Annotated in this window: 111 protein-coding genes, 4 tRNA genes and 1 pseudogene; 63 read left to right on the forward strand and 53 right to left on the reverse strand. The window is 68.4% G+C overall.

Going from position 1 to position 110522, the window contains the following annotated elements; genetic code table 11:
- Positions 1-133 precede the first annotated feature (133 nt).
- From KHC27_RS00005 to KHC27_RS21960, 4 genes are all read right to left on the reverse strand, one after another.
- On the reverse strand, positions 134-805 hold the full coding sequence (locus KHC27_RS00005; RefSeq protein ID WP_213333725.1) for a hypothetical protein: 672 nt from the start codon (positions 803-805) through the stop codon (positions 134-136).
- 81 nt (positions 806-886) lie between these two features.
- A complete protein-coding gene (locus KHC27_RS00010) occupies positions 887-1369 on the reverse strand; it encodes a hypothetical protein (protein ID WP_213333727.1) in 483 nt (160 codons plus the stop codon).
- Positions 1366-2553 (reverse strand): restriction endonuclease subunit S, encoded by a 1188-nt coding sequence (locus tag KHC27_RS00015; RefSeq protein WP_213333729.1) that lies wholly within the window; start codon positions 2551-2553, stop codon positions 1366-1368. Before KHC27_RS00015 ends, KHC27_RS00010 begins: the two co-directional genes overlap by 4 nt.
- Positions 2550-2948, reverse strand: coding sequence for a hypothetical protein (locus KHC27_RS21960; RefSeq protein WP_213333731.1), 399 nt, complete (start codon positions 2946-2948; stop codon positions 2550-2552). Before KHC27_RS21960 ends, KHC27_RS00015 begins: the two co-directional genes overlap by 4 nt.
- Positions 2949-3314: 366 nt before the next feature.
- Between KHC27_RS21960 and KHC27_RS00025 the strand changes: the two genes are divergently transcribed.
- The 3 genes and pseudogenes from KHC27_RS00025 to KHC27_RS21430 form a co-directional block, all read left to right on the forward strand.
- Positions 3315-3539: an antitoxin MazE family protein gene (locus KHC27_RS00025; RefSeq protein ID WP_213333733.1), complete on the forward strand. Its 225-nt coding sequence runs from the start codon at positions 3315-3317 to the stop codon at positions 3537-3539.
- Positions 3536-3907 carry a recombinase family protein gene (locus KHC27_RS21425; RefSeq protein WP_246518582.1) on the forward strand — a complete coding sequence of 124 codons (372 nt, stop codon included), beginning with the start codon at positions 3536-3538 and terminating at the stop codon, positions 3905-3907. The genes KHC27_RS00025 and KHC27_RS21425 overlap by 4 nt, the downstream gene beginning before the upstream one ends.
- A 54-nt stretch (positions 3908-3961) precedes the next feature.
- Positions 3962-4417 (forward strand): annotated as a pseudogene (locus KHC27_RS21430) (recombinase family protein); the annotation flags it as partial.
- A gap of 564 nt (positions 4418-4981) precedes the next feature.
- Here KHC27_RS21430 and KHC27_RS00040 read toward each other — a convergent pair.
- Positions 4982-5073 (reverse strand) — tRNA-Ser (locus KHC27_RS00040).
- 376 nt (positions 5074-5449) lie between these two features.
- Here KHC27_RS00040 and KHC27_RS00045 point away from each other — a divergent pair.
- Both KHC27_RS00045 and oxlT read left to right on the forward strand, forming a co-directional pair.
- On the forward strand, positions 5450-6913 hold the full coding sequence (locus KHC27_RS00045) for an NAD-dependent succinate-semialdehyde dehydrogenase (protein ID WP_213333735.1): 1464 nt from the start codon (positions 5450-5452) through the stop codon (positions 6911-6913).
- A gap of 483 nt (positions 6914-7396) precedes the next feature.
- Positions 7397-8728, forward strand: a complete 1332-nt coding sequence (oxlT, locus tag KHC27_RS00050) for an oxalate/formate MFS antiporter (protein ID WP_213333736.1) — start codon at positions 7397-7399, stop codon at positions 8726-8728.
- Here the strand turns inward: oxlT and KHC27_RS00055 are convergent.
- From KHC27_RS00055 to KHC27_RS00085, 7 genes are all read right to left on the reverse strand, one after another.
- Complete coding sequence (locus tag KHC27_RS00055) at positions 8704-10398, reverse strand: flavin monoamine oxidase family protein (RefSeq protein ID WP_213333737.1); 1695 nt, start codon at positions 10396-10398, stop codon at positions 8704-8706. The two genes, oxlT and KHC27_RS00055, sit on opposite strands and share 25 nt — an antisense overlap.
- Before the next feature lie 26 nt (positions 10399-10424).
- Entirely contained in the window at positions 10425-11741 is a 1317-nt protein-coding gene (locus KHC27_RS21965) for a sensor domain-containing diguanylate cyclase (RefSeq protein ID WP_213333738.1), read from the reverse strand.
- The gene (locus tag KHC27_RS00065; protein ID WP_213333739.1) at positions 11738-12583 is read right to left on the reverse strand and encodes a carbon-nitrogen hydrolase family protein; all 846 of its coding nucleotides are present in this window, start codon (positions 12581-12583) and stop codon (positions 11738-11740) included. The genes KHC27_RS21965 and KHC27_RS00065 overlap by 4 nt, the downstream gene beginning before the upstream one ends.
- A gap of 2 nt (positions 12584-12585) precedes the next feature.
- The gene (speB, locus tag KHC27_RS00070; protein WP_213333740.1) at positions 12586-13641 is read right to left on the reverse strand and encodes an agmatinase; all 1056 of its coding nucleotides are present in this window, start codon (positions 13639-13641) and stop codon (positions 12586-12588) included.
- Positions 13642-13727: 86 nt separating this feature from the next.
- Entirely contained in the window at positions 13728-14249 is a 522-nt protein-coding gene (locus KHC27_RS00075) for a hypothetical protein (RefSeq protein WP_213333741.1), read from the reverse strand.
- 60 nt (positions 14250-14309) lie between these two features.
- Entirely contained in the window at positions 14310-15536 is a 1227-nt protein-coding gene (locus tag KHC27_RS00080; protein ID WP_213333743.1) for an MFS transporter, read from the reverse strand.
- A gap of 321 nt (positions 15537-15857) precedes the next feature.
- Positions 15858-16013, reverse strand: coding sequence for a hypothetical protein (locus KHC27_RS00085; protein WP_213333746.1), 156 nt, complete (start codon positions 16011-16013; stop codon positions 15858-15860).
- A 148-nt stretch (positions 16014-16161) separates the two neighbouring features.
- On the opposite strand from KHC27_RS00085, the gene KHC27_RS00090 reads away from it, so the two are divergent.
- Positions 16162-16455, forward strand: a complete 294-nt coding sequence (locus KHC27_RS00090; RefSeq protein ID WP_213333747.1) for a YciI family protein — start codon at positions 16162-16164, stop codon at positions 16453-16455.
- Between the two features lie 478 nt (positions 16456-16933).
- Here the strand turns inward: KHC27_RS00090 and KHC27_RS00095 are convergent, their stop codons facing one another.
- Positions 16934-18346 carry a RidA family protein gene (locus KHC27_RS00095; protein WP_246518583.1) on the reverse strand — a complete coding sequence of 471 codons (1413 nt, stop codon included), beginning with the start codon at positions 18344-18346 and terminating at the stop codon, positions 16934-16936.
- Between KHC27_RS00095 and KHC27_RS00100 the strand changes: the two genes are divergently transcribed.
- The 6 genes from KHC27_RS00100 (at position 18345) to KHC27_RS00125 (ending at position 25112) form a co-directional block, all read left to right on the forward strand.
- A complete protein-coding gene (locus tag KHC27_RS00100; RefSeq protein ID WP_213333748.1) occupies positions 18345-19988 on the forward strand; it encodes a gamma-glutamyltransferase family protein in 1644 nt (547 codons plus the stop codon). The genes KHC27_RS00095 and KHC27_RS00100 overlap by 2 nt on opposite strands.
- A 347-nt stretch (positions 19989-20335) precedes the next feature.
- Entirely contained in the window at positions 20336-21193 is an 858-nt protein-coding gene (locus tag KHC27_RS00105) for a substrate-binding periplasmic protein (protein ID WP_213333750.1), read from the forward strand.
- 18 nt (positions 21194-21211) lie between these two features.
- Positions 21212-21928, forward strand: a complete 717-nt coding sequence (locus KHC27_RS00110; RefSeq protein WP_213333752.1) for an amino acid ABC transporter permease — start codon at positions 21212-21214, stop codon at positions 21926-21928.
- Positions 21925-22692 carry an amino acid ABC transporter ATP-binding protein gene (locus KHC27_RS00115; RefSeq protein WP_213333754.1) on the forward strand — a complete coding sequence of 256 codons (768 nt, stop codon included), beginning with the start codon at positions 21925-21927 and terminating at the stop codon, positions 22690-22692. Before KHC27_RS00110 ends, KHC27_RS00115 begins: the two co-directional genes overlap by 4 nt.
- Positions 22693-22789: 97 nt before the next feature.
- Positions 22790-24100, forward strand: a complete 1311-nt coding sequence (locus KHC27_RS00120; protein WP_213333757.1) for an NtaA/DmoA family FMN-dependent monooxygenase — start codon at positions 22790-22792, stop codon at positions 24098-24100.
- A gap of 121 nt (positions 24101-24221) precedes the next feature.
- Positions 24222-25112, forward strand: coding sequence for a helix-turn-helix transcriptional regulator (locus KHC27_RS00125; RefSeq protein WP_213333760.1), 891 nt, complete (start codon positions 24222-24224; stop codon positions 25110-25112).
- A 121-nt stretch (positions 25113-25233) separates the two neighbouring features.
- Here KHC27_RS00125 and KHC27_RS00130 read toward each other — a convergent pair whose 3' ends face one another.
- From KHC27_RS00130 to KHC27_RS00145, 4 genes are all read right to left on the reverse strand, one after another.
- Complete coding sequence (locus KHC27_RS00130; protein WP_213333763.1) at positions 25234-25491, reverse strand: hypothetical protein; 258 nt, start codon at positions 25489-25491, stop codon at positions 25234-25236.
- Between the two features lie 201 nt (positions 25492-25692).
- Entirely contained in the window at positions 25693-25851 is a 159-nt protein-coding gene (locus tag KHC27_RS00135) for a hypothetical protein (protein WP_213333765.1), read from the reverse strand.
- Positions 25852-25889: 38 nt separating this feature from the next.
- Positions 25890-26519, reverse strand: coding sequence for an SH3 domain-containing protein (locus KHC27_RS00140; protein WP_213333767.1), 630 nt, complete (start codon positions 26517-26519; stop codon positions 25890-25892).
- Between the two features lie 210 nt (positions 26520-26729).
- Positions 26730-27704, reverse strand: a complete 975-nt coding sequence (locus KHC27_RS00145; protein ID WP_213333769.1) for a LysR substrate-binding domain-containing protein — start codon at positions 27702-27704, stop codon at positions 26730-26732.
- Between the two features lie 162 nt (positions 27705-27866).
- Between KHC27_RS00145 and KHC27_RS00150 the strand changes: the two genes are divergently transcribed.
- The 9 genes from KHC27_RS00150 to KHC27_RS00190 all read left to right on the forward strand — a co-directional run bounded on the left by KHC27_RS00150 (position 27867) and on the right by KHC27_RS00190 (position 36971).
- Positions 27867-29363, forward strand: coding sequence for a sugar ABC transporter ATP-binding protein (locus KHC27_RS00150; protein ID WP_213333771.1), 1497 nt, complete (start codon positions 27867-27869; stop codon positions 29361-29363).
- On the forward strand, positions 29360-30340 hold the full coding sequence (locus tag KHC27_RS00155) for an ABC transporter permease (protein ID WP_213333773.1): 981 nt from the start codon (positions 29360-29362) through the stop codon (positions 30338-30340). The genes KHC27_RS00150 and KHC27_RS00155 overlap by 4 nt, the downstream gene beginning before the upstream one ends.
- Positions 30337-31314, forward strand: coding sequence for an ABC transporter permease (locus KHC27_RS00160; protein ID WP_213333774.1), 978 nt, complete (start codon positions 30337-30339; stop codon positions 31312-31314). The genes KHC27_RS00155 and KHC27_RS00160 overlap by 4 nt, the downstream gene beginning before the upstream one ends.
- Positions 31311-32261 carry a substrate-binding domain-containing protein gene (locus KHC27_RS00165; protein WP_213333775.1) on the forward strand — a complete coding sequence of 317 codons (951 nt, stop codon included), beginning with the start codon at positions 31311-31313 and terminating at the stop codon, positions 32259-32261. Before KHC27_RS00160 ends, KHC27_RS00165 begins: the two co-directional genes overlap by 4 nt.
- 18 nt (positions 32262-32279) lie before the next feature.
- Positions 32280-33188: a polysaccharide deacetylase family protein gene (locus KHC27_RS00170; protein ID WP_213333776.1), complete on the forward strand. Its 909-nt coding sequence runs from the start codon at positions 32280-32282 to the stop codon at positions 33186-33188.
- Complete coding sequence (locus tag KHC27_RS00175) at positions 33185-34045, forward strand: aspartate dehydrogenase (RefSeq protein ID WP_213333777.1); 861 nt, start codon at positions 33185-33187, stop codon at positions 34043-34045. The genes KHC27_RS00170 and KHC27_RS00175 overlap by 4 nt, the downstream gene beginning before the upstream one ends.
- Positions 34046-34057: 12 nt before the next feature.
- Positions 34058-34843 carry an SDR family oxidoreductase gene (locus tag KHC27_RS00180; protein WP_213333778.1) on the forward strand — a complete coding sequence of 262 codons (786 nt, stop codon included), beginning with the start codon at positions 34058-34060 and terminating at the stop codon, positions 34841-34843.
- Between the two features lie 16 nt (positions 34844-34859).
- Positions 34860-35576, forward strand: coding sequence for an RraA family protein (locus tag KHC27_RS00185; protein WP_213333779.1), 717 nt, complete (start codon positions 34860-34862; stop codon positions 35574-35576).
- 66 nt (positions 35577-35642) lie between these two features.
- Positions 35643-36971 (forward strand): amidase family protein, encoded by a 1329-nt coding sequence (locus KHC27_RS00190; protein WP_213333780.1) that lies wholly within the window; start codon positions 35643-35645, stop codon positions 36969-36971.
- A 91-nt stretch (positions 36972-37062) separates the two neighbouring features.
- On the opposite strand, the gene KHC27_RS00195 is transcribed toward KHC27_RS00190, so the two are convergent.
- The 12 genes from KHC27_RS00195 to KHC27_RS00250 form a co-directional block, all read right to left on the reverse strand.
- Complete coding sequence (locus KHC27_RS00195; RefSeq protein ID WP_213333782.1) at positions 37063-38310, reverse strand: SfnB family sulfur acquisition oxidoreductase; 1248 nt, start codon at positions 38308-38310, stop codon at positions 37063-37065.
- A 27-nt stretch (positions 38311-38337) separates the two neighbouring features.
- On the reverse strand, positions 38338-39150 hold the full coding sequence (locus KHC27_RS00200) for an ABC transporter ATP-binding protein (RefSeq protein WP_213333784.1): 813 nt from the start codon (positions 39148-39150) through the stop codon (positions 38338-38340).
- 47 nt (positions 39151-39197) lie between these two features.
- Entirely contained in the window at positions 39198-40532 is a 1335-nt protein-coding gene (locus tag KHC27_RS00205; RefSeq protein ID WP_213333785.1) for an ABC transporter substrate-binding protein, read from the reverse strand.
- A gap of 62 nt (positions 40533-40594) precedes the next feature.
- On the reverse strand, positions 40595-41638 hold the full coding sequence (locus KHC27_RS00210) for a branched-chain amino acid ABC transporter permease (protein WP_213333786.1): 1044 nt from the start codon (positions 41636-41638) through the stop codon (positions 40595-40597).
- Between the two features lie 3 nt (positions 41639-41641).
- Positions 41642-42532 carry a branched-chain amino acid ABC transporter permease gene (locus KHC27_RS00215; protein ID WP_213333787.1) on the reverse strand — a complete coding sequence of 297 codons (891 nt, stop codon included), beginning with the start codon at positions 42530-42532 and terminating at the stop codon, positions 41642-41644.
- Positions 42532-43482: an ABC transporter ATP-binding protein gene (locus KHC27_RS00220; protein ID WP_213333788.1), complete on the reverse strand. Its 951-nt coding sequence runs from the start codon at positions 43480-43482 to the stop codon at positions 42532-42534. Before KHC27_RS00220 ends, KHC27_RS00215 begins: the two co-directional genes overlap by 1 nt.
- Before the next feature lie 50 nt (positions 43483-43532).
- The gene (gene sfnG / locus KHC27_RS00225) at positions 43533-44657 is read right to left on the reverse strand and encodes a dimethylsulfone monooxygenase SfnG (RefSeq protein WP_213333789.1); all 1125 of its coding nucleotides are present in this window, start codon (positions 44655-44657) and stop codon (positions 43533-43535) included.
- 25 nt (positions 44658-44682) lie between these two features.
- Positions 44683-45258 carry an FMN reductase gene (gene msuE / locus KHC27_RS00230; RefSeq protein ID WP_213333790.1) on the reverse strand — a complete coding sequence of 192 codons (576 nt, stop codon included), beginning with the start codon at positions 45256-45258 and terminating at the stop codon, positions 44683-44685.
- 203 nt (positions 45259-45461) lie between these two features.
- Positions 45462-46739, reverse strand: coding sequence for a 3-oxo-tetronate kinase (gene otnK, locus KHC27_RS00235; protein ID WP_213333792.1), 1278 nt, complete (start codon positions 46737-46739; stop codon positions 45462-45464).
- Complete coding sequence (otnI, locus tag KHC27_RS00240; protein ID WP_213333794.1) at positions 46736-47518, reverse strand: 2-oxo-tetronate isomerase; 783 nt, start codon at positions 47516-47518, stop codon at positions 46736-46738. Before otnI ends, otnK begins: the two co-directional genes overlap by 4 nt.
- A gap of 15 nt (positions 47519-47533) precedes the next feature.
- Positions 47534-48508: an L-threonate dehydrogenase gene (gene ltnD / locus KHC27_RS00245; protein ID WP_213333796.1), complete on the reverse strand. Its 975-nt coding sequence runs from the start codon at positions 48506-48508 to the stop codon at positions 47534-47536.
- 100 nt (positions 48509-48608) lie between these two features.
- Complete coding sequence (locus KHC27_RS00250; RefSeq protein WP_213333797.1) at positions 48609-49922, reverse strand: MFS transporter; 1314 nt, start codon at positions 49920-49922, stop codon at positions 48609-48611.
- 272 nt (positions 49923-50194) lie between these two features.
- Between KHC27_RS00250 and KHC27_RS00255 the strand changes: the two genes are divergently transcribed.
- Positions 50195-51214 carry a LacI family DNA-binding transcriptional regulator gene (locus KHC27_RS00255; RefSeq protein WP_213333798.1) on the forward strand — a complete coding sequence of 340 codons (1020 nt, stop codon included), beginning with the start codon at positions 50195-50197 and terminating at the stop codon, positions 51212-51214.
- Between the two features lie 268 nt (positions 51215-51482).
- On the opposite strand, the gene KHC27_RS00260 is transcribed toward KHC27_RS00255, so the two are convergent.
- A tRNA-Glu gene (locus KHC27_RS00260) sits at positions 51483-51557 on the reverse strand.
- A gap of 231 nt (positions 51558-51788) precedes the next feature.
- Positions 51789-52211, reverse strand: coding sequence for a VOC family protein (locus KHC27_RS00265; protein ID WP_213333799.1), 423 nt, complete (start codon positions 52209-52211; stop codon positions 51789-51791).
- Between the two features lie 129 nt (positions 52212-52340).
- Here KHC27_RS00265 and KHC27_RS00270 point away from each other — a divergent pair, with 129 nt between their 5' ends.
- From KHC27_RS00270 to KHC27_RS00280, 3 genes are all read left to right on the forward strand, one after another.
- On the forward strand, positions 52341-53051 hold the full coding sequence (locus tag KHC27_RS00270; RefSeq protein WP_213333883.1) for an SIR2 family NAD-dependent protein deacylase: 711 nt from the start codon (positions 52341-52343) through the stop codon (positions 53049-53051).
- A 124-nt stretch (positions 53052-53175) separates the two neighbouring features.
- Positions 53176-53799: a cold-shock protein gene (locus tag KHC27_RS00275; RefSeq protein ID WP_213333800.1), complete on the forward strand. Its 624-nt coding sequence runs from the start codon at positions 53176-53178 to the stop codon at positions 53797-53799.
- A gap of 43 nt (positions 53800-53842) precedes the next feature.
- The gene (locus KHC27_RS00280; protein WP_246518616.1) at positions 53843-54334 is read left to right on the forward strand and encodes a DUF192 domain-containing protein; all 492 of its coding nucleotides are present in this window, start codon (positions 53843-53845) and stop codon (positions 54332-54334) included.
- Positions 54335-54349: 15 nt separating this feature from the next.
- On the opposite strand, the gene KHC27_RS00285 is transcribed toward KHC27_RS00280, so the two are convergent.
- The 8 genes from KHC27_RS00285 to KHC27_RS00320 all read right to left on the reverse strand — a co-directional run bounded on the left by KHC27_RS00285 (position 54350) and on the right by KHC27_RS00320 (position 60007).
- Positions 54350-54859 (reverse strand): hypothetical protein, encoded by a 510-nt coding sequence (locus KHC27_RS00285; RefSeq protein ID WP_213333801.1) that lies wholly within the window; start codon positions 54857-54859, stop codon positions 54350-54352.
- A 125-nt stretch (positions 54860-54984) separates the two neighbouring features.
- Positions 54985-55695: an SOS response-associated peptidase gene (locus KHC27_RS00290; RefSeq protein ID WP_213333802.1), complete on the reverse strand. Its 711-nt coding sequence runs from the start codon at positions 55693-55695 to the stop codon at positions 54985-54987.
- 204 nt (positions 55696-55899) lie between these two features.
- Positions 55900-55976 (reverse strand) — tRNA-Arg (locus tag KHC27_RS00295).
- A 73-nt stretch (positions 55977-56049) separates the two neighbouring features.
- A complete protein-coding gene (locus KHC27_RS00300; RefSeq protein ID WP_213333804.1) occupies positions 56050-56355 on the reverse strand; it encodes an ETC complex I subunit in 306 nt (101 codons plus the stop codon).
- A gap of 282 nt (positions 56356-56637) precedes the next feature.
- Positions 56638-56714: transfer RNA gene (locus tag KHC27_RS00305), tRNA-Pro, on the reverse strand.
- 108 nt (positions 56715-56822) lie between these two features.
- On the reverse strand, positions 56823-57761 hold the full coding sequence (locus KHC27_RS00310) for an EamA family transporter (protein ID WP_213333805.1): 939 nt from the start codon (positions 57759-57761) through the stop codon (positions 56823-56825).
- A 171-nt stretch (positions 57762-57932) separates the two neighbouring features.
- Positions 57933-58739 (reverse strand): maleate cis-trans isomerase family protein, encoded by an 807-nt coding sequence (locus KHC27_RS00315; protein WP_213333806.1) that lies wholly within the window; start codon positions 58737-58739, stop codon positions 57933-57935.
- Positions 58740-58765: 26 nt separating this feature from the next.
- On the reverse strand, positions 58766-60007 hold the full coding sequence (locus tag KHC27_RS00320) for a D-amino acid dehydrogenase (RefSeq protein ID WP_213333807.1): 1242 nt from the start codon (positions 60005-60007) through the stop codon (positions 58766-58768).
- A 175-nt stretch (positions 60008-60182) separates the two neighbouring features.
- On the opposite strand from KHC27_RS00320, the gene KHC27_RS00325 reads away from it, so the two are divergent.
- From KHC27_RS00325 to KHC27_RS21800, 5 genes are all read left to right on the forward strand, one after another.
- The gene (locus tag KHC27_RS00325; RefSeq protein WP_213333808.1) at positions 60183-60911 is read left to right on the forward strand and encodes a GntR family transcriptional regulator; all 729 of its coding nucleotides are present in this window, start codon (positions 60183-60185) and stop codon (positions 60909-60911) included.
- Positions 60912-61455: 544 nt separating this feature from the next.
- Positions 61456-61740, forward strand: a complete 285-nt coding sequence (locus KHC27_RS00330) for a hypothetical protein (protein WP_213333809.1) — start codon at positions 61456-61458, stop codon at positions 61738-61740.
- A gap of 178 nt (positions 61741-61918) precedes the next feature.
- Positions 61919-63178, forward strand: a complete 1260-nt coding sequence (locus tag KHC27_RS00335) for an aminopeptidase (RefSeq protein WP_213333811.1) — start codon at positions 61919-61921, stop codon at positions 63176-63178.
- Between the two features lie 86 nt (positions 63179-63264).
- Positions 63265-65358 carry an OmpA family protein gene (locus KHC27_RS00340; RefSeq protein ID WP_343210795.1) on the forward strand — a complete coding sequence of 698 codons (2094 nt, stop codon included), beginning with the start codon at positions 63265-63267 and terminating at the stop codon, positions 65356-65358.
- A gap of 3 nt (positions 65359-65361) precedes the next feature.
- Entirely contained in the window at positions 65362-65490 is a 129-nt protein-coding gene (locus KHC27_RS21800; RefSeq protein WP_281416942.1) for a hypothetical protein, read from the forward strand.
- 174 nt (positions 65491-65664) lie between these two features.
- On the opposite strand, the gene KHC27_RS00345 is transcribed toward KHC27_RS21800, so the two are convergent.
- Complete coding sequence (locus tag KHC27_RS00345) at positions 65665-67914, reverse strand: lytic transglycosylase domain-containing protein (RefSeq protein ID WP_213333814.1); 2250 nt, start codon at positions 67912-67914, stop codon at positions 65665-65667.
- A 526-nt stretch (positions 67915-68440) separates the two neighbouring features.
- Between KHC27_RS00345 and dapA the strand changes: the two genes are divergently transcribed.
- Together dapA and smpB are read left to right on the forward strand one after the other, a co-directional pair.
- Positions 68441-69331: a 4-hydroxy-tetrahydrodipicolinate synthase gene (gene dapA / locus KHC27_RS00350; RefSeq protein ID WP_213333816.1), complete on the forward strand. Its 891-nt coding sequence runs from the start codon at positions 68441-68443 to the stop codon at positions 69329-69331.
- 122 nt (positions 69332-69453) lie between these two features.
- A complete protein-coding gene (gene smpB, locus KHC27_RS00355) occupies positions 69454-69930 on the forward strand; it encodes an SsrA-binding protein SmpB (RefSeq protein ID WP_213333818.1) in 477 nt (158 codons plus the stop codon).
- 21 nt (positions 69931-69951) lie between these two features.
- On the opposite strand, the gene KHC27_RS00360 is transcribed toward smpB, so the two are convergent.
- Together KHC27_RS00360 and efp are read right to left on the reverse strand one after the other, a co-directional pair.
- Positions 69952-70443 (reverse strand): GNAT family N-acetyltransferase, encoded by a 492-nt coding sequence (locus tag KHC27_RS00360; RefSeq protein ID WP_213333820.1) that lies wholly within the window; start codon positions 70441-70443, stop codon positions 69952-69954.
- A gap of 3 nt (positions 70444-70446) precedes the next feature.
- A complete protein-coding gene (gene efp, locus KHC27_RS00365; protein ID WP_213333822.1) occupies positions 70447-71016 on the reverse strand; it encodes an elongation factor P in 570 nt (189 codons plus the stop codon).
- 103 nt (positions 71017-71119) lie between these two features.
- Between efp and epmA the strand changes: the two genes are divergently transcribed.
- Positions 71120-72178, forward strand: a complete 1059-nt coding sequence (gene epmA, locus KHC27_RS00370; RefSeq protein ID WP_213333824.1) for an EF-P lysine aminoacylase EpmA — start codon at positions 71120-71122, stop codon at positions 72176-72178.
- 7 nt (positions 72179-72185) lie between these two features.
- Here the strand turns inward: epmA and KHC27_RS00375 are convergent, their stop codons facing one another.
- The 3 genes from KHC27_RS00375 to KHC27_RS00385 all read right to left on the reverse strand — a co-directional run bounded on the left by KHC27_RS00375 (position 72186) and on the right by KHC27_RS00385 (position 74142).
- Entirely contained in the window at positions 72186-72734 is a 549-nt protein-coding gene (locus tag KHC27_RS00375) for a hypothetical protein (RefSeq protein ID WP_213333826.1), read from the reverse strand.
- Positions 72735-72823: 89 nt separating this feature from the next.
- Entirely contained in the window at positions 72824-73498 is a 675-nt protein-coding gene (locus KHC27_RS00380) for a uracil-DNA glycosylase (protein WP_213333828.1), read from the reverse strand.
- A 23-nt stretch (positions 73499-73521) separates the two neighbouring features.
- On the reverse strand, positions 73522-74142 hold the full coding sequence (locus tag KHC27_RS00385; RefSeq protein ID WP_213333829.1) for a LabA-like NYN domain-containing protein: 621 nt from the start codon (positions 74140-74142) through the stop codon (positions 73522-73524).
- Positions 74143-74404: 262 nt separating this feature from the next.
- On the opposite strand from KHC27_RS00385, the gene rpoZ reads away from it, so the two are divergent.
- From rpoZ to recO, 11 genes are all read left to right on the forward strand, one after another.
- Positions 74405-74797, forward strand: a complete 393-nt coding sequence (rpoZ, locus tag KHC27_RS00390; RefSeq protein WP_213333830.1) for a DNA-directed RNA polymerase subunit omega — start codon at positions 74405-74407, stop codon at positions 74795-74797.
- 187 nt (positions 74798-74984) lie between these two features.
- Positions 74985-77198 (forward strand): RelA/SpoT family protein, encoded by a 2214-nt coding sequence (locus tag KHC27_RS00395; protein WP_213333831.1) that lies wholly within the window; start codon positions 74985-74987, stop codon positions 77196-77198.
- A 68-nt stretch (positions 77199-77266) separates the two neighbouring features.
- Positions 77267-77455 carry a hypothetical protein gene (locus tag KHC27_RS00400; protein WP_213333832.1) on the forward strand — a complete coding sequence of 63 codons (189 nt, stop codon included), beginning with the start codon at positions 77267-77269 and terminating at the stop codon, positions 77453-77455.
- A 53-nt stretch (positions 77456-77508) separates the two neighbouring features.
- Positions 77509-78345, forward strand: coding sequence for a transglutaminase-like domain-containing protein (locus tag KHC27_RS00405; RefSeq protein WP_213333833.1), 837 nt, complete (start codon positions 77509-77511; stop codon positions 78343-78345).
- Positions 78346-78514: 169 nt separating this feature from the next.
- Complete coding sequence (gene pyrE / locus KHC27_RS00410; RefSeq protein ID WP_213333835.1) at positions 78515-79111, forward strand: orotate phosphoribosyltransferase; 597 nt, start codon at positions 78515-78517, stop codon at positions 79109-79111.
- Positions 79108-79908 carry a pyridoxine 5'-phosphate synthase gene (locus KHC27_RS00415; RefSeq protein ID WP_213333837.1) on the forward strand — a complete coding sequence of 267 codons (801 nt, stop codon included), beginning with the start codon at positions 79108-79110 and terminating at the stop codon, positions 79906-79908. Before pyrE ends, KHC27_RS00415 begins: the two co-directional genes overlap by 4 nt.
- Before the next feature lie 11 nt (positions 79909-79919).
- Positions 79920-80330 (forward strand): holo-ACP synthase, encoded by a 411-nt coding sequence (gene acpS, locus KHC27_RS00420; RefSeq protein ID WP_213333839.1) that lies wholly within the window; start codon positions 79920-79922, stop codon positions 80328-80330.
- A 157-nt stretch (positions 80331-80487) separates the two neighbouring features.
- On the forward strand, positions 80488-81240 hold the full coding sequence (gene lepB / locus KHC27_RS00425) for a signal peptidase I (RefSeq protein WP_213333841.1): 753 nt from the start codon (positions 80488-80490) through the stop codon (positions 81238-81240).
- Positions 81237-81953, forward strand: coding sequence for a ribonuclease III (gene rnc / locus KHC27_RS00430; protein WP_213333843.1), 717 nt, complete (start codon positions 81237-81239; stop codon positions 81951-81953). Before lepB ends, rnc begins: the two co-directional genes overlap by 4 nt.
- The gene (gene era / locus KHC27_RS00435; RefSeq protein WP_213333845.1) at positions 81950-82894 is read left to right on the forward strand and encodes a GTPase Era; all 945 of its coding nucleotides are present in this window, start codon (positions 81950-81952) and stop codon (positions 82892-82894) included. The genes rnc and era overlap by 4 nt, the downstream gene beginning before the upstream one ends.
- A 22-nt stretch (positions 82895-82916) precedes the next feature.
- Positions 82917-83663, forward strand: a complete 747-nt coding sequence (gene recO, locus KHC27_RS00440; protein ID WP_213333848.1) for a DNA repair protein RecO — start codon at positions 82917-82919, stop codon at positions 83661-83663.
- Positions 83664-83683: 20 nt separating this feature from the next.
- Here recO and KHC27_RS00445 read toward each other — a convergent pair whose 3' ends face one another.
- Positions 83684-84010: a hypothetical protein gene (locus tag KHC27_RS00445; RefSeq protein ID WP_213333849.1), complete on the reverse strand. Its 327-nt coding sequence runs from the start codon at positions 84008-84010 to the stop codon at positions 83684-83686.
- Positions 84011-84311: 301 nt separating this feature from the next.
- Between KHC27_RS00445 and parC the strand changes: the two genes are divergently transcribed.
- A complete protein-coding gene (gene parC / locus KHC27_RS00450) occupies positions 84312-86546 on the forward strand; it encodes a DNA topoisomerase IV subunit A (protein ID WP_213333850.1) in 2235 nt (744 codons plus the stop codon).
- 6 nt (positions 86547-86552) lie between these two features.
- On the opposite strand, the gene KHC27_RS00455 is transcribed toward parC, so the two are convergent.
- The 5 genes from KHC27_RS00455 to hemB all read right to left on the reverse strand — a co-directional run bounded on the left by KHC27_RS00455 (position 86553) and on the right by hemB (position 91709).
- Positions 86553-87302, reverse strand: a complete 750-nt coding sequence (locus tag KHC27_RS00455; protein ID WP_213333851.1) for an arginyltransferase — start codon at positions 87300-87302, stop codon at positions 86553-86555.
- Between the two features lie 98 nt (positions 87303-87400).
- Positions 87401-87919 carry an RDD family protein gene (locus KHC27_RS00460; RefSeq protein WP_213333852.1) on the reverse strand — a complete coding sequence of 173 codons (519 nt, stop codon included), beginning with the start codon at positions 87917-87919 and terminating at the stop codon, positions 87401-87403.
- A 67-nt stretch (positions 87920-87986) separates the two neighbouring features.
- Entirely contained in the window at positions 87987-89213 is a 1227-nt protein-coding gene (locus tag KHC27_RS00465) for a threonine ammonia-lyase (protein ID WP_213333853.1), read from the reverse strand.
- A 7-nt stretch (positions 89214-89220) separates the two neighbouring features.
- Positions 89221-90663, reverse strand: a complete 1443-nt coding sequence (locus tag KHC27_RS00470; RefSeq protein WP_343210797.1) for a branched-chain amino acid ABC transporter permease — start codon at positions 90661-90663, stop codon at positions 89221-89223.
- A complete protein-coding gene (hemB, locus tag KHC27_RS00475) occupies positions 90660-91709 on the reverse strand; it encodes a porphobilinogen synthase (protein ID WP_213333886.1) in 1050 nt (349 codons plus the stop codon). The genes KHC27_RS00470 and hemB overlap by 4 nt, the downstream gene beginning before the upstream one ends.
- Before the next feature lie 240 nt (positions 91710-91949).
- On the opposite strand from hemB, the gene KHC27_RS00480 reads away from it, so the two are divergent.
- The 3 genes from KHC27_RS00480 (at position 91950) to ldtR (ending at position 94276) form a co-directional block, all read left to right on the forward strand.
- Entirely contained in the window at positions 91950-93023 is a 1074-nt protein-coding gene (locus tag KHC27_RS00480) for an enoyl-CoA hydratase/isomerase family protein (RefSeq protein WP_213333854.1), read from the forward strand.
- Positions 93024-93099: 76 nt separating this feature from the next.
- Complete coding sequence (locus KHC27_RS00485) at positions 93100-93531, forward strand: DUF6163 family protein (RefSeq protein WP_246518588.1); 432 nt, start codon at positions 93100-93102, stop codon at positions 93529-93531.
- 232 nt (positions 93532-93763) lie between these two features.
- Entirely contained in the window at positions 93764-94276 is a 513-nt protein-coding gene (ldtR, locus tag KHC27_RS00490) for a transcriptional regulator LdtR (RefSeq protein ID WP_213333855.1), read from the forward strand.
- 31 nt (positions 94277-94307) lie between these two features.
- On the opposite strand, the gene KHC27_RS00495 is transcribed toward ldtR, so the two are convergent.
- Positions 94308-95336: a histone deacetylase family protein gene (locus KHC27_RS00495; protein WP_213333857.1), complete on the reverse strand. Its 1029-nt coding sequence runs from the start codon at positions 95334-95336 to the stop codon at positions 94308-94310.
- A gap of 279 nt (positions 95337-95615) precedes the next feature.
- Between KHC27_RS00495 and glyA the strand changes: the two genes are divergently transcribed.
- The 10 genes from glyA to KHC27_RS00545 all read left to right on the forward strand — a co-directional run bounded on the left by glyA (position 95616) and on the right by KHC27_RS00545 (position 105844).
- On the forward strand, positions 95616-96920 hold the full coding sequence (glyA, locus tag KHC27_RS00500) for a serine hydroxymethyltransferase (protein ID WP_213333858.1): 1305 nt from the start codon (positions 95616-95618) through the stop codon (positions 96918-96920).
- Positions 96921-96929: 9 nt separating this feature from the next.
- Positions 96930-97481 carry a transcriptional regulator NrdR gene (gene nrdR / locus KHC27_RS00505; protein WP_246518590.1) on the forward strand — a complete coding sequence of 184 codons (552 nt, stop codon included), beginning with the start codon at positions 96930-96932 and terminating at the stop codon, positions 97479-97481.
- Complete coding sequence (ribD, locus tag KHC27_RS00510) at positions 97478-98617, forward strand: bifunctional diaminohydroxyphosphoribosylaminopyrimidine deaminase/5-amino-6-(5-phosphoribosylamino)uracil reductase RibD (RefSeq protein WP_246518592.1); 1140 nt, start codon at positions 97478-97480, stop codon at positions 98615-98617. Before nrdR ends, ribD begins: the two co-directional genes overlap by 4 nt.
- A 1-nt stretch (position 98618) precedes the next feature.
- The gene (locus KHC27_RS00515; RefSeq protein WP_213333859.1) at positions 98619-99209 is read left to right on the forward strand and encodes a riboflavin synthase; all 591 of its coding nucleotides are present in this window, start codon (positions 98619-98621) and stop codon (positions 99207-99209) included.
- Positions 99210-99253: 44 nt separating this feature from the next.
- Positions 99254-99751: a 6,7-dimethyl-8-ribityllumazine synthase gene (gene ribH, locus KHC27_RS00520; RefSeq protein WP_213333860.1), complete on the forward strand. Its 498-nt coding sequence runs from the start codon at positions 99254-99256 to the stop codon at positions 99749-99751.
- A complete protein-coding gene (nusB, locus tag KHC27_RS00525; protein WP_213333861.1) occupies positions 99748-100230 on the forward strand; it encodes a transcription antitermination factor NusB in 483 nt (160 codons plus the stop codon). Before ribH ends, nusB begins: the two co-directional genes overlap by 4 nt.
- Before the next feature lie 39 nt (positions 100231-100269).
- Positions 100270-101283 carry a thiamine-phosphate kinase gene (gene thiL / locus KHC27_RS00530; protein ID WP_213333862.1) on the forward strand — a complete coding sequence of 338 codons (1014 nt, stop codon included), beginning with the start codon at positions 100270-100272 and terminating at the stop codon, positions 101281-101283.
- 81 nt (positions 101284-101364) lie between these two features.
- Complete coding sequence (locus KHC27_RS00535; protein ID WP_213333863.1) at positions 101365-102129, forward strand: ABC transporter substrate-binding protein; 765 nt, start codon at positions 101365-101367, stop codon at positions 102127-102129.
- Between the two features lie 113 nt (positions 102130-102242).
- The gene (locus tag KHC27_RS00540; RefSeq protein ID WP_213333864.1) at positions 102243-103484 is read left to right on the forward strand and encodes an NAD(P)/FAD-dependent oxidoreductase; all 1242 of its coding nucleotides are present in this window, start codon (positions 102243-102245) and stop codon (positions 103482-103484) included.
- Positions 103485-103702: 218 nt separating this feature from the next.
- Positions 103703-105844, forward strand: a complete 2142-nt coding sequence (locus KHC27_RS00545; RefSeq protein WP_213333865.1) for a sodium-translocating pyrophosphatase — start codon at positions 103703-103705, stop codon at positions 105842-105844.
- A gap of 119 nt (positions 105845-105963) precedes the next feature.
- On the opposite strand, the gene KHC27_RS00550 is transcribed toward KHC27_RS00545, so the two are convergent.
- Positions 105964-106488 (reverse strand): outer membrane protein assembly factor BamE, encoded by a 525-nt coding sequence (locus KHC27_RS00550; RefSeq protein ID WP_213333866.1) that lies wholly within the window; start codon positions 106486-106488, stop codon positions 105964-105966.
- Between the two features lie 233 nt (positions 106489-106721).
- Here KHC27_RS00550 and KHC27_RS00555 point away from each other — a divergent pair, with 233 nt between their 5' ends.
- From KHC27_RS00555 to KHC27_RS00575, 5 genes are all read left to right on the forward strand, one after another.
- Positions 106722-107297 carry a ubiquinol-cytochrome C chaperone family protein gene (locus tag KHC27_RS00555; protein WP_213333867.1) on the forward strand — a complete coding sequence of 192 codons (576 nt, stop codon included), beginning with the start codon at positions 106722-106724 and terminating at the stop codon, positions 107295-107297.
- Complete coding sequence (locus tag KHC27_RS00560; protein ID WP_213333868.1) at positions 107294-107827, forward strand: YceD family protein; 534 nt, start codon at positions 107294-107296, stop codon at positions 107825-107827. The genes KHC27_RS00555 and KHC27_RS00560 overlap by 4 nt, the downstream gene beginning before the upstream one ends.
- 170 nt (positions 107828-107997) lie before the next feature.
- Positions 107998-109086: a phosphate acyltransferase PlsX gene (gene plsX / locus KHC27_RS00565; RefSeq protein ID WP_213333869.1), complete on the forward strand. Its 1089-nt coding sequence runs from the start codon at positions 107998-108000 to the stop codon at positions 109084-109086.
- Positions 109083-110060 (forward strand): beta-ketoacyl-ACP synthase III, encoded by a 978-nt coding sequence (locus KHC27_RS00570; RefSeq protein ID WP_213333870.1) that lies wholly within the window; start codon positions 109083-109085, stop codon positions 110058-110060. The genes plsX and KHC27_RS00570 overlap by 4 nt, the downstream gene beginning before the upstream one ends.
- A 118-nt stretch (positions 110061-110178) precedes the next feature.
- On the forward strand, positions 110179-110490 hold the full coding sequence (locus KHC27_RS00575; protein WP_213333871.1) for an integration host factor subunit alpha: 312 nt from the start codon (positions 110179-110181) through the stop codon (positions 110488-110490).
- Positions 110491-110522 lie beyond the last annotated feature (32 nt).

Below are 110522 nucleotides of genomic sequence, written 5' to 3' on the forward strand. Positions count from 1 at the left end.
GTCAGACTGCGCTTTCACGCCCAACCTATGAAGGTGCCGCCGGGACGACGCTTACGAAGGATCGGCGCCGGGCCGAGCGTTGAAATGGCGGGCCGCGCCGGATAGCGATGAGCACTACGAATTCGCCATAGCGCTACGCCACACCGAGGTCAGATAGCTGGCTTCCAGTTAGCAGCGGCGCTTCGGCCGGAGCGGTTCGGTATCTCGCCGGGTGCTGCTGGCATTCTTCGCGAACTCGATTCAGCCAATTGTCATACCAGCACCAGGTCTTGCCGACCGCGATGGAGCCGTAGCCCTTTGCCGGATTTTTGGCATCGAGCTTTTTCCAGAGCTTCGTATGACAATCCATCGTGAACTTGTCCCAGCCCTCGGCTTTCATCTGGTTCACGATATCGCTAGGCAGATATTTCTTTTTCTCGACCTCCTTGAGGGCGATATTAAACTTTTCCTCGACTGCCGATCCGGAAGGTACGATTTCGACGGCCAGATCGGCACTCGGAGCGCGGTTGGCTGTCCTGCCGACCATGTAGACCCGGAAGGCGTAACGCGGGTCGGCCTGCTGTTCTGGCGTCAGACGGTCCTCGAATCCGTCCATCATGGTGGCGATATCCGGAGCGAGGGCGAGCAAGTCTATGCGACCGCCAAAACCGGTGTCTTCCTGACGGCCGATGATCATCCATTCACGCGAAAGAATGTCGGGGCTGGCCACGATCATGTCTTCGAGCAGTGCCTCGCTCGGCAGAGACGCCTCGCGCAGCGGCTCCGGCTTTGAGGCAACGCGCCAGAGGCTATGGTGAATTGGCATCGTCAGAAAATCCCCCACTGACTCACGAAATCGATGTGCGCCGCCCGATGGTTTGGCTGCCCAGGTGGCGAAAGGCGCGCATCATTCGCGGAACTTCCACAGGTCGACGGCGCTCGCCTCGCGGCTGAGCAGGGTGCGGAGCATGGTCATCATGGCGTCGATGTTGACGGTGCCGGCGGTTTCCGCCTGTTCCCGCTGGTCCCAGTCGTCGATGGCCCATAGGGTCAGCAAGACGGCTTCCTGCGGGGGCAGCGCGTCGATGGAGGTTCGGAGAAAGGGGGCGATCGTGCTGTCGGAGGCGGAGGAGACGCCCGGTAGTTCTGTTTCGTCCGGATCGCCGAACAGCCCGTCATCGAACGGACCGTCCTGCACCTCGACGCAGATTTCATCCCACAGGGTGCGGCAGGTGTAATCATCGCCGAAGATCCCGGTCGCCGGGATGCGCCGCAGGCGCCAGATCAGGCGGGAGGTGAGTTGGCCGAAGCGCAGGGCGGCGAATTGAAGGGCGGCGTGGCGGGTGGCCTCAAGGATGGCGTCCTCGGGCGTGGTGTCGTGGGTCGTCATCCGAACACCTCGGCGGAGAGCGCGGCGGCCATAGAATCGGCCTTGGCGGCGGCGGCGTCGAGCGCGCGGGCGAGCGCGTCCAGGCGGTTGGCCTGCTCGGCGAAGGCGGCTTGCAGGGAGAGCGGTGGGAGTGGAATGCTTATCTCTCTTAGACGCCCCATACTTATCCTCGATCTTGTCTGACCGGCAATTTGACCACTACATCGCGCGAGCATCCCTTTCTGATTCATAATTCCGGCAATGTACTCGGATGTAACGATCGAATCTTTCGGTCTGAATTGAACGCAGTCAGCCTTATTGATTGCTCGAGAGATCCATTTTGGCTGAATTATCGCACGTAGATTGGGTTCTCCAAGCGTACCAATGATTACATCGCCCGGTAGACACTCGTGGCGACTTATCATGCGGAAGTGATCTTCTGAAATATACGCTTTGTCGTCGTCACGCACTTGGCCGACGCCAATGTTTTGAAGGCGCCACACCCTTACGCCCGAATCCCGGTAATGCTCACTTTTGAGGTTTGAACCGAAGGGGCCATCACTCATCTTGGCAGCAAGATCTCCTAAACGCCGTTCCTCCCATCCCTTCGGATTGGTCGCCGGGTCGCCGAACATGTCGAGGAAAAGGGCGGGGATGATGGCGCGGGCCTTGGCGCGGGCGGCGTCGGCGCGGCGCCTGATCTCTGCCGCCCGGTCCAACAGCCCCACAATCCGCCGCTGCTCGTCCAGCGGCGGGAGGGGGATCATCACCCTTTCAAGATACGAACGAGGCACACGCTGTTGACCGGCGCTCCCTGTAAAATTCGCCTTACAGGTCTCTCTGAACGACGACCGGCGTACGAAGTGAAAAATGTACTCGGGCAACACATTTGGGCGTGGCCGTAACACGAAGAATTCGGTTGAGCCTGCGCCTATGCCATTGACCAAATCGGAGGCGATGGCCGCCTTTCCGTTCTCCATGCAGGGCGTAATCTTGGCGAAAAGGACATCACCGTTAGCGAAGGTTGGGAATCCTTTCGAGACGGCGCCAAACTCCCGCGCTTGACGATCAGTTATTGCACCATGAATTTCGTCCACAGCAGCCATCGGCACGAAAGAAAGGTGATGCGATGCGGCGATGCCCTTCGGCGTCCGAGGGTTAATTTCCACCGCTTCGCTTAATTCACGAAGAGGCCAGTCGCTCACGCCACTGGCTCCCCAAGTTCTGCCGCCAGTGCCTCGATATCGCCGAGGATCGCCGCCGTCTCGTCGCGCAGTTCCGCCAGCAAAGCGCGGGGATCGCGGTGCTCCGCTGCCTCGCGGCTTTCCGGCCGGTAGCGCGAAGCGGAGAGGTTCCAGTCCTCGCGTTCGATGGTGGTGGCGTCGGCGAACCACCAGTTTTCCGTCCAGGGCTGGCTCTCGTCCCGCGCCTGCCAGTCCTCACGCATCTCCTCACGGCTGTTGAAGGCGGCGATGAGGCCGGGCAGATCGTCGGCGTCGAGCGCACATGCTGCACCCGCAACGCATCCAGGTCCGCATGAAATCCCTTCAACAGCCGGCACGTCATCCGTGCATGTGTTGAAGGTATCGCGACGATCCACCCCCGCGCCAGTGGGGCATTACGGCGGATTTCCCTCAGGGCGGTCGGCGGCGATTTCGTAGAGTGCTGGCGAGGGGGCTTGAGGGCAGGATAAAAGCCCACACATTGCGCTTTGGGTCGGTCGTTGTCTTTTCAGTGACTTAGCATTCGCGGGGGCAATGTATGGGGAGATTTCCCAATGTGCCCTGAGGCGCAGAAACCGCAATTTTCATCGTGTTTCCAGTGAGATGGCCAAAAGGTGCGTTCCGCCGAACGTGCGCCATGGCTCCCGGCCTTCGGGAGCCATGCAGAAGCCGTTTTCCGTTCGGATGGACTGGTCAGCAGGGCATCTCCATGCTAGTTACATGTAACTTCTGAGGAGGCTGCCATGTCATCCGCACCCGGGCCCAAGCCTTCGCGCGTGAAGGTAGGTGAGCATCGCGCGCGATTGCGGGCCCAGGGGCTTCGGCCGATCCAGATCTGGGTGCCGGATGTACGGGCACCCGCCTTCCGGGCGGAAGCGCGGCGCCAGGCGCTGGCCGTCGCATCGAGCGCGCCGGCCGCCGATGATCAGGCCTTCATCGATGCCGTGTCCGACTGGGGCGACGAATGAGGCGCGGCGACGTGTGGACCGTTGCCGGAGGGCAGGACTACGCCGGAAAGCCGCGCCCGGTGGTCATTGTGCAGGACGACAGTTTCGATGGAACGGACTCCCTCAGCCGCTTCTTCCGCGATCATTTCGAGCTGGAATTCTACGTCCGCAAGCTGGCGAAGAACGGCGTGAAGCTCGTCTCGATCACGCAGGAAATGGGCGACGACCCCATGCACGTCATGGTGCGGCAGATCATGGCGCTGTTCGACGAGTATCAGTCGAATGAGAACGCCAAGCATGTGATGCGGGCCTTGAAGGAGAATGCCCGGCAAGGCTTCTGGAACGGCGCCCTGCCACCCATCGGCTATCGCATCGTCGCGGCCGAGTAGCGCGGGGCGGAGACCAAGAAGAAGCTGGAGATCGACCCGCTCCACGCCGAGACCGTGCGGCTTATCTATCAGCTCGCCCTTGAAGGCGACGGCACCACCGGGCAGATGGGCGTCAAGAACATCGTCTCGTACCTCAACAAGCGGCGCATCTTCACCCGCGACGATGGGCGCTGGGGCATCGGGCAGGTTCACCGCATCCTGACCCGCCGCACCTATATGGGCGAACATGAGTTCAACAAGCGGTCCAAGACTAAGGAGCTGAAGCCGGTCAGCGAGATCGTTGTTGTGCCGGTGCCGCCGATCATCAGCCGCGAGACCTTCGACACCGTGCAGGCGCTCCTCAAGGCGCGACATCCCAGGGTGACACCATCCGCCGTGATCAGCGGCCCGACCATGCTCACAGGCCTGATCCATTGCGCCAAGTGCGGCGGCGCGATGACCATCCGCACCGGCAAAGGTGGACGCTACCGTTACTACGCCTGCTCCATGAAGGCGCGGCAGGGGCCGACCGCCTGTACCGGCATGGCAGTGCCGATGGAAAAGCTGGACGATCTTGTCGCCAGCCATCTGGAGGAACGCCTGCTCCAGCCGGAGCGGCTGGAAACGATTCTCGCCACAGTGCTCGACCGGCGGCAGGAGCGGTTCGAGCGCCAGCGCGAGCATATCGCCGAGTTGAACAGGCGTGCAGCCGAGTCTGAAGCCCGCCTCAGGCGGCTTTATGACGCCATAGAGGCCGGCGTCGCCGATCTGGACGACCCAGCGCTAAAGGACCGCATCGTCGGCCTGAAAGCCATCCGCGATCAGGCCAAGGCTGACGCCGAACGCGCCCAGGCATTGCTCCAGAACGCCGGAAGCAAGGCCGTCACGCCGGAGATGTTGAGCAAATCCGCCAAAGCCGCGCGTCAGCGCATCCGCCTAGACGGCGGGGGCTATCGCCGCGACCATCTCCGCGCGCTTGCCCAGCGCGTCGAGGTTGCCGAGGGTGAGGTCCGGATCATGGGATCGAAATCCCGGCTACTCCAGACGCTGGTATCGGGCGATGGCGTAAACGCAGTGCCCACTCAGGGACCGAAATGGCGGAGACGGAGGGATTCGAACCCTCGAGACCCTTTTGGGGGTCTGCTCATTTAGCAAACGAGTGCCTTCAGCCTCTCGGCCACGTCTCCCGGCCGGCAAGCGACCGGCGACCTGTCTAGGTTTATGGCCACGCCGGGTCAAGCGCTAATGCCGCGCCATGCACCGGCGCTGCTGCGGAAACCCGTGGTTGCCGGTGCGGGACGACAGCCCGGCGCAGGCTTCGGACGGCGGCGGGCCGGTGCGCCTGCTTCGGCCGCGCCGCTTCAACCACCGGGGAAGAGCGACCGGGCGCGCCGCGGCGTGCCGGCGGCCGGCGCCGGCCGCTTCTCGCCGCCTGCGTCGCCACCGCTTCGCGGTACCGCCCTGCGGCCCGGCAGCAGCGGGAGGCCGGTTGACTTTGGCCGGGCTTCGCCGCTGCATGGCGCCCGAACGCCCGCCCCCGATATCCATCCACGGAACACGCTCATGACGACGTCCGCCCCGCTCCCGCTCAAGGACCCCGATCTCCTGCGCAGCCAGTGCTTCATCGGCGGGAGCTGGCGGGGAGGGCCGGGCTTCGACGTCACCAACCCCGCCACCGGCGCGGTGATCGGACAGGTGCCGCTGTTCGGCGCGGCGGAAACCACCGAGGCGGTCGACGCGGCGGAGCGGGCCTTCCGCCCCTGGGCCGCAAAGACCGCCAAGGAGCGCTCGGCGCTGCTGCGGCGCTGGTTCGACCTCATCATCGCCAACCGCGACGATCTCGCCCTGATCCTCACCTCGGAGCAGGGCAAGCCGCTCGCCGAGGCGCGCGGGGAAATCGACTATGCCGCCTCCTATGTCGAGTTCTATGCCGAGGAGGCCAAGCGGATCGCCGGCGAGACCCTGCCGAGCCACCGCGCCGACGCCCGCATCCTCGTGCTGCGCCAGGCGACCGGGGTGGTTGCCGCCATCACCCCCTGGAACTTCCCGGCCGCGATGATCACGCGGAAGGTCGCGCCCGCGCTCGCCGCCGGCTGCCCGGCGGTGGTGAAGCCGGCGGAGGATACCCCGCTCACCGCGCTGGCGCTGGCGGTGCTGGCGGAGCGCGCGGGGCTGCCGGCCGGCACGTTGAGCGTCATCACCGGCGACGCTCCGGCCATTGGCGGCGTGCTCACCTCGCACCCGGCGGTGCGGGTGGTGAGCTTCACCGGCTCGACCGAGGTCGGCAAGCTGCTGATGCGCCAATGCTCGACCACGGTGAAGAAGGTGGCGCTGGAGCTGGGCGGCAACGCGCCCTTCCTGGTGTTCGACGACGCCGACCTCGATGCCGCGGTGGAGGGGGCGATGGTCTCCAAGTTCCGCAATATGGGGCAGACCTGCGTCTGCGCGAATCGCATCTATGTGCAGGCGGGCATCCACGACGCTTTCGTCGAAAGGCTGGCGGAGGCGGTGGGGCGGCTGAAGCTCGGCATCGGCACCGAGGACGGGGTGACCCAGGGGCCGCTGATCAACCAGCAGGCCATCGAGAAGGTCGAGGCGCACCTCGCCGACGCCACCGCGAAGGGCGCCACCATCGTGCGCGGCGGCGCCCGCTCGGCGCTCGGCGGGACCTTCTTCGAGCCGACGGTGCTGGCCGGGGTGACCTCCGACATGGTGGTGACGCGCGAGGAGACCTTCGGCCCCATCGCGCCGGTGTTCCGGTTCGAGACCGAGGAAGAGGCGGTCGCGGCGGCCAACGCCACCGAATTCGGCCTCGCCGCCTATTTCTTCACCCGGGACGTCGGCCGGGTGTTCCGGGTCGCCGAGTCGCTGGATTACGGCATCGTCGGGATCAACTCCGGGCTGATCTCCACCGAGCTGGCGCCGTTCGGCGGCGTGAAGGAGAGCGGGTTCGGCCGCGAAGGCTCGCACCACGGCATCGACGAGTTCGTCGAGAAGAAATACGTGCTGGTGGCCGGCCTGCGCTGAAGGTCTTTCCCAAGGTCATTTCGCCGTCTGCATCGGGGCCCCGCGCATATCGGGGCCCCTTTTTCGTTTGTACGCCCCCCGCCTCCCTCTTCGGAAGGTGATGCCATCGCTGCGTCAGGCGGCATCAAACTCCCAGATGTGCGCTAAAGAGTACTTCAGGAAATGGCGCGTTGTTTTAAGTAAATCATATATGACGTTCGGTAATGAAGGTTGACCCAGCGGAAATTGTGGGGTTGAGACGGCTGATATTGATCGGTTTTTAAAACGTGATATTTGTAGACCGTATAAGGTGTACCACCGAAATGACGCCTGTCTGACTTCCCGAACGTCATGTTTCTTCAGGTATTGCTGCCTTTGCGATAGCCATACCTGCCGTTGGGGTAAGAGCGGCGTCGTCGCGGCGGTCGCCACGGCGGCCAGCCGCCATTCATTTCCGAAGCAGCCACATCAAGAGCTGCGGGACCCATCAAGGCGAGGAACGAGATGACCAAGACCGATAACGCCACACAATTGACCGTGCGCCCGTGGGAACCCTGGGTGCAGCTCGCCTGCGGCATCGTCTGCATGGCGATGATCGCGAACCTCCAGTATGGCTGGACGCTGTTCGTCGATCCGATCGACCAGGCGCATGGCTGGGGCCGCGCCGCCATTCAGCTTGCCTTCACCATCTTCGTCGTCACCGAGACCTGGCTGGTCCCGGTCGAGGCGTGGTTCGTCGACAAGTACGGCCCGCGGGTCGTCATCATGTTCGGCGCGGTCATGATCACCCTGTCCTGGGTCGTCAATTCCTATGCCGACTCGCTCACCATGCTCTATGCGGGCGCGGTGCTGGGCGGCATCGGCGCCGGCTCCGTCTACGGCACCTGCGTCGGTAACGCGCTGAAGTGGTTCCCCTACCGCCGCGGCCTCGCCGCCGGCGCCACCGCCGCCGGCTTCGGCGCCGGCGCGGCGCTCACCGTGGTGCCGATCGCCGCGATGATCGCCAGCCATGGTTACGAGACCGCCTTTTTCCGCTTCGGCATCGGCCAGGGCGTCATCGTCTTCGTGCTCGCCCTGTTCCTCTACCCGCCGAAGCTGAAGATCGCCGCGCCTAAGAAGGCGTCGCACCTGCCGCAGAGCAAGATCGACTACAAGCCGTCCGAGACCATCACCAAGCCGGTGTTCTGGCTGCTCTACCTCATGTTCGTGATGGTCGCTTCCGGCGGCCTGATGGCGGCGGCGCAGATCGCCCCGATCGCCAAGGACCTCGGCGTCGCCAACCAGCAGGTCAACATCCTCGGCCTCCAGGCCGTGGCGCTGACGCTCGCCATCTCGCTCGACCGCATCTTCGACGGTTTCGGCCGGCCCCTCTTCGGCTTCATCTCGGACCGCATCGGCCGCGAGAACACCATGTTCATCGCGTTCGGCACGGCGGCGGCCATGCTGCTGCTGCTGGTCTACCACGGCAGCAACCCGGTCGTGTTCGTGCTCGCCACCGCCTGCTTCTTCGGCGTGTTCGGCGAGATCTACAGCCTGTTCCCCGCCACCAGCGGTGACACCTTCGGCTCCAAGTTCGCCGCCACCAATGCCGGCATGCTCTACACCGCCAAGGGCACCGCGGCGCTGCTGGTGCCGCTCGCCGGCGTCGTCGCCTCGAACTATGGCTGGTACGCGGTGTTCGCGATCGCGGTGGCCTTCAACGCGACGGCGGCTTTCCTCGCCCTGTTCGTGCTGAAGCCGGTGCGCGCCGCGCACATCGCCCGCTCGGCCGCCGCTGCGGAAAAGACCGTCGGCACGGTCGGCGGCAAGGTTCAGTCCGGCAGCGCCATCGGCTGACGATCGTCCCACACATCGCCCGGCCCCGGATTTTCCGGGGCCGTGGCACCTCCGAAGTGCCTGACGATACCCCACACCGCATTCAGCGCGGTGGTGACGGCGCCCTCGGCCCAGCCCGCGGTCCAGGAAATGTCGTCCCCGGCGAGGAAGATGCCGCGATGTTCCGGCGCCATGTCCTCCTGCCGGAAATGCGCGAAGAGCCGCCGCTGATAGCGGTAATGGCCGGGCAGGTTGCCCTTGAACGCCCCCATGAAATTCGGATCGCTTTCCCACGAGACGGTTATCGGCTCGCCGACGATGTGCGCGCGGATGTCCAGCCCGGGATAGATCTGCCGCAGGCTGTGCAGCGCCAGACGCACCCGCTCCTCCGCCGGGAGCGACATCCACTTCATCGCGTCGTCCTCCCAGGCGTAGGACAGGCAGATGACCCCCGGCCGGCCCTCGCCGTGATCGATGAGATAGGTGCCGCGGGTGATGCGGTCCGAGAGGGTGAGGCTGAAGACGTGCCGCCCCGTCGCCGGGTCGATGTCGCGCCAGAACGGCCGGTCCACCATGATGAAGGTCTTGGACGCCTGCATGTAGTGCGAGCGTTCCATCGCCATCCACATGGACGGGGGAAACAGCCGCTCGGCGCAGTCGATCCGCGCCGAGAGCAGCCAGGTCTGGCAGGTCACCAGCACCGCGTCGAAGGTGGCGGTGCGGCCCCAGCGGTCGGTGACGGCGAGGCGACCGTCGGGCGCGCGGTCGATGGCGGCAACGCCGGGGCGCGGCGCGCCGCCATTCAGCGCCGCAAGGCTGGTTCCGGCGGGCCAGTGCACGCAGCGGGCGGGCGCCCGGCTCCAGAGCCGGGCCGGCAACTGCCCGACGCCGCCTTCGACCAGGCGATGCCCGGCGTCGGCATCGGTATAGACGACGCGCAGGATCTCCAGCATCGAGTTGGGGAAATCGGTGTCCCAGCCGCCGGTGCCGAAGCCGACCTGGCCGAACACCTCGCGATGGCGGAAGCTGCGGGTGCGGAATGCCTGCGAGCGGGCGATGAAGCCGTAGAAGCTCTCCTCGTCGAGGATCGGCACCAGCCGGTTCCAGATCGCCTTGATGGCGCCGACGTCGCGGCGGCGGATGGCGGCCTGCATGCGGGCGAAATCGGCGCCGTACTCCAGCGCCTCCGCCCAGGCGTCCGCCACCTCGCGGAACAGCGCCGGCAGGTCGGCAAGGGTGCGGGCGTAATGGGCCTCGCCACCGAGTTCGATCACCGTGCTCGGCGTGGCCGGCGACAGCGGGTTGGGGAAGGGGCGGGTGGTGAGGCCCGCCTCGCGCAGATAGTAGGCGAAAGCGGTCGCCGAGGGCGGAAAGCGCATCGCGCCCAGTTCGGCGATGGTTTCCGGCGAGGAGCGGAACGGCTCGGAGCGCAGCCGTCCGCCGATCCGGTCGGCCTCGTAGACCACCGGCCGCAGGCCGAGCTTCATCAGTTCCTGCGCCGCCACCAGCCCGGCGATGCCCGCCCCGACCACGGCGATCTCGCGGCCATGCGCGGCGGCCGGCAGCCGGCCGAGGCCGGCGGGGTGCGCGAGATGGTCGTCATAGGCGAACGGAAAATCCGGCCCGAACATGGTGATGGAGGGCTCACCGGCGCCCGGCTCCGCGGGCAACGCGTCGGCTGGAGAGGGCATGGCGGCTCCGGGCGGCGGAAGGTTTCTCAGGTCGAGGGCATGACGGGTCGCGGCGCCGTGGCCTGCGGGGCCGGTGAGCCGCAGCACAGGCTGTTGCGGCCCTCCGCCTTGGCCCGGTAGAGCGCATCGTCGGCGCGGGCGAAAAGGCTGGCGGCATCTTCCTGCGGGCGTGGCACGACACAGCCGATGCTCAGGGTGACGATGATCCGGTGGCCGCCGACTTCCACCGGGGTGGCGGCGAGGGCCGTCAGCAGGCGGCGGCCCACCCGCTCGGCCTCGGTCTCGTTCATGTCCGGCAGCAGCACGGCGAATTCCTCGCCGCCGATCCGGGCGAGGAGGTCTGCCTGCCGTAGCTGGCGCCGGCAGCGGGCGGCAACCGCGCGCAGCACTTCATCCCCGCTCAGGTGGCCGAAACGGTCGTTGATGGCCTTGAAGTGATCGATGTCGATCAGCAGCAGCCCGAAACCACGTCCCCACTGGCTGAAGGCGTCGAGCGCGAGGGCGACGTCTTCCTCGAAGCGGCGGCGGTTCCACAGGCCGGTCAAGGGATCGGAGACGGCGAGGTGGCGCAGCTCCCGCTCGGTCTCGCGCTGGCTCGTGACGTCCCACAGCGCGAGGACGTAGTAAGGGCCGATCCAGCGATAGCGGAACTGCACCGTGCGCCGGCTGCCGTCGCGGCAGCGCACCGACCACTCGCTGAACTGAACCCGGCCGGCCTCCCGCCGCGCCGCCTGCAGCTTGGCCAGCCATTCGGCGTGGGCGGCGGCGCGCTCGGCCGGGTCGGGAAAGCCGAACTCCCACCAGTCGTCGTGATGGAGGATGGGCCGCTCCGGGTACAGGAACAGCTCGTCCGACATCTTGTTGTAGAGCACGCCCTTCAGCTCGGAATCGTAGATCTCGATGCCGACCGGGAAATGGTCGAGGATTTCGACGAGGTTCTCCTGCAGCGAGCGGGCGATCTCGGCGCGCAGGGTGAGGACGTAGTCCCCCTGGGGCAGCCGGCCGAGACTGACATGCACCAGCCGTGTCGCAGCCTCGCCGTGCAGGTGCAGGAACAGCCCGTGCCACCTCTCCGCGATGGCGGAGGCGATCGCGGCCTCCGCGTGAGGGGGATCGACCAGCGCCACGAGGGCGGCGAGCGGCTGCGGCAGCTCCGCCTCCAGGTCGATGCCGAGAAGGTCGCGACCGCGCTGGTTCGCCGCCACGGCTAGCAGGTCGGACCCGCGCAGGATGAGCAGCGGGGCGTCGATCGCGTGGACCCAGTCATACATATCGCCATATTGCGGGCGCTGCTGCTTGATGTCGATCTGGTTTCGGCCGGCGCATGCCGTGCCAAATGTCACGCCGCCGTAGTGTGCCGGGCGGAAGCGGCGTTCGCCAGCGGCCCGTAAAGGTCGGGGCGGCGGTCGGCGAGATAGGTGTTGAAGCGCCGGGCCGCCTCCAGCGCGCCACGGCTCAGCTCGGCGACGATCATCTCCTCGCCCTCGCCGGCCAGCGCCACATTGACACCGGAAGGGCCGCCAACGCAGCTCAGGCCGAGATAGTCGAGCGCGCCTTCGCGGCCCACCCGATTGGCGTAGGCGACATAGACGCTGTTCTCGAAGGCCCGCGCCGGCACCACGAGATGGGAGACCCGCTCATGCGGCTTCATGTTGGCGGTGGGCACGATGACGAGGTCGGCACCGGCCAGCGCGAGGCTCCGCACCGCTTCGGGATGCTCGACATCGTAGCAGATCAGGAGCCCGACCCTGAAAGCGCCCAGCTGCGCGAGGCGGCCGATCTCCTGCCCCGGCGCGAACATCGAGCGGTCGAGCTCGGCGAAGAGGTGCGTCTTGCGGTAGTTGAGGAGCAGGGTGCCGTCGGCCCCGACCAGCACGGCGGCGTTGTAGACGGCGCCGTCACCGCCACGCTCGGGGTAGCCATAGGCGAGGGCGATGCCGTGGCGGCGGGCGATCTGGGCCGCCCGGCGGAAGGCCGGCCCCTCCGCGGGTTCGGCCCCGCGCGCGGCGGCCTCCCGGCCGATGGCGTAGCCGGAGAGGAACATCTCCGGCGCGACGAGAAGCCCCGCTCCCGCTGCGGCGGCACCGGCGGCCGCGGCCTCCAGCCGGTCCAGATTGGCGGCGGCGTCGTTGCCGGGGTCGCCGGCGGTCTGCCACAGGGCAATACGGAGCGTCTCGTCGGCCATGGTCAGCTTCCCCGGCGTGCCTTGAGGGCGGTCACCGACATGCAGAAGATCTCGAACAGCACCTGCGCCGCGGCATGGGCGGTGTTGCTGGTCGGGTCGTACTGGGGGGCAACCTCCACGACGTCGCCGCCGATCACGTTCAGCCCGTTGAGCCCGCGCAGAATCTCCAGCACCTCGCGCGAGGTGAGGCCGCCGATTTCCGGCGTGCCGGTGCCGGGGGCGAAGGCGGGATCGAGGCTGTCGACGTCGAAGGAGACATAGACCGGCCCGTCGCCGAGAACCTCGCGGGCCTTGGCGATGATCGCGGGCACCCCGAGGCCGGTGACCTCCTCGGCATGGATCACGGTCATGCCGGTCTCATAGGAGAACTCCCACAGGAATTCGGCGCCGCCGCGAATGCCGATCTGAATGGTCCGCTCGGGGTCGAGCACGCCGTCCAGCACGGCTTTGCGGAACGGGCCGCCATGGTGGAACTTGGAGCCTTCGTAGTCGCCGCTGGTGTCGCAATGGGCGTCGATGTGGAGCATGCCGACCGGCTTCGTCTCGCCGATCGCCTTCAGGATCGAGCCGGTGATGGAATGGTCGCCGCCGACGGCGATCGGCACCACGCCGGCCTCTACCACCTTCTTGAAGAAGGCCTCGATATCCTCGTGGCAGCTCTCCAGGCTGAACCGGCTGCGGAACGGCAGGTCGCCGATATCCGCCACCGCCACCTCGGCTGCCGGCACCATGTTCAGCACATGCTCATAGGGGCCGATGCGCTCGATGGCGCGGACCGCGCGCGGCCCGAGCCGGGCTCCGGCGCGGTTGGTGACGCCGAGGTCCATCGGCACCCCGATCAGCGCCACGTCCAGCCCGCCGAAGTCCGGGAGATCGGCGGCGTCGGGGCGGTAGGGCGCGTCCAGCAGCGTCGCGGCATTGGCCCAGGGCCATACGCGCCGGCCGCCATCCTTGAACTGGAGTTCGGCTACCCGCTTGAACGTCGGGTCGAACACCACACCGCCCGGAACCCCGGCATATTTGCCGCGGATCTTCGCGAGCTTCTCATCGTCCCACATGTCTCATGTCCACTGCACGGATAGGAGGGGCAGAGACTAGCCGGCCGCCGTTTCCGGCGGGAGCGCGAAAGAGCGGCAATGCGCCGTTATTTTCGGCGGGGGGATAAAGAGGCTCCGCTCAGGACGCGGCGGGCGAGGCGCCGGGCGCCCAGCTTCACCTTCTGGATGAAGCTCCATGCCCAGGTTGCGCGCAGCCAGCGGAAAAGGGCTTCCCGCCAGGCCTCGAACACGGCGAGGCCAAAGGCGAACCAGCCATAGGTCGTCAGCTTGGCGCGGCCGGCGTTGAACACCCGTTCGACCACGACGAAGCTGATGAGATAGGCGGTGCAGAGCATCAGCAGCCCGCTCCAGAAGCCGTCTTCCGCCATCCAGAACACCGCCACGATCTTTACCGGCTCGGCGATGGCGAACGGGATCCCCAGCAGCAGCAGGATGACCAGCCGGGGCTGGCGGGCGACGAAACGCTCGAACCGCTGCATCAGCCGCAGCGAGGCGATCCAGCGGCCGAGCGGCCGGTAAAGCGGGCGCGCCACCTCGTCCAGCAGCACGAGCGCGCCAATGAGGACCTTCAGCGGCAGCAGCAGGAGGCGGAGCAGCAGGCGATTCATGGAGAATACCGTCGCGGCACGATGCGGCTTATCTGCGGCGCGCCGGGTGCCTTCATCGCGCTACTCCTCCCGTGGCGCACGGCAGGACAGCGCCGCGGCCAGCCAGAAGCCCAGCGCCAGCAGCACGGTCCCCGCCGTGAGCACGAGCAGCACGGCCTCATAGGACCCGCTCATCGACCACAGCATGGCCGCCGCCAGCGGCGCCAGCGCCCGCGACACCGAGGCGGGCGCGGCGATGATGCCGTTCACGGCGCCATAGGCCCGGGTCGTCAGCATCTCCGGCACGGCGAGGCCGCGCACGATCGTCATGATGCCGTTCGCCGCGCCATACAGCACGGCCACCCCCCCGACCAGCACGAACAGCCGTGGCCCTTCCGCCAGCGCTAGCATCACCAGGGGAAATACGACGACGGTGACCGAGCCGATCAACCGCACCGAGGCGCGCGGCGCCAGCACCCAGATCGCGACGCGCCCCGCCACCTGCGCCGGCCCCACCACCGCCATCGCGGTGACGACGCCTGCGGGATCGAAGCCGCGCTCGCCGAGCAGGGGATAGAGGTGGAAGGTGAAGGCGGAGAACATGGCGGAATACGCCGTGAAGGTGACGGCGAGCGCCCAGAACACCGGCTGGCCGAGTGCCCAGCGCACCACGGACGCGTCGCTCCGCGGCGCTTCACCCTCTGCCGGGGCCGGCGAGGGCTGGTCGAGCCGTGGGTCGATGGTGAGGGCGTTCAGCACGGCGCAGATCAGGATATTGACAAGGCCGAGCCCGATCAGCGCGCCCCGCCAGCCGACATGATCGACCAGCATCTGAACCACCGGGACGAACACGGTGGAGGCAAAGCCCCCCCACAGGGTCAGGGCGGTGATGCCGGCGCGGGCATGGCGCGCGCCGGAACGCCGCGCCACCACGGCGAAGGCGGGATCATAAAGCGTCGTGGCCTGCAGCAGCCCGACCCCCGCCGCGCAGCCATAGAACAGCGCGAGGCTGCCGGCCTGCGACCACACCAGCAGCAGGAGCCCGGCCAGCAGCGAGCCGCCGGTCATCACCAGCCGTCCATGGCCACGGTCGATGGCCGTTCCGACGGGATAGGCGGCGATGCCGGCGAGGGCGAGGCCGACGGTGGCCGCGCCGTACAGCTCGGTCTTCGACCAGCCGAGATCGAGCCGCATGGCTTCGGCGATGAGGGGGAAGCTGTAGTAGAGCGAGCCCCACGAACCGATCTGGGCGATGCCGAGACCGGTGATGAACAGGCTGTGCGGGCGCGGGGCGGTGTGGTCGGTCATGGGCAACTCGCCGCGCCGATCGCGGCGCGCCGCGCCTCATAGCAGCCGCGGCCCGTCGCGGCGACCCGTTGCGCGGATGGAAGCTCTCCCGGGTGCGGCCCGCGGCGGTGGCGGGCGCACCAGTCGTGGCCCCGCCGGCCATGCGACCCGGGCCACCATCGCGATCGTCTCCGATTGCCGCGTCCGCCGGTCACGGTGGCCTGCGTCGGAACCCCGGCGGCTCCGGGGCAGCGGCTTGACGGCGGCGCCGCTGGATAAAACGGGAGGGCGCCCCGACCGGCGCGGCGCCCCCCCAGCCCCTGCATCATGCCCCGGGCGGCATCACTGACCCGGCGGGTCGACCTTCAGGCCGTTGGGGCCGACCTTGATCTCCAGTGAGTTCTTGTCTTCCTCGTGCTTCTGATAGGCGTAGGCGCCCATCACCCCGATGGCGACGACCAGCAGGGCGATCAGGGCGTAGAGAGCGTTCCGCGTCATTCAATCCCACTCCAGACGGTAAGGTGGTGGCAGAACGTCGCCGCCCGAGCTTTGTTCCCCCGCCACGCGGGTGCAGGGGCTACCAGGCCGACCTTGCACATTCCGATCGCCCGCTATAGTCCGGCGAGGCCAGCCAGGGAGAGACAGAATGCAGTTCGTGTTGACCGCCCATGACCGCCCGGACGGGCTCGCGCTTCGTCTCGATACCCGCCCGGCCCATCTGGACTATCTGCGCTCGATCGCGGGCAGTCTCGTCTTCGCCGGCCCTATGCTCGACGAGGCGGGCAAGCCGTGTGGTTCTGTCATCGTCTATGAGGCCGAGGACCGCGCGGCCGCCGAGAAGCTGGTGGCGGACGACCCCTACAGCCATGCCGGCCTGTTCGAGAGGATCGAGCTGCGCGGCTTCCGCCTCGTTGTGAAGGACGGGGTCATGGCGGGCTGAGGCCGCCGTCACGCGGTCACGAGCGGTCGGCCCGGTTGCGGTGGGGCCGCGTCCGCAGCCGGCGGACGTCTCCTTTCAGGGTGTTTGGCGACACGCTCGACGCGCCGACGATCAGCAGTGCGTGTGTTGACATTTGGGTAATCTACCCAAAGTAGTATTTGTGTCCAATGCGCCTAAATTCATTCTCGAAATGCCGATGATTTAACGGATATTTACTTCTGTCTGTCATGACCGTCTGCAATGCTACTCTCTTCAGACGAGCGGCGGAAACACATGGCGGCGAAGAGCATACGAAGCGTGAGCACGGCGGAGCAGGCTCGCAAGGAAGCGAAGCGCGCCAAGTTCATGGGGCGCCCGTTGCCGAAACAGCACCCCTATGCCGTCATCCCGACCTGGGTCCCGTTCTGGGTCGCCCGGCTCCTGAGCCCCGTCGTAAACCGTCTTTGACCGGTTCTCCGGCCGAGGAGGGCCGCCGACCTCAGCTCGGCGAAGCCTGTGGGACGAGGGTGCCGATCCCCTCGATCTCGATCTCAAGGCCGGTGAGGCCGAGGCGCGCCAGCGGCACGAGGGTGAGAGCGGGAAGTCCTGCCGGGAAGAACGGCGTTATTTCTTTCAGCACGCGGGTGATGTCGTCGTCTCCGCCTTCCGTGGCAATGAAGACGGTCACCTTTGCGAGGTCGCCAATCCCGGCGCCGAATCCGGCGAGAATGCGGTCGATCCACTCCATCGTGTTGCGCGCCTGGGCGGCGAGATCGCCGGGGTAGACCGCTTCTCCCCGCGGATTGGCGCAGATCTGGCCCCCGAGGATGAGCAGGTCGTTGATCTTCAGGCCCTGCTCGAACGACACCGGAACCGGCCAGTCCCATATCCCTTCCGGCCAGCTTGTGTCGCGAGGGGCGGCGAGTCCCTCCGGCGTCGCGACACCGATCGCTTCCTGCCGGAGCAGCAGGCCGCCGGGATAGGGACCGGGAACCGGCACACCGGTCGCGCCGGGCCCCGGCTTGCGGAACGCGTCGGAACGGACCCGCGCCGCCATGGTCCAGTCTTCCGTGGTGCCGTGCCCGACATAATAGGTGTTGAGCTTCGCGACGCAGGAGAGGTCGGCGCCAAGGCCGCCGAGCGCCGCACCGATATGGCCGATCGTCACCCGGGCCTGCCCGACGATGTCGCCCTCGTGCAGCGTGGCTCCCGCCTCGTCCCGCGACATCTGTGCCCCCACGAAGACGAGATCACCGGCGCGGATCGCCGCGCTGAACCCGGGTTCATGGCACGCGGCCGACGCGGGTGCGGCCTCGCGGCGAGCGTTCCGGGCGCCGTGCGGATGAAGCGCGATGGCTTCGATCTGAACGAGCGCGCCGCCCACCAGCGTATGCAGCGGGATCGCGGTGACGACCGGCCGCGGATCGGCCGGGAAGGCGGCGCCGATGCGGGCCAGGATGGCCGGTTCGCTGGCGATCAGCGAGCGGTGGTAGAACACGCCGAGCTTGACGACATCGGCCACCGTCGCGCCCGCCTCGGACAGGGCGGCGACGACCCCGGCGACCGCCTGATCGATCTGGTCCTCCAGCCCGTCCCCCGCCGTGCCAAGCTGCGCCGACACGAACACGATGTCCTGCGCGCGGCTGTGCGGTCGGGCACCCAGGTCGTGGGGCGAGCGATAGCGGGAGGTGAGCGTCATGTGCGGGGGCCTGTCGCTGTGGGGCAGGGGGCGGTGGCGCCGCCACTGCCGGGAAGGCTGCAGCATAGACAGGCGTTTTCTATTCTCCACATGAAACGGAATCCAATTCGCGAGAAAACGATCTAGCATCCTGCAGGCGCTATGGACCGTCATCTGCGTGCGGCATCGCAGGACGGCCGGAGCGGCCGACACAGAAGGAATCCGCACCGGCATGACACAGTCCCGGGGGCCGGCATGGCCGCATCTCGATTTCTACGAGGACTTCCCGCTGCTGGCCGGGTACCGGCCGGTGCTTGGCGACCAGGGCATGGTGTCCTCGCCCCACGCCGCCGCTTCCGCGATCGGTCGTGATGTCCTCAGGGCGGGTGGCAATGCGGTGGATGCCGCCATCGCCACCAGCGCGGCGCTGATGGTCGCCTGCCCCATGCAGGGAGGGCCGGGCGGCGATGCCTTCTGGCTGATCGCGACGCCGGAGGGCGAGGTGCGTGCGCTCGATGCCTCGGGGCGCGCGCCGGCCCGCGCGGATGTCGCGGAGCTGCGCCGCCTTGGCCATGCGGCGATCCCGCCGCGCTCGGGCTTCGCCGTCACCGTGCCCGGAGCGGTGGATGGCTGGCAGAAGGCGCATGAGGCGTTTGGCAGCCGCCCGCTTGGCGATCTGCTGGAGCCCGCCGCGCGGCTGGCCGAAGCCGGCCCCATCGTCTCGCGGCATCTCCATGCGAGTTTCAAGGTCTGCGAGGCGGAGCTGGCCACCAGCGGCGCGCTGGCGCTGTGGGGCGGGCGAAGCCCGCGCCGCCATGAGCGGCTGCGCCAGCCGGCGCTGGCACGGCTGCTGAGGCGCATCGGCGAGGAGGGCGCCGCCGGCTTCTATCGGGGCGAGATGGCGGGGGCGATCGCCCGTGCGGTTCAGGCTGCGGGCGGCTGGCTGAACGAGGGCGACCTCGCGGCCCATGCGAGCGACTGGGTGGCGCCGATCGAGGGCCGGTTTCGCGACATCACGGTTCTCACCCTGCCGCCATCGACCCAGGGCTTCGGCCTGCTGGCGGCCCTCGCCCGCATCGATGCGCTGCTGGCGGCGGACGCCGACCGCTTCTCTCCGGCGACGGTGCATCTGGAAATCGAGGCCGTTGCCGCCGCGCTGGCGGCGCGGGACCTGTTCAACGATGATCGCGCGCGGCTGACGCGGCGGGTCGAGACGCTGTGGTCGCAGGCCGCCATTGCCGAATTCACGGCGGGGTTCGACCCGACCGGCCGCGGCGCCTCGCGGCAGGACAGCGCCGGCCGCATCACCCGCGGCGACACCGCACATCTCGGTGTGATGGACCGGCAGGGCATGGCGGTATCGCTGATCCAGAGCCTCTTCTTCGATTTCGGCGCCTGCGTCGCCGTGCCGGAAGGCGGCTTCGTGCTGCAGAACCGCGGCGCCTCCTTCCGGCTCGACGGCGACGTCGCCCGGCTGGAGCCGGGCATGCGCCCACCCACCACGCTGATGCCGAGCCTTCTCTTTCGGCAGGGACACCTGTCCCACGTCCTCGGCTGCATGGGCGGCGATGGCCAGATGCAGACCCAGGTGCAGCTCATCCTCGACATGTGTGTGGCCGGTCTCGACCCCCAGCAGGCGGTCTCGCGTCCGCGCTGGTATCTCGACCGCGCGGCCGGGGAAGGGCCGCGCCTCGTGGTCGAAGCGGGTGTCGATGCCGCGCTGGTCGAGGCGCTGCGGGCGAGGGGCCATGAGGTCGAGCGCACCGGGCCGCTGCAGGACCTGATGGGCCATGCCCAGGTGATCGCGTGCGAGGAGGGCGGCGTCCTTGCCGGCGCCGCGGACCCGCGCTCGGACGGGCAGGTCGCGGCCGTCTAGAGGCTGATCCGGTCCGGCTGCCGACGTCTGAGCGGCGAATCGGTTTCGACCTGCGGGACGGGGCAGCCGTCGGCCCGCTCGCGCCGCCGGCTGCTGAAACAGGCCCCCAGTCACCACACCGCGGCATGTGCTACCCGGGGTAGGGGGCAGGGTGGGCGTGCCACCGGCCGGCGGTTCTCACCTCCGAACGCGCCGGAAAACGTTACCGCGACAGGGCCGGGAAGGCCTCCGCAGTACCCACCTCGGGTTATTGTTGCCCCCTGCGCCCCCCGATGAAATGCCCGCAGCGCCGCGACCGGGCCCACCCGCCCGCTCCCGCGCGACCCCATTCCGGCAGGGAGCCCCTCATGAAATTGGCGATGAAACTAACCGCGCTTGCAGCCCTGGTGTCGCTCTCCGTCGTTTCGGGTGCACAGGCCGACTGCCTCAGCGACATCAAGAAGGCCGGCGTCATCACCGCAGGCAACGGCCTGCTCGGCACCAAGCCCTTCGTGTGGAAGAACGAGGACGGCTCCTATGGCGGCATGGAGTGGGAGATCTTCCAGGAGCTGGGCAAGCGCCTCGGCGTCCCCAAGCAGGAATATGTCATCACCGAATGGACGTCGCTCATTCCCGGCCTGAAGGTCGGGCGCTGGGATATCATCCTCTCCGGCATGGCGGCGACCCAGGAGCGCGTGCAGGGCGCCGGCATCTCCTTCTCGACGCCCTACTTCCTGCTCTACGACTACGTCATCGTGAAGAAGGACTCGCCGATCAAGACGCTGGACGACCTGAAGGGCAAGACCCTGGCGTCCACCCTCGGCACCATGGACTCGATCAACGCCCATGTGCTGGTCGACGCCGGCAAGGCGGGCAAGGTGCTCGACTTCAACGACTTCGGCTCTCCCTTCTCCGCGCTGCGCAACGGCCAGGCCGACGCGGTGGTGATGGACCAGGCGACGCTGCTGGCGCAGGAGGAAACCATGGGTGACCTGCGCACCCTCGGCGAGCCGCTCTACTACAAGTCGAAGCCGGAATGGGCCGCGGCCGAGGAAAAGGCGCCGTACATCCTGGGCGGCACCTCCGTGGGTGTTCGCAAGGAGTGCCCGGAACTTCTCGCGGCCATCAACGAGGCTCTCGCTTCGATGGACGCCGACGGCACCCGCAAGGCCATCCTCAGCAAATACCATGTCTGGGCGCCCTATCAGGAAAAAATGCTGAAGTAGTCGGGCGGAGGCGACGAGATGTATGAGTTTTTCTTCGTCCTGATCCCCCGGCATTTCCCGTTCCTGCTCGAAGGCGCGCTCGTCACACTCGAACTTTCCTTCCTCAGCATGGGCTTCGGCCTCGTGCTGGGGTTGGCGACGGCGCTCGGACGGCTCAGCGGGAAGCCGTGGCTCGACTGGCCCCTGAAGAGCTATGTCGAGATCTGGCGCGACGTGCCGCTGATCGTCCAGCTCATGGTGATCTATTTCACCCTGCCGACGATCGGCATCACGCTGTCGGGCTTCTGGGCGGGTGTGCTCGGTCTCAGCCTCAATCTCGGTGCCTATCTCTCGGAGGTCTTCCGTGCCGCCATCATGTCGATCGACCCCGGGCAGCGCGCCGCGGGCATGTCGATCGGCATGTCCAAGGTGATGATCTATCGCCGGATCATTTTCCCTCAGGCGTTCCGCATCGCCATTCCCACCATCGGGGGATACTTCATCGCGCTGCTGAAGGATTCGTCGCTGGTCTCGTTCATTTCCGTGAACGAGCTCCTGCGAAACGGGAATATCATCATTTCCAATACGTTCCGTAATATGGAAGTGTATATGATGGTCGCTATCATATACTTCGTCCTCAGCTTCACCGCGTCGCGGCTGATCCGCTATCTCGAACACAGCCTGACGCCGCGCTATCTGCGGCGGCAGGGCCGGGCGGCCAAGGCGCTGGCGCCGGAAGTCGCGGTGCTGCCATGACCGATGAACCGCTTCTCAGCGTCAGGGCGCTGCACAAGTCGTTCGGCGCGCTGCATGTGCTCAAGGGCGTCGACCTTTCGGTGCGCTCGGGCGAGGTGTCGTTTCTCATCGGGCCCAGCGGCGGCGGCAAGTCGACCCTGATCCGCTGCATCAACTTCCTCGAGACGCCGAGCCGCGGCGAGATCACCTTCGACGGCCGCTCGCTCTGTCACGAGGATGGGGCGGTCTTCCATGTCGCGCCGGAGCGGGTGCTGCGGGAGGCGCGCAGCGAAATGCCGATGGTGTTCCAGCATTTCAACCTGTTCACCCACCGCACCGTGCTCGAAAACATCATCGAAGGCCCTGTTCTGGTGAAGCGGCGCCGACGCGACGAGGCGATCGCCGACGCCGAGCGCCTGCTGCGGGAGGTCGGTCTCGGCGACAAGGCGGATTTCTACCCCGAGCAGCTCTCAGGCGGGCAGAAGCAGCGGGTCGCCATCGCGCGGGCGCTGGCCATGCGGCCCAAGCTGATCCTGTTCGACGAGCCGACCTCCGCGCTCGATCCTGAACTGGTGGCCGGCATTCTCGACACCATCCGCGGCCTTGCCGATCTCGGCATGACGCTGGTGGTGGTGAGCCACGAGATGTCGTTCGCCCGCAAGCTCGCCGATGTCGTGCACTTCATCGCGGACGGCACCATCGTGGAATCGGGCCCGCCCGACCGCATCTTCGACAACCCCGAGAGCCCCCGGCTCAGCGGCTTCATCCGCTCGATCCTGCATTGAGCGGGGGCGGGGGCTGCCCCGTCCCGCCGTGCTGCGCGGCGCGGGCCCGGCAGCGCGCCCTCGCCACCCTACGTTTCGATCAACCCAGGAATGCGCCATGGCCCAACCCTTCCACCTCGGTCTGTTTCTCCAGGGCTCCAGCGTGCAGGCCTGGGGCCAGCCATGGACCGGGCGCATCGCCGAGACCTGGATGAAGCCGGAGCTGTTCCTCGATGTGGCGCGCTCGCTGGAGCGGGCCTGCTTCGACTACATCCTGCTGGAGGACAGCTCCTATATCGGGGAGAGTTTCGGCGGCTCCCGCGCCATCTATCTCCATAACGGCATTTCGGTGCCCCGGCAGGACCCTTCCGTCGTGGCAAGCCTGATGTCGGCGGTGACCAGCCATATCGGCATCGTGCCGACGCTGGCGACCTTCGCCTACCCGCCCTTCCTTCTGGCCCGCCTCGTGGCGACGCTGGACCAGGTGTCGGGCGGCCGCATCGGCTGGAACATGGTCACGGGCAGCTCGGATTTCGCCGCCCGCAATTTCGGCATGGACAAGCTGACCGAGCACGACCTTCGCTACGACATGGCGGACGAATATATCGACCTCGTCGACCAGCTCTGGAAGTCGTGGGACCCGGATGCCGTGGTGGCGGATGCGGAAACGGGCATGCTGGTCGACAATGACCGGGTGCGGCAGATCGACTTCAAGGGCACGTATTACAGCTCGCGCGGTCCGCTGAACTGTGGTCCCGCCCCGCAGGGCCGCCCGGTCATCGCGCAGGCCGGGGGCTCGGCGCGCGGCCGCCAGTTCGCCTCGAAGCATGCCGACACCATCGTCGCCAGCGTGGTCGGCGCCACCGCTATGCGCGACTACCGCGACGATGTGCGCGCCCGCATGGTCGCCCACGGCCGTGATCCCGACACCTGCAAGGTGATGTTCCTCGTCACCCCGATCATCGCCGGCAGCATGGCCGAAGCGCGGGCAATCCAGGCGGAGCGGCGGGCGGCGGAAGCGCGCCAGATCGACCTCAAGATGGCCTTCCTCGGCAAGATCACCAATATCGACTTCGCCAAGCTCGATCTCGATGCGCCAATCGGCGACCTGACGACGAACGGCCACCAGCAGCTGCTCGACGACTTCAAGAAGGCCGCCGGTAACAAGACGCTGCGGCAAGCGATCGTCTCATTCGACCATAATGGCGACGGTGTCGAGCTTCTCGGCTCCCCCGACGACGTGGCGGCGCAGATGGGCGAGGTCATGCAGGAGGTCGGCGGCGATGGCTTCCTGTTCTCGCTGCCCAACCTGCACCGGCGCACGGTGGCTGAGATCGAGGACGGGCTCGCCCCGGCCCTGCAGAAGAGAGGGCTCATGCGCAAGGCGTATGCGCACGCGCATTTCAGGGACAATCTGCTCGAATTCTGAACGTCTCGTCACCACCGCCGAACGGTGCGTCCCCACGTGCCCGGCCCGTCTGCGAGGCCGGGCACGCCCGGAGCGCTGGCCCTGTTCTTGCTTGAATGTCCCGCAGAGCCGGGAGAATTCGATGCTGACGGATGCAGGACAGCAGGCCTCCTTGACCGCGGCGGACCGGGCCGAGGGCGCGAAGCTCGGAATGTCCTTCCATTCGATCGGCAGGGTCGTCGATAAGCTGGGAACGGACGATTTCCACCGCACGCTGCGGGCGGCCCTGTATGAGATAACCGGCTTCAACAGCTGCGTAATCCTGGCTTTTTCCAGTGTCGATGCGCCGGTTGTGCTGGAACGCTGCTCGACCATCCAGCCGGACCGCTTCCGTCACTGCTACATGCAGCAGGCCTACCGGCTGGATCCGTTCTACATGGCGGCGGTGCAGCGCATGGATATCGGCGTGAGCCGCTGCAATGAAATCTTCGACTATGATTTCGCGGCGAGCGACTACCACAAGCTCTATTACAAGGATGTGCCCCTTATCGACGAGATCGGCATTCTGTGCCCGGTGACGGACCAGCGAACCATCCATATCTCGCTGGGGCGGTGCGACGGTTCGCAGCGTTTCGATCCCTCGGTGCTGGAGAATCTGCACGCCGCGGAGCCGCTGCTGGCCTCGCTGGTGCGGAAGCAGGCGCTGCTGCGGCCGGACCTGTGCCAGCGCGCGGCGCCGCCGAGCCAGACGGCCCGGGCTGAAGCTGTCGACACCTCGTGGCTGCGGCGTTTCAATGCCACCCGCCGGGAGGTCGAGGTCGCCACCCTCGTGCTGCGCGGCCACACCAACGGCTCCATCGCCTGTGTGCTCGGCATTTCCGAGGACACGGTGAAGGTGCACCGCAAGCGTCTTTACGGGAAGCTGAACATCTCCTCGCAGGCGGAGCTTTTCATGAGCTACATGGAAAACCGGACCGACGAGGACCCGGACGCGCCGATGCCGGCCGCGTGCCACCTCCTTCTGGGTCATTGAGGCGGTCGCTGTCCGATCCGCCCGCCGCCCAGCGCGCCGCGCCGCCTTTCCGCGCCGGCCGGATGGAGGCCCGGCGCTCCAGTTCCCCGACCACCGCGCCGCCCCGCCCGCGAGCCGGCGATCATCCGGCCGGAATCGCCGCGCCGCGCGACATAGCTTGTCCGGGCCCGTAGCCCAGCTTCTTCAGCAGGGCCCTGGCCTTTTCGGGGTCATGGTTCGGCCGGTACTTCAGGCAGAACGCCGGGTCGTTGCCGAAGACGCCGCGCGAGACAGAACAGGCTTCCGGCAGCGAAAGGTCGCCATAGATGCCCGTTGCGGCGGGCGGCGGACATGAGGGGGCGATCTCGCGGACGATAAGCCCGCGAGTGGTCCCGCACACGGTCTGATGGTGGTCCGTTTGCCGCCTCCGACGCGGTGTCGTTCCCCGGAGGCGCGTCGCGCGAAGTGCCCTTCCGCTGGGGGCTGAAGCTGATTTAGGCAGGAATGCAAGTCAATCGAATTTCAGAAATGACGATGATATTTCCTGCCTTGAAACTGAAATGATGCCTTTGCCGAAATTCGTTTCAAAAATGGCCCGCCCTCACAGGTCGCCCGGCACCAGGTCGCCCCACTCCTCGTGGATGCGCTCGATGAAGTGCAGCCGGCCTATGGCGTCCTCGCCGATCCGCAGCGCGACCGCCGAATGGTTGGTCATCCCTGCACGGATGGGCAGGACGGCCGGAAGCGGGCTGGCAGCCATCCTGCGGTTTTCCGGGAGCGGACGATCGCGGCGGGGTGTCAGCGGTTGAAGCTGCGCGTCGCGTCGCAGCCCTGGCCGACGCCGCAGCTGCGGGTCGCGGTGCCGCCATAGCGGCCGGTGGAGTTGCGGGTCGCGGTGCACGAGCCGTCGGAGCAGGTGCGCACCTGATCGGTGCTCGCGCCATAATAGCCGGTGGCTCCGCGCGCGCCGGTGCAGGTGCCGTTGGCGCAGGTCACGCCGCGGTAGCCGGAGGTGACATGGGGGGGCGGCGGCGCGTAGGGGGGATAGGCGCCCCAGCGGCCATACCAGGGGTAGGCGCGGTAGTAGGTGTCCCAGTAGGCACGGCCGAACGGCACCACCACGACCCCGACCGCGGGGGCGACCGGCGCCGTGAGAACGACCGGCGCGCCGTGATAGATCACCTGAATATAGCTCGCCGCCACCCAGCCGCGGTAGGGCCCGAAGCCGATGTCGCACCAGCTGTAGCCGCTGACACAGCCATAGGTGGTGATCCGCGTGCCGGCCGGAACCTGCGTCACGGCGGGATAGGAGGTGGAAGGTCCGGCGCGCAGGTTCACATTGGCGGTCGCGACCGCCGGTGTGGCGGCCATGCCGGCAGAGGTGCCGGCAAGCACCAGAAGGGCGGTGAGGATGAGTTTTCTAAGCATGCAGAGGACCTCGTTTGGCAACCTCGCGCGCCGTTGCCGTGCCCGAGGAGAGGTTAAGTCTAGCGCAGGCTTTCCTAACATCGACGTACCATCGCCGAGGCTCCTCCCATCCCCTGTCTCACCCGATCTCCATCGAACCGACGCGCTGCCGCGTCCGGAAACCGGCGGGGGCTGACGGAAGAAGGATTTGGGGAAGCGCCGGAAGCCGCCTCAGGTGCCGGGTGCGAGGGTGGCGTTCCTGCGCAGGGCAACGGCTTCGTCGAGAAGCCAGGAGCGGAAAATCCGTACCCGTGGATCGTCCAGCCGCGATTCGTGGATGAGCAGGTAGTATTCGCCTGCGCTGGCGATCTCGCTTGAATAGGGAATGCAGAGACCTCGCGCACCTTCTTCCTGGGTCAGGAGAATGTCCGGCACCAGCGCAATGCCGCGCCCCTGCCGCGCCGCATCAAGCGCCATGAAGAAATGGCCGAATTGCAGATGGGGGTCGCTTTCGGCCTCGTAGCGCACGCCATTGGCCCGCAGCCAGTCCGGCCAGGCGTAGCGCCGCGTGGTGGTGTGGATCAGCGGGTAGGCGAGGAGATCGGACGCCTCCTTCACCTCGGCCTCCAGCAGCGCGGGCACGCAGACCGGCACCAGCCGATCCGGGAAAAGCTCGTCCGCGTGCACGCCGTCCCAGCGGGTGACCATCGGCAGCTCGATCCGCGGCTGGTTGCGCTCATACCGCCGGCCGGGCAGCCGCCCGACCCGGATGGCGATGTCGGCGTCGTGGGCGAGGAGATCGGCCGCCTCGATCGAGGAGACGATGCGCGCTTCGATCTCGGGATGCCGTGCAATCAGAAGGTGCAGCCGGGGCATCAGCCAGACGGTCGCTATGGTCGGCAGGGCACTGATGGTGACCGCGGGATCGCTGCGCCGGCGCGCCAGCCGCAGCGTGGCGCGCTCCAGCTCGTCGAACACGCCCTCGATAACGCGGAAGAACTGCTCGCCCTCGGCGGTGAGCTCGATCCGCCGGGTGTGGCGGACGAACAGCTCCTGACCGAGCTCGCTCTCCAGCTCCTTCACCTGCCGGCTGACCGCGCCCTGCGTCAGGTGGAGCTCCTCCGCCGCGCGGGTGAAGGAGAGATGCCGCGCCGCGGCCTCGAAACCCTTCAGCGCATTCAAAGGCGGCAGTCGCCTCTTTCGCATTCAGCACCTCCGTCATGCATGAGGCTAGCTCATGCATAAGGCCTGAACAAATCGTTTGTGGCCCACCCCGTCGCCCGGCATCGTGGCGCCATCCGATTTCCACCGACCGCCACCGTCTTCCACCCCATCCCGGAGCATCGCCGCTTCCGGGCGAGGTTTCCCATGTCCTTTTCCGATGAAGCGCTTGTCGCCACCGGCATCGCCAAGACCTATGGCGCGACCTGCGCGCTGCGTGACGCGCGGCTGACCCTGCGGCGCGGCCGCGTCCATGCCCTGCTCGGCGAGAACGGGGCGGGGAAGTCGACGCTGGTGAAGATCCTCGTCGGCGCGGTGACGCCCGACGCCGGGCGGGTCGAGATCGGGGGCGCGGCCGCGTCGCTGGGTTCGGTGCCGCAGGCCATCCGCGCCGGCATCGTCCCGATCCACCAGCATCTCAGCCTGTTCCCGGAATTGAGCGTGCACGAGAACCTCTCTGCCTTCGCCCTGGCGGACGGTGGCCTGTGGGCGCGGCGGCGTCTGGTCGACGCCGCGCGCGCAAAGGCGTGGCTCGCCGACGTCGGCCTCGCCGTCGATCTCGCCGCGCCGCTCGGCAGCCTGTCGCTGGGCGAGCGCCAGCTTGTGGAAGTGGCTCGCGCCCTCAGCCTCGACTGCCGCGTGCTGGTTCTCGACGAGCCGACCGCGGCGCTGAACGCCGGGGAGGCCGAGCGCCTTTTCACCGTGGTGCGCCGTCTTTGCGCGGCCGGAACGGCTGCCCTTTTCATCTCCCACCGCTTCGATGAGATCGAGGCGCTCGCCGACGACATCAGCGTGCTGCGGGACGGGCGCACCGTGATCGACGCGGCCCCGGTCGGCCGGCACAGCCGCTATGAACTGACCCATGCGATGCTCGGCGCCGGCGTCGAAGCCGCCGTCCCGCGGCCCGCCCACCGGGCCGAGCCGGTGCTGGTCGGGCGCGGCTTCGGCGGCGCGCGCGACGGCGGCACCAGCATCACCGTCCATGCCGGGGAGATCGTCGGGCTGGCAGGGCTCATCGGCTCCGGCGCGCTGGAACTCGCGGCGTGGCTGGCGGGTGCCGCCAGCGGCGCAGGGGCGCTCACGATCGCCGGAGAGCCAATAGAGCCGGGAAACCGGGCACGGGCCGCCGCACTCGGCATCGCCTATGTTCCCGCCGACCGCCATGCCGAGGGCCTGTTCGCCGCGCTTTCCGCGCGCCGCAACGTCTCGGTCGCAGCCTTGGGCGGCCTGGCGCGCTTCGGCTGGCTGCGCAGGGCCGCGGAGGCGGAGCGGGTCGACCCGCTGCTGCGTCGGCTGAAGCTGCACCCGGCGCTGCCTGATGGCGAGGCGACGACCTTCAGCGGCGGCAACCAGCAGAAACTGCTGATCGGCCGGTGCCTCGCCCTGCCGGGCCTGAAGGCGATGGTGCTGCTGGAGCCGACGCGGGGCGTCGATGTCGCCGCCCGGGCCGTCATCCATGACGCCATCCGCGACGCCGCGGCATCGGGGGTCGCGGTGCTGGTCGCTACCAGCGACCTCGATGAACTTATGGTCCTCGCCCATCGCTACCTCATCGTCCGCGAGGGTGCACTGGCGGCCGAGCTGCCACGCGCGGCTCCCCGCACCGTGCTGCTGTCCGCCCTGTCGGGGAGCCTTGCGGCATGATGAGCAAGCGCGTGCCCTTTGCCCCCTCCCTACCGCGTCTGTCCCGGCCGCCGGCGGCGGCGCTGGTCTGTCTCGGCCTCTTCCTGCTCTGCTGCCTGCTGGTGCCGCGCTTTGCCACCTACGGCAATCTCGAGAACGTGCTGCGTGTCGGCGCCATTCTCTGCATCGTCGCCTGCGGGCAGGCGATCGTCATCATCCTTGGTGGGATCGAGTTTTCCTTCGGGGCCTCCGCCGCGCTGGCCAGCGTCGTCACCGTGATGGTGCTGCCGGCCGTCGGGCCTGTTGCCGGCCTTGTGGCGGGCGCCGCCAGCGTGATCGGCATAGGGCTGGTGAATGGCTGGCTGGTGGGGCGCATGGTGCTGCCGCCGGTTATCGTGACGCTCGGCACCTTGATGATGGCGTCCGGCGCTGCCTCCTGGCTGGTCGGAGGCTTGCCGCTCGATGCGCCGCCCTCGGCCGTGTTCTCCTGGCCGGCGCGCGGACGTGTCCTCGGCGTTCCCGTGCCGATACTGGCTGCCGTGCTGGCCTGCACGGTGCTGCACGTCCTGCTGGCGCATGGCCGGATCGGGCGGCTCTGGTACCATGTCGGCGCCAATCCGCTGGCCGCCCGCCTCGCGGGACTCGATGCGGCCCGTATCACCCTGCTGGGCTATGCCACCGCCGGTGCCTTCTGCGCGGTCGGGGCGATCATCCTCACCAGCCGCGTCGCCTCCGGCCAGCCGGCCCTCGCGCCGAACCTGCCGTTTGAAACGATCGCGGCCTGCGCCATTGGCGGACTGCCGCTGGCGGGCGGGCGCGGGCATGTGCTCCAGGTGGTGTTCGGCGTCCTCATCGTCGCGATGCTGAACAACGCGGTGGTCCTCATCAACCTGCCGGTCGCCTGGCAACTGGTGCTGCTCGGGCTCGCGGTGCTGGCCGCCGTCGGTCTGCAGCGGGATTGGGCGGTGCTGAAGCGCCTTGCCGGGAGGTCCCGATGACGCGGTTGTCAGATGGTAGCGTCCGCTTTCTCGTCGCACCCGCTTCGATCCTCGCCGCGCTGGCGCTGTTCGGCATCGCCGCGCCGGACTTCCTGACGCCCGACAACGGCTTCAGCATCGCCAGCCAGATCTGGGTCCTTGCCCTGCTCGCGGTGGGGCAGATGTTCGCCATCGCGGTACGCGGCTTCGATATCTCGGTCGGCGCGGTCGCCGCGCTGTCGGGCACGCTGGGCGTGATGGCCGCGAACGCGCTGGGCCTGCCGGCCCTGCTCCTCGCCCTGCCCGTGGGGCTCGCCTGCGGAACGGTGAATGGCTGGCTGGTCGGCCATGCCCGGTTCCAGCCCATCGTCGCCACGCTCGGCACGCTGCTGGCGGTGAAAGGTCTCGCGCTTCTCGTCACCGGCGATGGGCAGGCGGTGCCGCTGACCGCCGGCGACACGGCGGGCCTCGCCTTCGACGCGGTGCTGGGGCTGCCGCCGCTGGGCTGGATCGCTCTCGGCTGCATCGCCGCCGCCCATGTCGTGCTCCGCCACCTCGTCGTTGGCCGGCGCATCCTGATGCTCGGCTCCAACCCGGAGGCGGTGGGGCTGGTGGGCGGCCGGCCGGCCCGCATCGAAATGAGCGCCTATCAGCTCTGCGGTGCCTTCGCCGGACTGGCCGGCGCCCTGATGGCGGCCCGAGCCGGCGCCGGACTGCCCACCGAAGGTGCCGGCATGGAGCTTCAGTCCATCGCCGCCGCGGTGATCGGGGGCACCGCGCTCGCTGGCGGCCGGGCGCAGGTGTGGGCCGTGCTTGCCGGCGCCAGCTTCGTGCAGGTGGTCCTCACTGGCCTCAACCTTTCCGGTGTTTCGCCCTTCTTTGCCCAGATCGCCGTCGGGGCCGTGATCATCGCCTCCGGGCTGATGGATACGGGCCTGCGGTTCCTCCTGTCCGGGCTCTCAAACCCCTTCCAACCCAAAGGAACGTTCCGATGAACCTGTTCCGTGCCGTTTCCCTGGCCGCGCTTCTCCTGTCCGCCTCCGCCCCTGCCATGGCCGGCGAGCCCGTCATCGGGGTCTCCGTCCCTAATCTCGGCTCGTCCTTCTGGATTTCGGTGCTGTACGGCGTCGACACCGCCGCCAAGGCTGACAAGGCGAGGCTGGTGACGCTCAGCGCCGGCGGCGACGCCAATTCCAGCCAGCAGATCTCGCAGATCCAGGATCTCATCCAGCGCAAGGTCGACGCGATCATCGTCGGCGCCACCAATGGCGATGCGGTGAAGGCGGTGGTCGAGCGGGCCGTGGCGGCCGGCATTCCGGTGGTCGGCATCTCCTCGCCGCCCAGCACGGGCAAGCTCGCCGCCGTGGTCAGCGCCGACCATTACGACATGGGCAAGCTGCAGGCCGAGTGCCTGGCCAAGGCGATCGGCGGCAAGGGCGAGGTGGCGATGATGGCGGGGCCGAGCGGGCAGGCCTGGTCCGATCTGCGCGCGCAGGGCTTCCGCGACACGCTCGCCAAGGAGGCCCCCGGCGTGACCATCGTTGCCGAATCCCGCCTTGCCGACAACCGCAACGCCGCCCTGACGACGGCGGATGACTGGATCCAGCGTTTCCCCGACCTTGCCGGCGTCTACAGCGCGACCGACGACATGGCCGCGGGCGTCGTTTCCGCGCTGAAAAGCGCCGGAAAGGGCTCGGTGAAGGTGTCCGCCTCCAACCTCTCGCCGACCGCGCAGCAGATGCTGAAAGACGGCGAGCTCGCCTGCACCTCGATCCAGCAGATCGTGGCGCAGGGCAAGGCGGCGCTGGTCCAGGCGGTGGCCGCCGCGACCAAGGGCAAGGTCGAGGCGAAGGTGGTGACGCCCGCCGTGCTGGTCACGCCGGAGAATGTCGGTAGCGTCGATCTCAGCCTCGTCGTCGCCCCTGCCGATTACCGGCCCTGACCGCCCCGAGATGGTTCCATGCTGCCCTCCCACAACCGCTTCGCCTACTCGCCCATCACCGCACGGCCGGATTTCACCTGGCCCGGCGGCAAGCGTCTCGCCGTCTATGTCGCGCTGTGCGTCGAGCACTTTTCCTATGGCTCCGGGCTCGGCCTCGCCTATTCGCCGGGGCTCAGCCATCCCAATTCCTACAACTGGGGCTGGCGCGAATATGGCAACCGGGTCGGGGGATGGCGGCTGATCGAGCTGTTCGAGGAATACGGCCTGCCACTGACCGTGCTCCTCAACAGCGCCTGCTACGATCACTGCCCCGAGCTGATCGCCGCTCATCGCCGGCGCGGCGATGAGATCGTCGCTCACGGGCGCACCAACTCGGAGCATCCGAACGGCATGGACGAGGCGACCGAGCGCGCCGCCATCGCCGAGGTGACGGCGCGCATCCGCAAGGAGGAGGGCGCCCCTCCCGCCGGCTGGATGAGCCCCGGCGCCCACCCGAGCGCCCGTACCGAGGACCTGCTGGCAGCGGCCGGCTACGGCTACACGCTGGACTGGCCGATCGACGACCAGCCGGTCTGGATGAGGACGGCTGCCGGTCCGCTGCTCGCCATGCCGTACCCGCACGAGGTCAACGACGTGCCGATGGTGGTTCTGCACGACGGCACCGCCACCGCCTTCGCCGACATGGCGATCGACAATCTGGAGGAGATGCTGGCGCAGTCGGAGCGGCAGCCTCTCGTCTTCGGCATCACCATCCACACCTTCATCGTCGGCCAGCCCTTCCGCATCCGCCAGTTCCGCCGGGTGATGGAGGCGCTCGCCCGCCATCGCGAGCGCATCTGGTTCACCACCGCGGGCGGCTGTGCCCGGCACTATGCGTCGCTCTTCCCGGCACCCGAGACGTTCCCTGTTCAAGGCTCGCAGACATGAGTTTCACCCAAGCCGATCCGGCTTCCATCTCGCCGGTGTCCGGGGCACGCCGTGGCGTGCACCGCATCGCCATCGCGGGTCTCGGCGCCGTGGGCCATCGCGTGGCCCGCGCCCTGGACGAGGGTCTGCCGGGTTGCCGGCTGGTCGCCGTCTCCGCCCATGACCGGGCGCGAGCGGCCGAGCGCCTTGCCGATCTCCGGCGCCCGGTGCCCGTCGTGGCCATCGAGGAGCTGGAGGGCCTTGCCGATATCGTGGTCGAATGCGCCCCGGCCGCCCTGCTCCCGGCCATCGCCGGGCCCTTCCTGAAGGCGGGCAAGACGGTGATCGTGCTGTCGTCCGGGGCGATCCTCGCCCATCAGGATCTTGTGGAGCTGGCCCGCGAGCATGGCGGGCAGATCGTCGTCCCAACCGGGGCGCTGCTCGGTCTCGATGCGGTGACGGCGGCAGCCGAGGGGGACATACGCTCGGTCCGCATGGTGACGCGAAAGCCGGTGAAGGGTCTCGTCGGCGCGCCCTATCTGGTGGAGCGCGACATCTCCATCGACAACATCACCGAGCCGGTCTGCGTCTTCGACGGCACGCCGCGGGAGGCGGCCATCGGCTTTCCCGCCAATCTCAACGTCGCGGTGGCGCTGGCGCTCGCGGGCATCGGACCCGATCGCACCCGGCTGCAGATCTGGGCCGATCCGGCGCTTACCCGCAACACCCACACCATCGAGGTCGATGCGGACTCCGCCAGTTTCTCGATGTCGATTGCCAATGTGCCGACGGAAAACCCCAAGACCGGGCGCATCACCGCGCTGTCCGTCATTTCCTACCTTCGTAAGCTCGACGCGCCGCTGCGGGTGGGTTCGTAGAAAGTCATTCCGATGGATCTGGAACTGAAGGAGCGCACCGCGCTGGTTCTCGGCGCGGGCGGCGGGCTGGGGCGCGCCATCGCGCGGACCCTGGCGCGCGAGGGAGCGAGGGTGGCGCTGGTCGACATCGACGCCGATGCGCTGGCCCTTACCGAGGCCGAACTGGCGGCACTGGGGGCGAAGTCGCACACCCGGGTGTGGGATCTCGCCGACATCGCCGCGTGCGAGGGGCATGTCGCGTCCATCGAGGCCGCCCTCGGGCCGGTCGATATCCTCGTCAACAATACCGGCGGGCCGCCGCCGAGCGCCGCGCACGGGGTGGCGCCGACGGTGTGGGAGGGACAGTTCCGCGCCATGGTTCTGTCGGTGATCCATCTCACTGATCGGGTGCTGCCGGGCATGCGCGAGCGCGGATGGGGCAGGGTCATAACCTCGACGTCCTCTGGCGTGATTGCCCCCATTCCCAATCTCGGCGTGTCCAACGCCCTGCGCGCCAGCCTGGTCGGCTGGTCGAAGACGCTGGCGCGGGAGGTGGCCCGGGACGGCGTCACCGCCAACGTGATCCTGCCCGGCCGCATCGCCACCGCCCGCATCCGCTTTCTCGACGAGCAGAAGGCGAAGCGCGAAGGGCGGAGCCTCGAGGCCGTCGTGGCCGAGAGCACGGCCTCCATCCCGATGGGGCGCTACGGCCTGCCGGAGGAATATGCCGACGCCGTCGCCTTCCTCGCCAGCGCCCGCGCCGCCTACATCACCGGATCGGTGATCCGCGTCGACGGTGGCTATCTCCCCAATATCTGATCGAGCGAGACCGCACATGACCACCACGAGCCAAGCCACGGCGCCCGCGCCTGCGGCCTTCACCCCCGAGCAGAAGGCCGACATCCGCCGGCGCTATCTCGCCGTCGACACCTCCAATGTCGCCGACGTGCTCGATACGCTCGGCCTGATGGACCAGAGCCTTTCCGGCGACTTCGCGCCCTATCCCGCGCAGCAGAACCGCATCGCCGGCTGGGCCTACACCATCCGCGGCCAGAAGACGCCCTATCCGCTCGGCGGCGACGCCGACAAGATGACGGCGTGCCACGGCGTCGGCCCCGACGAGCTCACCGTGTGGAGCGGCGACGGCGAGGGCGTATGCTATTTCGGTGAGCTGATCGCGCTCGGCATGAAGGAGCGCGGCTGCGTCGGGGCCGTGATCGACGGCGGCATTCGCGACATCCGCTGGATCGGCGAGCACGGCTTTCCGGTTTTCGCGCGCTACCGCACGCCGACCCAGTCGATCGGCCGCTGGAAGGTGAATGCCTGGCAGGTGCCGGTGGTGTTGCGCGGCGCCACCAGCCGCACCGTGGAGGTGGCGCCGGGCGACTTCCTGCTGGGCGACGAGGACGGGGTGATCGTGATCCCGGCCCGGGTGGTCGAGACCGTGCTCGTGGAAGCCGAGCGCCTGACCCGGATCGAGATGTCGATCAGGGAGGAGCTGGCCGACGGCCTGTCGCTTGCGGACGCGCTGGCGAAGTACGGTCACGTCTGAGCCCCTCAATTCTGCCTGGCGGGCAAAGCCATTGCCGGCCAGGCGCCTCGCCACCCGGAGCCGATCATGCCCCAGAGCCTCGACGATATCGCCGCCGACCTCACTGCCGGCCGCACGGATCCGGTCCGGCTGGTCGAGCGGGCGCTCGACCGGGCCGCCGGGAGCGAGGCGGTGTTCATAACCCTGATGCCCGAACCCGCGCTGGCGCAGGCCCATGCGGCACGCCGGCGATGGGCGGAGGGGCGTCCGCTCGGGCCGCATGACGGCGTTCCGATCGCGTGGAAGGACCTGTTCGAGATCGCCGGCACCCGCACCACCGCCGGTTCGCGGACCCGGCACGACGCGGCGCCCGCACAGGCGGACGCCCCGGTTGTCGCGGCGACCCGGCGCCTCGGTTTCATCCCGATCGGTAAGACCAATCTCAGCGAGTTCGCGTTTTCCGGCCTTGGCGCCAACCCGCATTTCGGCACCCCGACCGCCGACCTGCCGGGAGAGCCCCGCATGCCCGGCGGCTCGTCCTGCGGCTCGGCGGTCGCGGTGCAGCGGGGGATCGTGCCCGCGGCGATCGGCACCGATACGGCCGGCTCGGTGCGGGTGCCCGCGGCCTTCACCGGCTGCGCCGGCTACAAGGCCTCGCAGGCCCGATACGACATGGCCGGCGTATTTCCTCTGGCACACAGCCTCGACAGTCTCGGGCCGTTAGCGTCCAGCGTCGCCGATTGCGCAACGCTGGACGCCGCGATGCGCGGCACCGCATGGCGCCGGCCGTCACCAGAGCCCGGACGCTTCGTCGTCGACGATGCGATTCTGGACGATCCCTTGCTCACGCCGCCGGTGCGCGCCCATTTTGCCGATGTGGTGGACCGGCTGTCGCGCCACGCGCCCGTACGCCGCCAACGGGTAGAGGCCTGGCACCGCTCGCGTGAAGCCATCGCCACCCATGGCTGGCTCGGTGCCTATGAGGCGAGGGCGCTCCACCTGTCGACGCTGAACGGCCCGAACCGCACGCTGGTCGATTCCCGTGTGCTGAGCCGACTCGACGGCGCCGCGCGCATCTCCGCCGAGGCGGCAGCGCATCTCGTCGCCATCCGTTCCGGCGAGATGCAGCGTCTGCGCACCGAACTCGACGGCGCGACGCTGCTTCTGCCGCCGGTCCGGCATGTTCCTCCCCTTATCGCGCCTCTGGAGGCCGATACCGCCCTCTTCGCCGAGGTCAATGTCGCGACCCTCGCATGGACGATGATCGCGAGTTTCCTCGACATGCCGGGCGTGGCTCTCCCGACCGGGTGGACCGCGGAGGGGCTTCCCCTCTCGACCCTGCTCTCTAAGGGTTCGGGTGGCGACGACGCCCTTCTCGCGCAGGCGCTATGGGCGGAGTCGATCCTGCGGGGATGAACGCCGGCGCTTCGGCCGGCCGACGATCCTGAAGGCGCGGGACCCGCCGAAGAACGCGGCGGCCCCGCTCCACATTGAGCGATGCGGCGCCTCAGCTCCAGGCGTGCAGAGGAGGCTTCTCCCCGTTCAGCGCGTGGTTGCCGAGGATCGCATACTTCCAGCGGACGGGGTCGTGCAGCGTGTGCGTCCGCGCGTTGCGCCAGTGACGATCGAGATTGTGCTCGGCAAGCGTCGAGCGGGTGCCGGCCAGCTCGAACAGCTTGTTGGTCGCGGCGATGGCCACTTCGGTCGAGAGTATCTTGGCCTCGGCGGTCACGAGCTGCGCCTGCGCGACGGTGTCGGCGTTGGGGTTCGCCACGGCGGCGTCGATGGCCCAGCCCGCCTTGTCCTGCAGCGCCTGCGCCGCGTGCAGGCGCAGGGTGAGGTCGCCGATGGCCTGGATGGTGTAGGGGTCCTGCCAGGCGTATTCCTGGCCGCTGTCGATCCAGGCCCGCGACCTGTTGCGCACGAAGCGCACCGTTTCGTCGATCGCCGCCTTCGCGATGCCGGTGTCCACCGCCACCTGGATGATCTGGAAGATGGCGCCGTCGGCGGTCGGCTCGACATAGCCCTTGTAGCCCGGCACGAGATGGGTCTTCGGTACCTTCACATTCTCGATCAGGACGGTGCCCGAGAGCGTGGTGCGCTGGCCGAAGCTCGACCAGTCGTCGATGACGGACAGGCCGGGCGCGTTGCGGTCGGCGATCGCGTACCAGGCGCGTCCCTCGTCGTCGAGCGCGACGATCGGCACGAGATGGGCGAGGATGGCGCCCGTCGCATAGAATTTGCGGCCGTTCACCACGACGTGGTCGCCGGCATCGGTGAAGCGGGTCTCGAAATCCGCCGCGCGCTTCGAGCCGAATTCGGAGAAGGCGTTGCCGAAACGGGTCCCCTTCAGGATTTCGCCGAACAGCAGCTTCTGCTGGTCGGGATCGGAGACGGTGCGGATGGCGGCCACCACGCCGAGATGGTTCTGCGAGATCTGGCCGATGGAGGAATCGGCGGCGGAGATGATCTCGACCACTTTGGCGAGGGTGGCGTAGGACACTTCCGGGCCGCCGAACGCCTTCGGCACATTGATGGACCAGAGCCCGCTCTGCGAGAAGGCGTCGAGTTCGGCGAGCGGCCAGATGCGCTCGCGGTCACGCCGCGCGGCTTCCTTCTCGAACTCCGCGGCAAGCTTGCTGGCCACCTCGATGGCCTCGGCGTCGCTCGAAATGATGTGGGCCGGCGTGTCCGGCCGCGGCACGCCGGGCACCGGCGTGCCCTGGATCGTGACGTCGATCTTGGGGACAGTCATGGCGGTTTCCTCGCATGTATGATGGGTTCAGGCGGCCGACCGGCTGTCGCCGCCGAGGGGGCCGTCGCGGTGCGGCGTTCGCAGGCCGAGATAGAAGGCCTTGATATCCTCGCGGGCCCGAAGCTCGGCGGCCGGGCCCTCCAGCACCGCGCGGCCGTTCTCCAGCACGGTGGCGCGGTGGGCGTAGCGCAGGGCCACGGTCGAATTCTGCTCGGCGACGAGGAGGGTCAGACCCTCGGTTTCGTTCAATTTTCTCAAAGTGCTGAAGATGGCCTCGACCACGAGCGGGGCGAGCCCCATGGAAGGCTCGTCGAGCACCAGGAGACGGGGCCGGGCCATCAGCGCGCGGCCGATCGCCGTCATCTGCTGCTCGCCGCCCGAGGTCAGGCCGGCGCTGGTGCGGCGCTTCTCCTTCAGGCGCGGGAAGAAGGCGTAGACCCGTTCAAGGTCGGTCTGTGCCTCGGAGCGGCTGGCGCTGCGACCGAGCGCCCCGGTGAGGAGGTTCTCTTCCACCGTGAGCGATCGGAAGCAATGGCGTCCCTCCAGCACCTGAACGAGACCGCGCCGGACAAGATCCGCCGGGCTGGTCCGCTCGACGATTTCGCCGTCGAAGCGGATGTGACCGCGCGTGATCTGTCCGCGCTCGGCAGGCAGGAGGTGGGAAACCGCCTTGAGCGTCGTCGTCTTGCCCGCGCCGTTGGCGCCGAGCAGCGCGCGTATCTCGCCCCGCCGGACGGCGAGGCTGACGCCGCGCAGCGCGACGATGGCGTGATTGTAGGTCGCCTCCACGTCCTCGAGGACGAGCAGCGGCGCATCTTGGGCAGGGGTCGGACCGGTCATGGCGAAGTCCCGTGGCTGGGCGCGCGGCATGGGCCGCGCGCCGGGGCTCAGTTGGTCACCTGGTCGGCGTCAGCGGCGGTGCGGAGCGGGATGTTGTGCTCCTTGGCATAGGCTTCCGACGACTTCTCGATGATCGGCCGCAGCAGGGCCCAGTCCGGCGCGATCCAGTCGGAAACGACGTTCCACTTGCTGCCGTCCCACTGCTGGAAGGTCACGAGGCCATCGCCCTCGTGGTTGTCCCAGGTGACGTTGATGGAGTGGAACAGCCCCTTGGCCCCCAGCGCCTCGACCCGGGCGGGATCCAGCTTGAGGTGCTCGAGGCCCCAGCGGACTTCGTCGCCGGTGAGGGTGCGCTTGCCGAATTTCTCCTGGGCGATGCGGATGGCCTCGACGTTGAGGATGCCGTTCACCACGCCGAGGTTGTGGTAGACGCTGCCGATGCGCTTCTTGTCCTCGAGATTGCCCTTGCCGGCGTCATAGACGACCTTCTGGATCTCCTGCAGCACCGGATACTGGGCGCCGGACGCCTGGGTGGTGATGGCGGTATAGCCCTTGGCGGCGTCACCGGCGGGGATGACATCCTCTTCCGAGTTCGACCAGACATTGCCGATGATGCGATCGGCGGGGAAGCCGGTCTTCTGCGCCGTCTTGAGCGCCACGGGGTTCATCACGCCCCAGCCGCGCAGCACGACATAGTCGGGCTTGGCGCGACGGATGGTGAGCCACTGCGCCTGCTGCTCGTTGCCGGGATGCGGCACCTCGATCTGCTGGACCTCGAAGCCGTACTTCTTCGCCAGCAGCTCATAGATCGGGATGGTCTCCTTGCCGTAGGGCGAGCCGTGATAGAGCACCACGATCTTCTTGCCCTTCAGCTTGTCCAGCCCGCCTTCCTTGGTGCCGAGGTAGTTGATGATGCCCGACGTCTCGCTGTAGGGGTTCAGCAGCAGCGGGAAGATGTACTTGAACACCCGGCCGTCGGTTGAATCGGTGCGGCCGTGGTTGATGGTGAGCAGCGGCACCTTGTCGGCGGTCACCCGGTCGATCAGCGCGTAGGCGATGCCGACCGAGAGCGGGTTCCAGGTCGCGATGCCGGGATGGTTCTTGAACCGCTCATAGACCTCGACGCCCTTTTCGACCTCGTACTGGGTCTCGCCCTCGTCCCACGTCAGCTTGACGCCGTTGACGCCGCCGTCGCGGATGTTGATCAGGTTGAGATAGTCGATGAAGCCGCCAAAGAATCCTGTGCCGCCGGCGGCGTAGGGGCCGACGCGGTAGCTTTGCAGCGGAAAGAACTGTTCGTCGGCGAAGGCCGCGGTGGACAGCGGGAGGAGGGCGAGCGCGGCGGAGAGCGCCGTTGCCTTGAGTAGCCGGGAGAGGCTCATGATAGACCCCGTTGGATGGATGAAGAGGTTTTGGCCGCAGGCCTTGGGCGTGCGGTGAGATGTCAGGTCGGGCGGCCGCCCAGGCGGCGCGCCGCACGGCGGCCGAGTTCGGCGAGGCCCTTGGGTTCGGCGATCAGGAACAGGATGATGAGGGCGCCGATGACGATGCGCTGGCTCATCTCGACGACACCGGAGTCGACGATGCCCCCCAGCAGTTCGCCGCCGAGGCGTGACAGCAGCAGGGGGAAGACGACGATGAAGCCGGCTCCGAGGAAGGCGCCCCGGATGGAGGCAAGGCCACCGATGATGATGATGAAGAGGATCTGGAACGACCGGTCGAGGTTGAAGCCGGCCGGCTCCACCGTGCGCAGGTAGGCGAAGGCCCAGAGCACGCCGGCGACCCCGATGATGAAGGAGGAGACCGCGAAGGCGAGCAGCTTGGTCCGCAGCACCGGCACGCCGATGACCCGTGCCGCCGTCTGGTTGTCGCGCACGGCAATGAAGTTCCGGCCGGTCTGCGCGCGCGTCAGCCGCCAGGCCAGGAAGGTCAGCACCGTCACGATGCCGAGCGAGAAGAGGTAGCGTCCGACGGCCGTGTCGAAGGTCACGGAGGCGATCTTCAGCGGCGGCGCGTTGATGATGCCGGACGGATTGTCGTTCGAGAACCAGCCGAACTTGGTCAGCGCCCACTGCACAAAGAACTGCGCCGCCAGCGTCGAGACGGCGAGATAGAAGCCGCGCAGCCGCAGGCTCGGCAGGCCAAAGATCAGCCCTATCCCCGCCGCCGTCAGCCCGGCCAGCACGATGCTGACGAGGAAGGGCAGCTCGGGAACGCGGAGATTGAAGTTGTAGGCGGCAAAGGCACCGACGGCCATGAAGGCCGCAGAGCCCAGCGAGACCTGCCCCGCATAGCCGGTGAGGAGGTTGAGCCCGACGCCTGCCAGCGCCAGGGCGAGGAACGGTGTCAGGATCGCCTCGAACAGATAGTCCGATCCCACCGAGGGCAGCACGACGAAGGCGATGAACAGGATGGCGGCGACGGTGAGGCCGCCAATGGCAGCCCGTGGCAGGCTGCGTTCGATGGAGGGGGTGACACTGATCGACATGGCTCAGACCCGCTCCACCAGCTTCTGGCCGAACAGGCCGGAGGGACGCACCAGCAGGAAGGCGAGGGCGACCACATAGGCGAACCAGCTTTCGATGCCGCCGCCGAGGAAGGGGCCGATATAGACTTCCGCCAGTTTCTCGGTGGCGCCGACCAGGAGGCCGCCGATGATGGCGCCCGCGATCGAGTCGAAGCCGCCGAGCACCAGCACCGGCAGCGCCTTCAGCACCACCAGCGACAGCGAGAACTGAACGCCGAGCCGCGCCCCCCAGAGCAGGCCCGCCACCAGCGCGACCACGCCCGACGCCGTCCATACGATGGCCCAGATGCGGGTCAGCCGCAGGCCGACGGCAAGCGCCGCGAAGGGGTCGTCGGCAACGGCGCGGAAGGCGAGGCCGATCCGGGTGTAGCGAAAGAACAGCGTGATCAGCGCCACCATCAGCGCCGCGGTGGCGGCGGCGAACAGATCGAAGCTCGAGATGAGGACGCCGCCGACCTCGAAGGGTACGTCGTCGATGCCGAGATCGAGACCATGCACCTGGGTGCCCCACAGGAGCTGCGCGCCCCCTTCGATGACGTAGGACAGGCCGAGCGTGGCGAGGAACAGCGTGATCGGCGGCTGGTTGACCAGCGGGCGCAGCACCACGCGCTCGATCAGCGTGCCGAGAATGGCCAGCAGCACCAGCGTCAGCCCGATCGAGGCCCAGAACGGCACGCCGCGCTCGTGGAGGCTGACGAAGGTGAGCGCGGCGAAGAGCAGGAGGGCGCCCTGCGCGAAGTTGAGAACGCCTGAAGTCTTGTAGATCAGGACGAAGCCGATCGCGACGAGGGAGTACATCACCCCCGACAGCAGGCCGCCGACCAGAACCTCGATGAAAAACTGGACGTCCTCCATCACACCGCCTCCTCGATCTCGAGCGTTTCGTCGGCGTCGTGGGCGACACCGAGATAGGCGTCGATGACCAGCGGATCGGCGGCAATGTCGTGCGGGGTGCCGTCGGCGATCTTCCGGCCGTAATCCAGCACGGCGACGCGATCGCACAGACCCATCACGACCCCGATATCGTGCTCGATGAGCACGATGGTCGTGCCGTAGGTGTCCCGGGCCTCGCGGACGAAGGCGGCGAGCTCCTGCTTTTCGGTCGCGGTCATGCCCGCCATCGGTTCGTCGAGCAGCAGCAGGCGTGGGCGGGCCACCAGCGCGCGGGCGAGCTCGACCCGCTTCTGCAGCCCGTAGGAGAGTTCGCCGGCCGGGCGGTGGGCGACGCCGGACAGATGCAGGAAGGCAACGATCGCCTCCGCCTTGGCGCGGTTGGCGGCATCCTCGCGCCGCGCCGCCGGCAGCCCCAGCACCTGCCCCAGCGGCCCCGAGCGGATGGTGGAGGTGAGGCCCATCACCACGTTCTCGAGAACGGTGAGTCCGCCGAATAAGGCGAGATTCTGAAAGGTGCGGGCGACGCCGAGATGGGCGAGACGCTGGGTCGGCACCTCGGTGAAGTCGACTCCGGCGATCCGGACGTGGCCGGCACTCGGCCGGTAGAGACCGCTGACGATGTTGAGCAGCGAGCTTTTGCCGGCGCCGTTCGGCCCGATGACGCCCCGGATTTCGCCGGGCGCCACCGTGAGATCGATATCCGCGAGTGCGGTAACGCCGCCGAAGCGAAGCGACACGCCGGAAATGGCGAGAACGGCGTCGCGCTCCGCGCCCGGCTGGGCAGACTCCACATCCGCCCCGCGCTCTGCCGGCCCCGATCGCGACCTGCCGGGGTCGCGCGTGACGCCGGCAGGCTCGAAGGGATACAGGTCTCCTGCCGGGAGCAAGGCCCCGGTGGTGGCCGATGACATCAATGATCTCCGCAGAAAGAGGCGGGCCGCAGGGCCGGCCGGCAGCAGGGTCAGGCCGCCACTTCCGTGGCCGCCTGCGATGCCTCCCGCCGCGCTTCGAGTTCGCGCACCAGCGGGACGACCCGCTTGCCGAAGAACTCCACTTCCTCCTGGAAATGCAGGAAGCCGAGCAGGATCAGGTCGGCGCCGGCATCCTTGAGCGCCAGAATGCGCTCGGCGACCTGCTGCGGGGTGCCGATGAGATTGGAACGGAATCCGTCATTATACTGCACGAGATCCTCGAAGCTGGATTTCGCCCAGTTGCCTTCGCCCTCGGGCGAGGCCTTGCCGGCGTTCTTCACTTCGTGGCCAAAGGCGTTCACCGCCTCCGGGTTGGCCTTGGCAATGATCTCGTCCAGCACCGCCTTGGCCTCGGCCTCGGTCTCGCGGACGATGGCGAAGGCGTTCACGCCGATCTTCACGCTGTGCCCGCTCTCCGCCGCCTTGGACCGGATATCGTTGACCTGCTTCCGGATTTCGTCGGGCGTGTTGCCGTTGGTGAAGTACCAGTCCGACACCCGCGCCGCCATATCGCGGGCCGCCCGCGAGGAGCCGCCCTGGAAGATCTCGGGCAGGGGTTCAAGCGGCTTGGGCTTCAGCGAGTAATTGTTGAAGCGGTAGAAATCGCCGCGGAAGGTGAAGTTGTCTTCCGTCCAGATGCCGCGCAGGGCGCGGATGAATTCTTCCGACCGGCGATAGCGCTCGTCGTGATCGAGCCAGGGCTCGCCGATGGCGGCGAATTCACCGCGGAACCAGCCGGAGACGACGTTCACCGCGATGCGGCCCTCGGTAAGATGGTTGATGGTGGCGATCTGCTTGGCCGCAAGGGTCGGGTTCCACGGCCCCGGCAGGATGGCCGCGATCACCTTGAGCCTCTCGGTGGCCGCGAGCAGGGCGTGGCTGAACGAGACCGATTCATGCTGGAATTCGGCGCCATAGCCGGCGGTGAAGCGGATCTGGCTCAGCGCATAGTCAAACCCGCTCCGCTCGGCGATCTGCGCGAGCTTGCGGTTGTAGTCGATGTCCCAGCTCGTGCGCTGCTCGATGTTGCTGATCACCAGGCCGCCCGAGACATTGGGAACCCAGTAGGCAAACTTAACGGCGTCTTCGCTGGGCTGTACGGCCTCAGTGCTCATGGCTCTTCTCCTGAAGGAAGGGAATTCACGCGGCCGCGTCGGCGAGAGACGCTTCTTCGCCGCGCCACGCGCCCTCGATGACCCGCCCGGCTTCTTCGACCACGCGGTCGAGACGGCCTTCCACGGCGGGATTGGTGATGCGGTAGTTGGTGAAGTCGGTGTCCAGCGCGTAAAGCGGCGTCGGCAGCACGAGGCTGCGGAAAAACGCAAAAAGCGGCCGGAGCTGATGATCGGGAACGAGGCCGTGAAGCGGCGTTCCGCCCGTAGCGACCAGCACGACCGGTTTGCCCGCCAGGGTCTCGTAGCCGACCAGATCGAACAGGTGCTTCAGGGCGCCGGTATAGGAGGCCCGGTACACCGGCGAGCCGACGACGAGAGCGTCCGCCGTCTCCACGGCCTTCACCAAAGCAGCACCCTCCTCGTCGAGATGGGCAGCCGTCAGCGCGCGGAACAGAACAGGTGCGGCATCCACCAGTTCGATGATCCGCGACGGCGCGCCGACACGCTCGGCGAGGCGGCTGGTGACGTCGGACACCAGCGCTGCCGTACGCGACGGGCGGCGGACGTTTCCCGAGATGCCGAGGATCAGGCGGTGTGTCATGGTTCTGAGGCCTTGGATGCGTCAGACCGGTATAAATATATTCGCTAGAATTACTAGACTATTTTTGAAGCCGGGAACTCTTCCGCCGTGCAGGCGACGGAATGTCGCACATCGTCGCCGTGGCAAGGGCGCGAGAGCCGGTCCTGCCGCGACCGTCGCCGGTGTTGGCGCGGCCCGGCTTGGGGTCGCGCGCCGTCTGTCGCTCAGCGCATCAGGCGAAGAGCGTCCATGAAGAAGTCCGGCCCACCGAAATTGCCGGATTTCAGCGCCAGCAGCATGTCGGTGGTGTCCGCCCCCAGGGTGCGGAGCACCGGCACGCCGGGTGCGATCTCGGCGCCAACACGGAAGGCACGCAGGCCGAGGCGGTCGACCACCGCGCCGGAGGTCTCGCCGCCCGCCACCACCAGACGGTGCACGCCGGCATCCACCAGCCCCGCGGCGATGTCCGCGAGCGCATGCTCGATCGCGCTCCCGACCGACTCCCGGCCGTGGCGCGCCTGGATGGCCGCCACCTGTTCCGGGGTCCCGCTGGAGGCGATGAGGACCGGCCCCTGTGCAAGGAGCGGCAGAGCCCACGAGAGCGCGCGTCCCGCCTCGTCGGGGTCGGTGACCAGCCGCTCGGTATCGAGCCGGAGAACCGGCATGACCGCTTCGGCCCGTTCGATCTGCGCGAGCGTCGCCCGGGAGCAACTGCCGGCGAGGCAGGCCGCGTGGCCGCCGAGAGCCGGACCGAGCGCCTCGCCGGTTGGGTGTGGCGTCACCGCGCCGCTGGCGACGAGGCCACGCGCAAGGCCGATGCCGAGGCCGGACGCGCCCACGGACAGCCGCTGGTCCAGCGCGGCTCTGCCGATGGGCTCCAGATCGGCGTTCTCGACGACATCGACGATGGCCGCGCCGGTCCCCTCGTGCGCGAGCGCCGTCCGGCGCGCCCGAATGGCATCGGGGCCGCTGCGCACCGTCGCGAGGTCGACCAGCCCGACCGGCGCCGTGCTCTGGCGGGCAAGGACGCGCACCAGATTGGCGTCGCGCATCGGGTTGAGGGGATGGTCCTTCAGCGGGCTTTCATTGAGCGGCACCGCGCCGACGAACAGGTGGCCCTGGTAGATCGTGCGTCCGGTCTGCGGGAACGCCGATGTCACGAGCACCGTGGTTTCGCCGGCGTCGGCACGCAGCGCGTCGGTCACTGGCCCGATATTGCCGGCATCCGTCGAATCGAAGGTCGAGCAGATCTTGAACATCACATGGCCGGCGCCCTGGCCCCGCAGCCAGCGATCGGCGGCGCGGGAGCGCTCGACCGCTTCGGCGGCGGCGATGGAGCGGCTCTTGAGCGCGACAACCACCGCGTCCACCGCGTCGAGAGGCAGGTCCGCGCCCGGCACGCCGATGGTCTGAACCGTGCGGAGCCCGGCGAGGGTGAGCGCATTGGCGAGGTCCGAGGCACCGGTATAGTCGTCGGCGATGCAGCCCAGCTTCAATGTCATGACGGTCTCCGGGCATAGGGTGCGAACCAGCCGAGGCCGGCCAGGGTTCCTGCGCGTGGGTTGTATTCGCAACCGACGAAGCCGTCGTAGCCCAGCCGGTCCAGTTCGTCGAAAAGGAAGGGGTAGTTCAGCTCCTCGCCATCCGGCTCATGGCGCGAGGGGACGCTGGCGATCTGCACATGGCCGATCATCGGCAGAAGCTGCCGGAGCGCCATCGTCGCGTCGCCATGCAGGATCTGACGGTGGAACAGGTCGAACTGCAGCTTCACGTTGGGCAGTCCGAGCCGGGTGATCAGCTCGGCCGCGTAGCCGAAATCGTCGAGGAAATAACCGGGAACGCTGCGCCGGTTGATCGGCTCCAGCAGCAGGTCGATGCCGTGCTGGCCAAGCTGTTCCCCCGCGAAAGCCACGGCGTCACGATAGGCCGCCGCAGCCGCGGGGTCGCCGCGCTCGGCGACGCCGGCCATGAGGTGAAGCCGCTTGACGCCCGTGTGCTGCGCATAGCGCAGCGCCGTTGCGACGCCGCGGCGGACGTCGCCAGCCCGATCGGGCAGGGCGGCGAGGCCACGTTCGCCCGCCGCCCAGTCGCCGGGAGGCAGGTTGAAAAGGGCCTGCTGCAGGCTGTTGCGGCGGAGCCTGTCGGCGATCGCCTCCGGCGGGTGCTCATAGGGGAACAGGAACTCGACCGCCGTGAAGCCGGCCTCGGCCGCCGCATCGAAACGGTCGAGGAAAGCCCACTCGGTGAACATCAGCGTGAGGTTGGCGGCAAAACGGGGCATGGAACACTCGCGTCGTCAGGCGGCCGGCTCATGGGCAGGGCCGGGCAGGGGGGTGCCGGTGATGCGGGCATACAGGCGCGCGACCGAGGCATCATCGTCCCGGCCCATGCCGGCGGCCGAGGCGGCGAGGAACATCTGCAGCGCCGCGGCCGAGACCGGCACGGGAAACCGGCTCGAACGGGCCATGTCCTGGATGATGCCAAGGTCCTTCACGAAGATGTCGACCGCGCTGCGCGGGGCGTAGTCGCCCTCGATCACATGAGGGATGCGGTTCTCGAACATCCAGCTGTTGCCGGCGGACTGGGTGATGACCTCATAAACCTTCGCGATATCCAGCCCCTGACGCGCCGCGAAGGTGATGGCTTCGCAGGCGGCGGCGATATGCACGCCGGCCAGTAGCTGGTTGATCATCTTGAAGGCCGCCCCCTGTCCCGGGGCGTCACCGAGTTCGTAAAGCCTGGCCGCCATCGCATCGAGCGCCGGGCGGGCCTTGGCGAAGGCTTCGGTGCTGCCGGAGGCGAGGATCGTCAGGGCGCCCTCGGCGGCACGCTGCGCACCGCCGCTGATCGGCGCATCGAGATAATGGCGTCCGCTGGCTTCGAGCCGGGCCGCGAGGCTGCGGGCGATATCCGGGTCCATGGTGGCCGAGGAGATGAAGACCGAACCCGCCGGTAGCGTCTCGGCCACGCCGCCCGGATCGAACAGGATCGCGCTGGTCTGCGCCGCGTTCACCACGACGCTGACGACGACAGCCGCCCCTGTCGCCGCCTCTGAGGGGGTGCTGGCGCCCTTGCCGCCGCTGGCGACGAAACGGTCCACCGTTGCCGGGCTCACATCGCAGCCGACGACATCGAAGCCCCTGCGCAACAGGCTGGTCGCCATGCCGAAGCCCATCGACCCCAACCCGATGACCGCGATGCGTCCCGGGCTGCCGCCTGCGGCAGAGGCAGCGGATTCGGCGAGAGTTTCGGGATTGATGGCGTGGGTCATGTCGGAATCCTCGCGCGCCCGGGCGCGTCGAATGGGAAGAAGGGAGGGAACACCCAAGAAAGCGGCCCGCGCCGAAGCGCGGGCCCAGTGGTCGGGAGACTCAGCGATTGACCAGCCGTGCCGGCGTCGAGAGCACGGCGACGACACCCACCAGGAGGAAGCCGGCAAGGGCATACATGCCGATCTGGTTGGAGCCGGTGAGGTCCTTCAGGAAGCCGATGAGATAGGGGCTGACGAAGCCGGCCAGATTCCCGACCGAATTGATCAGCGCGATGCCCGCAGCGGCCGCCGTGCCGGTGAGGAACGCCGTCGGCAGCGACCAGAACAGCGGGGCGCAGGTGATGACGCCGGCCGCGGCGATGGAAAGGCTGAGGATCGCCAGCGGCGTGCTCGTCGAGGTCGCGGCGACGATGAAGCCGATCGCGCCGCAGGTGGCGGGGATGATGAGGTGCCAGCGCCGTTCGCGACGATGATCCGCGCTGCGGCCGACGAGCACCATGGTCACGGCGGCGCAGAGGAAGGGAATGGCGCTGATGAGACCAATATTGAGGTTGCCGGTCACGCCGGTCGCCTTGATGAGGGTCGGCATCCAGAACGTCAGGGCATACTGGCCGGTGACGAAGGAGAAGTAGATCAGGCACATCAGCCAGACCCGCCCGTCCTTGAAGACGCCGCCGACGGAGCGCGGCGTCTCCTTGGTGCGGTTGTCGCGGGCGATCTCGGCCTCCAGCAGCGCCTTCTCGTCCTCGGCGAGCCATTTGGCTTCGCGGATGCCGTTGTCGAGATAGAAGAACACCGCCACGCCGAGGAGCAGCGCGGGAATGGCCTCGATGAGGAACATCCACTGCCACCCCGCCAGGCCGTGGGTTTCATGGAAGGCGTCCATGATCCAGCCCGACAGCGGATTGCCGAAGATGCCGGAGATCGGAATGGCCGCCATGAACACGGCGATGATCCGGGCGCGCCGGTGTGAGGGATACCAATAGGTGAGATAGAGGATGATGCCGGGGTAGAAGCCGGCCTCCGCGATGCCGAGCAGGAACCGCAGCACGTAGAACGTGGTCGCGTTCGGCACCAGCAGGAAGGCTGCGGAGATGATCCCCCACGACACCATGATCCGCGCGATCCACACCCGCGCGCCGATCTTGTGAAGCATGATGTTGCTCGGCACTTCGAACAGGAAGTAGCCGAAGAAGAAGACGCCGGCGCCGAAGCCGAACACGGTCTCGCTGAAGCCGAGGTCCTGCGACATCTGCAGCTTCGCGAAGCCCACATTCACGCGGTCGAGATACGCGACGACGTAGCAGAGCATCAGGAACGGAACGATTCGCCAGAAGACCTTGCCATAGGCACGCTTCTCGAGATCGCCTGCCGCTGCTCCCGCAGCCGGCGCGGCGTCAGCCTGCACGCTCATTGGACCCTCCCCAGGGGGCTGCCGGTACCTTCCGGCGAGATGTTGATCCTGGGTCGTTGAATCGACCTCGTCCTAGCACTGACGTTTGGCAGCGCTTGCATTGTTGGATAGCACGCATTGGCAGCGCTGCCAAATAGGTTTGCGGCCTTTTTGCGAAGAGGTGTGGAAACCGCCTGCCGCGGCGGGGTCGCGTTGAAGCGGTGCTGCCGCGCCGTATAGTGGGCCGAGCATGCGGCGCGGCTGCGAGGCGGCGCGATCACGGGACGCTCAGGATGACGGACGACGACGCCGGCCCGAACCGGATCCCTTTTGTGCCGGTCACGCTGAGCGACGTCGCCCGGGAGGCGCGCGTGGGGGAAAGCACGGCATCCCGGGTGCTGCGGAACCAGGGCTCCTTCTCGGAGAGGACCCGGAGCCGCGTCAAGGCCGCCGCCGAGCGGCTTGGCTATGTGCCCAACCGCATAGCCGGCACGCTCGCCTCCACCGGCTCCCGGCTGATCGGGATCGTCGTGCCGTCTTTCGCCAATATCGTCTTCGCCGAGGTGCTCCGTGGGGCGAATGCGGTGCTCGACGACACCGATTTCCAGTCGGTCATCGGTGTGACGGACTACCGCCAGGAGCAGGAGGAAAGGCTCGTCTCTTCGCTGCTGGCGTGGCGGCCGGCGGGGTTCATCCTCGCCGGCCTTGAACACTCGCCGGCGGCGACGACCATGCTGAAGGCGAGCGGCGCGCGGATCGCCGAGCTGCTGGACATCGACGGCGCCGGGCTCGACATCGTGGTCGGCTTCTCCAACGAGGCGGCGGGGCGGGCAAGCGCCCGCCATCTGGTGGCGCGGGGCTATCGGCGTATCGGCTATGTCGGCCACGATCTCGACAGGGATCTGCGGGCGGCGAAACGTTTTCGCGGCTTTGCGCAGGCGCTCGCGGAGGCCGGGCTGTCGCTGCACGACCGGGAGGTTGTCGGCCAGCCCTCCTCGGTCGAGGCGGGGAAGGATGGGCTGGCTCGCCTGCTGGATCGCCGCAGCGGTCTGGACGCGGTCTATTTCTCCAATGACGACATGGCCTTGGGGGGCTATTTCCTGTGTCTGGCGCGCGGCCTCGCCGTGCCGCGGGATCTTGCGCTGTTCGGCTATAACGGGCTCGACATCGCGCGGCACACCCCCCAGCCTCTCACGACGCTTCGGACCCCGCGCCTTCGCATCGGTGAGATCGGTGCCCGGCTTCTCGTCTCCGGCGCCCCGGCGCAGGTGGTGGACGTCGGCTTCGAACTCGTCGAGGGCGCGACCGCGTGAGGCGGCACATCGCCCCGGACCTTCTCCAGGGCCGGCGGATAAGCGGGCCTCAGGTCAACCGCTGCCGCACACGGCGTCGGAGGCCTGCGCCGCATTCACCGGGCCGCGGGCCGATGTTGTCCAGCAGATCGGCATCGGCGCGGCAGCACCGCTTCAACGCGACCACGCCGCGGATGTCATATGGAAGTCTTGATCGAGGATCGTGCCGGACAAAGCCGCTATCACCGACCAAGCCACCCTTTGGGGTGTTCGCGGTTCTGTGCGGGAGTGGCGCGCCCTAGGGGAGTCGAACCCCTCTCTCCACCGTGAAAGGGTGGCGTCCTAACCGATAGACGAAGGGCGCGCAGGCGGAACGGCTTATAGGGATTTGCTTCGGGGTGCACAAGTCACCCCGCGCCGGTCATTCACAGGTCGTTCGACCTTTTTCGGCGGACCTTGCCGACACGGACCGCGGCGGCGCTGCAGCGTCAGCTCGACCGGGGGCTGTTCGAAGGCGGGGTAGTGGCACCGGGTGTCGTCGTCTTCTCCGGTGCCTCCTTGGGCCGGGTCCCCGTGCCCGAGTTCCCCGTCCCGCTCACCACTTGCCGGTGTTCGGCATAGAGGCCCAAGGCTCCTCGGGGGCCTTGGCTCCGCCTTTCTGCAGCAGCTCGATGGAGATGTTGTCCGGCGAGCGGATGAAGGCCATATAGCCGTCGCGGGGCGGCCGGTTGATGACGACGCCGGCGGCCTGGAGGCGGGCGCAGGTGGCGTAGATGTCGTCGACTTCATAGGCGAGGTGGCCGAAATTCCGGCCTTCGCCATAGACTTCCGGGTCCCAGTTGAAGGTCAGCTCGACCTCGGCCAGTCCGGCCTGTCCGGGGGCGGCAAGAAAGACGAGGGTGTAGCGACCCTGCGGCACCTCCTTGCGGCGCACCTCCTCGAGGCCCAGCTTGTTCACGTAGAAATCCAGCGACGCGTCGAGATCGGTGACGCGCACCATCGTGTGCAGGTACTTCATGGGGTCCTCGCGACGGGATGCCGCGCGCCGCCGGCAGCGGCCGCGGGAAAGGGCAGGCCGGTGGAACATAGGCTGGTAAGCGCAGACATCAAGCCGGCACGGGAGGCGCTTCGCGCCGTGCTGGACTCGATGCGCGCGGGCGTGGCCTTCACCGGCGCCGGGATCTCGACCGAATGCGGCATTCCCGATTTCCGCTCCCCCGGCGGGTTCTGGTCCCGCAACCGCCCGATCTCCTTTGACGACTTCCTCGCCAGCCGCGAGGCGCGCAACGAAGCGTGGCGGCGGCGTTTCGCCATGGAAGCGGCGTTTGGCGGGGCCCGGCCGGGACGCGGCCATCGTGCGCTGGCGCGCGGGGTCGAGCGGGGGCGGCTGACGGGTGTGATCACCCAGAACATCGACGGTCTCCACCACGCCTCCGGGGTGCCGGCGGAGCGGCTGGTCGAGCTTCATGGCAACAGCACCTATGCGACGTGCCTCAACTGCGGCCTGCGCTACGAGCTGGGGTGGGTTAGGACCCGTTTCGAGGCCGCCGGCGGCGCAGCGCCGGACTGCGCCACGTGCGGCGGGCCGGTGAAGACGGCGAGCGTCTCCTTCGGCCAGGCAATGCCGGCCGATGAGATGCGGCGGGCGCGCCAAATGGCGCGGAGCTGCGACGTCTTCCTCGCCATAGGCTCCTCCCTCGTGGTTTTTCCCGCGGCACGGCTGCCGCTCGAGGCCCGGCAGGCGGGGGCGACGCTGGTCATCATCAATCGCGAGCCGACCGAATTCGACGCGATGGCCGATCTCGTCCTGCGCGTCGATATCGGGGATGTCCTCGACAATCTGTTCGACTCCCCTTGAACCCGGCGGGTTTTCGGTGGGTAGCGAATCAAATTGAGGTTTCCGCCGGGACATCGGATGTTATGCTTGTCCGGAATCGGCGGCGGGTGCGCGTGTCGTGAAGCGGGCAGGGGCGTAGGACAGAATGGCGTCCGATGAAACTGGACACCGATACGGGCTGACCAGGCGGGGTCCGCATGTGGATCGGCCGGGCGACGAGGCCACGGACGATGTGCATGACGCCATGCCCGCCGAAGGCGTCGTCGAGATCGCCGGCACGATAAAGTGGTTCGATGTCTCCAAAGGGTACGGCTTCATCATACCGGATGGGGGCGGGCGTGACGTGCTGCTGCACGTCACCTGTCTGCGCCGTGGCGGCTATCAGACCGCGCAGGAGGGCGCGCGCATCGTGTGCGAAGCCGTGGCGCGCGAGCGTGGGTTCCAGGCGCTGCGGATCCTGTCGATGGATGAATCGACGGCTCTCCATCACTCCGAGCTGCCGCCGGCCCGAACCCATGTCGCGGTTCAGCCGACCGGCGGTTTCGAACCGGCCGTGGTGAAGTGGTTCAACCGGCTCAGGGGGTTCGGCTTCCTCTCGCGTGGGGATGGGACGCCCGACATATTCGTGCATATGGAGACGCTGCGCCGGCACGGCTTGACCGAACTTCGGCCGGGGCAGATGGTGCTGGTGCGCTTCGGTCCGGGCCCCAAGGGGCTCATGGCGGCCGAGGTGAGGCCTGATGGTTCCGCGACGCCGTCGTCCCATTGAGGCGCGTCGCTTGAGGGAGAGCGCCCCCGGCGCCGCGTTCCTGATGATGTTTGCCCGTTTCCGCCGCGCGTCCTGGCTCGATCTGCGGGCCTTGTGTGCCGCGCTGCTCGCCGTGGCCCTGCTGCTGCCTGCGGCCGGTGCCGCCGGTGCCGCGACCTTCGAAGCCCTCTCGATCCGTACCGCGAAAGGCACGGTCGACTTCAAGGTCGAGGTGGCCCAGACCGACGCGGAGCGGGAACGCGGCCTGATGTACCGGACGGAACTGAAACCCGACACCGGCATGCTGTTCGATTTCAAGCTGCCGCAGCCGGTCTATATGTGGATGAAGAACACCTATATCCCGCTCGATATGGTGTTCATCGCCGCGGATGGCCGCATCGCCAATATTGCCGAGAACACCACGCCGCTCTCGACGGACGTCATCGCGAGCGATGGGCAGGTGCGCGCGGTGCTCGAACTCGCCGGCGGCACGGCGCGCGCAAAGGGCATCGCCGTGGGTGATCGTGTCCGCTACCGCCTGTTCCCGGAGAAATGACGCAGGACCTCGTCTTCAGGCATCGGCCTGCAGGGTTGCGGCGATGGGCGCCTCGATGATCGGGCCGGTGCTGCCCGCCGGCCGGATCTTGACCACCATCGACAGCGGCCGCGCTTCGACGGCGGGTCTGGTGTAGACGAGGACCGACTCGTTGGCCTCGGAGTCGTCGGCTGTCGTGGACAGCGTCATCGGTGCGCGGCCGGGCAGGCGGATCACATCGATCTCCTCGAACACCGTCCGCCCGTTGTTCGGTCCGGTGGCGAGGCCGGATTGCATCGCGTCCCGCACGCTGATGATGCAGGCATCCTCCGGCTCGCGGACATGAATCTCGAAGGCTTCCCAGGCAGAGCCTCCCCGTCCCTGCATCTCGACCCGCACCGTCCACCAGCCGTCGACGCCGGTGCCCTGTAGCCGCACCGAAATGGCGGGGGCTTCAGGCCGACCCCGCCGGCGCCAAAATCGCAGTCCGGCGACGAGGGCAACACCGCCAGTAGCGGCCAGGGCAAGGTGCAGCCAATCGCTCATAAGCATGCTTCCAGTTCACGAATGAACTCTAGTATTCGGCACCTTATGAGGCACCTGATAATGCCTCATGATTCCGATCAAAATATCAGAGGCCCCATGACTTATTTGCGTACAAAGTGTGCGCGTCAGAACAGTGAGCCCTGAGCCGGAGCGACGGCGGGCGCAGGGGGGCCGTCGCTTCCGCTGTCCTGCTTGGCGGCGCCGCGGGCGACGATGCGAAGCAGCGCGGCCGCCAGCGGGCGTTGCAGCGCCTGTGCTTCGCTCCAGGGCGCGCGCAGCCACACCTGTCGCTCCTCCTGCGTGGTGAGGATCACCGGCATGGCTTTCGGGTGGATCGGTTCCACAACGGCGTTGGGGGCACAGGTCAGGAAGCCGAACAGCTCATGCTGGCCTTCGATCGGCGCTGCCTTGGTGCCTCGGCGGCCCGACCAGCGGCACCACAGCCCCGCGAAGACTGCCAGAGAGCGGCGTTCGTCGCGCGCAAACCAGACGATGTCGCGACGGCCGGTCACCGGATCGGCCTTCTCGGCATACTCGCTGAAGGCGGTGAAGGGCACGAGGCAGCGATGCGCCGGTCCCGTCCAGGCCCGCCAGTGAGGGGAGGCGAGATTGCGAATATTGGTGACGGGTGGGCCGTTGATGCTCGGCGGGGAGGGCATGCCCCAGCGGGCCATGGCGAGTTCGAGTTCGCCATCGCTTCCGGTGCGGATGATGGGAGCGGGCGTATCGGGAAAAATCGCGGGTTGGGCGGGCAGGTTGCTGGCCGCATTGCGCAGCGTGCCGACGAGGTCGGTGAGCGCCTGAACGTTGCTGTGATGGTTGTAGAGGTTGCACATGGACGGATGCTAGCGCGCCGGCCCCGCACCCTCAACGCGGCGACATTGCAGAGGTCTTCCCGCGGCCGATGTGGGCAAACCGCTCGGGATTATCCCGGGACCATGTGTGACGACCAGAGCACGAAACAGGCCATATGATCGCGTTCCGTCCGTCCCGCCCATGACCCGGGAGGGACATTTTTGCCTGTTGTCCTAATGGTTAGATGGCGACCGCGGCTGGGCTCGAACCAGCGACCTGCCGCTTAGAAGGCGGCTGCTCTATCCAGCTGAGCTACGCGGCCGGGTCATCGCGCCGTCGGCGCGGGTACAGGCCATACGCCCCATCGGGGCCGGATCAGCCGAGCGGCTGCGCCATCAATGGGTCCACTGACCCACGCGACGGAAGCTGAAATTGTCGGAATAAGCGATCTTCCGGCGGGTAGCCTCACGCGGCTCCTGCACCTGATAGGCGATGCCGTGCCGCTCGGCATAGGCGATCGCCTCTTCCTTGCTGTCAAATCGGAGGCGAAGCTGGCTCTTCATGTCGCCGGAGCTGGTGTAACCCATGAGCGGCTCGACTTCCCGGGGCTGCTCGGGCTCGTAATCCAGCACCCAGAGCTTCGTCTTCGCCGTGCCGGACTGCATTGCATTCCGGGCCGGCTTGTAGATGCGCGCAACCATGTGCCTCACTCCCTCTGTGCGGCTGCTGCCGACCTTCAAGGCCTGACGCCGACCGGCGCGTCAGGACCCAGACCCCCGCTGTCCTGCCGCTGCCCGGCCCGCGCGAGCGCAGGCCGCATCACTGCGGAACCGAACCTGATTAAGCCGGAGCCGCCGTTCTTGCAACGCAAATGAGGCGCCGCCATCGCTTCCCCACCGGCGGAACGACGGCACGCCGGACGTCGTCATCGAGAGCAAATGTATGATGCACAGAATGGCCGGACTTCACCGGTTTTCGCAGGGTGGTCGGGGCAGCAGGATTCGAACCTGCGACCTGAAGTACCCAAAACTTCCGCGCTACCGGACTGCGCTATGCCCCGCACGGATCGGCGAGCCAGCCGGTTCCTGCACCTTGTCGGATCGCATGGGCAGGCCGCACCGTCAAGGCGATAAGCCGGCGGGCGAGGGAGGGGCGGCGACCCGGATGTTCAGGTCGGGCGCGTCAGCACGATGCCGATGCTGACCAGCACGACCATCAATCCCGCCAGCGAGATGGGCGCCGGCGTTTCCCCGAGGAGGGCCGTCCCGAGCAGCACCCCGACCACCGGATTCACATAGGCGAAGGTCGAGGCGACGACGGGCCGGAAGGTGCGCAGGACCTTGATATAGGAGGTCAGCCCGATCACCGAGGCGAACACCACGAGAAAGCCGAAGGCCAAAAGCTGGTGGGTGCCGAAGCCGCTGGGTGGCGCGCTGCCTTCACCCAGCGCGAGCATGCTGAGCACCAGGGCCGCGGCCGTCATCTGGAAGCTCGCCGCCCACTCCACCGGCACCCGGCGCAGCAGCGGGCGCTGCACGATGGTGCCGAGCGACCAGCTGATGCCGGCGATCACAAGAATGGCCGCGGTGAAGCCGGCATAGCCCGGCTCGATGATCGCGCGGCTGGCGTCGGTCAGCGCCGGGGCCATCACCAGGAACAGGCCGGCGAGGCCGAGCAGGAGTCCCGCCAGCACGCGGCCGGAGGGGACGGCGCGTTCGATCAGCAGGTCGAGCATGCAGCTCCACAGAGGAATCGCGCCCAGCGCCATGACGATGAAGCTGGAAGCGGCGTGTCGGGAGGCCAGCGTGGCCAGGCCGTTGCCGGCAACCCACATCAGCAGCCCGCTGGCGGCGCAGATGCCGAGATCGCGGGCCGAGGGGCGCTTCGGCCGGCCGTGTCGCACGGTCGCGAGCAGGGCGAGCAGCAGCGCTGCGCACCACATGCGGCCCGACTGGAGCTGAAAGACCGTGATGTAGGCCGGGCCGCTGATGCAGACCTTCACCGCGAGATAAGCCGCCCCCCAGACCAGATAAATGGTGAGGAGATGGCCATAGGCGGCGAGGGGAATGCCGGCCGAAGGTGTGGGGTCGGCCGTTTCGGACGCCATGGCGCTGCACTTCCTGCGGGCCCTGCGGTCCCGCTCCACTGGTTTGGCCCCGGACACGGCATAGGAGAGGGCGTCCCGGCCGGTTGATCCGTGACGCCCGGGGGCGGCACAGGCATGGCGAGCGCCAGCCATCCCACACCCCGGCGGGCGGCGCAAACCCGCCGGACAGCCTCAGGCCGAGGTCGGGGAGGAGAGGGCGAACAGCCTGCCCGCATCTGGCCTCGCGTCGTTGACGCCGGCAAGCCGCAGGCAGTGCCACGCCATCGCGTGGTTCGAGGATGTGACGGGAATGCCGCTGCGGGCCTCGATGCGCGCCACCGCCTCCGCCACCCGCAGGCTGGTGCACGAGACGAACACCGCCTCCACCCCCGGCTCTGCCGCCAGCCGCTCGGCCGCGGCCTCGATGGACGGCACCGAGATCAGCGCCGCCTCGCGGTCATCCTGGCGGTTGAAGGTCGCGCGGGCGGGAACTTCGAGGCCCCGGCTTTCGAAATAGCGCGCGAGGCCGGTATTGATGCTCGGCGCATAGGGCGTCAGAAGGCCGATGCGGCGCACGCCGAGCGCCTTGAAGGCCGCAAGCGCCGCCGTGACCGGCGTGGTGCAGGCGACGCCCGGGCGGACCTTGCGGATTTCGTCGAACACATAGTCCTCGCCGAGCGTCATCGTCGCCGAGGTGCAGCCGAACGCCACCACGTCGATCGGCAGGCCCGGCAGGATGAGGTCCGTGCAGGGCGCGATGCGCGGGCCGATGGCGCGCAGCGTCTCGCTGGTGATATCGAAGTCGCTGAACAGCCGCGCCTCGTAGAACGCCACCCCCGGCAGGCCGAGCAAGGTGCGGAACTCGTGCTCGAGCGTCTGGTCGGTTGCCAGCACCACGAGGCCGATGGTGGCGCGTGCGCCGATGCGCGGCGCGAGTTCGGACGGCAGGATGCCGAGATCGGTCGTGGTCTCGGCGGGAACGCGGGAGGCGGCGATCATGAGAACTCCTGTCCGTGCGGGGGCTGTCAGGCGAGGAGGCCGTCCATCGGAATGGCCGGGGTGCGGCCGGCGATGAGATCGGCGGTGATGCGTGCGGAGCCGTGCGACATGGTCCAGCCGATATGGCCGTGGCCGGTGTTGAGATAGAGATTGCCGAAGCGCCGCCGCCCGAAGAAGGGCAGGTTGGTGGGCGTCATGGGCCTGAGACCCGCCCACATCTGCGCCCGCCCGTAATCCGCGCCTTCGGGATACAGCTCCTGCGTCACCCGCTTCATGAAGGCGAAGTCGGCGGGCTTGTGGCTCTTGTCGTAGCCGGCGAACTCGGCCGTTGCCGTCACCCGGAGCCGGTCGCCAAAGCGGGAGATCGCCACGAGATTATGCTCGTCCACCGCGGCAATGGTCGGTGGCAGCGGGCGGTTGCCGACCGGGATGGTGAGCGAATAGCCCTTGATCGGGTAAATCGGCAGGTCGATGCCGATGGTGCGCGCCACCGCCGCGCTGCCGCAGCCCAGAGCCAGCACATAGGCATCGGCCTTCAGCGGGCCCCTGTCGGTGAGGACGCGCGTCACCGCGTTGCCGGAGGTCTCGATGGCGGTGAGGGTGGTTCCGGTGCGGATCTCGCCGCCGCGCCGGGTCACGATGGCGGCCAGGGCGCGGGTGAACAGGGCGGGATCGCCGGTCTCGTCCGTCGGGCAATGGATGGCGCCGACAATGCGGTCCTGCGCGGCGGCGAGCGCCGGGTCCAGCGCGGCGACCTGCGCCCTGTCCAGCACGCGGATGAGCTGCCCGTCGGATTCGAGCAGCTTCATGTTCTGCACCCCCGCATCCAGCGCCTGCTGGGTACGGTGGAAATAGAGGATGCCGCGGTCGTTGCGGTCATACGCCACGTCTTCCCCGGCCAGCACCTCGTGCAGCACCGCCTGCGAATAGGCCGCCAGCCGGTGCTTCAGCAGGGTGTTGCGACGGGCTTTCGTGGCCGTGCATTCCATGAGAAAGCGCCACGACCAGGAATAGAGCCGCGGATCGGCGGAGAGCCGGAAGCGCAGCGCCTGATCCTTCAACACCAGCGACTTGAGAAGCGTCATCGGTGCCTTGGGCGAGGACCAGACGAAGGAATGGCCGGGCGCGACCATGCCGGCATTGCCCCAGCTCGTCTCGTCGGCGACCTCGGCGTTGCGTTCGAGCAGAACGACATCATGGCCGTCTTTCTGCAATTGGTACGCGGTCGTGACGCCCACGACCCCGCCGCCGAGAACCATGATCCGCATGCCGATGAGCCTGCCTGAAAGAGAATTCAAAAGTGAATACACATTAGGGAGCGCTCGCTGGCGCACAACGATAAAGATTGGGCATACTGCGCCTGCGAGGCGGGCAGGGGATATCCGGGACGAGCCGGGATCGTGCCTGTCTCAAGCAAGCAGTCTGGCCTCAGGGAATGGCGGAATGGCCGAGCGACAGTCTTTGAGTGAGAGCCGGCTGCCGGAAGGAGCCCGGCGCGGTCGCGCCGCGGACAGCGTCGAGCGCGTTTACGCCATCATCAAGGAATGGGCGATCGAGTATCGCTTCCTGCCGGGCCAGAAGATCAACGAGGCCGAGTTGGCCAGCCAGCTCTCGGTGAGCCGAACGCCGGTGCGCGCGGCGCTGAACCGGTTGGAACGCGACGGTTTCGTCATCAACATCCCCAATCGGGGCTTTTTCGCGCGCGAGATCAGCCCCGCCGCTGTGCGGGAGCTTTACGAGCTGCGCGCGGCGGTGGAGCGCGCGGCGTTCGTGCATGCCTGCGCCCGGGCCTCGGATGCGCAGGTGGAGGCCACAGTCGCGGCCTGGGAGGACCACGGCGACCCGCAGGACGGCGGTTCCTGGGCGCCCGTCGCCCTGGCCGACGAGGCCTTTCACATGGCACTGGTGCGGCTCTCGGGAAATGGACAGATGGTGCTGGCGGTGGAAGCGCTTTCGACGCGCATCCGGTTCTTCCGGCGGCTCGCCCTGGAAGCTCTGCCTCAGCGGGCGCAGAGCTACCGGGAGCATGCCGCCATCATCGACGCACTGCGGCGGCGCGACGCCATCGGCGGGGCAGAGCTGCTGGAGCGACATATTACCCTCAGCGCCGAGCATGCCGCAGCGGCGGCGGGGCGGGGCATGGCCCGGATGTTGTTCGGCAGTGCCGCCTGATCACGCTATCGAGACGACATGACGTAGCGTTCGATCGGGCTGGCGTCTCTTCGCAATGCACACAAATAGTTCTGGCCAAAACCGATCTGATTCGGCACGATATCGGCCGTTGTCAATAACTCTGGCGAGGACGTGGCGATGGCCGCAGGCAAGTCATCCTCCAAGCCGTTGTCGCCGGGTCGTGCCCGCCATGAAGCGCGTGTGGCCGGTTGGGAAGGCCGGACCCTGCCGCGGTCTCATCCCTATGCGCACGTTCCACTTTGGACACCGTTCTGGTTCGCCTCGCTGGTCGGACGCGTGGCGGGAATGTTCTCGCGGGACTCGGCAAAGAAGAAGATCCGGGCCTGACCGATTCCACTGTTATGGCCGGTGCTGCTGTCGCAGCGAGAACCCCAAGTCGCTTTCAACCCGCTTCGCCCGGTGAAGCGATGACGTTTCGTGCCGGTGGAACCCTTTCCGATTGTTGGTGGTTGTAGGTGCGAATGTGCCGATGCAAACGCGTCCCGCACATCCCGAACAACTTGAAACGACACGGAGAATCCAGATGCGTAAGTTCATCCTTGCTGCTTCTACGCTCGGCATCCTGACTGTCGGTGGCGTCATGAACGCGAATGCCCAGACCTACGTGCAGCCGGCGCCGGGTTATCAGTCCGGTGCGACCGTCTACGAGGGGCGAAACACCTCTGCCCCGGGTTATCCGGCTGGCCCGGGTTACTATGACGGCGCCACCAATGGCCGCACCGACCCGACCGACAACACCATGTGGATGCAGCCCGGCGATCAGGCGATCATCAATCAGGAGCGCGCCAATCAGCGTTCCGAGCGCTGATCTATCGCTGGAAGCGGATGAAAAGGCGGGCCCAGAGCCCGCCTTTTCTTTTGTGTGGATGGTGTTCGATGGCGGAAGGCCCTCCACCGCACTGCACGCTCCGCCCTTGACGCGGGCGGTTCCACGTCCCTTCATCGCCTCTCCGGCGGGGCTGCCCGCAACCGGTTCGGAGATTCCGATGAACACGCATTCCGGCCTGCCCGTGGATCCGGCACCCCATGCCGAGCGCCTCGACCGCCTCGCGCAGGTGGCGGTGCATGTGGGCCTCGGTCTCGTCCCCGGTCAGGAACTTGTGATGACGGCCTCGCTGGAGGCCCTTCCGCTGGTGCGTCGCATCACGGAGCACGCCTACAAGGCGGGGGCATCGCTGGTGACGACGCTGTTTTCCGACGAGGAAGCCACCCTTCTGCGGTTCCGGCACGGCGCGGATGCCAGCTTCGACGCTGCCTCCGGCTGGCTCTATGAGGGCATGGCCGCGGCGTTCCGGGGCGGCGCGGCGCGGCTCGCCATCTCCGGCGACAACCCGACCCTGCTGTCGGCAGAAGACCCCGAGAAGGTGTCGAGGGCGAATCGCGCCCGCTCCAAGGCGTATATGCCGGCCCTGTCGCTCATCGCCGGCTTCGACATCAACTGGACCATCGTCTCCTGCGCCTCGCCGGCCTGGGCGCGTGCGATGTTCCCGGACGATCCCGAAGACATCGCCATGGCCAAGCTGTGGCATGCGATCTTTGCGGCCTCGCGCGTCGACACGCCTGATCCGGTGGAGGCCTGGCGGGCGCACAATGCGGAGCTGACCGCGCGCACCACGCTGCTGAATTCCCGGCGCTACGCGGCGCTGCATTTCCGTGGCCCCGGCACCGACCTGACCGTCGGCCTCGCCGACGACCATGAGTGGGCCGGCGGCGCCTCCACCGCGAAGAACGGCATCGTCTGCAACGCCAACATCCCGACGGAAGAAGTCTTCACCACGCCGCATCGCCTGCGGGTGGATGGCCATGTCGCCAGCACGAAGCCGCTGGCCTATCAGGGCACGCTCATCCAGGACATCGCCGTCCGTTTCGAGGCCGGCCGCATCGTCGAGGCGCAGGCGCGCACCGGCCTCGACGTGCTGAACAAGGTGCTCGATACCGATGAAGGCTCCCGCCGGCTGGGCGAGGTCGCCCTTGTGCCGCATTCCTCGCCCATATCCCGCAGCGGGTTGCTGTTCTTCAACACGCTGTTCGATGAGAACGCTGCCAGCCACATCGCTCTCGGCCAGTCCTACAGCAAGTGCTTCATCGACGGCGCCTCGTTGACGGGCGAGGAGCTGGCGGCCCGGGGCGCCAATACCAGCCTCATCCATATCGACTGGATGATCGGCTCGGGCGAGATCGACGTGGATGGCCTGCTGGCGGATGGTTCGCGCCAGCCGGTGATGCGCCGGGGCGAGTGGGCCTGAAGGGCCGGTCGTGCCGGGGCCGCACGCGTGCGGCGAGGGGAGAGACGTAGGTGATGTGTCGCTGGCAGGCGTGGTGGAAGGGCCTCGTGCCGTTGGCCCTCCTGGCGGTGGCGGCCGTCGTCTTCGCCCGCGCCCCGCTGGAGGCGGAGCTGTCCAGCCGGGCGGACGACCTGCTGATCGAGATCGGGGAATCCTGGGCCCGTGCCAGCTTTGACGGCCGTGACGCTCTCCTCGAGGGCGAGGCTCTCTCGGAGGAGGCGCGTATCAAGGTCCGCGCCGAGCTGGCACGGCTTTCCGGCGTGCGCATCGTGGCCGACGCGACCACCCTTTTGCCCGAGCGGCGCCCGTTCACCTTCTCGGTGATACGCGATGGCAACAACCTCCGACTGGAAGGTTATGTGCCCTCCCGTTTCGCCCGTGCCCGCATCGTCGAATCCGCGCGCAAGATGGCGCCGGACATCAAGGTATCCGGGGAGGAGAATCTGGTGCGCGCCCGTGGCGTGCCGGCCGGCGATTTCGCCGGCGTTGTCGCGTTCGGCATGGAGCAGCTCGCGCGCATGCCGGCCGGCCGGGTCACCATTTCCGACGATGCCTTCTCGATCGAGGGCCGTGCGCCGGATTTCTCCACCTATGACGCGCTCGAGGTGACGGTCCGGACCGACCTGCCCGGCGATTTCAAGCTCGCCCGCTTCGCCGTCCTGCCGCCGACGGTATCGCCCTTCATCTGGTCGGCGCAGCGCGAGGATGACGGCGTGCTGCTGGCGGGCTACATCCCGCTTGGCGAGGCCCGGCGCGCGCTTCTGGACGCGGTGCGCGGCGCCGTGCCCGGTGCGGCGATCTCCGATCAGCTTCGTCTGGCCGATGGGGCGCCGAATTCGGAGGGCTGGCTGAAGGCGGCTGCCTTCGCGCTCCAGCAGCTCGGGCGGCTCCCCGGCGGCAAGGTGACGCTGGTCGACACCACCATCAGCATCGAGGGTGCCGCTCCCGACTTTGCGTCCTATGACGCGCTTGCCGCCGCCCGGCGGGCGGTGCCGGAGGGCTATACCCTGATCCGCTTCGGGGTGGAGCCGCCCAATGTCTCGCCCTTCACCTTCGGGGTGCTGCGCAGCGCCAACCGCATCCGCCTCGTCGGCTACGCCCCTTCGGAAGACGCCAAGCGGCTATTGCAGGACGCGGTCCGCGCCGGCTTTCCCGGCACCGCCGTGTCGGATGAGATGCGGATCGCCTCCGGGGGGCCCACGGCGGAGTCCTTCGTCGCTGCCGTGAGCTTCGGCGTCGGCCAGCTCGCCAAGCTGCGGACCGGGGAATTGCGGGGCAATGGCTACACCCTGAGCGTTGCCGGCGAGGCTCAGGATGCGGCGGCCTTCGCCGCCGTGAATGCGGCACTGGCCGCGCCGCTGCCGGGCGGCTTCACCCTGGCGAAAGCGGATGTGCGCCCTCCCCTGGTATCGCCCTATGTCTTCGGGCTGCGCAAGGACGGGCAGGGGCTGACGGTGTCCGGCTTCTATCCCGACCGCGCCGCCCATGAGGCGCTGCTTGCGCAGGCGAAGCGCGAGCTGCTCGGCATCCCGGTCAACGATGTCTCCTCCGTCGCGCTGGGCGCACCGGAAGGCTTCGTTGCCGCCGCGCAGGCGGCGCTTCGCGAGCTCGCCCGGCTCGACAGTGGCGAGGTCCGCTTTGACGACCACAAGCTGCACATCAGCGGCGCGGCCCTGTTTCCTTCCGCGATCGATGCCATTCGGGAGGCGCTTCGCACCGAGCTGCCGCCCGGCTTCACCGCCGAGGTGACGTTGGAGGTCGCCCCACCGCCGCCACCGATGGACCGCACGGGATGCCAGAAGGCGCTGGCGGATATTCTGGATCGTTCCGGCATTCTGTTTCAGCCGGGCACCGCCACGCTCGATCCTTCAAGCCGCGGGGTACTGGACCACCTTGCCGCCGTAGTGAGCGGGTGCCCGGAAGCCACCATCGAGATCGTCGCGCGGGCGCCCGAGGCGAACCCGCCGGTGGCCGAGGCGGGGCAGGAGGCCGCGCCCGCAGCCGGCCTCGCCGCGGCGCGGGCACAGGCGGTGGCCGATTATTTCGCGGCTCTGGGCATAGCGTCTCAGCGCCTGATCGCCTTTGCCGGCACGCCGCCTGTCGCCGACGGCGGGCGGCCTATCGAGTTCAGCGTGAGGTGAGCCATGTTCTTCCTGGCCTATGAGCTTTGGCCCTATCTCCTCGGCGCGCTCGCCATCGGTCTGGCGACGGGCTGGTTTTCCGGCTGCGCCAACAGGCGTAATGCTGCCTCCGCCGAAGAGCAGGCCCGATGATCTGGTTCGCCATCGAAACCTGCGGGCTCATGCTTGCGACCTATCTGGTCGGCTGCGTCGGCGGCTGCTGGCTGCGGCGCTCCTGCACCCGGCGGCAGGCCTGAAGCCGCCATCTCGCGAGCACTCTTCCGCCACTCCGGGAGTGGTGGCGACCTTAAGAAGCCGCCATCCCGTTCAGTTCTCCCGCGTGCCGCGCAGGTCCGCCTCGATCTGCAGCCGCGAATGGTTGCCGAAGCGGGCCTTGTAGACCTGGGCGTTCTCCATGACGCGCTGCACATAGTTGCGCGTCTCGGAGAAGGGAATGCGCTCGACCCAGTCGATCGGGTCGACATTGGGATCGCGGGGGTCACCATACTGGGCGATCCACTTGGCGACGTTGCCGCGCCCGGCATTGTAGGCGGCGAAGGTGAGGACGTAATTGTCCTGATAGCTCTCCAGTAGCGAGCGCAGCTCCGCCGCGCCGAAGCGGACATTGGTCGCGGGGTCGGCATGGAGCTGGGCGGGGTCGAACGCGACGCCCTCGCGCCGGGCAATGGTGCGCCCGGTGGCCGGCATGACCTGCATGAGCCCGGTGGCACCGGCGCGGGAGACGATCGCGGCGTTGAACATGCTCTCCTGACGGGCGATCGCGTAGATGAGTGCCTTGTCGATCTCAGGCCCAATCGGCCGGTAATTCGGGATGCCGATGACCGGATAGGCCACCGCTTCCAGCGGAATGCCGCGGTTGAGCGCGTTCTTGCCGATCACGACCATGGCGCGGGCGTCGCCGAAGCTCTGCGCGGTGTCGCCGAGGAGGCCCAGCGTTGCCTCGTCTGGCAGCCGCTCCGACAGGTCGGAGGCCAGCGCGATGGCGAGATCGCGCCGGCCGCTCTGTTCCAGAAGCTTGAAGATCTGCACACCCTCGTCGCGGGAGAACGTGATGCGCTGGCCAGGACCGGCCATCGGTGCCGACCGCACGCCTACCAGAGGCTTGCCGATACGGGCCCGGGCGAGCTGGCCATAATAGGTCGTGCCGTAGGCGGCAGCCACCTCGTACTGGGAGCGGGCCTGCCCGGTGCTGCCGACCGCCTCCAGCGCACGGCCCTGCCAATAGAAGCCGCGGGCAATGGTTGCCGGGTGGGTCTGGCCTTCCGAGATACGGGCGAAGTGCTGCTGGGCCGTGCGGGGATCGTTGAGGAAACGCAGCGCGATCCAGCCGGCGGTGAACTGCGCCTCCGACCGCATGTGGTCGTTCTCGGGAGGGGCGGCATCGCGGGCCACCACATAGGCGGTGCGGGCGTCCCCGAGATCCAGCAGTTCGCGCGCGACGAGACGGCGCTCCGTCCACCATTCGTCGGGATCGACGAGCAGCGCCGGGTCCTTCGGCGCCCGGGCGAGAACGGCGGCGGCGCCGGCGTCGTTGCCGGCCCGGCGCAGGATCTTGGCCTGGGTGTAGAGATAGGCCGGGTCCGAGCGGAGCGACATCGGCACGGCATTCAGCAGCGCCGCCGGGTCGCCGCTCTTGGAGAAAAGAGCGACGCGGGCCTTCGCCAGCGCGACGACGTCGGTGCCGGCCCGTGTGGCCGCGCGCATGCCGCGATCCGCGTCCTCGTTGTAGAGCTGCTTGTCGGCCCGATATTTGTGGTCGGCGCGGGTGAGCAGGCCGCTGAATTCCTGCATCACCGTGGCTTCGGTGTCCTCCGACAGGGCGTCCTCGCGCCAGGCGTCGCGCAGCCAGGCGGTGCCGGCGTTGCGCTCGCCGGTCGCAAAAAGGGCGCGGGCGAAGGCGATCTTGCCTTCGCCGGAAATCGGCGGCTGTTCGGCGAAGAAGCTGCGGATCGTGCCGGGATCGCGGTTCTCGGCATACAGCAGATATTCGAGCCGGCGGCGCAGCACCGTGGGGGTCGGGAGCGTCGGGTGGGCGCGCAGGATCGCCTGAGCGCGGTCGAAGCCGACGCCGCGGGCGGTGACCCGCAGCGCCAGCCAGCGCACAAGCGCCTGCTGGCCGGGATCGCTCAGCCGGTCGGCGGCGTCGAGGGCGCCGTTGGCATCGCCCTTCTCCACCAGCGCGATGGCCTGTTGCAGCCCACCCAGGCTGCCACTGAAGCTCGGCATCACCTGGGCAATCGAACCCGTGGGCCGCGGATCGGCATAGCCGAGCGAGGCCGCGGCCGGTGGCTTCTTCGACGTGGGATCGATCGTGTGCTTGGCGGTGGCGGAGCCGGACTTGGCCGTCGCCTTGGCTGCCGGCTTGTGGCCCGGCTTGGAGGGTGGCGCGACGGTGAGCGTCTTCGGCAGCTGCTTTGCCTTGTCCTTGGCCGGGGGCGTCGGCGCCGTCTGGCCGAAGGCCGGGACGAAGGCCACGCTGGACGCGAGCAGCAGCGCAGCCAGCGATGTCGAGACACGCAGGCGGCTGAAGCTCAGTCTGGCGCGGGCGCGATGCATTCGGCTGCTCTCCTTCGATCGGCGGACCCGGGCTGGTCGAATGGAAACCCGCGGACGCCCTCACATCCGGCACGTCCAGTTGTCTCGCGATCTTATTGACGAAACGCTAACCACGAGCCCGGAAACGGACTTTGACCCTGTCCAGCTTCCGCAGCGACTATTGCCGGACAAACAGGCGGAAGAGCGGCAGGGTGCCGCATTGGAAGGCACCTGCCAAGAGGCTTTACGCTGGGGTGCCTTGCCGGGGGCTGACACGGGACGACCTCCACGCTCGGGAACGGGCCGTTCGCCAGCTCTTTTCGCCACGGCCGCCGCTGGATCGCACGCCCGTCTCGTGTATCGGGTGCGGACTTCGACGCTGGCCGTGTAATAATCGCACTTCCTTCCATGGCGGCGACGCGATATCTGATGCGCCCTTGCGGCTCGCGCCGTGGTCTCGGCCGCAGGCCCGAGTCGACGGATCGCGCGGGCCTCTCTCCAGCCGGACCCCGACGACCTCTCCAGCCGAACCTTCCAGGAGCGCGCCATGCCCCACAAGCCGCCTTTCCGTGGCTCTTTCACGGCTCTCGTGACGCCGTTTCGCGATGGGGCGCTGGACGAGAAAGCCTTTCGCGCGTTCGTGGACTGGCAGATCGAGGAAGGCACGCACGGCCTCGTTCCCGTCGGCACCACGGGCGAGAGCCCCACGCTCTCCCATGACGAGCACAAGCGGGTGGTGGAGTGGTGCGTTGCCCAGTCCGCCGGCCGGGTGCCGGTGATCGCGGGTGCCGGTTCCAACAGCACGGCTGAGGCCGTCGACCTCGCCCGCCATGCCGAGGCGGCCGGCGCCGACGCTGTGCTGGTGGTGGCGCCCTATTACAACAAGCCCGGCCAGGAAGGGCTCTACCAGCACTACAAGGCCGTGAATGACGCCATCGGCATTCCCATCATCATCTACAACATCCCGGGCCGCTCGGTCGTGGATGTCTCGGTGGAGACGATGGCGCGGCTGTTCGAGCTGCCGAACATTGCTGGCGTGAAGGACGCGACCGCCAATCTGGCGCGGGTGTCGCAGCAGCGCCAGGCCATGGGTCCCGGCTTCAACCAGCTCTCGGGCGAGGACGCCACCGCGCTCGCCTTCATGGCCCATGGCGGGGATGGCTGCATCTCGGTTGCCTCCAACGTCGCGCCCAAGCTGTGCTCGCAGCTCCAGTCGGTCTGCCTTGCCGGGGACTACAAGGCCGCCCTCGAGCTTCAGGACCGGCTGTTTCCGCTGTTCCAGTCGCTGTTCGTGGAGACCAACCCCAGCCCGACCAAATACGCGCTTTCGGTGCTGGGCCGCATGAGCGAGGAGGCGCGGCTGCCGATGGTTCCGGTGTCGGAGAAGACCCGCGACATCGTCCGCGCCGCCATGGTGCATGCCGGGCTGATCAACTGAAACCCGCCTCGCGATGAGGCGGTAGCCGGGCGCGGCGCTGCTGGCGCTTTCCGCCAAACGGCTTATCTGACAAGTCGATACCGCGGATTCGACGCGGTATCGGCGAACGGGGACCACGTTGCATGGCCGAGAAAAAGAAGGAACTGCCGCGCAAGGTCGTCGCCGACAACCGGCGGGCGCGTTTCGATTACGACATCGGCGAGGTGTTCGAGGCCGGGATCGCGCTGCAGGGAACCGAGGTGAAGAGCCTGCGCGACGGCAAGGCGACGCTGGGCGAGAGCTACGCCTCGGCGAAATCGGGCGAGGCGATCCTCTACAACGCCTTCATCCCGGAATATCTGCAGGCCAACCGCTTCAACCACGAGCCGCGGCGGCCGCGCAAGCTTCTGCTGCACCGCCGCCAGATTGCGAAGATCTGGCAAGCGGTTGAGCGGGAAGGCATGACGGTGGTGCCGCTGCGGATCTATTTCAACGAGCAGGGCCGGGCCAAGATCGAGATCGCCATCGCCCGCGGCCGCCAGGCCCACGACAAGCGCGAGGCGCTGAAAGCCAAGGACTGGGCGCGGGACAAGCAGCGGCTGATGCGGGATCGCGGCTGATTCGAGAGCTGCGACAGTGAGTTAGTCGCCGCTCTTCGCACCAATGTTGAGCTGGTATTGGATGAAGCCGGAGCGCCCGCCGGTGACGCTGTCATAGAGCTTCTGCGCCGTCGTGTTGGTGCTGTGGGTCAGCCAGTGGATCGCCGGCGCCCCCAGCTCGCGGGCATGATCCGCCACGTGCCCGATCAGCGCCCGGGCGATGCCGCGCCCGCGAGCCTCTGGAATCACAAACAAATCCTCGAGATAGACCGACCGTGTCGCGACCCAGGTCGAGCGGTGCTCGATGAAATGCACCAGCCCGAGGGCCTCGCCGGTGGCGGCGTCGAGGGCGAGGGCGCCGTGGACCGGCTCGGCCCGGTCCAGCAGGCGCCGCCAGGTCACCTCGGTGGTCGCGGCGGGAATATCGGCCTCGTAGAAGCGCTGATAGGCGCTCCAGAGCCGTGACCAGTCAGTGCGGTCAGGTGGATGAAGGGAACGAATCCGCAGGTTGGACGCACCATCCGTTCCCGTCATCGGTCAGTCCTTCGCGCGCTCGACATAGGAGCCGTCGGCGGTCATCACCACGATCCGGGTACCGACGCCGATATGGGGCGGGACGGCGGAGCGGACGCCGTTGGAGAGCACCGCCGGCTTGTAGGAGGAGGAGGCGGTCTGGCCCTTCATCGCCGGCTCGGTCTCGACCACCTCCAGCACGACGCGCTGGGGCAGCTCGATGGCGATGCCGACGCCGTCATGCATCTTCAGCATGACCTGCATGCTCTCCTGCAGGTAGGCGGCCTGGTCGCCGATCACGTCCGGGTGCACCGCCACCTGGTCGTAATTCTCCGGGTTCATGAAGTGGTAGCCCTCGCCGTCCGAATAGAGGAAGGTGTAGGGTCGGTCCTCGACATGGGCGCGCTCGACCTGCTCGGTGGTGCGGTAGCGCTCGGAGATCTTCACGCCGTCGGAAATGCGGCGCATGTCGAGCTGGGTCACCGGGGTGCCCTTGCCGGGGTGGATGTTGTCGGCGGTGAGCACGACGTAGAGCTTGCCGTCGATGTCGACCACGTTGCCCTTGCGCAGCGTGCTGGCGATGACCTTGACCATTGCGGTCCTCTGGCTGTTGGGTGCGGCCGAACGCGCGCACCGGGATTCCGTTGGCGCCTCCTATACAAGCGCACCCGCTCCGCGCCAACCCCGGAGAGCCGCCATGGCGACCGCGCCGTCCACCGATGCCTCACCGTGGTGGAGCCCGCATGTCCATGCCGACCGCCGGCCCTTTCTGCTGGGGCGGCAGCACATCGCGGCGGCGCTGCGCGGCTTCTTCGCCGCGCGGGATTTCGTCGAGGTGGAAACCCCCATCCTCCAGGTCTCGCCCGGCAACGAGACCCATCTCCACGCCTTCCGCACCGAGCTCGTCGCGCCCGACGGCACGGCGCAGCCGCGCTATCTCCACACCTCGCCGGAGTTCACCGCCAAGAAGCTGCTGGCCGCGGGTGAGCCACGCCTCTTCACCCTGGCGCGGGTGTTCCGCAATGGCGAGCGCACCGCGCTGCACCACCCGGAATTCACCATGCTGGAGTGGTACCGCGCCGGGGAGGGCTATGAGGCGCTGATGGAGGATTGCGCGGCGCTGCTGGCGGCGGCGGCCGCCACGGTCGAGGCGCGGGCGTTCAGCTTCCGCGGCCTTGCCGTCGACCCGCTGGCGCCGCCCGAGCGGCTGACGGTGGCCGAGGCATTCGAGCGCTTCGCCGGCATCGACCTGCTCGCCGGCCTCGGGCCGGGCGGGGAAACCGACCGCGACGGGCTGTGGCAGGCCGCTCGGGCCGCGGGCCTCCGCGTGGCGGACGACGATGTGTGGGCCGATGTCTTCACCCGGGTGATGGTGGAGAAGGTGGAGCCCCGGCTCGGCATCGGCCGCGCCACCATCCTGTGCGAATACCCCGTCGCGGAAGCGGCGCTGGCGCGGCCGAAGCCGGGCGACCCGCGCGTCGCCGAGCGGTTCGAGCTGTATGCCTGCGGGGTCGAGTTGGCCAATGCCTTCGGCGAGCTGACCGATGCCGCCGAGCAGCGCCGCCGCTTCGTCCGCTGGATGGACGAGAAGGAGCGGCTCTATGGCGAGCGCTACCCGATCGACGAGGATTTCCTCGCCGCGCTGGCGGCGATGCCGGAGGCCTCGGGCATCGCGCTCGGCTTCGACCGTCTGGTGATGCTGGCGACCGGCGCCAGCCGGATCGAGCAGGTGCTGTGGGCGCCGGTGGAGAGGTAGGGCGGCATCATGCCGGCCATGCTGGCCACTTCGTAATTAGGGCCATATAGTTCCAGAACATAATTCCAACTGCAAATAAAGCGCTAATTATACTTAAAAATAGAATAACAAACCACGTCCACAAAAACATAATGCTTATTTTACTATCAATTTTTTGATTTAATTGAAGTTTTTGAAGAAATTCAGATGGAGTTAAGTTATTATTTGACAATAACCGCATGTTGCGATGGAGTGTAATTCCATTAATTATCATTTTATATATTTCGAAGAAAATAAATATTGCCAGTGAAAATACAAGACTTATACCAATATAAGCATTTGTTTTTGCGTTTAAATGTTCAGAAGTATTTGACCAAGCGGTGAATGCGCCGGCATATCCGCCCGCCATGACTATCGTCGTATAAGTCGCTGCTTTATCGTAAGCTTTAGACTGCATTTCGAGCAAAAGTTCTACGGTATCGCGCTTTTGTTTTTCTTCTTTTTCATTAAGGCTCCTGCCGATAGCCTCATTGAAATGAGACGCAAGGGTCTTTCTGATTTTAGGTTGTTCGTCCATGACTAGCCCCCTGTTTTTGTTTGGCAGCAACGTTGCAGTCAGGGCCGACGATAATCGTTCGTATTGTAGAGTTACAGAGTGCTCACGCCTCACACCCCCGTATCGAGAAAGCGCCGCACGCTGGCGAACACCGCGCGGAACATCTCCGGCGTCAGCACGCCGGTGTTCGTGTTGTAGCGCGAGCAGTGGTAGCTGTCGAAAAGGGTTATCGGGCCAAGCGCGTGGCGGGCGCCGTGGGCGAATTTATAGTGCGAGAGCCGCAGCCCGTGCGCCGCCACCACCTGGTCATGGGCGATCTTGCCCAGCGCCACCACCGCCGCGAGCCGGGGCAGGGCGGCCAGCGTGCCGGAGAGGAAGGGGCGGCAGGTCTTCATCTCGTCCGTGGTCGGCTTGTTCTCCGGCGGCACGCAGCGCACCGCATTGGTGATGCGGGCCTGCGTCAGAACGAGGCTGTCGTCGGGCCGGGCCTCGAACCGGCCGGTGGCGAAGCCGAAGTCGAGCAGGGTCTGGTAGAGCAGCTCGCCGGCATAGTCGCCGGTGAAGGGGCGCCCGGTGCGGTTGGCGCCGCGCAGCCCCGGCGCCAGCCCGACGATGAGCAGGCGTGCGTCGCTCGGCCCGAAGGAGGGCACCGGCGCGTTGTGCCAGCCCGGCTCCTGCGCCCGCCAGTGCGCGCGGAAGCCGGCGAGGCGGGGGCAGAGCGGGCAGTCGCGCGGGGGCTCGGCGCCGGCGGCCGGCGCGGTCGATGGAGCGCGCATGGGTGACATCGGCTTTCGGAATGCGGGGGCGTTCAGCCCTCGGGCAGGTCGTCCGGGGCGGCGGCCGGCGGCGGGTTGCGGCGTTCGAGGAAGCGCGGCGTCTCCTGCATGCGGCCGGAACGCTCGCCGGGGTCGCGGCCGATGCGGGCCTGAAGCTCCACCAGGTCGATGAAGGCGTCGGCCTGCCGGCGCAGGTCGTCGGAAATCATCGGCGGCTGGGTGTTCACGGTCGAGACGACGCTCACCCGCACGCCCTTGCGCTGGATCGCCTCGACCAGCGAGCGGAAATCGCCATCGCCGGAGAAGATCACGATGTGGTCGACATGGGCGGCCAGCTCCATCGCGTTCACCGCCAGCTCGATGTCCATGTTGCCGCGGATGCGCCGGCGCCCCTGGCTGTCGGTGAACTCCCGCGCCGGCTTGGTCACGACCGAATAGCCGTTGTAATCCAGCCAGTCGAGCAGCGGGCGGATGGAGGAGTATTCGGTGTCTTCCACCAGTGTGGTGTAATAGAATGCACGCAATACATAGCCGCGCGACTGGAATTCCTTCAGAAGCCGCTTGTAATCTATGTCGAAACCCAGCGATTTGGTCGCGGAGTAGAGATTGGCGCCGTCGATGAAAAGCGCGGTCTTTTCCATAGTGCTGGCCATGACAGGCAATACCCGGCAGTGTCGAAAAAATCAGGGGGCACGTTCGCGTGCGTAACAACGGACATCATCCTAACACAGCGCATTTATGGCGCGTAGAAGGCACCCCCCCGGTTTTCCTGAGCCGGCGATCTTTTCCCCATCCCCTTCCGTCAGCCGGCTTTGCCCGGGCGGCGGCGGGTCCGGCGCGGGGTGCCGGCTTGCTCTCCGGCCCGGCTTGGTCTATGGGAGCCGGTGAATCCCCAAAATCCAGGAGTGCCGAGGCATGGCTCGCGTTACCGTCGAGGATTGCATCGACAAGGTCGACAACCGCTTCGAACTCGTTCTGCTCGCCGGCCATCGCGCCCGGATGATCTCGTCCGGCCAGCCGATCACCGTCGACCGCGACAATGACAAGAACCCCGTGGTGGCCCTTCGCGAGATCGCCGAGGAGACCATCTCCCCGGAGGATCTGAAGGAAGACCTCATCCACTCCCTGCAGAAGTTCACCGAGGTGGACGAGCCGGAGCCGGAGACGGTGCCGATGATCGCCTCCAGCAGCTCGGAAGGCGGCGGCGACGATTCCGACGTCATGCTCGACCGCATGACCGAGGAAGAGCTTCTCGCCGGCCTCCAGGGCCTCGTCCCGCCCGAGCCGAGCGACGAGGACGAGGGCTGATCCCCTCTCCCGATCCGAACCCGACGGCCCGGCCCATGCCGGGCCGTTTTCGTTTCCGGCCCAAGGCCCTGTCGCGGCGACGTGTTTTGCCGCAGCGCGGTGATACGCCGCTTGCACCCGCGCGCCCGGCAGACGATATCTAGCATTCGGGGCCGGCGTCCGGCCCTTCTCGCGGGTGTGATCTGTCATGATGCGGCAGTACGAGCTCGTCGAGCGCGTCCGCCGGTACAACCCGAACACCGACGAAGCGCTGCTCGACCGGGCCTATGTCTATGCGATGCGTGCGCATGGCACGCAGACCCGCGCCTCCGGCGACCCGTATTTCTCGCACCCGCTCGAAGTCGCCGCGATCCTCACCGACCTCAAGCTCGACGACGCCACCATCGTGGCGGCGCTGCTGCACGACACGATCGAGGACACCGACGCCACCCGCGAGGAGATCGAGACCCGGTTCGGCAAGCAGATCGCCGCCCTCGTCGAGGGCCTGACCAAGATCAAGAAGCTCGACCTCGTCTCGCGCCAGGCCAAGCAGGCCGAGAACCTGCGCAAGCTGCTGCTCGCCATCGCCGACGATGTGCGGGTGCTGCTGGTCAAGCTCGCCGACCGGCTCCACAACATGCGCACCCTCAAATGGGTGCCGGAGGAAAAGCGCAGCCGCGTCGCCCAGGAGACGCTGGACATCTACGCCCCGCTCGCCGGCCGCATGGGCATGCAGGACATGCGCGAGGAGCTGGAGGACCTCTCCTTCCGCCAGCTCTCCACCGAGGCCTACAACTCCATCCTCGCCCGGCTGCAGGCGCTGAAGGACAGCAGCGGCAAGGTGCTCTCCGCCATCGAGCGCGAGCTGGCGGAGGCGCTGGCGCAGAAGGGCGTCACCGCGCAGGTGAAGGGACGGGAGAAGCGGCCCTATTCCATCTGGCGCAAGATGGAGCAGAAGTCGGTCGCCTTCGAGCAGCTGTCCGACATCTACGGCTTCCGCATCATCGTCGAGGACACCGCCCAGTGCTACGCCGCACTCGGCGTGGTGCACACCAAGTGGCCGGTGGTGCCGGGCCGCTTCAAAGACTACATCTCCACCCCCAAGCAGAACGACTACCGTTCCATCCACACCACCGTGGTCGGCCCCGGCCGGCAGCGGGTGGAGCTGCAGATCCGTTCGCGCAAGATGCACGAGATCGCCGAATACGGCATCGCCGCCCACGCGATCTACAAGGACGGCGCCAGCGCCACCGAGGACCTGCTCACCCGCGATTCCAGCGCCTATGCCTGGCTTCGCCGCACCATCGAGCTGCTGGCGGAGGGCTCCAGCCCCGAGGAGTTCCTCGAACACACCAAGCTGGAGCTGTTCCACGACCAGGTGTTCTGCTTCACCCCCAAGGGCCGGCTGATCGCGCTGCCGCGCCGCGCCACGCCGATCGACTTCGCCTATGCCGTGCACACCGACGTCGGCAACATGGCGATCGGCGCCAAGATCAACGGCAAGGTCTCCCCGCTGGTCTCCGAGCTTCACAATGGCGACGAGGTCGAGATCATCACCTCGCCGGCGCAGACCCCGCCGGCGGCGTGGGAATCGATCGTCGTCACCGGCAAGGCCCGCGCCGCCATCCGCCGCGCCACCCGGGTCGCGGTGCGGGCGCAATACGCCGCGCTGGGCCGCAAGATCGCCGAGCGCGCCTTCGCCCGCGCCGGCAAGCCGTTTTCCGAGGAGAAGCTCGCCGGCGCGCTGAACCGGCTCGCCCGCGCCTCGCTGGAGGATGTCTATGCCGGCGTCGGGCGCGGCGAGATCCGGCCCGACGACGTCATCAAGGCGCTGCACCCGGAATGGTCCGGCGCCCGCCCGCCGGAGGAGCGCGCCGCCGCCCCGCGCGGCGAGGGCTGGTTCGAGCTGAAGCGCGGCCAGAGCCTGAAGTTCAAGATCCCCGGCATCGAGGCGGAGGCCGACCCCGCCACCGCGATCCCGATCCGCGGGCTCAACGGCGAGCTGCCGGTGCGTTTCGCGCCCAATGGCGGGGCGGTGCCGGGCGACCGCATCGTCGGCATCCTCTCGCCGGGGGAGGGGATAACGGTGTACCCCATCCAGTCCCCGGCGCTGCAGGACTTCGAGGAGGAGCCGGAGCGCTGGCTCGACGTCCGCTGGGACATCGACGAGGAGAGCCCGCAGCGCTTCCCCGCCCAGATCGTGGTCACCGCCACCAACGAGCCCGGCTCGCTGGCGCAGATCGCCCAGGTGATCGGCGAGCGGGACGGCAACATCGCCAATCTCAGGATGTCCTCACGCTCGGCCGACTTCACCCGCATGGTGATCGACGTCGAGGTCTATGACCTGCGCCACCTCAACGGCATCCTCGCCGATCTGCGTGCGCGCCCTGTGGTGTCGAGCGTCGAGCGCCTCAACGCCTGATCGCGGCCTCGCGGAACTTTTGCGCCCGATGCGGCTTTGTTCCCCCTGAAACACGGGAGACGACACCCATGCGCGCCGAATTCCTCGCCAGTTTCTACCGCCTCGCCGCCGGCAGCCTGCGTGAGGCCTGCGGCCGGGTTCTGCGCAACCCGGGGGTGGAGGCGGAAGGCAAGGTGGCGCGCCTGTCGGGACAGGCCGGGCTGGCCTGCCTGCGGGCGCGTTCCGGCGGCGCCCGGCTGCTCCGTCGCCCGGCCTGACACGCGGCCCCGGGGATTCGCCGGGCTCACCCACCAGCTCAAGGACATGCCCGATGCGCATCCGCTTCGGCTTCCGGCTGGCGCTTGACTGCGCGCAGCCCACGCCCGCCCAGTTCCTCGTCGACATTCATCCCTCGCGCCGCCGCGACGTCCTTCAGGAAGGCGCGCTCGGCCTGCAGCCGCCGGCCCCGGTGCGCACCCACACCGACGGGTTCGGAAACGTCGTGCGCCGGCTCACCCTGCCGGCGGGGCGCACCGTGATCGAACGGGACGGCATCATCCGCGACAGCGGCCTGCCTGACCCGGTGGAGCCGGCGGCGCGGCAGACCCCGGTGGCCGATCTGCCGCCGGACGCCATGCCGTTCCTGCTGCCGAGCCGCTATGTCGAATCCGACCTGGTCGGCGGTGAGGCGTGGCGGCTGTTCGGCCATGTGCCGGAAGGCTGGGCGCGGGTGCAGGCGATCTGCGACTATGTCCACCAGCGCATCGCTTTCGGCTATCACCACGCCGACAACACCCGCACGGCGTGGCGCAGCCTCAGCGAAGGCCGGGGCGTGTGCCGCGACTTCGCCCATCTCGCCATCGCGCTGTGCCGGGCCATGAACATTCCCGCGCGCTACTGCACCGGTTATCTCGGCGATATCGGCGTGCCGCGCGACCCCGCGCCGATGGATTTCAGCGCGTGGTTCGAGGCCTATCTCGACGGCCGGTGGTACAGCTTCGACGCCCGCCACAATGTGCCCCGCATCGGACGCGTGGTGATCGCCCGCGGCCGGGATGCCGCGGATGTCGCCATCGTCAGCACCTTCGGGCCGCACATGCTGACGCATTTCGAGGTCTGGACCGACGAACTGGCGGAGGAAGCGCCGACGGCCCTCGCCGCGGAATGACACGGGCAGGGGCGACAGCCGGCCGGTGACGCGGCCGGGGCTCGCCGGCAGGAGGTGAGGGGACGAGCGGCGTGCCGCAGGCCGGGCCTCGGGACCGGCGACGGTGACGTTGGCCGGCGGATCGGCTATCACGGCCGCCGGACCCATGCACCAGCCCACTGGACGCGACATGACGCAGGACGAGGTTATGGAGGAGTTCCGGTCCGCCGGCGCCCTCCTCGAAGGCCACTTCATTCTTTCTTCCGGTCTGCGCAGCCCGGTCTTCCTGCAGAAGATGTTCATCTTCCAGGATCCGGCGCGCACCGAGACGCTGTGCCGGGCACTGGCCCAGAAGGCGCAGGCCCGCTTCGGCACCATCGACTATGTCGTCTCTCCCGCCGTCGGCGGCATCGTGCCGGGCTATGAGACCGCGCGCCATCTCGGCGCCAAGGCGATCTTCGTCGAGCGCGAGGACGGCAGGTTCGCGCTGCGTCGCGGCTTCGCCATTCCCGAGGGCGCCCGCGTGCTGATGGTGGAGGACATCGTCACCACCGGCCTGTCGTCGCGCGAATGCCTCGCCGCCATCGCGGAACATCCCGGCCATGTGGTGGGCGCCGCCTGCCTGATCGACCGCTCCGGCGGCAAGGCCGATCTCGGCGTGCCGCTGGTCTCGCTGGCCCAGCTCGATATCCCGACCTATGCCCCCGACAACCTGCCGCCCGAGCTCGCCGCCCTGCCGCCGGTGAAGCCCGGCAGCCGCGGCCTCAAGTCCGGCGCCCCGGCATGAGCGCGCCGGTGCCGGTGGTTTCGCCGATCCGGCTCGGCGTGAATATCGACCATGTCGCCACCCTGCGGAACGCGCGCGGCGGCCTCCTTCCCGATCCGGTACGGGCGGCGGCGCTTGCGGTCGCGGGCGGCGCCGACGGGATCACCGCCCATCTGCGCGAGGACCGCCGCCACATCCGCGATGCCGACATGGCCCGGCTGAAGGCCGAGCTGTCGGTGCCGCTGAATTTTGAAATGGCCGCCACCGACGAGATGGTGGCGATCGCCCTCGCCATCGCGCCCCATGCCTGCTGCCTCGTGCCGGAGCGGCGCGAGGAGCGCACCACGGAAGGCGGGCTCGACGTGGTGGGCGGCGGCGCGGCTCTTCGCGGCCATATCGGCCGGCTGGCGGAGGCCGGCATACGGGTGTCGCTGTTCATCGCCCCCGATCCCGCGCAGGTCGCGGCCGCCGCTGAATCGGGCGCGGCGGTAATCGAGCTTCACACCGGAGCCTGGTGCGATCTCCTCGCCGCGGGCGAGGGCGCCGCCGCGGAGGCGGAGCTGCGCCGGCTGGTCGTCGCGGCCGAGCAGGCCGCCGGCCTCGGCCTCGAAATCCATGCCGGCCACGGGCTCGATTACGCCACCGCGCAGGCCATGGCGGCGCTGCCGCAGGTGCGGGAGCTGAACATCGGCCACTTCCTGGTCGGCGAGGCGGTGTTCGAAGGGCTTGAGACCGCCGTGCGGCGCATGCGCGCGGCGATGGCCCAGGGCCGGGCGGTGCTGCGCGGCCGGCTCGCCGCCAGCCACGCCGCGGCGTGAGGGGAGGACGCATGATCCTTGGAATCGGCTCCGACATCATCGATGCGCGACGGATCGCCGAGACGCTGGAGCGCCACGGCGAGCGCTTTCTGGAGCGGGTCTTCACCCCGGTGGAGCGGGCGAAGTCCGACCGGCGGGTGAAGCGGGCGGAGAGCTACGCCAAGCGCTTCGCCGCCAAGGAGGCCTGCTCCAAGGCGTTGGGCACGGGGCTCTCCCACGGTGTGTTCTGGCGCGACATGGGGGTGGTGAACCTGCCCTCCGGCCGGCCGACCCTGGCGCTCACCGGCGGGGCGGCGGCCCGGCTGGCGGCGATGACGCCGGAGGGCTTCGAGGCGCGGATCGACCTCACCATCACCGATGACGGCCCGATGGCGCAAGCCTTCGTCATCATCAGCGCGGTGCCCAAGACGGACGCATCCTGAGGCGTCACCTGCCTCATGACTATGCGGCAGCTAGCGGTTTCGTGAGTTGGGCGCGTTGCCGCATCGGTGGCGAGCGGTTATACGAGCCTCCTTCGCGGGCCACTGCGGGCGCCATGCCCGCCCGGCCCGACAGACCCGGCGGCCAGCGGAACACGACATGTCATCGACCACGGAACCGAAAAAGGAAGGCGGCATCGGCGAGACGGTGCGCGTCATCATCCACGCGTTCCTCATCGCCATCGTCATCCGCACCTTCCTGTTCCAGCCCTTCAACATCCCCTCGGGATCGATGAAGGAGACGCTGCTGGTGGGTGACTACCTGTTCGTCTCGAAGTTCAGCTATGGCTACAGCCGCTTCTCCCTTCCGCTCTCGCCGCCGCTGTTCGACGGCCGCATCCTCGGCTCGACCCCCAACCGCGGCGACGTGGTGGTGTTCAAGCTGCCGCGCGACGAGGAGACGGACTACATCAAGCGGGTGATCGGCCTGCCGGGCGACCAGATCCAGATGATCGACGGCGTGCTCCACATCAACGGGCAGGCGGTGCAGCGCGAGCCGGCCGGCGAATGGCTCGACGAAGAGGGCGGCGGCCGCTCCGAGAAGGTGAAGCGCTGGCGCGAGACCCTGCCCAACGGCGTGAGCTACTACACGCTCGATCTGGTCGACAACGGCTTCTACGACAACACCCCGGTCTACACCGTGCCGCCCAACCACTATTTCATGATGGGCGACAACCGCGACAATTCCACCGACAGTCGCGTGCTCAGCCAGGTCGGCTACGTGCCCTATGACAACCTCATCGGCCGGGCCCAGCTCATCTTCTTCTCGGTGAAGGAAGGCGATGCGGCGTGGCAGTTCTGGAAGTGGCCGTGGACGCTGCGCTGGGACCGCTTCTTCACGCTGGTCCGATGACGCGCGCCGCACGCGGCACCGACCATGCCGACCTCGCCCGGCTCGAGGAGCAGCTCGGCCACGCCTTCGCCGATCGCGGCCTGCTGGCGCTGGCGCTGACCCACATCAGCGCGGTGACCGCGCGGCCCGGCCAGCCGGTGCGGCTGCGCTCCTACCAGCGGCTCGAATTCCTCGGCGACCACGTGCTGGGGATGATCATCTCCGACATGCTCTACCGCGCCTGTCCCGATGCGGAGGAGGGCGAGCTGTCCCGCCGCCTCGCGGAACTCGTCTGCGAGGAGGCCTGCGCCGAGGTTGCGGTGGCGATGGGGCTCGGCCCCTTCCTGCGGCTTGGGGCGGGGGAGGACCGCGCCGGCGGCCGCGAGCGCCGCGCCATCCTCGCCGACGTCGCCGAATCGGTGCTCGCCGCGCTTTATCTCGATGCCGGCTACGCCGCCGCCGAGAAACTGGTTGAGCGGTTCTGGCGCCCGCGCTTTGCCGCGCTGCGCGGCCAGCGCCGCGACCCGAAGACCGCGGTGCAGGAATGGGCGCAGGCCCGCGGCCTGCCGCCGCCGGTCTACCGGCTGGTCGAGCGCAGCGGACCCGACCACAGCCCGCACTTCCGCATCGCCGTCGAGCTTCCCGGCCACGAACCGGTGGAAGGTGTCGGCAGTTCCAAGCAGAATGCCCAGAAGGCGGCGGCCTCCGCCTTCCTCGAACGAGTGATTTCATGACCGACAAAGACCCGTCCCCCGCGGCGGAACCGGCGGGCGCGCCGGACGAGGTGACGCGCTGCGGCTTCGTCGCGCTGATCGGCGCGCCCAACGCCGGCAAGTCGACCCTCACCAACGCGCTGGTGGGCTCCAAGGTGTCGATCGTCTCGCACAAGGTGCAGACGACGCGCTCGCTGGTGCGTGGCATCGCGCTGGAAGGGGCGACGCAGATCGTGCTGGTGGACACGCCCGGCATCTTTGCGCCGAAGCGCCGGCTCGAGAAGGCGATGGTGCGCTCCGCCTGGGGCGGCGCCGGCGATGCCGACGCGGTGGTGCTGCTGGTGGATGCCCGGGTCGGCATCACCGAGGATGTCGAGGCCATCCTGCGCGGGCTGGCCGATGTGCGCCGGCCGCGCGCCATCGTGCTGAACAAGATCGACCTGGTGAAGCGCGAGAACCTGCTCGCCCTCGCCGCCGAGGTGGCCGACAAGGTGAGCTTCGACAAGCTGTTCATGATCTCGGCGCTGGAAGGCGACGGGCTGAAGGAGCTGCGCGGCTGGCTGGCGGGGCTGCTGCCGCTCGGGCCCTGGCTCTACCCCGAGGACCAGATCTCCGACGCGCCGATGCGGATGCTGGCGGCCGAGATCACCCGCGAGAAGCTGTTCCACCGGCTCCACGAGGAACTGCCCTACCGCTCCACGGTGGAGACCGATTCCTGGAAGGAGCTGCCGGACGGCTCCGCCCGCATCGAGCAGACCATCTTCGTCGAGCGCGAGAGCCAGCGGAAGATCGTGCTGGGCAAGGGCGGCGAGACCATCAAGGCCATCTCCACCGCCGCGCGCAAGGAAATCGCGGAGATTCTCGAACAGAAGGTGCATCTCTTCCTGTTCGTGAAGGTGCGCGAGAACTGGTCGGACGACCCCGAGCGCTACCGCGAGATGGGGCTCGAATTCCCGGACTGACGGAGTACGCCGCGGCGCGCGCATGGAATGGACCGACGAGGGCATCATCCTGGGGCTGCGCCGCCACGGCGAGGGCAACGCCATCGTCGAGCTGATGACCGCCGGCCATGGCCGCCATCTCGGCCTGGTGCGCGGGGGCGGCTCGCGCCGGCAGGCGGCCGGGCTGCAGCCGGGCAATGCGGTGCGCGCGGTGTGGCGGGCGCGGATCGACGGCCAGCTCGGCGCCTACACGCTGGAGACCACGGCCGCCCGGGCCGACCGGCTGATGGCCAGCGCCTGTGCTTCCTATGCCTTCGCCCATCTCGCCGCGCTGCTGCGCCTGCTGCCGGAGCGCGACCCCCATCCCGGCCTTCACGCCGTGCTGGAGGCGATGATGGAGCTGCTCGACGCGCCGGAGCCGGCGGCGATGCTGGTCGCGCGCTTCGAGCTGCTGATGCTGGCGGAGCTTGGCTTCGGGCTGGAGCTCGATCGCTGCGCGGCGACGGGCGGGCGCAATGATCTGCGCTTCGTCTCGCCGAAATCCGGCCGGGCGGTGAGCGGGGAGGCGGCCGGCCCCTGGCGCGACCAGCTCTTCGCGCTGCCGTTCTTCCTGGTGGGGGACGTGGCGGAGCCACCGGACCGGGCGGAGATCGACGCCGCCTATGACCTCACCGGCTTCTTCCTGCGCCGGCGGGTGCTGGAGCCGCGCGGAATCGGCATGCCCGATTCCCGCGCGGCGTTTCTGGCGGCGCTGGCGCGGAGCGGGAAACTCCGCGCCCCGCGCCCCTGAGGGTCGGGCGCCCTCAGGGCTCAATAGATGCGGTAGCGATAGGCGCGGTCGCGGTAGTAGTAGCCGTTGTTCCAATAGCGCGGGCCGCGGTAGGAGCCGGCATAGGGCCGTGGGGGGCCGACCCAGACGCGGTTGCAGTCGCGCACCCATACCCGCATTCCGCCGCGCCACACCGGGCGGCGCTGGCAGACCGTGCGCCACGCCACCGGCTCGGCCAGCGGCACCGAGGCGGCGGAGCCGCGGACCGCCGCGCCGGCGGCAGAGAGCGGGATGGCGGAGGCCGGGCCGGCCGCGGCAAAAAGCCCAATGGCGGCAGCACCGATCGCAGCGACGACAAGGTTCTTCATGGAATCCTCCTGATCGAATGATCCGACCGGAAACACTGTGGCGTGGGATTTCGTTCCGATAATGAAGAATGTCGCCCGTTTCTGCCGCAAGACTGAACAAGCATTCAGAGATGTGATCGGCTCGAGCGGATCTGTCCATGGCCGCGGCAGCCCGGCACCGTCTGTACGACAAATGGTGTTTTATTACTGCATTATCATTACGGTAATTTAATCCGCGGATATAACGGGCCGTCGCGGCGCGGGCGGGGACGGTGCGTGTTCCTGACTTGTTCTTATCGTGCGAAGGCTGTACCGAGGGGCCATGGGAGAACGTCCGATTCCGCCGGGAGGCGGCACCATCGAGCCCGTGGGGCTGAAGGCGGCGCTCGAGGAGCGCTACCTCGCCTATGCGCTGTCGACCATCATGCACCGGGCGCTGCCCGACGCGCGGGATGGGCTGAAGCCGGTCCACCGCCGCATTCTCTACGGCATGCGGCTGCTGCGGCTCGACCCCGGCACCCCGTTCAAGAAGTCGGCGAAGATCGTCGGCGACGTCATGGGCACGTTCCATCCCCATGGCGACCAGGCGATCTACGACGCGCTGGTGCGGCTGGCGCAGGACTTCTCCCAGCGCTACCCCCTCGTGGACGGCCAGGGCAATTTCGGCAATATCGACGGCGACAATGCCGCCGCCCACCGCTACACCGAAGCCCGGATGACCGAGGTCGCCCGGCTGATGCTGGACGGCATCGACGAGGACGCGGTCGCCTTCCGCCCGAACTACGACGGCCAGTCGGAAGAGCCGGCCGTGCTGCCGGGCGCGTTCCCGAACCTGCTCGCCAACGGCTCCACCGGCATCGCCGTGGGCATGGCGACCTCGATTCCCCCTCACAACGCCGCCGAGCTGATCGACGCCGCGCTGCACCTGATCGACCACCGCGACGCCACCACCGACCAGCTCATGGCCTTCGTGAAGGGCCCCGACTTTCCCACCGGCGGCGTCATCATCGACCCGCCCTCGGCGATCGCGGATGCCTATGCCACCGGCCGCGGCGGTTTCCGCCTGCGCGCCCGCTGGCACAAGGAGGATACCGGGCGCGGCTCCTATGTCGTGGTGGTGACCGAGATTCCCTATTCGGTGCCGAAATCGCGCCTCGTCGAGAAGATCGCGGACCTGCTCAACGAGAAGAAGCTGCCGCTGCTCGCCGATGTGCGCGACGAATCGGCGGAGGATGTGCGCCTCGTGCTGGAGCCGCGTGCCCGCACGGTCGACGCCGAGCTGATGATGGAAAGCCTCTTCAAGCTCACCGAGCTGGAGATCCGGTTTCCTCTCAACATGAACGTGCTGGTCGGCGGCCAGGTGCCGAAGATCGTCAGCCTCGGCGAGGCGCTGCTGGAATGGCTGGACCACCGCCGCGACGTGCTGCAGCGCCGCTCGCGCCATCGGCTCGCCGAGATCGAGCACCGGCTCGAGGTGCTGGGCGGCTACCTCATCGCCTATCTCAACCTCGACGAGGTCATCCGCATCATCCGCGAGGAGGACGAGCCCAAGCCGGTGCTGATGGCGACCTTCGCCCTGTCCGACGTGCAGGCCGAGGCCATTCTCAACATGCGGCTGCGCTCGCTGCGCAAGCTGGAGGAGTTCGAGATCCGCAAGGAGCACGACCGCCTCTCGGCCGAGAAGGACGGGCTGGTGGCGCTGCTGGGCTCCGACGCCCGGCAGTGGCAGGCGATCGCCGGCCAGCTCGCCGAGGTGCGCCGGCAGTTCGGCCCCGACACCGCGGTCGGGCGTCGCCGCACCGGCTTCGGCGAGGCCGCCGCCCACGACGCCGACGCGGTGAGCGAGGCGCTGGTCGAGCGCGAGCCGATCACCGTGGTGGTGTCTCAAAAGGGTTGGATCCGGGCGCTGAAGGGCCATGTCGCCGACCTCGGCAACCTTGCCTTCAAGGCCGATGACGGGCTGAAGCACGCCTTCTTCGCCGAGACCACCTCCAAGCTTCTGGTCTTCGCCACCAATGGCCGGTTCTACACGCTCGACGCCGCGAAACTGCCGGGCGGGCGCGGCCATGGCGAGCCGATCCGGCTGTCGATCGACCTCGAACAGGAGGCCGACATCGTCGACGTCTTCCCCTATCAGGGCGGCCGCCGGCTGCTGGTGGCGGCGAAGGAGGGGCGCGGCTTCGTCGTCTCCGAGGACGAGGTGCTGGGCACCACCCGCAAGGGCAAGCAGGTGCTCGGTGTCGACGGGCAGGAGGCCTGCGCCGTGGTGCCGGCCCAGGGCGACACCGTCGCGGTGATCGGCGAGAACCGCCGGCTGCTGCTGTTCCCGCTGCTCCAGGTGCCGGAGATGGTGCGCGGGCGCGGGGTGCGGCTGCAGCGCTACAAGGACGGCGCGATGTCGGACGTGAAGGTGTTCACCCTCGCCGACGGCCTGACCTGGGTCGACACCTCCGGCCGGACCTGGACCGTAACAGAACTGACGGAATGGCTGGCCGAGCGCGCCACCGCGGGCCGCCTCCCGCCCAAGGGCTTCCCGCGCAACAACCGCTTCGGGTGAGGGCGGCTATTCCTCCACCCGCTGCCAGCCATGGGGGGCGAGGCGTTCCTGGGGCATGAAGCGGCGCTTGTAGTCCATCTTGGCCGAGCCATCGACCCAATAGCCGAGATAGACATAGGGCAGGCCCAGCGCGCGGGCCTTCTCGATGTGGTCGAGGATCATGAAGGTGCCGAGCGAGCGGGCCGGCGCCTCGGGCTCGTAGAACGAATAGACCATCGACAGGCCGTCGGCGAGCACGTCGGTCAGGGCGACGCCGAACAGCGGGCCCTGACCGCGGCCGTGGATCGCGGAGTCGGGGCCGCGCCGGCGGTATTCGATCAGCCGGGTGCGGACATGGCTGTCCTCGATCATCATGGCGTAGTCCAGCACCGTCATGTCGGCCATGCCGCCGTCGCCGTGGCGGCTGTCGAGATAGGCCCGGAACAGCGAATACTGCTCGGCCGTAGGCACGGCGGCGCGGATGTCGCCGATGAGGTCGGCATTGGTGTGCCGCACCCGGCGGAAGCTGCGGCCCTCGACGAAATCCTCCACCACGATCCGCACCGAGACGCAGGCCCGGCAGAACTCGCAGGCCGGCCGATAGGCGATCGACTGCGAGCGGCGGAAGCCGCCATGGGTCAGCACGTCGTTGAGATGGGTTGCCCGCTCGCCCACCAGATGGGTGAACACCTTCCGCTCCTCGCGCCCGGGGAGATAGGGGCACGGGGAGGGGGCGGTGAGATAGAACTGGGGCGTGTCGCGGGGATGTTCGGTCACGGCACTGTCATCGCGTCGGGTCCTACAGGATCGCGCGGGCGGGGCCGCTCGTCAAAGCCTCCGGCGCCGCCGCTGGAAATCGTGATCGCCGACCGCCGTCAGCGGTAGCGGCGCAGCGCCGCGGCCCGCGCCTCGCCATTCACCACCACGGTGCCGAGGAGAAGGTCGTGCAGCATCCGGCGGCGGCCGTTGAACAGCGGCACCAGCAGCACCAGCGGCGTCAGCACGCTGACCGAGACCCAGTAGAGCACCACGCTCATCACCGCGAGCAGGCTGTACATCGGGGCGCCGTACCACAGCCGCATCTCGATATCGACCGCCCGCATGCCCACGGTGGCCGAGCGCGGCCCGCCCAGCGTCAGCCCGGTATAGATCAGCGCCCAGAGCAGGAAGGCCGGGCTCAGCAGCCCGAACAGGAACCAGCCGACCCCGAGCGTCACCAGTCCCAGCACGAAGATCACCACCGCCGCGAAGCCGATCGGGGCGCAGATGATGACGAGGTCGATGAGGAACGCCAGGAAGCGTCGGCCGAGCACGCCGCGGAAATATTCCGGGTGGATCCGCGGGTCATAGGCGTAGGGCTTGTCGGCATCGTCGGCGCGACCGTAAGCGGCCATGGCAGGCTCCTGTTCATCCCTCAGGTGGGAAGGCGCCATCGGAGCGGCAAGGGCCGCGCCCCGGCCGTCAACCCCCGGACTGCCAGTCGACCCGCACCACGTCCATGCCGTCCGCCAGCAGGGCGCGGTGCACATCCTCGGCGTGGGCGCGGTCGCGCGTCTCGACCGTGACGTCGAGCCGGGCGCCCTTGGCGTGGACGTCAAGGAAATGCCGCTTGTGCTCGACCTCGAGGATGTTGGCGCCCAGCCGGCCGAGCAGGGTGGCGATGATGCCGAGCTCGCCCGGCCGGTCCAGCATGGAAAAGCGGAAGGAGACGATGCGCTCCTCGCGCTCCAGCTCGCGCAGCATGATGGAGGCGACGATGCGCGGGTCGATATTGCCCCCGCTCACCACCAGCCCGACATTGCGGCCGCGGTAGCGCTCCGGTTCGGCCAGCATGGCGGCGAGCCCGGCGGCGCCGGCACCCTCCGAGAGCGTCTTCTGCTGGGTGAGGAAGATGTTCACCGCCCGCTCGAAGGTGGGCTCGTCCACCAGCACGACGTCGCCGACCAGCGCCGAGACGATCTCGCGGGTCAGCAGGCCGACATTGCGCACCGCGATGCCCTCGGCGAGGGTCGCGCCCTCGCAGGGGCGGTTCTGCTGGTGCAGCGCGTTCCACATGGCGGGGTAGAGCGTGGTTTCGACGCCCACCACCTCGATATCCGGGCGCACCGACTTGGCCGCCACCGCCATGCCGGCGATAAGCCCGCCGCCGCCGATCGGCACCACCAACGCGTCGAGGTCGGGCGCGTCCTCCAGCATCTCGAAGGCGATGGAGCCCTGGCCCGCGATCACATGGGGGTCGTCATAGGGGTGGACCCAGACCAGCTTCTCCGCCTGCGCCAGCCGGTCCGCCTCCTCGCTGGCGTCGGCGACGCTCTCCCCGTGCAGCACCACGCGGGCGCCGTGCGCGCGGGTGGCGGCGACCTTCACGATCGGGGTGTGCTTGGGCATGACGATGGTGGCGCGGATGCCGAGCCGCGCGGCGTGATAGGCCACCGCCTGGGCGTGGTTGCCGGCGGACATGGCGACGACGCCACGGGCCCGCTCCGCCGCGGTGAGGCTGGCGAGCTTCACCAGCGCGCCGCGTTCCTTGAAGCTCGCGGTGACCTGCAGGTTCTCGTACTTGACGAAGACATGGGCGCCGGTGAGCGCGGAAAGCCGCGGCGCCGGCAGCATCGGGGTGCGCAGCACCGCGCCGGTCAGGAGGTGGCGGGCGGCGGCGATGTCGGCAGGCGAGACGGGCAGGGTCATGGCGGGCTCAGAATTCCCGCGGCGACGGGGCCGCCCGATTGAGCAGGCCCCCGGGCCGCAGCACGAGGAAGGCGATCAGCAGTGAATAGATCACCACGTCGCGATACACGATATTGAAGGTCGCCGACCAGAGCGTTTCGACGGTGGCGACCACAATCGCGCCGAGAAAGGCGCCGGGGATGGAGCCGATGCCACCGATGACGGCGGCGATCAGCGCCTTCAGCCCGACGGCCAGCCCCGCGCCGGGCTCCACCGTGCCATAGGCCACCACCGCCATCGTTCCCGCGAGGCCGGCCGCGCCGCCCGACAGCAGGAAGGTCGCCGACAGCAGCCGCGGCACGTTCACGCCCAGCAGCGCCGCCATGCCCGGGTCCTGGGCATAGGCCCGCCAGGCCCGGCCGAAGCCGGTGAGGCCGATGAGTCCCAGCAGGACCGAGGCGCCGGAAAAGCCGAGCCCGGTTGCCAGAAGCTGCGCCGGGGTCGTGGTGGCGATGAAGCCGCCGGAGCGCCCCGCCAGCGGAATGGGCAGGTTGAGCAGCGGCGGCAGCCAGTTCTCGCGGTTGGGCACGGTGATGCGCAGGGCCTCCCCGATGACCACGGCCAATGCCACGCCGGCGATCAGCACGGGCTGGGTGCCGCGCGCCCGCGCCATCACCGGCAGCAGCACGGCCTGGCCGAGGACGCCGCCGAGCAGCGCCGCCGCGGCGATGCCGGCGAGGAAGGCGAGCAGCAGCGTCGGCCCGGACAGCGTGCCGCTCGCCAGCGCCACCGTCATCCCGATCAGCATGGCGGTGCCGCCGAACACGCCGATTTCGCCAAGGGCGAGGTTGATGCGCCCGGTGAGGCCGTAGAGCAGCGCGAAGCTGGTGGCCATCAGCCCGTAGATGCCGGCGAGGGTCAGGCCGTTCAGCGCCTGCTGCACCCAGTAGGCGGCGGAAGCCCCCATGCCGAACGCCGCGCCGGAGAGGCTCCGGCCGGTGTGCTCGGGCAGCCACCAGCGCTTCAGGATGAGAAGTTTGATGTCGCTGACCCCGCCATGGTCGGTCTCGACATCGACCAGATCGAAGCGGGCGGTGCCGCCGGCGCCGGCGAACTGGCAGATCAGCCAGTGCGCCCGGCTGCCGAGATCGTCGCGCACGGTGTAGGCGAGCCGCAGCGCGTGGGGCTCGTTCGGCACCGGACGCAGCGCGATCTCGCGGATATCGACGCCGTCCTCATGCAGCGCGGGCGCCACCGCCCGGCAGATCGACGCCTGGTCGGCATCGATGACGCCGCTGCAGCCGGCGAGCAGAATCAGCAGCGCCGGCAGCAGCAGGCGGGCGAAGAGCCGGCCGGCGTGGAGGGAACAGAAGCTCAGGAGAGGGTGGGGGAGGAGGCCGGGGATGCGCCATCCCGCGGCCGGAAGACGAGGCCGGGCGGGCGCAGCCGCCCGTTCCGGCCGCGGCGTCACCCCTCGCGGACCAGCTTCTCGGCCACGCGCGGGGCGAAATAGGTGAGGATGCCGTCGGCACCGGCGCGCTTGAACGCCATCAGGCTTTCCATCATCGCGCGCTCGCCGTCGAGCCAGCCATTGCGGGCGGCGGCCTCGATCATCGCGTATTCGCCGGAGACCTGATAGGCGAAGGTCGGCAGGCCGAACGCCTCCTTCAGCCGCCAGATGATGTCGAGATAGGGCAGGCCGGGCTTCACCATCAGCATGTCCGCGCCTTCCTCGACATCGAGCGCGGCCTCGCGGATCGCCTCGGCGCCGTTGGCCGGGTCCATCTGGTAGGAGCGCTTGTCGCCCTTGAGGCAGCCGGAGGAGCCGACCGCGTCGCGGAACGGGCCGTAGAAGGCCGAGGCGTATTTGGCGCTGTAGGCGAGAATCTGCGGGTCGAGATGGCCGGCATCGTCCATCGCGGCGCGAATGGCGCCGACCCGGCCGTCCATCATGTCGGAGGGAGCGATCACGTCGGCGCCGGCATCCGCCTGCACCAGCGCCTGCTCGACCAGCACGGCCACGGTCTCGTCGTTGAGGATGCGGCCGTCCTCCGACAGCAGCCCGTCATGGCCGTGGCTGGTGTAGGGGTCGAGCGCGACGTCGGTGATGAGGCCGATATGGGGCACCGCGTCCTTGATGGCGCGTAGCGCGCGGCAGACCAGATTGTCGCGGTTCAGCGCCTCGCGCCCGTCGGCGGTGCGCAGCGCCGGGTCGGTGTAGGGAAACAGCGCGAGGGCAGGGATGCCGAGCCCTGCCGCCCGCTCCGCCTCGCGCACCGCCTCGTCCACGGTCAGCCGCTCGACCCCCGGCATGGAGCCGACCTGGGTGCGGTTCTCGCTGCCGTCCATCACGAAGATCGGCCAGATCAGGTCGGCGACGGTGAGCGTGTTCTCGCGAACGAGCTGGCGCGACCACTCCGATTTGCGGTTGCGCCGCATCCGGCTGGGAAGCTGGAGCCGGGCCGCGTCGGCGCGGGACTCGGTGACCGGGCGCGGACGGGCGAAGGGAATGGGCATGGTCATGCTCGCGACAGCCAGTTTCGAATGCTTATAACGACATCTCGCGGCAAGCGCGACTGCTGATCACTGTTTCGCACGTCCGTCCCGGGGGATGCCCCCCATGGTGACGCGGCGGTGATCGGCCGCAGCCTGCCGCGGAAGCGGCGGACGGACGACCTATGGCGGGCTTCCGTCCCCCGTCGATACGGGCTAATCCGGGCGCTGTCCTTGATCCATCGCAGGCGAGGCGCGACGAACGTGACCGGCCAGAACGGCATCCACATCGAATCCCGCGGCCGCGCCGGGATCATCACCCTCGACCGGCCCCGGGCGCTCAACGCCCTCACCCACGGCATGATCCTCGCCATGGGCCGGGCCCTGCGCGACTTCGCCGCGGATGAGGCCATCGCCCATGTCGTGCTGCGCTCGGCCCATGAGAAGGCGTTCTGCGCCGGGGGCGACGTGCGGGCCATGGCCGAGCTCGGCCATGGCGGCCATGCCGAGGCGGCGCGCGCCTTCTGGCGCGACGAATACACCCTCAACCACGCGATCTCGGTGTTTCCCAAGCCGTTCGTCTCGCTGGTGGACGGGCTGTGCTTCGGCGGCGGATTCGGTATTTCCGGTCATGGGGCCTTCCGTGTCGCCGGCGAGAAACTCGGCTTCGCCATGCCGGAAGTGGCCATCGGGCTGTTCCCGGATGTCGGCGCCACCCATGTGCTGCCCCGCCTGCCGGGCTGGACCGGCACCTGGCTGGCGCTGACCGGCGCGCGCATCGGCATGTCCGACGCGGTGGCGCTGGGGCTCTATACCCACCACGTTCCGGCCGAGCGCTGGGACGATCTCGTCGCCGCGCTGGCGGAAGGCGACGCCATGGCGCCGACCCTCGACCGGTTCGCCGTTGTGCCCCCGGCCCCGGCGCTCGGCGCGCTCTACCCGGAGATCGACCGCATCTTCGCCGGCGGGACCCTGCCGGCCATCGTCGCCGCGCTGGAGCACGCGGCGACGGGGGAGGGCGACCTCGCCGCCTTCGCCGCGGCCCAGCTCGCGACGCTGCGCCGGGTCTGCCCGACCAGCGTCTTCATCGCCTTCGAGCAGATGCGGCGCGGGCCGGGCCTCGACCTCGCCGGCTGCCTGCGGCTTGAATTCCGCGTGGTGAGCCGGGTGCTGGAAGGGCACGATTTCTATGAGGGCGTGCGTGCTGTATTGATCGACAAGGATCAGTCGCCCACCTGGCGCCCCGACCGGCTGGAGGCGATCGACCCCGCCGCCATCACGGCGCTGTTCGACGCGCCGCTGGCGGACGAACTGATCCTGCCCGCCGGCTTCGCCTGACGCCAGCCCGCCTCACCCCTGCGCGAGCCGGCGCCTCCGCCGCTCCCGCCGCCTGCCGCCTGGAGCCATGCCCGCCATGATGACCTCCCTCGACCCCTTCGACGGCGCGCTCGGCATCGGCACCACCCGCATGAGCCCGTGGCAGCGGCGGGTGCTGATCTATCTGCGGGTGCTCGCCGGCTTCCTGCTCCTGAAGACGATCTATTGCTGGACGCTGATCTGTGGGGTGTGGGACGGCGACACCAGCCGGTTCGAGATGCTCTCGACCGCGGCGCAGTCGGCGGTCATCTGGGCCGCGATCATGAACCCGGTCGCGGCGGTCGGCCTCTGGCTCGGCGCGGCCTGGGGCGTGGTGCTCTGGCTGGTCACCACCATCATCCAGATCATGATCAACGCCTCGGCGCCCGAAGGCGTCGGCAGCCTCGTCATGGTGGCGGCGGTGGAAACGGCGCTGATCGCGCTCTACGGTTTCCTCGCCTACAAGGCCGGCGTCGAGGCCGAGGACTGAGGCGGCGTGGTTTACGCTGGGTTAATATGCCCGCCGGCGCGGCCTCTGCCGGATTCAAGCCAAGTGCCTTGCCTTTGAAGGCGGATTCGGCGCGTTAAGGTTTCGTCAACGCTTTCGGGTGACGAAGGATTCATCCTGCCGCTTAAGCCGTCCTTGACCCCCCTGCCGCTACGAATGGGCGGAGCAGAGGGGGCAACTCCCTCGAAAGAGAATAAAATTCGAGGCGTTGGACATGCGACAGGCAGCTCAGGCGGCGAAAGCCGCCGCGCGCGAGGCTGAAGACGATCCCATCCGGCCGCTCTACATGGAGGCCCTCACCCTGGTGGAGCGGCTGCACCGGCGGCTGCTGGACGTGGTGAAGGACGAGTTCGACCGCCGCGGGCGCGACGACGTCAACGCGGTGCAGGCGCTGCTGCTGTTCAACATCGGCGATTCCGAGCTGACCGCCGGCGAGCTGCGCACGCGCGGCTACTATCTCGGCTCAAACGTCTCCTACAACCTCAAGAAGCTGGTGGATCTCGGCTATCTCCACCACCAGCGCTCGCGCATCGACCGCCGCTCGGTCCGCATCAAGCTGACCGACAAGGGCGAGGAGATCCGGGCCATCGTCGCCGGCGTCTACGCCAAGCACGTCGCCACGATCGAGCAGATCGGCGGCATCGGCACCCAGGATTTCCACGTCATCAACAAGGCGCTGCAGCGGCTGGAACGGTTCTGGACGGACCAGATCCTGTACCGGCTCTGATCCGCCCACCCGCCTTCCGCCGCGACCCGGCTCAGCGCTGGAGGAAGCCCTCGAGCGTGTTCGCCACGTTGACCCCTATCGCCTCGACCGCGTAGCCGCCTTCCTGCACGAACAGGGTCGGCCGGTTGAGCCGGGCGATGCGGGCGCCGATGGCGAGGTAGTCCGGGCTGTCGAGCCGGAACTGCGAGATGGGGTCGTCCTTGAAGGTGTCGACCCCGAGCGAGACCACCACCACGTCCGGCGCATAGGCCGCCACCCGGCCGCACGCCTCGTCCAGCGCCTGCGACCACACATCGAAGCCGCTGCCCCAGCGCAGCGGGTAGTTCACGTTGAAACCCTCGCCCGCGCCCGTCCCGGTCTCGTCGGCATGGCCGAGGAAATAGGGGTATTCCTGGCGCGGGTCGCCGTGGATGTTGCAGACCAGCACGTCGGCGCGGTCGTAGAAGATGGACTGGGTGCCGTTGCCGTGGTGGTAGTCGACATCGAGGATGGCGACGCGTCCGCTGCCGCCATCGAGCAGCGCCTGCGCCGCCACCGCCGCATTGTTGATGAAGCAGTAGCCGCCCATGGCGTTGGCGTGGGCGTGATGGCCGGGCGGGCGGCACAGCGCGAAGGCGCTCGCCGCGCCCGCGGCGATCAGGTCGACGCCGGTCAGGGCGACATCGGCCGAGGAGCGGATCGCGTCCCAGGTTCCGGCAACAAAGCAGCAGCCGGCATCGAAGGAGAAGTGGCCGAGCTTGCCGTCCACCGTCTCCGGCTCGATGTAGCGCATGCCGGGCGCGCGCCAGAAGCTCGGCAGGATCGGGAAGGGCCGCCCGTCGGCCACCCAGAGCTCGGTGAGCTGGGAGAGGAAGGTCACATAGGCGGCATCGTGCACCCGCAGCAGCGGGGCGAGCCCGTGCTCGGTCGGGGCGAGGGTGGCGCCGAATCCGCGCGCCTCCACCGCGGCGCGGATCATCTCGGCGCGCTCGGGCTTCTCGAAGGCGGGAACCACCTGACCGTTATAGAGCTCGACATGGCCGGAATGGCCGTGATGTCGCGGGGAATAGACCGTCTGCATCGGGGAAGGCTCGGCTGTCTGAGGGACGAATACGCCCCAGCATACCCAACCCCCGGCGCCGGCACAGCCGCCCGCATGCGCCGGGCGGCGGGCCGGATGCGGACCGGAAGAGGCGCGGCGGCGTTCCGGCCTGCGGTCATGTCGGTTCCGCGCAATCCAGCCCTGCCCGCGGCCTGCTTTGAAACGGGGCAGGCGCTGTGCTAAGCGACGGCTCGATTGTCGCGGCCAAGCGCACCCTTTTTCATCCGCCACCGCCGCTCAGGCCATGGAGACCGGCCAATGTCGTCCGAAGCGCACGCCGCCAACGCGGTTACCGACCAGTTCTTCTCCGCCCCGCTCGCCGAGACCGATCCGGAGCTCGCCGGCGCCATCGCGTCCGAACTCGGCCGCCAGCGCGACGAGATCGAGCTGATCGCCTCCGAGAACATCGTCTCCCGGGCGGTGCTGGAAGCGCAGGGTTCGGTGCTGACCAACAAATATGCCGAAGGCTATCCCGGCCGGCGCTATTACGGCGGCTGCCAGTTCGTCGACGTCGCCGAGCAGCTCGCCATCGACCGTGCGAAGAAGCTGTTCGGCGCCGGTTTCGCCAATGTGCAGCCCCATTCGGGCGCGCAGGCCAACATGGCGGTGTTCTTCGCCCTTCTGCAGCCGGGCGACACCTTCCTCGGCCTCAACCTCGCCGCGGGCGGCCATCTCACCCACGGCTCGCCGGTGAACGTGTCGGGCAAGTGGTTCAACGTGGTGCCCTACGGCGTGCGCGAGGACGACCACCGCATCGACTACGACGTGGTCGCCGACCTCGCCGCCCAGCACAAGCCGAAGCTGATCGTCGCCGGCGGCTCCGCCTATCCCCGCCATATCGACTTCGCGAAGATGCGGGCGATCGCCGATTCGGTCGGCGCCTATCTCATGGTCGACATGGCGCATTTCGCCGGTCTGGTGGCGGGCGGCGCGCACCCGAACCCGGTGCCCCACGCCCATGTGGTGACCACCACCACCCACAAGACCCTGCGCGGCCCGCGCGGCGGCATGATCCTGACCAATGACGAGGCGCTCGCCAAGAAGCTCAACTCGGCGATCTTCCCCGGCATCCAGGGCGGCCCGCTGATGCACGTCATCGCCGCCAAGGCGGTGGCCTTCGGCGAGGCGCTGCGCCCTGAGTTCAAGCTCTACGCGAAGAACGTGGTCGAGAACGCGAAGGCGCTGGCGGAAACGCTGAAGGGCCACGGCTTCGACATCGTCTCCGGCGGCACCGACACCCACCTGATGCTGGTCGATCTGCGTCCCAAGCGCCTCACCGGCAAGGTGTCGGAGATCGCGCTCGGCCGGGCGCACATCACCTGCAACAAGAACGGCATTCCCTTCGACCCGGAAAAGCCGATGGTCACCTCCGGCGTGCGCCTGGGCACCCCGGCCGGCACCACCCGCGGTTTCGGCGTGAAGGAGTTCCAGCAGGTCGGCGACATGATCGCCGAGGTGCTGAACGTGCTCTCGCAGAAGGGCGTCGAGGAAGACAGCCTGGTCGAGGCTGCGGTGCGCGAGAAGGTGGCCGGGCTGGTCGCCCGCTTCCCGATCTACAGCTGAGGCCCGCCCATGCGCTGTCCCTATTGCGGAAGCCTCGACACCCAGGTCAAGGATTCCCGGCCGACCGAGGACAGCGCCGCCATCCGGCGCCGCCGCATCTGCCCGGATTGCGGCGGCCGTTTCACCACCTTCGAGCGCGTGCAGCTCCGCGAGCTGATGGTCGTCAAGCGCTCCGGTCGACGGGTGGCGTTCGACCGCGACAAGCTCGCCCGCTCCATCGGCGTCGCGCTGCGCAAGCGGCCGGTCGATCCCGAGCGGGTTGAGCGGCTGGTGTCCGGCCTCGTCCGGCGCCTTGAAAGCCTCGGCGAGAACGAGATCACCTCCGAGACCATCGGCGAACTGGTGATGGAGAGCCTCAAGCAGCTCGACGACGTCGCCTATGTCCGCTTCGCCTCGGTCTATCGCAATTTCCGCGAGGCCAAGGATTTCAGCGCCGTGCTCGGCGAACTCGAGGCCCGTCCCGGCGAGGCGACCGGCGAGCGCCGCCACCGGGTGCGCGAGGAACTGCGGGCGGCCGGGGCGCTCGACGAGGACGATCCGCCGGCCGGGACAACGGAATGAACGGGCCCGCGGACCATCGCCGCCAGCCGGACGCCCGGCTCGACGAGGCGCTGATGGGCACCGCCCTGACGATCGGGCGGCACAATCTCGGTATCGCGTGGCCCAACCCCGCGGTGGGCGCGCTGGTCGTGCGCCACGGCGCGGCGGGACCGGTGATCCTCGGCCGGGGCTGGACCGCCGCCGGAGGGCGACCCCACGCCGAGCCCGTCGCCCTCGCCGCCGCCGGCGCGGCGGCAGCCGGCGCGACGCTCTACGTCACCCTCGAGCCCTGCTCGCATTACGGCCGCACCCCGCCCTGCACGGACGCCATCCGCGCCTCCGGCGTCGCCCGGGTCGTCGCCGCCATCGAAGACCCCGACCCCCGTGTCGCCGGGCGCGGCTTCACCCTGCTGCGGGCGAGCGGCATCGAGGTCACGGTGGGGCCGGGCGCCGAGCTTGCCCGCATCGACCATGCCGGCCACATTCGCCGCGTCGTCTCCGGCCGGCCGCACGTGCTGCTGAAGATGGCGGCCTCCAGCGACGGCAAGGCCGGGCTGGAAGGACGCCGCCCGGTGCGCATCACCGGGCCCGCCGCGCAGGCACAGGTCCACCTCATGCGCAGCCAGGCCGACGCCGTGCTGACCGGCATCGGCACCGTGCTGGCCGACGACCCGCAGTTCACCTGCCGGCTGCCGGGACTGCTCGACCGCTCGCCGGTGCGCGTGGTGCTGGACAGCGCGCTGCGGCTGCCGCTCGATTCCGCGCTGGTGCGCAGCCGCGAGGTCGCCCCGCTCTGGGTGGTCGCCGGCATCGACGCGCCGACCGAACCGGAGCTGGCGCTGCGCGAGCTCGGCATCGAGGTCATGCGCGTTGCCGACGGGGCCGATGGCGGGCTGGCGCTGGACGAGACGCTCCGGCTGCTCGCCATGCGCGGCATCACAAGGCTCATGGTCGAGGCCGGCCCGAGGCTGGCAAGCGCCGTCCTCACCGCCGATCTCGTCGACGAGGCGGCGCTCTTCACCGGCCCCGCGCCCCTCGGTGCCGCCGCGATCGAGGCGTTCGAGCCGCTGGCGCTGGAGGCGATGAACCATCATCTGATCGAGACCGACACCCGCAGGCACGGCGACGACCTCCTGCGCATCCTGAGGCGGCGCTAGCATGTTCACGGGCATCATTTCCGACATTGGCGAGCTTCTCGCCGTCACCCCCCGCCACGAGGTCCGGCGGCTGACCATCGGCACGCGCTACGACACCGGCGCGATCGCGCTGGGGGCCTCCGTCGCCTGTTCGGGCGTGTGCCTCACCGTCGTCTCGACCGCGCCGGGCCGCTTCGATGTCGAGGCGGCGCCGGAAACGCTCGCCATCACCACCGTGCGCGACTGGACGGCGGGCCGGCGGATCAACCTGGAGCGCGCTCTGAAGATTGGCGACGAGCTGGGTGGCCATATCGTGCAGGGCCACGCCGACGGCATCGCCCGGGTGGTCGAGCGGCACGATCTGGGCGAGACGACGAAGTTCGTGTTCGAGGCGCCGGCGCCGCTGGCCCGCTTCATCGCGATCAAGGGCTCCATCGCGCTCGACGGCACCTCGCTGACGGTGAACGAGGTGGAGGGCACCCGCTTCAGCTGCCTGCTGATCCCCCACACCCTCGCCGTGACCACCTGGGGCCCGGTGCAGGCGGGCGATGATGTCAATATCGAAGTCGACATGATGGCCCGCTACGCCGCGCGGCTTGCGGAGTTCCGCTGAGGCCTGTACGTCGTCGGCCGTCCCATTGCCAACGAGGTGCCTCCATGGCGAGCCCCCGCCCGCCGCGTGCATCCGATGCTCCCCTCGCGCCGCTCGACGGCGCCCGGGTCCTCATCGTCGAGGCGCGCTTCTATGACGATATCGCCGACGAGCTTCTGGCCGGCGCGGTCGGCGCGGTCGAGGCCGCCGGGGCGACCTTCGAGGTCGTCTCGGTGCCGGGCGCGCTGGAGATTCCCATCGCCATCGCGATGCGGCTCGATGCCGCCGCGGCGGCCGGCGAGCCTTTCGACGCCGCGGTCGCGCTCGGCTGCGTCGTGCGCGGCGAGACCTATCATTTCGAGGTCGTCGCCGGGGAGTCTTCCCGCGCGCTGATGGACCTCGCGGTCGCCCGCAAGCTCGCGCTCGGCAACGGCATCCTCACCGTCGAGACCGACGAGCAGGCCTGGGTGCGTGCCCGGGTGAGCGAGGGCAACAAAGGCGGCGGCGCAGCCGAGGCGGCGCTGACGTTGCTGCGCCTGCAGCGGAGCGGAGCCCGGCCATGACCGGGGCCGCCAAGGGCGTGAACCACAAGCCGGTGCGCAAGAGCGCGGCGCGGCTCAACGCCGTGCAGGCGCTCTACCAGATGGACGTCGCCGCGACGCCGCTGCCGGAAATTCTCGCCCAGTTCGAGACCCACTGGATCGGCAAGGAAATCGAGGGCGACGAGATCGCCGCCGCCGACGTCACGCTGTTCCGCGACATCGTCGCCGGCGTGCTGCGCGAGCAGCGGGTCATCGATCTCGCGCTCGACGCCGCGCTGGTCCATGGCTGGCCTCTCAAGCGCATCGAGGCGGTGCTGCGCGCGGTGCTGCGTGCCGGCGCCTATGAGCTTTCCGGTCGCCCGGACATTCCCGCCCGCGTCGTCGTCGCCGAATATGTGAACGTCGCGGCGGCCTTTCTCGACCGCGAGGAAACCGGAATGGTCAACGCGGTGTTGGATGGTCTGGCGCGCGAATCGCGGGCCGGCGAGTTCACCGGCTGAGGCAGGCCGGCACGGCATCGAACGGGCAGGAGAGCCGGCATGACGCAGACGGGATCGGCCAGCGGCGGGGCCTCCGCCGAGGACCGGCTGATCGCCCGGCTGTTCAAGCCGATCGCCCGGCATCCGGGCGCGATCGGCCTCACCGACGATGCCGCCTGCATCGCCCCGCCGCCCGGCCATGACCTCGTCCTGACCAAGGACGCGCTCGTCGCCGGCGTTCATTTCTTCCCGGACGATCCTCCGGCTTCCATCGCCCGCAAGGCGATGCGGGTGAACCTGTCCGATCTCGCCGCCAAGGGCGCGGTGCCGCTCGGCGTGCTGCTCGCCATCGCCATCCCGCCGGACATGGACGAGGACGCGCTGGCCGCCTTTGCCCGCGGCCTCGGCGAGGATGTGGAGGCCTATGGCGCGCCGCTGCTCGGCGGCGACACGGTGCGCACGCCGGGGCCGCTGACGGTGTCGCTCACCGCGCTGGGCACGCTGCCGCAGGGCAGCCTCGTGACCCGCTCCGGCGCGCGCGAGGGGCAGGCGGTGGTGGTCTCCGGCACGATTGGCGATGCCGCCCTGGGGCTCGCGCTGCGGCTCGACCCCGGTCGCCCCGGCTTCGCCCGGCTCGCGCCGGAGCACCGCGACTTCCTGCTGGACCGCTACCTCCACCCACGGCCGCGGCTCGGCCTCGCCGCCGCCTTGCGGGGCAGCGCGAGCGCCGCCATGGACGTGTCGGACGGGCTGGTGGGCGATCTCGCCAAGCTGCTGGCGGCGTCCGGTGTCGGGGCGGTTGTGGAAGCCGCCCGGGTGCCGCTCTCGCCCGCCGCCCGTGCCGCCATCGCCGCCGAGCCGGCGCTGCTGGAAACCGCCCTGACCGGCGGCGACGATTACGAGATTCTGGCGGTGGTGCCGGTTTCCCGGCTCGACGCCTTCGGTGTCAACGCCACCGCGGCCGGCGTGCCGTTGAGCGAGATCGGCCGCACCACTTCGGGCAGCGGCCTCAGCGTGGTCGGGGCGGACGGGGAGCCGCTGACCTTCGCGCGCGGCAGCTTCAGCCACTTCTGACCGAAAGGGCTGATTGCCACCTCCCGCGCCGCCGCCTAGCCTCTGGCGGCAAATGGCACAACGCCAGCGGGAACATATGACATGAAACTCAAGAGCCTCGTCCTCACGGCAGCAGCGCTGATGCTCGGCGTCGGCGTCGCCCAGGCCGACATCAAGAAGGTGCGAATCGGCACCGAGGGCGCGTACCCGCCCTTCAACTCGGTCGATTCGACCGGTCAGCTCGTCGGCTTCGACATCGATATCGCCAAGGCCATGTGCGAGAAGATGAAGGTGGAATGCACCTTCGTGGCGCAGGACTGGGACGGCATCATCCCGGCCCTGCTCGCCAAGAAGTTCGACGCGATCGTCGCCTCCATGTCGATCACCGACGAGCGCAAGGAGAAGGTGGCCTTCACCATTCCCTACTACCTCACCCCCGGCAATTTCATCGCGCCGAAGAACACCACCCTCACCGACATCTCTCCCGCCGGGCTGAAGGGCAAGACCATCGGCGCCCAGTCCTCGACCACCGGTTCGGTCTATCTTGAGGACAAGTACAAGGATTCCGAGATCAAGCTGTACCAGACCCAGGACGAGGCCAATGCCGACCTCGCCGCGGGCCGTCTCGACGCGGTGCTGGCCGACAAGTTCGTGCTGTACGAGTGGCTGGAGAAGACCGACGCCGGCAAGTGCTGCAAGTTCATCGGCCCGGACCTAGCCGACGTGAACCCGCAGGGCACCGGCATCGCGCTGCGCAAGGAGGACAACGAGCTGCGCGAGATGTTCAACAAGGCGATCAAGGAGATCGTCGCCGACGGCACCTACAAGAAGATCAACGCCAAATACTTCCCCTTCGACATCTACTGATCGACGAGAGCGAGGGTCCGCCGCGTGGACCCTCTCCACGATGCGGGCGGGGCGGCGGGGCAGGGGCTCCGCCGCCCTCGCATGCCGCCTGTCCCGTCCTGCCGGAGTCCATCATGAAGTCGGATACACTGGTGCTCGGCGCCGGGATCGTCGGCACCTCCATCGCCCTGCACCTCGCGCTGCGCGGCCAGTCCGTCACGCTGGTCGATCGCCGCGCGCCGGGCGAGGAGACCTCCTACGGCAATGCCGGCCTGGTGGAGGCGGCCTCGCTCTACCCCGTCGCATTCCCGCGCGATTTCCGGGCGCTGCTCGACGTCGCGCTGGGGCGCAACCCGGCGGCCAACTACCACCTCTCCGCGCTGCCGGGGCTCACGCGCTGGATGTTCAACTACTGGCGGGCGTCGGCGCCGGACCGCGTTCTCATCTATGCCCGGGTGATGCAGACCCTGCTCAGCCACAGCATCGCCGAGCACGATCATCTCGCCGCGCTGGCGGGCGCTGAACATTATTTCCGGGAAGGCGGCTGGCTGAAGCTCTACCGCACTCCGCAGGGGCTCGACGTCGAGCGCAGGGAATTTCCGCTCGCCCGGCAATACGGCCTCACCGCGGTGGAGAAGAGCGTGGATGAGGCGCTGGAGCTGGAGCCCGCGCTGCGGCCGGTCTTCCATGGCGCGGTGCTGTGGTCCGATCCCCATTCGGTTTCCAGCCCCGGGGGCGTCACCAAGGCCTATGCCGCCCATTTCGAGCGGCTCGGCGGCCGGCTGGTGCAGGCCGATGCCCGCTCGCTCGGCGCCATTCCCGGCGGCTGGCGGGTCGAGACCGCGAAGGGCCGGCACGACGCCGACCGGGTCGTCGTCGCGCTGGGGCCGTGGGCCCGCGACCTGCTCGACCCGCTGGGCGTGCGGGTCCCGCTGCAGGTGAAGCGCGGCTACCACATGCATTATGGCGCTCAGGGCAATGCCGGGCTGCGCCGGCCGGTGCTCGACGAGGAGGGCGGCTATGTCATCACCCCGATGGAAGCCGGCATCCGGCTGACCACCGGGGTGGAGTTCGCGCGCCGCGATGCTCCCAAGAGCCCGGTTCAGCTCGCCCGCACCGAGGCGCTGGCGCGCGACCTCTTCCCGCTGGGGCCCCGGCTCGAGCCGGAACCGTGGATGGGTTGCCGACCCGCCTTCCCCGACATGCTGCCGGCCATCGGCCCGGTGCCGCGCCGGCCGGGGCTGTGGCTGGCGATCGGCCACCAGCATCTCGGCTTCACCCTCGGCCCGGTGACCGGGCGGCTGGTGGCGGAGATGATGACGGGCGCCGACCCGGTGGCGGATCCCGCGCCTTTCGCGCCCGGCCGCTTCGGTTGAAAGCCGCCGGGCAGGCCGGCTTCGCGGCATGTATTTGGTATTCTAGCGGTTTTTCGCGCCCAACACGAAGCATTCATTGCAGGTGGTGCGACTTTTTGGCACGCTCGCGACCGTCGGGTCCCGGCTGGCGGGCGGAGACACCGAGACGGGCGACGCCGCGGCGCCGCACCACCCGCAAAAAAACCCGCCTGTGGAAACAGCCCAGGTGGAATCCCTTCATGCTTTCGCTCTTCCTCATCATCGTCTGCGGCGCGCTCTCCATCGTCTACGGCGTATGGGCGATCCGCTCCGTCCTGTCCGCCGATCCCGGCACGTCGCGCATGCAGGAGATTGCCGGCGCCATCCGTGAGGGCGCGCAGGCCTATCTCGCGCGGCAATACACGACCATCGCCGTGGTGGGCGCCGTCATCTTCCTTGTGGTCGGGTTCCTGCTCGGCTGGCTGGTGGCATTCGGCTTCCTGTTCGGCGCGCTGCTCTCCGGCCTTGCCGGGTTCATCGGCATGAACGTGTCGGTGCGGGCGAATGTGCGCACGGCGCAGGCCGCGACGGTCTCGCTCGCCGGCGGGCTGGACATCGCCTTCAAGGCCGGCGCGGTCACCGGCCTTCTGGTGGCCGGCCTCGCGCTGCTGGCCGTGTCGATCTATTACGGCGTGCTGGTGCACTTGCTGGGCTTCGGCAGCGGCGAGCGAACGGTGATCGACGCGCTGGTGGCGCTGGGCTTCGGCGCCTCGCTGATCTCGATCTTCGCACGGCTCGGCGGCGGCATCTTCACCAAGGGAGCGGATGTCGGCGGCGACCTCGTCGGCAAGGTCGAGGCCGGCATCCCCGAGGACGATCCCCGCAATCCCGCCACCATCGCCGACAATGTCGGCGACAATGTCGGCGATTGCGCCGGCATGGCGGCCGACCTGTTCGAGACCTATGCGGTGACGCTGGTGGCCACCATGGTGCTCGCCATCATCTTCTTCTCTGGCGACAGCGAGACGTTGCGCGCCATGGTGCTCTACCCGCTCGCCATTGGCGGGGTGTGCATTCTCACCTCCATTGCCGGCACGTTTTTCGTGAAGCTGCCGGCCAGCCAGTCGATCATGGGCGCGCTCTACCGCGGCTTCATCGCGACGGCGCTGCTGTCCGTGGTGGCGCTGGCTCTGGTCACCGGGCTGGTGGTCGGGTTCGGCCCCATCGCCGGGGTCGGTTTCTCCGGCTTCGCGCTGTTCCTGTGCGGGCTGGTCGGGCTGCTGGTGACCGGCGCCATCGTCTGGATCACGGAGTACTACACCGGAACCGGCTATCGGCCGGTGGTGTCGATCGCCCAGGCCTCGGTGACCGGGCACGGTACCAACATCATCCAGGGCCTCGCCGTTTCGCTGGAATCGACCGCCCTGCCGACGCTGGTCATCATCGCCGGCATTCTCGCCACCTATGGGCTGGCGGGGCTCTTCGGCACCGCGATCGCGGCGACGACCATGCTGGCGCTGGCCGGCATGGTGGTTGCGCTCGACGCCTTCGGGCCGGTGACCGACAATGCCGGCGGCATCGCGGAAATGGCCGGTCTTCCCAAGGAGGTGCGCCACGCCACCGACGCGCTCGACGCGGTGGGCAACACCACCAAGGCCATCACCAAGGGTTACGCCATCGGCTCGGCCGGGCTGGGCGCCCTTGTGCTGTTCGCCGCCTATAACCAGGATCTGAAGTTCTTCACCGCCAACGCCGCCGCCAATCCCTATTTCGCCGGCGTGCAGCCGAACTTCTCGCTGGAAAATCCCTATGTCGTCGTCGGCCTGCTGTTCGGCGGGCTGCTGCCCTTCCTCTTCGCCGCCATGGGCATGACGGCCGTGGGGCGGGCGGCCGGCGCGATCGTCGAGGAGGTGCGCCGGCAGTTCCGCGAGAAGCCCGGCATCATGCAGGGACGCGACAAGCCGGACTACGGCCGGGCGGTCGACATGCTCACCCGCGCCGCGATCAAGGAGATGATCATCCCCTCGCTGCTGCCGGTGCTCTCACCCATCGTCTGCTATTTCGCGATCTATCTGATCGCCGGGGGCGGGGCGGCGGGCAAATCGGCCGGCTTCTCGGCGGTCGGGGCGATGCTGCTCGGCGTGATCGTGACCGGGCTGTTCGTCGCGATTTCCATGACCTCGGGCGGCGGGGCCTGGGACAACGCCAAGAAATCCTTCGAGGACGGCTTCGTCGACAAGGACGGCGTGCGTCACCTGAAAGGCTCGGAAGCCCACAAGGCCGCCGTGACGGGCGACACCGTCGGCGATCCCTACAAGGACACGGCGGGACCGGCGGTCAACCCGATGATCAAGATCACCAACATCGTGGCGCTGCTGCTGCTCGCCGTGCTGGCCCACTGAAGAGGCCGCCTGCGGCCGGGGTCTCGCGATCCCGGCCTCCCGGGCACCGGCCCGGCGCGCTTCGACCTTCGCTCAGGCCGGTTCCGTCAGCCGCGGGAAGGCGTCGGGGCCCCGCCGGATCAGCCGCCGGCGAAGCCCGTGGCGGAGAAGATCTGGCCGAGGAAGGACAGCTCGCCGCCGCTGGTCGGCGTCGTGCGGGAGACGAAGTCGAACACCTTGCCGTCCTGCAGGCCGTAATCGGCGATGCGGGTGACGCGCTTGTCCTTCGGGTCGAAATAGATCGCCATGACCCGCTGGTCGATGATCTCCGGCCGCATGAACATGACCTTCTTGGTCCGCTGCGAGATGTAATAGAACACCTCGCCGTCCACGGTGGCCACGGTGGAGGGGGTGCCCAGCACCAGAAGCACCTGCTCCTGGCTGGAGCCGATCGGCAACTGGTCCAGCGCGTTCTGGGTGGAGACGTAGCCGCGCTGCTGCTCAGAGACGAAGCCGGTGGGCTGGCGCGGCAGGCCGAGGCTCGCCGAGGGCAGGGGCGTGTCGCCGCAGGCCGCCAGCGTGCCGGCGGCGAGGATCACGGCGAGGGCGGCGACACCCTTGCGGCAGCGTGCCGATCCGGCGGTCCCTGCGAACTTCGTCTGCATCCATTCCTCGTTCGGTTCGACAGCCGCGTCCGGCCGCGCGCCGCTTGATCTGCCATGCCCGGCGGCGGGTGGAAAGCCCGGAACAGCCAAAGGCCCGACCGGCGCCTGCCGGCGAACCGTCCGGGGCGCTGTCCCGCGCCGCCACCCCACGCCGCACTTGCCTCGCGGCCGCGCTCACGCTAACCCGCCCCTACGCCGAGAGGCGAACGGGCGTGGGCAGCCGGGAGACGGCCATGATTCTCCGCTTCTTCCGCCGCGACGATGCGGTCGAGACCATCCAGCGGCTCTATGGCGCGATCGTGGCGCAATCGCGCGATCCCGTCTTCTACACCGCTTATCGCGTGCCCGACACGATCGAGGGGCGCTTCGAGATGATCCTGCTGCATCTCTTCGCGCTGTTTCACCGCCTGAAGGCCGAGGACGAGGCGCGGCGGGCGCTGGGCCAGCGGGTGTTCGACGCCTTCTGCGTCGACATGGACGCCAATCTGCGGGAGATGGGCGTCGGCGACCTGATCGTGCCCAAGCGGATGAAGAAGATCGCCGAGTCCTTCTTCGGCCGCATCGCGGTTTATGATGCCGGGCTGGCGCAGCCGGAAGCCGGCGAGCTTGCCGACGCCCTGCTGCGCAACGTCTATTCCGGCGCGGCGGACCGCGGGGCAGAGGCCACGGCGCTGGCAGCCTATCTGCGCGTCCTCACCGGCGCGCTCGACACTGTCCCGTTCGAGACCTTCGCGCGGGGCGAGATTCCGTTTCCCACGGTCGCCGTCCCGGCAGGGCTGGCCGCCGCCGCGCAAGGAGCATCGTCATGAGCGAAGCGCCGCCCTTCACCCATCCGATCCTCGTCGCCAGCCTTCCCGATGCCGGCTCCACCTTCAGGCTGGCGCCGGATGAGGCGGTGCGTGCCGCGCTGGCGCGTGACTTCGACATCCCGGCCATTCCCGCACTGACGGCGCGCGTGACCCTCGTGCCGGACCATCAGGGCGGGGTGCGGGTGGAAGGCCATCTCGACGCCGTGGTCCGGCAGATCTGCGTCGCCACGCTCGAGCCTTTCGACGCGCCGGTGTCCGAGGACATCGAGATGCACTTCGTTCCGGCCGATCGCCTGCCCGAGGTGCAGCCCGGCGCCGAGGTCGAGGTGGGCGCCGAGGATCTGCCCGACCCGCTGATCGATGGGCGGATCGACATCGGCGCCGTGGTCGCCGAGTTCCTGGCGCTGGGCCTCGACCCCTATCCCCGCAAGCCGGGCGTGGAATTCACCCCCGTGACCGAGGATGTCGAACCCGAATCCCCGTTCGCCGTTCTCAAGAAGCTCGTGGGCCCGGGACCCGAGGGCGCGTGAACGCCGATAGTTGACCCGTGTCGCCCTGCCGCTCTTGTCACGCCTGCCCACCTGAGGCATGCCCTCTGCGGCGGACGTCGCCGGGCAAGGCGGCGTCCGGCTCCATCGGCGTCGCCAAAGCCGAACGGCGCGCCGTCCAACTTTGAATGACCAGGACAGAACCCGCTTCAATGTCATCGCTCGTCCGCATCGCGCTCGACGTCATGGGCGGAGACCACGGCCCCCAGGTGGTGCTGCCCGGCGCCGAGATCGCGCTCGTGCGGCATCCCGACATTCGCTACCTGCTGTTCGGCGACGAGGCCAAAATCCGCGAGATCCTCGCCGCCCGGCCGAAGCTGGCCGCGGCCAGCGAGGTCTTCCACACCGATGTGGTCGTCCGCATGGACGACAAGCCGAGCCAGGCTTTGCGGCAGGGCCGCAAGGTCTCCTCCATGTGGCGCGCCATCGACGCGGTGCGGCTCGGCAAGGCCGACTGCGCCGTTTCCGCCGGCAATACCGGCGCGCTGATGGCCATGGCCAAGGTCAATCTCAAGACCATGTCCGGCATCTCCCGGCCCGCCATTGCCTGCCTTTGGCCGACCCGGCGCGGCGAGAGCGTGGTTCTGGATGTCGGCGCCAGCATCGGCGCGACGGCGCAGCACCTCATCGACATGGCGGTGATGGGTGCGGCGATGGCGCGCATCGTCTTCGATATCGAACGCCCCAGCGTCGGCCTGCTCAATGTCGGCGTCGAGGAGGTCAAGGGCGTCGAGGAGGTCAAGGAAGCCGGGGCCTCGCTGCGCGCGGCCGACCATCCCGGGCTCGACTATCGCGGTTTCGTCGAGGGTGACGACATCGGCAAGGGCGTCGTCGATGTCGTGGTGACCGAGGGGTTCGCCGGCAACATCGCGCTGAAGACCGCCGAGGGCACCGCCCGCCAGGTGGCGGAGTTCCTCGGCGAGGCGATCCGCCGGAGCTGGATGGCCAAGCTCGGCTATCTGCTGGCGCGGGGTGCCTTCCAGGCGCTGCGCGAGAAGCTGGACCCCCGCCGCTCCAATGGCGGGGTGTTCCTCGGCCTCAATGGGGTCGTCATCAAGAGCCATGGAGGCACCGACGCCGAAGGCTTCGCCTCGGCGGTCGACATCGGGTACGACATGGTCCGCTATCAACTCCTTTCCCGCATCGAGGCCAACATCAGCGAGCGGCCGCGTGCGGGCGGCGCCGATCCGTCCGCTGCGGCGGCTGGCGTGTCCTCGGACGTTCTGCAGGTTCAATCGTGAGCACATTCCGTTCCGTCGTCCGCGGCGTGGGGGCCTATCTGCCCGCCCGCACCCTCACCAACGCCGATCTTGCGCTGATGGTGGACACCTCCGACGACTGGATCGTGCAGCGCACCGGCATCCGGGAGCGGCGCATCGCGGCGGAAGGCGAGGTGACCTCGGACCTCGCCCTCAACGCGGCGCGCGTGGCGCTGGCCGATGCCGGGCTGGAGCCCGCCGACATCGACCTGATCGTGCTCGCAACCTCGACGCCGGACAACACCTTCCCCGCCACGGCGGTGGCCGTGCAGGCGGCGCTCGGCATCACCCGCGGGGCCGCGTTCGATCTGCAGGCGGTGTGTTCCGGCTTCGTCTACGCGCTGGCGACCGCCGACACCTTCCTGAAATCGGGCAGCTTCCGCCGGGCGCTGGTGATTGGCGCCGAGACCTTCTCGCGTATCCTCGACTGGTCCGACCGCACCACCTGCGTCCTGTTCGGCGACGGCGCCGGCGCCATGGTGCTGGAGGCCGTGGAGCATGACGGCGACGCCGCCGCCCGCGGGGTGATGACCACCCATCTGCGCTCCGACGGCCGGCACAAGCACAAGCTCTATGTCGATGGCGGCGTGTCCTCGACCCGCTCGGTCGGCTTTCTCCGTATGGAGGGGCGCGAGGTCTTCCGCCACGCCGTCGGCATGATCACCGATGTCATCGAGGACGCCTTCGCCGCCACCGGAGTCGACGCGCAGACGCTGGACTGGTTCGTTCCCCACCAGGCCAACCGTCGCATCATCGACGCCAGCGCCCACAAGCTCGGCATTGCGCCGGAGAAGGTCGTGATCACGGTGGACCGCCACGGCAACACCTCGGCCGCCTCCATCCCGCTCGCGCTCGCGGCGGCCCATGTCGACGGGCGCATCAAGCGGGGCGACGTCGTGCTGCTCGAGGCGATGGGTGGCGGCTTCACCTGGGGTTCGGCGCTGATCCGCTGGTAAGGGCGGCTGCTGTCAGCGTTGACCGCACCCGGCGGAGCCGCCTACGCTGCCGGGCTGACATACAGGAGCCTGCGCAGCCTGCGAGAGCGGGGCGGTGTCGCGGCGACGAAGTGGAGAGTTGAGCATGAGCGGCCGGACGATCACCCGGGCAGATCTCTGCGAAGCGGTATATCAACGCGTCGGCCTCTCGCGCACGGAATCCGCCGCGCTGGTGGAGACGGTGCTGACCGAGATCGCCGAATGCGTGGCGCGCGGCGAGACGGTGAAGCTCTCTTCCTTCGGTTCCTTCGTGGTGCGGCAGAAGGGCGAGCGGGTCGGGCGCAACCCCAAGACCGGCGAGGAGGTGCCGATCGCCCCCCGCCGCGTGATGGTGTTCAAGCCCTCCAATATCCTGAAGCAGCAGATCAACGGCACGGCCGATTCGAAGTGACCGGAGCCGCGGCGCCGCCTTGGGCAGCCCGC

The organism is Ancylobacter lacus, from assembly GCF_018390635.1.
GTDB classification, from domain to species: Bacteria; Pseudomonadota; Alphaproteobacteria; order Rhizobiales; family Xanthobacteraceae; genus Ancylobacter; species Ancylobacter lacus.

Bases quoted from the DNA above. Each gene is read 5' to 3' on its own strand.
- KHC27_RS00005 (WP_213333725.1), bottom strand. From the start codon at position 805: ATGCCAATTCACCATAGCCTCTGGCGCGTTGCCTCAAAGCCGGAGCCG.
- KHC27_RS00010 (WP_213333727.1), bottom strand. From the start codon at position 1,369: ATGACGACCCACGACACCACGCCCGAGGACGCCATCCTTGAGGCCACC.
- KHC27_RS00025 (WP_213333733.1), top strand. From the start codon at position 3,315: ATGTCATCCGCACCCGGGCCCAAGCCTTCGCGCGTGAAGGTAGGTGAG.
- KHC27_RS21425 (WP_246518582.1), top strand. From the start codon at position 3,536: ATGAGGCGCGGCGACGTGTGGACCGTTGCCGGAGGGCAGGACTACGCC.
- KHC27_RS00045 (WP_213333735.1), top strand. From the start codon at position 5,450: ATGACGACGTCCGCCCCGCTCCCGCTCAAGGACCCCGATCTCCTGCGC.
- oxlT (WP_213333736.1), top strand. From the start codon at position 7,397: ATGACCAAGACCGATAACGCCACACAATTGACCGTGCGCCCGTGGGAA.
- KHC27_RS00055 (WP_213333737.1), bottom strand. From the start codon at position 10,398: ATGCCCTCTCCAGCCGACGCGTTGCCCGCGGAGCCGGGCGCCGGTGAG.
- KHC27_RS00065 (WP_213333739.1), bottom strand. From the start codon at position 12,583: ATGGCCGACGAGACGCTCCGTATTGCCCTGTGGCAGACCGCCGGCGAC.
- speB (WP_213333740.1), bottom strand. From the start codon at position 13,641: ATGTGGGACGATGAGAAGCTCGCGAAGATCCGCGGCAAATATGCCGGG.
- KHC27_RS00075 (WP_213333741.1), bottom strand. From the start codon at position 14,249: ATGAATCGCCTGCTGCTCCGCCTCCTGCTGCTGCCGCTGAAGGTCCTC.
- KHC27_RS00080 (WP_213333743.1), bottom strand. From the start codon at position 15,536: ATGACCGACCACACCGCCCCGCGCCCGCACAGCCTGTTCATCACCGGT.
- KHC27_RS00085 (WP_213333746.1), bottom strand. From the start codon at position 16,013: ATGACGCGGAACGCTCTCTACGCCCTGATCGCCCTGCTGGTCGTCGCC.
- KHC27_RS00090 (WP_213333747.1), top strand. From the start codon at position 16,162: ATGCAGTTCGTGTTGACCGCCCATGACCGCCCGGACGGGCTCGCGCTT.
- KHC27_RS00100 (WP_213333748.1), top strand. From the start codon at position 18,345: ATGACACAGTCCCGGGGGCCGGCATGGCCGCATCTCGATTTCTACGAG.
- KHC27_RS00095 (WP_246518583.1), bottom strand. From the start codon at position 18,346: ATGCCGGTGCGGATTCCTTCTGTGTCGGCCGCTCCGGCCGTCCTGCGA.
- KHC27_RS00105 (WP_213333750.1), top strand. From the start codon at position 20,336: ATGAAATTGGCGATGAAACTAACCGCGCTTGCAGCCCTGGTGTCGCTC.
- KHC27_RS00110 (WP_213333752.1), top strand. From the start codon at position 21,212: ATGTATGAGTTTTTCTTCGTCCTGATCCCCCGGCATTTCCCGTTCCTG.
- KHC27_RS00115 (WP_213333754.1), top strand. From the start codon at position 21,925: ATGACCGATGAACCGCTTCTCAGCGTCAGGGCGCTGCACAAGTCGTTC.
- KHC27_RS00120 (WP_213333757.1), top strand. From the start codon at position 22,790: ATGGCCCAACCCTTCCACCTCGGTCTGTTTCTCCAGGGCTCCAGCGTG.
- KHC27_RS00125 (WP_213333760.1), top strand. From the start codon at position 24,222: ATGCTGACGGATGCAGGACAGCAGGCCTCCTTGACCGCGGCGGACCGG.
- KHC27_RS00135 (WP_213333765.1), bottom strand. From the start codon at position 25,851: ATGGCTGCCAGCCCGCTTCCGGCCGTCCTGCCCATCCGTGCAGGGATG.
- KHC27_RS00140 (WP_213333767.1), bottom strand. From the start codon at position 26,519: ATGCTTAGAAAACTCATCCTCACCGCCCTTCTGGTGCTTGCCGGCACC.
- KHC27_RS00145 (WP_213333769.1), bottom strand. From the start codon at position 27,704: ATGCGAAAGAGGCGACTGCCGCCTTTGAATGCGCTGAAGGGTTTCGAG.
- KHC27_RS00150 (WP_213333771.1), top strand. From the start codon at position 27,867: ATGTCCTTTTCCGATGAAGCGCTTGTCGCCACCGGCATCGCCAAGACC.
- KHC27_RS00155 (WP_213333773.1), top strand. From the start codon at position 29,360: ATGATGAGCAAGCGCGTGCCCTTTGCCCCCTCCCTACCGCGTCTGTCC.
- KHC27_RS00160 (WP_213333774.1), top strand. From the start codon at position 30,337: ATGACGCGGTTGTCAGATGGTAGCGTCCGCTTTCTCGTCGCACCCGCT.
- KHC27_RS00165 (WP_213333775.1), top strand. From the start codon at position 31,311: ATGAACCTGTTCCGTGCCGTTTCCCTGGCCGCGCTTCTCCTGTCCGCC.
- KHC27_RS00170 (WP_213333776.1), top strand. From the start codon at position 32,280: ATGCTGCCCTCCCACAACCGCTTCGCCTACTCGCCCATCACCGCACGG.
- KHC27_RS00175 (WP_213333777.1), top strand. From the start codon at position 33,185: ATGAGTTTCACCCAAGCCGATCCGGCTTCCATCTCGCCGGTGTCCGGG.
- KHC27_RS00180 (WP_213333778.1), top strand. From the start codon at position 34,058: ATGGATCTGGAACTGAAGGAGCGCACCGCGCTGGTTCTCGGCGCGGGC.
- KHC27_RS00185 (WP_213333779.1), top strand. From the start codon at position 34,860: ATGACCACCACGAGCCAAGCCACGGCGCCCGCGCCTGCGGCCTTCACC.
- KHC27_RS00190 (WP_213333780.1), top strand. From the start codon at position 35,643: ATGCCCCAGAGCCTCGACGATATCGCCGCCGACCTCACTGCCGGCCGC.
- KHC27_RS00195 (WP_213333782.1), bottom strand. From the start codon at position 38,310: ATGACTGTCCCCAAGATCGACGTCACGATCCAGGGCACGCCGGTGCCC.
- KHC27_RS00200 (WP_213333784.1), bottom strand. From the start codon at position 39,150: ATGACCGGTCCGACCCCTGCCCAAGATGCGCCGCTGCTCGTCCTCGAG.
- KHC27_RS00205 (WP_213333785.1), bottom strand. From the start codon at position 40,532: ATGAGCCTCTCCCGGCTACTCAAGGCAACGGCGCTCTCCGCCGCGCTC.
- KHC27_RS00210 (WP_213333786.1), bottom strand. From the start codon at position 41,638: ATGTCGATCAGTGTCACCCCCTCCATCGAACGCAGCCTGCCACGGGCT.
- KHC27_RS00215 (WP_213333787.1), bottom strand. From the start codon at position 42,532: ATGGAGGACGTCCAGTTTTTCATCGAGGTTCTGGTCGGCGGCCTGCTG.
- KHC27_RS00220 (WP_213333788.1), bottom strand. From the start codon at position 43,482: ATGTCATCGGCCACCACCGGGGCCTTGCTCCCGGCAGGAGACCTGTAT.
- sfnG (WP_213333789.1), bottom strand. From the start codon at position 44,657: ATGAGCACTGAGGCCGTACAGCCCAGCGAAGACGCCGTTAAGTTTGCC.
- msuE (WP_213333790.1), bottom strand. From the start codon at position 45,258: ATGACACACCGCCTGATCCTCGGCATCTCGGGAAACGTCCGCCGCCCG.
- otnK (WP_213333792.1), bottom strand. From the start codon at position 46,739: ATGACATTGAAGCTGGGCTGCATCGCCGACGACTATACCGGTGCCTCG.
- otnI (WP_213333794.1), bottom strand. From the start codon at position 47,518: ATGCCCCGTTTTGCCGCCAACCTCACGCTGATGTTCACCGAGTGGGCT.
- ltnD (WP_213333796.1), bottom strand. From the start codon at position 48,508: ATGACCCACGCCATCAATCCCGAAACTCTCGCCGAATCCGCTGCCTCT.
- KHC27_RS00250 (WP_213333797.1), bottom strand. From the start codon at position 49,922: ATGAGCGTGCAGGCTGACGCCGCGCCGGCTGCGGGAGCAGCGGCAGGC.
- KHC27_RS00255 (WP_213333798.1), top strand. From the start codon at position 50,195: ATGACGGACGACGACGCCGGCCCGAACCGGATCCCTTTTGTGCCGGTC.
- KHC27_RS00265 (WP_213333799.1), bottom strand. From the start codon at position 52,211: ATGAAGTACCTGCACACGATGGTGCGCGTCACCGATCTCGACGCGTCG.
- KHC27_RS00270 (WP_213333883.1), top strand. From the start codon at position 52,341: ATGCGCGCGGGCGTGGCCTTCACCGGCGCCGGGATCTCGACCGAATGC.
- KHC27_RS00275 (WP_213333800.1), top strand. From the start codon at position 53,176: ATGGCGTCCGATGAAACTGGACACCGATACGGGCTGACCAGGCGGGGT.
- KHC27_RS00280 (WP_246518616.1), top strand. From the start codon at position 53,843: ATGATGTTTGCCCGTTTCCGCCGCGCGTCCTGGCTCGATCTGCGGGCC.
- KHC27_RS00285 (WP_213333801.1), bottom strand. From the start codon at position 54,859: ATGAGCGATTGGCTGCACCTTGCCCTGGCCGCTACTGGCGGTGTTGCC.
- KHC27_RS00290 (WP_213333802.1), bottom strand. From the start codon at position 55,695: ATGTGCAACCTCTACAACCATCACAGCAACGTTCAGGCGCTCACCGAC.
- KHC27_RS00300 (WP_213333804.1), bottom strand. From the start codon at position 56,355: ATGGTTGCGCGCATCTACAAGCCGGCCCGGAATGCAATGCAGTCCGGC.
- KHC27_RS00310 (WP_213333805.1), bottom strand. From the start codon at position 57,761: ATGGCGTCCGAAACGGCCGACCCCACACCTTCGGCCGGCATTCCCCTC.
- KHC27_RS00315 (WP_213333806.1), bottom strand. From the start codon at position 58,739: ATGATCGCCGCCTCCCGCGTTCCCGCCGAGACCACGACCGATCTCGGC.
- KHC27_RS00320 (WP_213333807.1), bottom strand. From the start codon at position 60,007: ATGCGGATCATGGTTCTCGGCGGCGGGGTCGTGGGCGTCACGACCGCG.
- KHC27_RS00325 (WP_213333808.1), top strand. From the start codon at position 60,183: ATGGCCGAGCGACAGTCTTTGAGTGAGAGCCGGCTGCCGGAAGGAGCC.
- KHC27_RS00330 (WP_213333809.1), top strand. From the start codon at position 61,456: ATGCGTAAGTTCATCCTTGCTGCTTCTACGCTCGGCATCCTGACTGTC.
- KHC27_RS00335 (WP_213333811.1), top strand. From the start codon at position 61,919: ATGAACACGCATTCCGGCCTGCCCGTGGATCCGGCACCCCATGCCGAG.
- KHC27_RS21800 (WP_281416942.1), top strand. From the start codon at position 65,362: ATGTTCTTCCTGGCCTATGAGCTTTGGCCCTATCTCCTCGGCGCGCTC.
- KHC27_RS00345 (WP_213333814.1), bottom strand. From the start codon at position 67,914: ATGCATCGCGCCCGCGCCAGACTGAGCTTCAGCCGCCTGCGTGTCTCG.
- dapA (WP_213333816.1), top strand. From the start codon at position 68,441: ATGCCCCACAAGCCGCCTTTCCGTGGCTCTTTCACGGCTCTCGTGACG.
- smpB (WP_213333818.1), top strand. From the start codon at position 69,454: ATGGCCGAGAAAAAGAAGGAACTGCCGCGCAAGGTCGTCGCCGACAAC.
- KHC27_RS00360 (WP_213333820.1), bottom strand. From the start codon at position 70,443: ATGACGGGAACGGATGGTGCGTCCAACCTGCGGATTCGTTCCCTTCAT.
- efp (WP_213333822.1), bottom strand. From the start codon at position 71,016: ATGGTCAAGGTCATCGCCAGCACGCTGCGCAAGGGCAACGTGGTCGAC.
- epmA (WP_213333824.1), top strand. From the start codon at position 71,120: ATGGCGACCGCGCCGTCCACCGATGCCTCACCGTGGTGGAGCCCGCAT.
- KHC27_RS00375 (WP_213333826.1), bottom strand. From the start codon at position 72,734: ATGGACGAACAACCTAAAATCAGAAAGACCCTTGCGTCTCATTTCAAT.
- KHC27_RS00380 (WP_213333828.1), bottom strand. From the start codon at position 73,498: ATGTCACCCATGCGCGCTCCATCGACCGCGCCGGCCGCCGGCGCCGAG.
- KHC27_RS00385 (WP_213333829.1), bottom strand. From the start codon at position 74,142: ATGGCCAGCACTATGGAAAAGACCGCGCTTTTCATCGACGGCGCCAAT.
- rpoZ (WP_213333830.1), top strand. From the start codon at position 74,405: ATGGCTCGCGTTACCGTCGAGGATTGCATCGACAAGGTCGACAACCGC.
- KHC27_RS00395 (WP_213333831.1), top strand. From the start codon at position 74,985: ATGATGCGGCAGTACGAGCTCGTCGAGCGCGTCCGCCGGTACAACCCG.
- KHC27_RS00400 (WP_213333832.1), top strand. From the start codon at position 77,267: ATGCGCGCCGAATTCCTCGCCAGTTTCTACCGCCTCGCCGCCGGCAGC.
- KHC27_RS00405 (WP_213333833.1), top strand. From the start codon at position 77,509: ATGCGCATCCGCTTCGGCTTCCGGCTGGCGCTTGACTGCGCGCAGCCC.
- pyrE (WP_213333835.1), top strand. From the start codon at position 78,515: ATGACGCAGGACGAGGTTATGGAGGAGTTCCGGTCCGCCGGCGCCCTC.
- KHC27_RS00415 (WP_213333837.1), top strand. From the start codon at position 79,108: ATGAGCGCGCCGGTGCCGGTGGTTTCGCCGATCCGGCTCGGCGTGAAT.
- acpS (WP_213333839.1), top strand. From the start codon at position 79,920: ATGATCCTTGGAATCGGCTCCGACATCATCGATGCGCGACGGATCGCC.
- lepB (WP_213333841.1), top strand. From the start codon at position 80,488: ATGTCATCGACCACGGAACCGAAAAAGGAAGGCGGCATCGGCGAGACG.
- rnc (WP_213333843.1), top strand. From the start codon at position 81,237: ATGACGCGCGCCGCACGCGGCACCGACCATGCCGACCTCGCCCGGCTC.
- era (WP_213333845.1), top strand. From the start codon at position 81,950: ATGACCGACAAAGACCCGTCCCCCGCGGCGGAACCGGCGGGCGCGCCG.
- recO (WP_213333848.1), top strand. From the start codon at position 82,917: ATGGAATGGACCGACGAGGGCATCATCCTGGGGCTGCGCCGCCACGGC.
- KHC27_RS00445 (WP_213333849.1), bottom strand. From the start codon at position 84,010: ATGAAGAACCTTGTCGTCGCTGCGATCGGTGCTGCCGCCATTGGGCTT.
- parC (WP_213333850.1), top strand. From the start codon at position 84,312: ATGGGAGAACGTCCGATTCCGCCGGGAGGCGGCACCATCGAGCCCGTG.
- KHC27_RS00460 (WP_213333852.1), bottom strand. From the start codon at position 87,919: ATGGCCGCTTACGGTCGCGCCGACGATGCCGACAAGCCCTACGCCTAT.
- KHC27_RS00465 (WP_213333853.1), bottom strand. From the start codon at position 89,213: ATGACCCTGCCCGTCTCGCCTGCCGACATCGCCGCCGCCCGCCACCTC.
- hemB (WP_213333886.1), bottom strand. From the start codon at position 91,709: ATGCCCATTCCCTTCGCCCGTCCGCGCCCGGTCACCGAGTCCCGCGCC.
- KHC27_RS00485 (WP_246518588.1), top strand. From the start codon at position 93,100: ATGATGACCTCCCTCGACCCCTTCGACGGCGCGCTCGGCATCGGCACC.
- ldtR (WP_213333855.1), top strand. From the start codon at position 93,764: ATGCGACAGGCAGCTCAGGCGGCGAAAGCCGCCGCGCGCGAGGCTGAA.
- KHC27_RS00495 (WP_213333857.1), bottom strand. From the start codon at position 95,336: ATGCAGACGGTCTATTCCCCGCGACATCACGGCCATTCCGGCCATGTC.
- glyA (WP_213333858.1), top strand. From the start codon at position 95,616: ATGTCGTCCGAAGCGCACGCCGCCAACGCGGTTACCGACCAGTTCTTC.
- nrdR (WP_246518590.1), top strand. From the start codon at position 96,930: ATGCGCTGTCCCTATTGCGGAAGCCTCGACACCCAGGTCAAGGATTCC.
- ribD (WP_246518592.1), top strand. From the start codon at position 97,478: ATGAACGGGCCCGCGGACCATCGCCGCCAGCCGGACGCCCGGCTCGAC.
- KHC27_RS00515 (WP_213333859.1), top strand. From the start codon at position 98,619: ATGTTCACGGGCATCATTTCCGACATTGGCGAGCTTCTCGCCGTCACC.
- ribH (WP_213333860.1), top strand. From the start codon at position 99,254: ATGGCGAGCCCCCGCCCGCCGCGTGCATCCGATGCTCCCCTCGCGCCG.
- nusB (WP_213333861.1), top strand. From the start codon at position 99,748: ATGACCGGGGCCGCCAAGGGCGTGAACCACAAGCCGGTGCGCAAGAGC.
- thiL (WP_213333862.1), top strand. From the start codon at position 100,270: ATGACGCAGACGGGATCGGCCAGCGGCGGGGCCTCCGCCGAGGACCGG.
- KHC27_RS00535 (WP_213333863.1), top strand. From the start codon at position 101,365: ATGAAACTCAAGAGCCTCGTCCTCACGGCAGCAGCGCTGATGCTCGGC.
- KHC27_RS00540 (WP_213333864.1), top strand. From the start codon at position 102,243: ATGAAGTCGGATACACTGGTGCTCGGCGCCGGGATCGTCGGCACCTCC.
- KHC27_RS00545 (WP_213333865.1), top strand. From the start codon at position 103,703: ATGCTTTCGCTCTTCCTCATCATCGTCTGCGGCGCGCTCTCCATCGTC.
- KHC27_RS00550 (WP_213333866.1), bottom strand. From the start codon at position 106,488: ATGCAGACGAAGTTCGCAGGGACCGCCGGATCGGCACGCTGCCGCAAG.
- KHC27_RS00555 (WP_213333867.1), top strand. From the start codon at position 106,722: ATGATTCTCCGCTTCTTCCGCCGCGACGATGCGGTCGAGACCATCCAG.
- KHC27_RS00560 (WP_213333868.1), top strand. From the start codon at position 107,294: ATGAGCGAAGCGCCGCCCTTCACCCATCCGATCCTCGTCGCCAGCCTT.
- plsX (WP_213333869.1), top strand. From the start codon at position 107,998: ATGTCATCGCTCGTCCGCATCGCGCTCGACGTCATGGGCGGAGACCAC.